The sequence below is a fragment of the Afipia dichlorophenoxyacetatis genome, assembly GCF_055386385.1.
Genome location: NZ_AP029250.1, coordinates 1,021,326 through 1,135,767 on the forward strand (window position 1 = coordinate 1,021,326; position 114,442 = coordinate 1,135,767).

At 59.7% G+C, this 114,442-nt stretch carries 104 protein-coding genes and 1 pseudogene (2 of these 105 only partly in view); 58 read left to right on the forward strand and 47 right to left on the reverse strand.

Going from position 1 to position 114,442, the window contains the following annotated elements; all coding sequences use genetic code 11:
• A protein-coding gene (locus ACZ5C3_RS04785; protein ID WP_464035676.1) for a c-type cytochrome crosses the window boundary here: on the reverse strand, positions 1–1,208 show its 5' portion. It extends 73 nt beyond the left edge of the window; only the first 1,208 of its 1,281 coding nucleotides appear in the window; its start codon is at positions 1,206–1,208; the stop codon falls past the left edge of the window.
• Between the two features lie 123 nt (positions 1,209–1,331).
• Positions 1,332–2,225, reverse strand: coding sequence for a substrate-binding domain-containing protein (locus ACZ5C3_RS04790; protein ID WP_464035678.1), 894 nt, complete (start codon positions 2,223–2,225; stop codon positions 1,332–1,334).
• 87 nt (positions 2,226–2,312) lie between these two features.
• Between ACZ5C3_RS04790 and ACZ5C3_RS04795 the strand changes: the two genes are divergently transcribed.
• The 3 genes from ACZ5C3_RS04795 to ACZ5C3_RS04805 are packed head-to-tail and all read left to right on the forward strand — an operon-like array spanning position 2,313 to position 4,586.
• The gene (locus ACZ5C3_RS04795) at positions 2,313–3,005 is read left to right on the forward strand and encodes an ABC transporter permease (RefSeq protein WP_464035680.1); all 693 of its coding nucleotides are present in this window, start codon (positions 2,313–2,315) and stop codon (positions 3,003–3,005) included.
• Between the two features lie 2 nt (positions 3,006–3,007).
• A complete protein-coding gene (locus ACZ5C3_RS04800; RefSeq protein WP_464035681.1) occupies positions 3,008–3,730 on the forward strand; it encodes an ATP-binding cassette domain-containing protein in 723 nt (240 codons plus the stop codon).
• A gap of 19 nt (positions 3,731–3,749) precedes the next feature.
• Positions 3,750–4,586: an ABC transporter substrate-binding protein gene (locus ACZ5C3_RS04805; RefSeq protein WP_464035683.1), complete on the forward strand. Its 837-nt coding sequence runs from the start codon at positions 3,750–3,752 to the stop codon at positions 4,584–4,586.
• 454 nt (positions 4,587–5,040) lie between these two features.
• On the opposite strand, the pseudogene ACZ5C3_RS04810 reads toward ACZ5C3_RS04805, so the two are convergent.
• Positions 5,041–5,886 (reverse strand): annotated as a pseudogene (locus ACZ5C3_RS04810) (Mrp/NBP35 family ATP-binding protein); the annotation flags it as partial.
• A gap of 122 nt (positions 5,887–6,008) precedes the next feature.
• The gene (locus tag ACZ5C3_RS04815) at positions 6,009–8,048 is read right to left on the reverse strand and encodes a 4Fe-4S binding protein (protein ID WP_464035684.1); all 2,040 of its coding nucleotides are present in this window, start codon (positions 8,046–8,048) and stop codon (positions 6,009–6,011) included.
• Between the two features lie 150 nt (positions 8,049–8,198).
• Between ACZ5C3_RS04815 and ACZ5C3_RS04820 the strand changes: the two genes are divergently transcribed.
• The 12 genes from ACZ5C3_RS04820 to ACZ5C3_RS04875 all read left to right on the forward strand — a co-directional run bounded on the left by ACZ5C3_RS04820 (position 8,199) and on the right by ACZ5C3_RS04875 (position 18,504).
• Positions 8,199–8,945, forward strand: coding sequence for a biotin/lipoate--protein ligase family protein (locus ACZ5C3_RS04820; protein ID WP_464044564.1), 747 nt, complete (start codon positions 8,199–8,201; stop codon positions 8,943–8,945).
• Between the two features lie 5 nt (positions 8,946–8,950).
• Positions 8,951–9,523, forward strand: a complete 573-nt coding sequence (locus ACZ5C3_RS04825) for a DUF6505 family protein (protein WP_464038261.1) — start codon at positions 8,951–8,953, stop codon at positions 9,521–9,523.
• On the forward strand, positions 9,520–10,539 hold the full coding sequence (locus tag ACZ5C3_RS04830; RefSeq protein WP_464035686.1) for a DUF6352 family protein: 1,020 nt from the start codon (positions 9,520–9,522) through the stop codon (positions 10,537–10,539). The genes ACZ5C3_RS04825 and ACZ5C3_RS04830 overlap by 4 nt, the downstream gene beginning before the upstream one ends.
• A 24-nt stretch (positions 10,540–10,563) precedes the next feature.
• The gene (locus ACZ5C3_RS04835) at positions 10,564–11,079 is read left to right on the forward strand and encodes a DUF3305 domain-containing protein (RefSeq protein ID WP_464035687.1); all 516 of its coding nucleotides are present in this window, start codon (positions 10,564–10,566) and stop codon (positions 11,077–11,079) included.
• Positions 11,076–11,777 carry a DUF3306 domain-containing protein gene (locus tag ACZ5C3_RS04840; protein WP_464035688.1) on the forward strand — a complete coding sequence of 234 codons (702 nt, stop codon included), beginning with the start codon at positions 11,076–11,078 and terminating at the stop codon, positions 11,775–11,777. Before ACZ5C3_RS04835 ends, ACZ5C3_RS04840 begins: the two co-directional genes overlap by 4 nt.
• Positions 11,778–11,891: 114 nt before the next feature.
• A complete protein-coding gene (locus ACZ5C3_RS04845; protein WP_464035689.1) occupies positions 11,892–12,674 on the forward strand; it encodes a Cro/CI family transcriptional regulator in 783 nt (260 codons plus the stop codon).
• Positions 12,675–12,714: 40 nt separating this feature from the next.
• Positions 12,715–12,951 (forward strand): hypothetical protein, encoded by a 237-nt coding sequence (locus ACZ5C3_RS04850; RefSeq protein ID WP_464035690.1) that lies wholly within the window; start codon positions 12,715–12,717, stop codon positions 12,949–12,951.
• Positions 12,952–12,964: 13 nt separating this feature from the next.
• Positions 12,965–15,931 carry a formate dehydrogenase subunit alpha gene (locus ACZ5C3_RS04855; protein ID WP_464035692.1) on the forward strand — a complete coding sequence of 989 codons (2,967 nt, stop codon included), beginning with the start codon at positions 12,965–12,967 and terminating at the stop codon, positions 15,929–15,931.
• A gap of 14 nt (positions 15,932–15,945) precedes the next feature.
• Positions 15,946–16,542: a formate dehydrogenase FDH3 subunit beta gene (fdh3B, locus tag ACZ5C3_RS04860; RefSeq protein ID WP_464035694.1), complete on the forward strand. Its 597-nt coding sequence runs from the start codon at positions 15,946–15,948 to the stop codon at positions 16,540–16,542.
• Between the two features lie 85 nt (positions 16,543–16,627).
• On the forward strand, positions 16,628–17,638 hold the full coding sequence (locus ACZ5C3_RS04865) for a formate dehydrogenase subunit gamma (RefSeq protein WP_464035695.1): 1,011 nt from the start codon (positions 16,628–16,630) through the stop codon (positions 17,636–17,638).
• Between the two features lie 256 nt (positions 17,639–17,894).
• On the forward strand, positions 17,895–18,113 hold the full coding sequence (locus tag ACZ5C3_RS04870; protein WP_464035697.1) for a hypothetical protein: 219 nt from the start codon (positions 17,895–17,897) through the stop codon (positions 18,111–18,113).
• 16 nt (positions 18,114–18,129) lie between these two features.
• Positions 18,130–18,504 (forward strand): gamma-butyrobetaine hydroxylase family protein, encoded by a 375-nt coding sequence (locus tag ACZ5C3_RS04875; protein WP_464035699.1) that lies wholly within the window; start codon positions 18,130–18,132, stop codon positions 18,502–18,504.
• A gap of 261 nt (positions 18,505–18,765) precedes the next feature.
• On the opposite strand, the gene ACZ5C3_RS04880 is transcribed toward ACZ5C3_RS04875, so the two are convergent.
• On the reverse strand, positions 18,766–20,106 hold the full coding sequence (locus ACZ5C3_RS04880; protein WP_464035700.1) for a sensor histidine kinase: 1,341 nt from the start codon (positions 20,104–20,106) through the stop codon (positions 18,766–18,768).
• Entirely contained in the window at positions 20,103–20,843 is a 741-nt protein-coding gene (locus tag ACZ5C3_RS04885) for a response regulator (RefSeq protein WP_464035701.1), read from the reverse strand. The genes ACZ5C3_RS04880 and ACZ5C3_RS04885 overlap by 4 nt, the downstream gene beginning before the upstream one ends.
• Positions 20,844–21,176: 333 nt before the next feature.
• Here ACZ5C3_RS04885 and ACZ5C3_RS04890 point away from each other — a divergent pair, with 333 nt between their 5' ends.
• From ACZ5C3_RS04890 to fdhF, 8 genes are all read left to right on the forward strand, one after another.
• Positions 21,177–22,952 (forward strand): cytochrome c biogenesis protein DipZ, encoded by a 1,776-nt coding sequence (locus ACZ5C3_RS04890; protein ID WP_464035703.1) that lies wholly within the window; start codon positions 21,177–21,179, stop codon positions 22,950–22,952.
• 197 nt (positions 22,953–23,149) lie between these two features.
• Positions 23,150–23,338, forward strand: a complete 189-nt coding sequence (locus ACZ5C3_RS04895) for a hypothetical protein (RefSeq protein WP_464035704.1) — start codon at positions 23,150–23,152, stop codon at positions 23,336–23,338.
• A 123-nt stretch (positions 23,339–23,461) separates the two neighbouring features.
• Positions 23,462–24,586, forward strand: coding sequence for a molybdopterin-binding protein (locus tag ACZ5C3_RS04900; protein ID WP_464035706.1), 1,125 nt, complete (start codon positions 23,462–23,464; stop codon positions 24,584–24,586).
• A gap of 9 nt (positions 24,587–24,595) precedes the next feature.
• Positions 24,596–26,533, forward strand: a complete 1,938-nt coding sequence (locus ACZ5C3_RS04905) for a molybdopterin biosynthesis protein (RefSeq protein WP_464035707.1) — start codon at positions 24,596–24,598, stop codon at positions 26,531–26,533.
• A gap of 72 nt (positions 26,534–26,605) precedes the next feature.
• On the forward strand, positions 26,606–27,859 hold the full coding sequence (locus ACZ5C3_RS04910) for a molybdopterin molybdotransferase MoeA (RefSeq protein ID WP_464035709.1): 1,254 nt from the start codon (positions 26,606–26,608) through the stop codon (positions 27,857–27,859).
• A 124-nt stretch (positions 27,860–27,983) separates the two neighbouring features.
• Positions 27,984–28,136, forward strand: a complete 153-nt coding sequence (locus ACZ5C3_RS04915; RefSeq protein ID WP_464035711.1) for a hypothetical protein — start codon at positions 27,984–27,986, stop codon at positions 28,134–28,136.
• A 195-nt stretch (positions 28,137–28,331) separates the two neighbouring features.
• Positions 28,332–30,044 carry an NADH-ubiquinone oxidoreductase-F iron-sulfur binding region domain-containing protein gene (locus tag ACZ5C3_RS04920; RefSeq protein WP_464035713.1) on the forward strand — a complete coding sequence of 571 codons (1,713 nt, stop codon included), beginning with the start codon at positions 28,332–28,334 and terminating at the stop codon, positions 30,042–30,044.
• The gene (gene fdhF, locus ACZ5C3_RS04925; protein WP_464044565.1) at positions 30,041–32,806 is read left to right on the forward strand and encodes a formate dehydrogenase subunit alpha; all 2,766 of its coding nucleotides are present in this window, start codon (positions 30,041–30,043) and stop codon (positions 32,804–32,806) included. Before ACZ5C3_RS04920 ends, fdhF begins: the two co-directional genes overlap by 4 nt.
• A gap of 32 nt (positions 32,807–32,838) precedes the next feature.
• Here fdhF and ACZ5C3_RS04930 read toward each other — a convergent pair whose 3' ends face one another.
• From ACZ5C3_RS04930 to ACZ5C3_RS04940, 3 genes are read right to left on the reverse strand one after another with little or no spacing between them, the layout of a single operon-like run.
• Positions 32,839–35,058, reverse strand: a complete 2,220-nt coding sequence (locus tag ACZ5C3_RS04930; protein WP_464044566.1) for a xanthine dehydrogenase family protein molybdopterin-binding subunit — start codon at positions 35,056–35,058, stop codon at positions 32,839–32,841.
• A 6-nt stretch (positions 35,059–35,064) separates the two neighbouring features.
• A complete protein-coding gene (locus tag ACZ5C3_RS04935) occupies positions 35,065–36,081 on the reverse strand; it encodes an FAD binding domain-containing protein (RefSeq protein ID WP_464044567.1) in 1,017 nt (338 codons plus the stop codon).
• Positions 36,078–36,581: a (2Fe-2S)-binding protein gene (locus tag ACZ5C3_RS04940; protein WP_464035717.1), complete on the reverse strand. Its 504-nt coding sequence runs from the start codon at positions 36,579–36,581 to the stop codon at positions 36,078–36,080. Before ACZ5C3_RS04940 ends, ACZ5C3_RS04935 begins: the two co-directional genes overlap by 4 nt.
• Before the next feature lie 297 nt (positions 36,582–36,878).
• Here ACZ5C3_RS04940 and ACZ5C3_RS04945 point away from each other — a divergent pair, with 297 nt between their 5' ends.
• From ACZ5C3_RS04945 to ACZ5C3_RS04955, 3 genes are read left to right on the forward strand one after another with little or no spacing between them, the layout of a single operon-like run.
• Positions 36,879–37,025 carry a hypothetical protein gene (locus ACZ5C3_RS04945; RefSeq protein ID WP_464035718.1) on the forward strand — a complete coding sequence of 49 codons (147 nt, stop codon included), beginning with the start codon at positions 36,879–36,881 and terminating at the stop codon, positions 37,023–37,025.
• A 38-nt stretch (positions 37,026–37,063) separates the two neighbouring features.
• Complete coding sequence (locus ACZ5C3_RS04950) at positions 37,064–37,645, forward strand: HdeD family acid-resistance protein (protein ID WP_464035720.1); 582 nt, start codon at positions 37,064–37,066, stop codon at positions 37,643–37,645.
• Positions 37,646–37,679: 34 nt separating this feature from the next.
• Complete coding sequence (locus tag ACZ5C3_RS04955) at positions 37,680–38,609, forward strand: TorF family putative porin (RefSeq protein WP_464044568.1); 930 nt, start codon at positions 37,680–37,682, stop codon at positions 38,607–38,609.
• A 77-nt stretch (positions 38,610–38,686) separates the two neighbouring features.
• Here ACZ5C3_RS04955 and ACZ5C3_RS04960 read toward each other — a convergent pair whose 3' ends face one another.
• Complete coding sequence (locus ACZ5C3_RS04960) at positions 38,687–39,457, reverse strand: alpha/beta fold hydrolase (RefSeq protein ID WP_464035723.1); 771 nt, start codon at positions 39,455–39,457, stop codon at positions 38,687–38,689.
• A 177-nt stretch (positions 39,458–39,634) separates the two neighbouring features.
• Here ACZ5C3_RS04960 and ACZ5C3_RS04965 point away from each other — a divergent pair, with 177 nt between their 5' ends.
• A complete protein-coding gene (locus ACZ5C3_RS04965; protein ID WP_464035725.1) occupies positions 39,635–40,618 on the forward strand; it encodes an AraC family transcriptional regulator in 984 nt (327 codons plus the stop codon).
• 182 nt (positions 40,619–40,800) lie between these two features.
• Here ACZ5C3_RS04965 and tehA read toward each other — a convergent pair whose 3' ends face one another.
• A complete protein-coding gene (gene tehA / locus ACZ5C3_RS04970) occupies positions 40,801–41,772 on the reverse strand; it encodes a dicarboxylate transporter/tellurite-resistance protein TehA (protein ID WP_464035727.1) in 972 nt (323 codons plus the stop codon).
• An 82-nt stretch (positions 41,773–41,854) separates the two neighbouring features.
• On the opposite strand from tehA, the gene ACZ5C3_RS04975 reads away from it, so the two are divergent.
• Positions 41,855–43,021 (forward strand): acyl-CoA dehydrogenase family protein, encoded by a 1,167-nt coding sequence (locus ACZ5C3_RS04975; protein WP_464035729.1) that lies wholly within the window; start codon positions 41,855–41,857, stop codon positions 43,019–43,021.
• A 112-nt stretch (positions 43,022–43,133) separates the two neighbouring features.
• Here ACZ5C3_RS04975 and ACZ5C3_RS04980 read toward each other — a convergent pair whose 3' ends face one another.
• Positions 43,134–43,349, reverse strand: coding sequence for a CsbD family protein (locus ACZ5C3_RS04980; RefSeq protein ID WP_464035731.1), 216 nt, complete (start codon positions 43,347–43,349; stop codon positions 43,134–43,136).
• Between the two features lie 119 nt (positions 43,350–43,468).
• On the opposite strand from ACZ5C3_RS04980, the gene ACZ5C3_RS04985 reads away from it, so the two are divergent.
• The 10 genes from ACZ5C3_RS04985 (at position 43,469) to ACZ5C3_RS05030 (ending at position 56,591) form a co-directional block, all read left to right on the forward strand.
• A complete protein-coding gene (locus ACZ5C3_RS04985; RefSeq protein WP_464035732.1) occupies positions 43,469–43,996 on the forward strand; it encodes a cupin domain-containing protein in 528 nt (175 codons plus the stop codon).
• A 159-nt stretch (positions 43,997–44,155) separates the two neighbouring features.
• Entirely contained in the window at positions 44,156–45,265 is a 1,110-nt protein-coding gene (locus ACZ5C3_RS04990; RefSeq protein WP_464035734.1) for an efflux RND transporter periplasmic adaptor subunit, read from the forward strand.
• 15 nt (positions 45,266–45,280) lie between these two features.
• Positions 45,281–48,421, forward strand: a complete 3,141-nt coding sequence (locus ACZ5C3_RS04995) for an efflux RND transporter permease subunit (RefSeq protein WP_464035735.1) — start codon at positions 45,281–45,283, stop codon at positions 48,419–48,421.
• Positions 48,422–48,442: 21 nt separating this feature from the next.
• Positions 48,443–49,087, forward strand: coding sequence for a TetR/AcrR family transcriptional regulator (locus ACZ5C3_RS05000; protein WP_464035737.1), 645 nt, complete (start codon positions 48,443–48,445; stop codon positions 49,085–49,087).
• Positions 49,084–49,701, forward strand: coding sequence for a flavin reductase family protein (locus tag ACZ5C3_RS05005; RefSeq protein ID WP_464035739.1), 618 nt, complete (start codon positions 49,084–49,086; stop codon positions 49,699–49,701). The genes ACZ5C3_RS05000 and ACZ5C3_RS05005 overlap by 4 nt, the downstream gene beginning before the upstream one ends.
• A gap of 226 nt (positions 49,702–49,927) precedes the next feature.
• The gene (locus tag ACZ5C3_RS05010; RefSeq protein WP_464035740.1) at positions 49,928–52,186 is read left to right on the forward strand and encodes an acyl-CoA dehydrogenase; all 2,259 of its coding nucleotides are present in this window, start codon (positions 49,928–49,930) and stop codon (positions 52,184–52,186) included.
• Entirely contained in the window at positions 52,186–53,469 is a 1,284-nt protein-coding gene (locus tag ACZ5C3_RS05015) for an acetyl-CoA C-acetyltransferase (RefSeq protein WP_464035742.1), read from the forward strand. Before ACZ5C3_RS05010 ends, ACZ5C3_RS05015 begins: the two co-directional genes overlap by 1 nt.
• Positions 53,470–53,480: 11 nt before the next feature.
• Positions 53,481–55,568: a 3-hydroxyacyl-CoA dehydrogenase NAD-binding domain-containing protein gene (locus tag ACZ5C3_RS05020; protein ID WP_464035744.1), complete on the forward strand. Its 2,088-nt coding sequence runs from the start codon at positions 53,481–53,483 to the stop codon at positions 55,566–55,568.
• A gap of 33 nt (positions 55,569–55,601) precedes the next feature.
• Positions 55,602–56,033, forward strand: coding sequence for an acyl-CoA thioesterase (locus ACZ5C3_RS05025; RefSeq protein ID WP_464035746.1), 432 nt, complete (start codon positions 55,602–55,604; stop codon positions 56,031–56,033).
• A gap of 363 nt (positions 56,034–56,396) precedes the next feature.
• On the forward strand, positions 56,397–56,591 hold the full coding sequence (locus ACZ5C3_RS05030; RefSeq protein ID WP_464035747.1) for a hypothetical protein: 195 nt from the start codon (positions 56,397–56,399) through the stop codon (positions 56,589–56,591).
• Between the two features lie 114 nt (positions 56,592–56,705).
• Here ACZ5C3_RS05030 and ACZ5C3_RS05035 read toward each other — a convergent pair whose 3' ends face one another.
• The 5 genes from ACZ5C3_RS05035 to ACZ5C3_RS05055 all read right to left on the reverse strand — a co-directional run bounded on the left by ACZ5C3_RS05035 (position 56,706) and on the right by ACZ5C3_RS05055 (position 62,294).
• Positions 56,706–57,791: an alkene reductase gene (locus tag ACZ5C3_RS05035; protein WP_464035749.1), complete on the reverse strand. Its 1,086-nt coding sequence runs from the start codon at positions 57,789–57,791 to the stop codon at positions 56,706–56,708.
• Between the two features lie 110 nt (positions 57,792–57,901).
• Entirely contained in the window at positions 57,902–58,405 is a 504-nt protein-coding gene (locus tag ACZ5C3_RS05040) for a DUF1993 domain-containing protein (RefSeq protein WP_464035750.1), read from the reverse strand.
• 139 nt (positions 58,406–58,544) lie between these two features.
• The gene (locus ACZ5C3_RS05045) at positions 58,545–59,741 is read right to left on the reverse strand and encodes a lytic murein transglycosylase (RefSeq protein WP_464038262.1); all 1,197 of its coding nucleotides are present in this window, start codon (positions 59,739–59,741) and stop codon (positions 58,545–58,547) included.
• Between the two features lie 104 nt (positions 59,742–59,845).
• Positions 59,846–60,745, reverse strand: a complete 900-nt coding sequence (locus tag ACZ5C3_RS05050; protein WP_464035752.1) for an HNH endonuclease — start codon at positions 60,743–60,745, stop codon at positions 59,846–59,848.
• 97 nt (positions 60,746–60,842) lie between these two features.
• Entirely contained in the window at positions 60,843–62,294 is a 1,452-nt protein-coding gene (locus tag ACZ5C3_RS05055; protein ID WP_464035754.1) for a helix-turn-helix domain-containing protein, read from the reverse strand.
• A gap of 209 nt (positions 62,295–62,503) precedes the next feature.
• Here ACZ5C3_RS05055 and ACZ5C3_RS05060 point away from each other — a divergent pair, with 209 nt between their 5' ends.
• From ACZ5C3_RS05060 to ACZ5C3_RS05070, 3 genes are all read left to right on the forward strand, one after another.
• Positions 62,504–64,141 carry an isocitrate lyase gene (locus ACZ5C3_RS05060; RefSeq protein WP_464035756.1) on the forward strand — a complete coding sequence of 546 codons (1,638 nt, stop codon included), beginning with the start codon at positions 62,504–62,506 and terminating at the stop codon, positions 64,139–64,141.
• Between the two features lie 29 nt (positions 64,142–64,170).
• Positions 64,171–64,380 carry a DUF4170 domain-containing protein gene (locus tag ACZ5C3_RS05065; RefSeq protein WP_464035757.1) on the forward strand — a complete coding sequence of 70 codons (210 nt, stop codon included), beginning with the start codon at positions 64,171–64,173 and terminating at the stop codon, positions 64,378–64,380.
• A gap of 197 nt (positions 64,381–64,577) precedes the next feature.
• Positions 64,578–65,138 carry a hypothetical protein gene (locus tag ACZ5C3_RS05070; protein ID WP_464044569.1) on the forward strand — a complete coding sequence of 187 codons (561 nt, stop codon included), beginning with the start codon at positions 64,578–64,580 and terminating at the stop codon, positions 65,136–65,138.
• Positions 65,139–65,157: 19 nt separating this feature from the next.
• Here the strand turns inward: ACZ5C3_RS05070 and ACZ5C3_RS05075 are convergent, their stop codons facing one another.
• Positions 65,158–66,057: a metallophosphoesterase family protein gene (locus tag ACZ5C3_RS05075; RefSeq protein WP_464035758.1), complete on the reverse strand. Its 900-nt coding sequence runs from the start codon at positions 66,055–66,057 to the stop codon at positions 65,158–65,160.
• A gap of 115 nt (positions 66,058–66,172) precedes the next feature.
• Between ACZ5C3_RS05075 and ACZ5C3_RS05080 the strand changes: the two genes are divergently transcribed.
• Positions 66,173–66,658 (forward strand): NUDIX domain-containing protein, encoded by a 486-nt coding sequence (locus tag ACZ5C3_RS05080; protein ID WP_464035760.1) that lies wholly within the window; start codon positions 66,173–66,175, stop codon positions 66,656–66,658.
• A gap of 75 nt (positions 66,659–66,733) precedes the next feature.
• Positions 66,734–67,252, forward strand: a complete 519-nt coding sequence (locus ACZ5C3_RS05085; protein ID WP_464035762.1) for a GNAT family N-acetyltransferase — start codon at positions 66,734–66,736, stop codon at positions 67,250–67,252.
• Positions 67,253–67,370: 118 nt separating this feature from the next.
• Here ACZ5C3_RS05085 and ACZ5C3_RS05090 read toward each other — a convergent pair whose 3' ends face one another.
• The 8 genes from ACZ5C3_RS05090 to ACZ5C3_RS05125 all read right to left on the reverse strand — a co-directional run bounded on the left by ACZ5C3_RS05090 (position 67,371) and on the right by ACZ5C3_RS05125 (position 80,233).
• Positions 67,371–69,728, reverse strand: a complete 2,358-nt coding sequence (locus ACZ5C3_RS05090; protein WP_464044570.1) for a TonB-dependent receptor — start codon at positions 69,726–69,728, stop codon at positions 67,371–67,373.
• Positions 69,729–69,861: 133 nt separating this feature from the next.
• Positions 69,862–70,218: a DUF2946 family protein gene (locus ACZ5C3_RS05095; RefSeq protein WP_464044571.1), complete on the reverse strand. Its 357-nt coding sequence runs from the start codon at positions 70,216–70,218 to the stop codon at positions 69,862–69,864.
• Between the two features lie 247 nt (positions 70,219–70,465).
• On the reverse strand, positions 70,466–72,727 hold the full coding sequence (locus tag ACZ5C3_RS05100; RefSeq protein ID WP_464035764.1) for a TonB-dependent receptor: 2,262 nt from the start codon (positions 72,725–72,727) through the stop codon (positions 70,466–70,468).
• Positions 72,728–72,871: 144 nt separating this feature from the next.
• Positions 72,872–73,237 carry a DUF2946 family protein gene (locus tag ACZ5C3_RS05105; RefSeq protein ID WP_464035766.1) on the reverse strand — a complete coding sequence of 122 codons (366 nt, stop codon included), beginning with the start codon at positions 73,235–73,237 and terminating at the stop codon, positions 72,872–72,874.
• Between the two features lie 139 nt (positions 73,238–73,376).
• A complete protein-coding gene (locus ACZ5C3_RS05110; protein WP_464044572.1) occupies positions 73,377–75,440 on the reverse strand; it encodes a hypothetical protein in 2,064 nt (687 codons plus the stop codon).
• A 4-nt stretch (positions 75,441–75,444) separates the two neighbouring features.
• The gene (locus ACZ5C3_RS05115; protein WP_464035768.1) at positions 75,445–78,297 is read right to left on the reverse strand and encodes a DUF4159 domain-containing protein; all 2,853 of its coding nucleotides are present in this window, start codon (positions 78,295–78,297) and stop codon (positions 75,445–75,447) included.
• On the reverse strand, positions 78,294–79,235 hold the full coding sequence (locus ACZ5C3_RS05120; RefSeq protein ID WP_464035770.1) for a DUF58 domain-containing protein: 942 nt from the start codon (positions 79,233–79,235) through the stop codon (positions 78,294–78,296). Before ACZ5C3_RS05120 ends, ACZ5C3_RS05115 begins: the two co-directional genes overlap by 4 nt.
• Positions 79,235–80,233 (reverse strand): AAA family ATPase, encoded by a 999-nt coding sequence (locus ACZ5C3_RS05125; protein WP_464035771.1) that lies wholly within the window; start codon positions 80,231–80,233, stop codon positions 79,235–79,237. Before ACZ5C3_RS05125 ends, ACZ5C3_RS05120 begins: the two co-directional genes overlap by 1 nt.
• Before the next feature lie 278 nt (positions 80,234–80,511).
• On the opposite strand from ACZ5C3_RS05125, the gene ACZ5C3_RS05130 reads away from it, so the two are divergent.
• Genes ACZ5C3_RS05130 through ACZ5C3_RS05145 form a run of 4 tightly spaced genes read left to right on the forward strand, consistent with a single transcriptional unit; the run spans position 80,512 to position 83,319 of the window.
• Positions 80,512–81,117 carry a DUF1285 domain-containing protein gene (locus ACZ5C3_RS05130; RefSeq protein WP_464035772.1) on the forward strand — a complete coding sequence of 202 codons (606 nt, stop codon included), beginning with the start codon at positions 80,512–80,514 and terminating at the stop codon, positions 81,115–81,117.
• Between the two features lie 50 nt (positions 81,118–81,167).
• Positions 81,168–81,803: a CoA pyrophosphatase gene (locus ACZ5C3_RS05135; protein WP_464038263.1), complete on the forward strand. Its 636-nt coding sequence runs from the start codon at positions 81,168–81,170 to the stop codon at positions 81,801–81,803.
• Positions 81,800–82,063 (forward strand): DUF6111 family protein, encoded by a 264-nt coding sequence (locus tag ACZ5C3_RS05140; protein WP_464035774.1) that lies wholly within the window; start codon positions 81,800–81,802, stop codon positions 82,061–82,063. The genes ACZ5C3_RS05135 and ACZ5C3_RS05140 overlap by 4 nt, the downstream gene beginning before the upstream one ends.
• The gene (locus ACZ5C3_RS05145) at positions 82,060–83,319 is read left to right on the forward strand and encodes a CCA tRNA nucleotidyltransferase (RefSeq protein ID WP_464044573.1); all 1,260 of its coding nucleotides are present in this window, start codon (positions 82,060–82,062) and stop codon (positions 83,317–83,319) included. Before ACZ5C3_RS05140 ends, ACZ5C3_RS05145 begins: the two co-directional genes overlap by 4 nt.
• A gap of 63 nt (positions 83,320–83,382) precedes the next feature.
• On the opposite strand, the gene ACZ5C3_RS05150 is transcribed toward ACZ5C3_RS05145, so the two are convergent.
• The 5 genes from ACZ5C3_RS05150 to ACZ5C3_RS05170 form a co-directional block, all read right to left on the reverse strand.
• Complete coding sequence (locus ACZ5C3_RS05150; protein ID WP_464035775.1) at positions 83,383–83,643, reverse strand: YodC family protein; 261 nt, start codon at positions 83,641–83,643, stop codon at positions 83,383–83,385.
• A gap of 187 nt (positions 83,644–83,830) precedes the next feature.
• Positions 83,831–84,724, reverse strand: coding sequence for an oxygen-dependent coproporphyrinogen oxidase (gene hemF / locus ACZ5C3_RS05155; protein ID WP_464035776.1), 894 nt, complete (start codon positions 84,722–84,724; stop codon positions 83,831–83,833).
• Positions 84,725–84,755: 31 nt separating this feature from the next.
• Positions 84,756–85,121 (reverse strand): 6-pyruvoyl trahydropterin synthase family protein, encoded by a 366-nt coding sequence (locus tag ACZ5C3_RS05160; protein ID WP_464035778.1) that lies wholly within the window; start codon positions 85,119–85,121, stop codon positions 84,756–84,758.
• A gap of 28 nt (positions 85,122–85,149) precedes the next feature.
• Positions 85,150–85,782: a 7-carboxy-7-deazaguanine synthase gene (queE, locus tag ACZ5C3_RS05165; protein WP_464035780.1), complete on the reverse strand. Its 633-nt coding sequence runs from the start codon at positions 85,780–85,782 to the stop codon at positions 85,150–85,152.
• Between the two features lie 19 nt (positions 85,783–85,801).
• The gene (locus ACZ5C3_RS05170; RefSeq protein ID WP_464035781.1) at positions 85,802–86,290 is read right to left on the reverse strand and encodes a tRNA (cytidine(34)-2'-O)-methyltransferase; all 489 of its coding nucleotides are present in this window, start codon (positions 86,288–86,290) and stop codon (positions 85,802–85,804) included.
• A 277-nt stretch (positions 86,291–86,567) separates the two neighbouring features.
• Here ACZ5C3_RS05170 and petA point away from each other — a divergent pair, with 277 nt between their 5' ends.
• The 6 genes from petA (at position 86,568) to ACZ5C3_RS05200 (ending at position 93,519) form a co-directional block, all read left to right on the forward strand.
• Positions 86,568–87,095: a ubiquinol-cytochrome c reductase iron-sulfur subunit gene (petA, locus tag ACZ5C3_RS05175; protein ID WP_464035783.1), complete on the forward strand. Its 528-nt coding sequence runs from the start codon at positions 86,568–86,570 to the stop codon at positions 87,093–87,095.
• A 48-nt stretch (positions 87,096–87,143) separates the two neighbouring features.
• Complete coding sequence (locus ACZ5C3_RS05180) at positions 87,144–89,210, forward strand: cytochrome c1 (protein ID WP_464035784.1); 2,067 nt, start codon at positions 87,144–87,146, stop codon at positions 89,208–89,210.
• Between the two features lie 165 nt (positions 89,211–89,375).
• Positions 89,376–90,050: a dienelactone hydrolase family protein gene (locus tag ACZ5C3_RS05185; protein ID WP_464035786.1), complete on the forward strand. Its 675-nt coding sequence runs from the start codon at positions 89,376–89,378 to the stop codon at positions 90,048–90,050.
• A 1-nt stretch (position 90,051) separates the two neighbouring features.
• Positions 90,052–90,516: a GNAT family N-acetyltransferase gene (locus ACZ5C3_RS05190; protein ID WP_464035787.1), complete on the forward strand. Its 465-nt coding sequence runs from the start codon at positions 90,052–90,054 to the stop codon at positions 90,514–90,516.
• A gap of 267 nt (positions 90,517–90,783) precedes the next feature.
• Positions 90,784–92,952: an anthranilate synthase component I gene (locus ACZ5C3_RS05195; protein WP_464035789.1), complete on the forward strand. Its 2,169-nt coding sequence runs from the start codon at positions 90,784–90,786 to the stop codon at positions 92,950–92,952.
• Between the two features lie 27 nt (positions 92,953–92,979).
• Positions 92,980–93,519, forward strand: a complete 540-nt coding sequence (locus ACZ5C3_RS05200) for an adenine phosphoribosyltransferase (RefSeq protein WP_464035791.1) — start codon at positions 92,980–92,982, stop codon at positions 93,517–93,519.
• Positions 93,520–93,534: 15 nt separating this feature from the next.
• Here the strand turns inward: ACZ5C3_RS05200 and ACZ5C3_RS05205 are convergent, their stop codons facing one another.
• From ACZ5C3_RS05205 to ACZ5C3_RS05245, 9 genes are all read right to left on the reverse strand, one after another.
• Positions 93,535–94,203: a hypothetical protein gene (locus ACZ5C3_RS05205; protein ID WP_464044574.1), complete on the reverse strand. Its 669-nt coding sequence runs from the start codon at positions 94,201–94,203 to the stop codon at positions 93,535–93,537.
• An 18-nt stretch (positions 94,204–94,221) separates the two neighbouring features.
• The gene (locus ACZ5C3_RS05210) at positions 94,222–94,983 is read right to left on the reverse strand and encodes a P-loop NTPase family protein (RefSeq protein ID WP_464035792.1); all 762 of its coding nucleotides are present in this window, start codon (positions 94,981–94,983) and stop codon (positions 94,222–94,224) included.
• A gap of 292 nt (positions 94,984–95,275) precedes the next feature.
• Complete coding sequence (locus ACZ5C3_RS05215) at positions 95,276–96,427, reverse strand: M48 family metallopeptidase (RefSeq protein ID WP_464044575.1); 1,152 nt, start codon at positions 96,425–96,427, stop codon at positions 95,276–95,278.
• A gap of 35 nt (positions 96,428–96,462) precedes the next feature.
• Positions 96,463–97,023, reverse strand: coding sequence for a LemA family protein (locus ACZ5C3_RS05220; RefSeq protein WP_464035794.1), 561 nt, complete (start codon positions 97,021–97,023; stop codon positions 96,463–96,465).
• 181 nt (positions 97,024–97,204) lie between these two features.
• Positions 97,205–97,600 carry a COG4315 family predicted lipoprotein gene (locus ACZ5C3_RS05225; protein ID WP_464035796.1) on the reverse strand — a complete coding sequence of 132 codons (396 nt, stop codon included), beginning with the start codon at positions 97,598–97,600 and terminating at the stop codon, positions 97,205–97,207.
• 142 nt (positions 97,601–97,742) lie between these two features.
• The gene (locus ACZ5C3_RS05230) at positions 97,743–98,711 is read right to left on the reverse strand and encodes a small ribosomal subunit Rsm22 family protein (protein ID WP_464035798.1); all 969 of its coding nucleotides are present in this window, start codon (positions 98,709–98,711) and stop codon (positions 97,743–97,745) included.
• A 33-nt stretch (positions 98,712–98,744) separates the two neighbouring features.
• Positions 98,745–102,209, reverse strand: a complete 3,465-nt coding sequence (smc, locus tag ACZ5C3_RS05235; RefSeq protein WP_464044576.1) for a chromosome segregation protein SMC — start codon at positions 102,207–102,209, stop codon at positions 98,745–98,747.
• A gap of 254 nt (positions 102,210–102,463) precedes the next feature.
• Entirely contained in the window at positions 102,464–103,120 is a 657-nt protein-coding gene (locus ACZ5C3_RS05240) for a DsbA family protein (RefSeq protein ID WP_464035800.1), read from the reverse strand.
• Positions 103,121–103,238: 118 nt separating this feature from the next.
• A complete protein-coding gene (locus ACZ5C3_RS05245) occupies positions 103,239–103,718 on the reverse strand; it encodes a DUF721 domain-containing protein (protein ID WP_464035802.1) in 480 nt (159 codons plus the stop codon).
• Between the two features lie 27 nt (positions 103,719–103,745).
• Between ACZ5C3_RS05245 and mutY the strand changes: the two genes are divergently transcribed.
• Positions 103,746–104,855, forward strand: coding sequence for an A/G-specific adenine glycosylase (gene mutY, locus ACZ5C3_RS05250; RefSeq protein WP_464035804.1), 1,110 nt, complete (start codon positions 103,746–103,748; stop codon positions 104,853–104,855).
• On the opposite strand, the gene ACZ5C3_RS05255 is transcribed toward mutY, so the two are convergent.
• From ACZ5C3_RS05255 to ACZ5C3_RS05265, 3 genes are all read right to left on the reverse strand, one after another.
• Positions 104,856–106,130 (reverse strand): flavin-dependent oxidoreductase, encoded by a 1,275-nt coding sequence (locus tag ACZ5C3_RS05255; protein WP_464035806.1) that lies wholly within the window; start codon positions 106,128–106,130, stop codon positions 104,856–104,858.
• Between the two features lie 115 nt (positions 106,131–106,245).
• Entirely contained in the window at positions 106,246–106,932 is a 687-nt protein-coding gene (locus ACZ5C3_RS05260; RefSeq protein ID WP_464044577.1) for a glutathione S-transferase family protein, read from the reverse strand.
• A gap of 176 nt (positions 106,933–107,108) precedes the next feature.
• Positions 107,109–108,245 (reverse strand): DNA methyltransferase, encoded by a 1,137-nt coding sequence (locus tag ACZ5C3_RS05265; RefSeq protein ID WP_464035808.1) that lies wholly within the window; start codon positions 108,243–108,245, stop codon positions 107,109–107,111.
• A gap of 371 nt (positions 108,246–108,616) precedes the next feature.
• Here ACZ5C3_RS05265 and ypfJ point away from each other — a divergent pair, with 371 nt between their 5' ends.
• Together ypfJ and moaB are read left to right on the forward strand one after the other, a co-directional pair.
• Positions 108,617–109,564, forward strand: a complete 948-nt coding sequence (ypfJ, locus tag ACZ5C3_RS05270; protein ID WP_464035810.1) for a KPN_02809 family neutral zinc metallopeptidase — start codon at positions 108,617–108,619, stop codon at positions 109,562–109,564.
• A gap of 5 nt (positions 109,565–109,569) precedes the next feature.
• Positions 109,570–110,118 carry a molybdenum cofactor biosynthesis protein B gene (gene moaB, locus ACZ5C3_RS05275; protein ID WP_464035812.1) on the forward strand — a complete coding sequence of 183 codons (549 nt, stop codon included), beginning with the start codon at positions 109,570–109,572 and terminating at the stop codon, positions 110,116–110,118.
• Here moaB and ACZ5C3_RS05280 read toward each other — a convergent pair.
• From ACZ5C3_RS05280 to ACZ5C3_RS05295, 4 genes are all read right to left on the reverse strand, one after another.
• Positions 110,115–111,062 carry a bifunctional helix-turn-helix transcriptional regulator/GNAT family N-acetyltransferase gene (locus tag ACZ5C3_RS05280; RefSeq protein WP_464035814.1) on the reverse strand — a complete coding sequence of 316 codons (948 nt, stop codon included), beginning with the start codon at positions 111,060–111,062 and terminating at the stop codon, positions 110,115–110,117. The genes moaB and ACZ5C3_RS05280 overlap by 4 nt on opposite strands.
• A gap of 69 nt (positions 111,063–111,131) precedes the next feature.
• The gene (locus ACZ5C3_RS05285) at positions 111,132–111,701 is read right to left on the reverse strand and encodes a glycosyl transferase (RefSeq protein WP_464035815.1); all 570 of its coding nucleotides are present in this window, start codon (positions 111,699–111,701) and stop codon (positions 111,132–111,134) included.
• Between the two features lie 177 nt (positions 111,702–111,878).
• Positions 111,879–112,220, reverse strand: coding sequence for a DUF3551 domain-containing protein (locus ACZ5C3_RS05290; protein ID WP_464035817.1), 342 nt, complete (start codon positions 112,218–112,220; stop codon positions 111,879–111,881).
• A gap of 157 nt (positions 112,221–112,377) precedes the next feature.
• On the reverse strand, positions 112,378–112,716 hold the full coding sequence (locus tag ACZ5C3_RS05295; protein ID WP_464044578.1) for a DUF3551 domain-containing protein: 339 nt from the start codon (positions 112,714–112,716) through the stop codon (positions 112,378–112,380).
• 131 nt (positions 112,717–112,847) lie between these two features.
• Between ACZ5C3_RS05295 and ACZ5C3_RS05300 the strand changes: the two genes are divergently transcribed.
• Both ACZ5C3_RS05300 and ACZ5C3_RS05305 read left to right on the forward strand, forming a co-directional pair.
• Positions 112,848–114,005 (forward strand): PA0069 family radical SAM protein, encoded by a 1,158-nt coding sequence (locus ACZ5C3_RS05300; RefSeq protein WP_464035821.1) that lies wholly within the window; start codon positions 112,848–112,850, stop codon positions 114,003–114,005.
• 81 nt (positions 114,006–114,086) lie between these two features.
• On the forward strand, positions 114,087–114,442 hold the start of the coding sequence (locus ACZ5C3_RS05305) for a ribonuclease HII (protein ID WP_464035823.1). The gene runs 391 nt beyond the window's last position; 356 of the gene's 747 nt are visible here — the first part of the coding sequence; the start codon lies at positions 114,087–114,089; its stop codon lies beyond the right edge, outside the window.

The following is a 114,442-nucleotide window of genomic DNA, read 5'->3' on the forward strand; positions in this document are numbered from 1 at the left end:
GGCATTTTTGTCCCAGGAGTGTAGGCCGCCGGACCGATCTCGAAAAGTTTCGAAACGGTTTCCGGCGTCCAGACGATATCGAGCTTCTTCAGCGGCTCGGAGTAATTGTAGCCCGGCAAGGTCGCGATCTTTCGCCCGAAGATTCCCGACAGCGTTGGGCCGGCCTTGTTGGCCTGATCCGGGGAAAGCGTGTGGCAGGCCACGCATGCACGAAAAATTTCCGCACCCCGGTCGCCCGTATAAGCGGCGAGTATGTCATTCGGACTTTCCTGAATGGTCGCTCCGATGGGCTCGCCTGTGAGCGCATTCCAGCGCCGGATCATGTTGTCGGCACCGCCTGTCAGCAGCGTGCTGCTGTCCGGCATGAATGCCACTGACCACACTGGAAGTCCCGGCCCGACCAGCCTGCGAGCGAGCTTGTGCGTTTTGCGGTCAATGATCGCGACCGATCCGCGAATATCCGCTGCGGCAAGGAGCGTGCGGTCCTCCGATATTGCTATCGCAATCACCGGGTTCGGTGCGGCGGCCACCTCGCTCTCGAGCTTACCTGTGCGATCGAGGAAATAAAGTTTACCGTTCGCGCCGGCTGTGACGATCTCATCGTCATTAGCAACTACGACAGAGTTGAGTGGCGTGGGGAGAGTGACGATGGACGGTGGTGCAGTGCTGTCGAGTGACCAAATGCGAAGTGTCAGGTCGTAGCTGACGCTGACGAGGCTCTTGCCGTCTGTGCTGAACGCTATGCCGTTGACATTCTGCGTGTGGCCTTCGAGCACACGTTCAGTTCCTCCCGCGAGGGGCCAGAGGCGCACGGTATGGTCCCATGATGCTGATGCGAGAACTGAACCATCGGGCGACGGAGCGAGCGCTACGATTGGCCCGGTGTGACCTTCGAGCACCGTATCGGGTTGCTGTTTGCCGGCACTCCAGATTGCAATGCGGCCGTCGGCACCTGCAGTGACGGCGCGGCCATCCTTGAGCACGGTCGTTGCGTTAACGGCGTCTGCGTGAAACCGGAGGACTTGCTCTGCAACATCACGGTTAAGCGACCAGCGGATCGCACTGCCGTCGAAACTTCCCGAAAGCAGCGTCTGTCCATCGGACGAAATCGACAGCGCCCGAACCGGCCCGCCGTGGCCTCGCAATTGCGCGGAGGCGGGGGTCACGAAAAGCGCACCAATGACCACGCCGATCGCGAGCCGCGACACTAATCGGTATCTTCTGCTTCCGTGGTCAACGTCTCGCACTGACGGTTCCCTCGAAGACCCCATTAATCTGAGTCCGGAGCGCATCGAAACACGAAAATTGTGTTCGATAAACGGATTTGGAAGTCAGGCGAAATAACGGATCTTGCCGGCAGGTGAGGTGTCATAGCCCGTGTGATCTTTCGCGCGTTGCTCGAAGAGGGGCTGCGAAATAAAGCTCATTAGCGCCTGCAGTGCTGGTTTGAAATAAGAGCGCTGCCGCATCAGGAGATCGAAGTCTTCCCAGAGCAACGGCATGAAATCGAGATCGGCTGCCTTGGCGGCTGCCCGCGTCGCAATGCCGCAATCGGCGCGTCCGGCACGAATTGCTGTCGCAAGATCAGGTCCGGTCAGGCACGGGGGATCGAGGCGGCGTAGATCCTTCAGCTTCGCGCCTTGCTGTTTGAGAAGTTTATCAAGCAGCATTTGTGCGCCGGCGCCCGGTTGCCTGACAGCCATCGTAGCGCCTGACGTGAGAACATCGGCGAGGCTCGTCAGATTCTTCGGGTTTCCTGATTGCACCAGAAGTCCCTGTTCCCGCCGCACGAATCCGACCAACACTGCATCGTGCAGGCCAGCCATCGCGCGCACCGCGGCGATATTGGCGTCATCGTCAGAACTTTGCGCGTCTTCTTCAGCGTGGAAATGAATTGCCGCCGCGATTGCCTCGGCGCGCAGCACGCGGCCGACGCCGCTCTCTGTCCCTTCAACAAGCGTCGCAAGGCCGGAGCCGGATTCGCGCAGGCTCCACTCGAGCAGCGCATCCTGACTTCCACCAACGATCAAAGGTGCATCCGCATGAACCATGCCCGCGGGCCGCATCAATCCTGACAGCACCCAGCGATCGAGCTCTTCCCGCGGGAAAAGCCATTTGCCGGTCACCTTGGTACAGGGGATCGCGCCCTCGGCCACCAGCTCGTAGAGCTTGCGCTCTCCAAGCCGAAGGTACTCGGATGCCTCATTGGTGGTCAGCAAATTCATCCTGCATTTGTATGCATATTCTTGTTTCTTTTCAATTCATTGACATACCTGAAAAATATGCAGGACAAGGCATGTGGGAGGAAAGTGATGCTGGATGGGCTGAATGCCTGGCAATTGATCATGAACGGTGATGCGACGCTCTTCGCCATCGTGCGGTTGTCGCTGGCCGTCAGCCTTTCCGCGGTCGCGCTTGCAGCCGTTGTCGGTTTACCGCTCGGGGCATTGCTCGCGCTCATGCGCTTCCCCGGGCGAAACGTGATTGTGGTGCTCGTCAACGCTTTCATGGGGCTGCCGCCCGTTGTGGTCGGTCTTGCGGTCTATCTCTTGCTGTCGCGCTCCGGGCCGCTTGGCGATCTTGGCATTCTGTTCACCCCAGGGGCGATGATCATCGCGCAGGCCGTCTTGATCGTGCCGATTATCGCAGCCCTGACACGCCAAACCATTGAGGATCTGTGGATCGAATATCGCGATGAACTCTCGGCGATGGATGTCGGTCCGTTTGGTCGCATAACAACGCTGCTGTGGGATGCACGCTTTAGTCTGCTGACCGCGCTGCTTGCCGGCTTTGGGCGAGCGGCAGCGGAAGTCGGTGCCGTCATGATTGTCGGAGGCAATATAGATGGCTTCACCCGCACCATGACGACGGCGATTGCGCTCGAAACGTCAAAAGGCGATCTGCCGCTCGCGCTCGGTTTGGGCATGATCCTTGTGGCGATCGTTCTTGCGATCAACGCGGCGGCATGGGGGGCACGCGTCTGGTCCGAACGGCAGGCGGGATGACGATGCGGGCGCCGGCTACTGATCTTCCCGTTGTCTTCGATCGTGTCTCGGTGCGTGCCGGCGTGACGACCATTCTCGATCGTCTCTCGCTGACTTTGTCGCCCGGTGCACCGACGCTTGTCGTCGGGCCGAACGGCGCGGGCAAAAGCACGTTGTTGCGCCTGTGCATGGGGCTTACGGTGCCAACGGATGGCCGCATCAGCTGGGGCGGCCGCACGGACGTCAAACCGACGCGCCGCGCGTTTGTATTCCAACGGCCGGTGATGCTGCGCCGCACGGCGTCCGCCAACGTCGTCTATGGGCTGACCCACGCGAATTATCCCCAAGAGAAACTGGCAGCGCGCACGGCCGAACTCCTCGAGCGCGTGGGGCTGTCGGATCTGGCCATGCGTCCCGCCCGCCGTCTGTCCGGCGGGGAGCAGCAACGACTGGCGCTGGCGCGTGCTTTGGCCCGCGACCCCGAACTGCTCCTGCTTGATGAGCCGACTGCAAGTCTCGATCCTGCGGCCACGCGCGGTGTCGAGGAGATTGTTCGCAGCGCTGCGCAATCCGGCATCAAGATAGTTATGGCATCCCACGATCTTGGCCAGATACGGCGGCTCGCGGGTGATGTCGTGTTCATGGTGCGCGGCACGGTGCGTGAACAGACGCCTGCCGAAGATTTTCTGAAGAACCCGTCGACGCCGGAGGCCGCGGCCTTCGTGCGCGGCGATCTCGTTGTTTGAATAGAGAAGGGGATACGTCATGAAACGCCAGTTCGCTGCATTTTCCTTTGCGCTCTCGCTGGTCGCAGCAGTCTTCGCAACATCGGCTTCCGCGCAGGATAAATCTATTGTCGTTGCTTCAACCACGTCGACGCAGGACTCCGGCCTGTTCGGTCACATCCTGCCTTTGTTCAAAGCCAAAACCGGCATCGAGGTGAAGGTGATCGCGCAAGGCACCGGCCAGGCGCTGGATACTGCGCGGCGCGGCGATGCCGATGTCGTTTTCGTGCACGCGAAGCCGCAGGAAGAAAAATTCATCGCTGAAGGGCACGGCGTGAAGCGCTTCGATGTGATGTACAATGACTTCGTCCTCATCGGTCCGAAAAGCGACCCTGCGGGCGTTGCTGGATCGAAGGACATCGTCGCCGCTCTGAAAACCATTCAGGAGAAAGCGCTGCCATTTGTCTCACGCGGTGACAAATCCGGTACCCATTCGGCTGAACTTGCACTGTGGAAGCAGGCGGGCATCGATATCGAGAAGGCCAAGGGCCCGTGGTATCGAGAGATCGGACAAGGCATGGGTGCTGCACTCAACACGGCCGGCGCGATGAACGCTTACGTCATTTCCGACCGCGGGACGTGGCTCTCCTTCAAAAACCCCGGTGATCTTGTGATCGCGGTTGAAGGCGACAAGCGCTTGTTCAATCAGTATGGCGTCATCCTCGTGAACCCGGAAAAGCATCCTTCGGTTAAGAAAGATCTTGGGCAGGCCTTTATCGATTGGTTGCTCTCATCCGAGGGGCAGGCCGCGATCGCCGCCTATCAGATCAACGGCAAGCAACTGTTCTTCCCGAATGCCGAGAAAAAGGCGTCCTGAATAATCAGGACGCGCAAATCCAGTCGACCAACTTACTTTTTAGTTTCCGGCGGGCAGTCGGGTCGTGATTCCATTGGTTTTCCGTCACTCTGCACAGTCGGTGCGGCGGAATTAGCGTGTCCGCCCGCCGACGGTAAAATCGCGCTTTTTTCCATCGCGGTTGAAGTCCCGGTGGCCTTGTCGGCGCTGCCGGTTGTCGCCGATGATGGTGCCGTGTTGCAACTCGTTTCAGTCTTGTCACTGGAGGGGGAATTGGTGGCGGGCGCGGTCGTTTGCGCCAGCAATGGTGTTACAGCGAACAGCCCCGCGAGAGCAGTCACGACGAATCGAGCACGCATGTTGACCTCTACAGGTAACGAGCGAATGTTTTCGTCAACGTTCCATGATTGAGACTGTTCCGAGAGCCACGTGTTGGACAGGGCACAATGATTGAGCGTCAAAGTGACACAGTGCCTTATTCGATCACAATACGTGGTGCGGGTTTGGTCGCGACGCTTGTCGTGATCGACGTCCAAAGCTTTCGCGCGATGTCGATGTAGTGCTTTGCGTGAACACCTTCAGGGTTGATGGCGACAATTGGGCGTCCGTCATCTGACGTTTGGCGGATCGCCATATCGAGCGGCATCTCGCCGAGAAACGGAATGCCACGCTTCTCCGCTTCGAGCCGCGCGCCGCCATGGCCAAAGATTGGCGTGACACGGTTGCAGGCCGGGCAGCAAAAGCTGGACATGTTTTCGATGAGGCCCAATAGCGGAACGTTGACCTTTTTGAACATTTCAATGCCGCGCCGTGCGTCAATCAGTGCAATGTCCTGCGGTGTCGAGACGATCACTGCACCCGCGAGCGGGGTCTGCTGCGCCATAGTGAGTTGCGCATCGCCCGTACCCGGCGGCAGATCGACAACGAGAATGTCGAGGTCTTTCCAGGCGACCTCACGCAGCATCTGCGTGATAGCCGAAATCACCATCGGCCCGCGCCAGATCATGGGGCTCTCTTCCTCGACCAGAAACCCGATCGACATCAACTTGACGCCAAAACGCTCCATCGGCTCTAACATGCGCGGACCTACAAGGCGCGGCTTTCCGCGTACGCCGAACATTTTGGGCTGCGAGGGTCCGTAAATGTCGGCGTCGAGAAGTCCGACTTTCAATCCCATGGCGGCAAAGCCGAGCGCGAGATTGCACGATGTGGTCGACTTGCCGACACCGCCTTTGCCGGAGGCCACGGCGATGACATGATGAACGCCGGGAAGTCCTGCGGGCTTTGTTGTTGCAGGTGTTCCGGAATGTGGGTGGGTAATGGACAAGCAGATCTCCTGATCGCGCGCGCCGATGCGCTAGTGTGGCGGTTCTGAAGTCCGCGTCATTCCGAAGTTCGCACACGAACGAGCAACGGAATGATGCGAACTTCGGAATCGGGACTCTAGTGCGATCCGGACGGATCGTTCTTCTTGGCGTCGCGTGCGCGCAAGTACTCCTCGGTCGACATCACAGGCGGGCGCTGTGGCGCGGCGTGCGGATCGAAACTCTCATTCATCACGGCTTCGACGCGGCAATCAGCACACATCTTGATGACGTCCAGCCGTCGCGCGTTCGCGCCCTGGAACATCCAATGCTTCTCCTGGAGCTTCGACAGCACGCGCTCGATTGAACTTCGGGTTCCGAACGGCGTGCCGCAAGCGATGCAATGGAAAGGCTCTTCTTCCTTCAGCACGCGCAGCGGCGCATTCCAGGCCTGGAAATCGAGGCGTGGCTCCAAAGTGATAACATCCTCTGGACACGTGGCTTCACACAACCCGCACTGAACGCAAAGGCTTTCGGTAAAACGCAACATGGCACGGTCTGGGTTGTCCGAGAGCGCGTGTGTGGGACATGCGGTCACGCAAGCGTGGCAGAGCGTGCAGCCCTCAACATTCAGCTGGACGCCGCCGAATGGAGCTCCGGGTGCGAGAGGGACAACATCAACAGGTGAGGGGGCTGCAAGATACAACTCGCGGAATGTCGTCTCCAGTACACTGCGTTTCGCGCCGCGCGGAAGGAAACTGGCAGGGGTCTCGCTCGTAAAGCCCTTGGGCATGGCGTCGAGCAGCGTACGCAGCTCATCGGGATCGTCGGTCCCGATCACGCGAACGACGCCCTCGCCGAAACCGAGCGCGGCAACAATTGTTGCTGACATTTCTGCAGCGCGGTGCAATCCAGCGGATTCATGTCGTGGCCGCGCTCGAGTCAAGAGCGCAACGCCTGTGCCGCCATAAGCGAAGATGCCAGCGATGGCTTCGGGCCCAAGCTGCGTGACCTCGTTGACGCGGACCGGGAGAACATTCGCCGGCAGCCCGTTACCGAACCGGGCGAGTGCATCGATCAGCGGTTCGCCGTGATCGCCGTCATGAAACAGCACGATGGCGCTCTCTCCGCCGGCCTTGCGATATGTTTGCAGCAAGGTCCGCAACCGCCGCATCAACGCGTCGATGCTCGGCAGCGAATAGGATGCGGCCCCGGTCGGGCACACCGACGCACATGATCCGCAGCCCGCACACACGTTAGGATCGATGGCAACGGCGTTACCGTTTGGTGTGATCGCGCCTGTCGGGCACAGATCGAGGCAGCGTGTGCAGCCAGTAATATTGGAGCGCGAATGCGCGCAGAGCGATTCCTCAAAATGAATGAAGCGTGGCTTATCGAAGGTGCCGACGAGATTGCCTGCATCCGCGATCGCTCGCTCGACGGCGGCGCGGTCGCGGGGATCAGCGCGCACATAGCCGGGCCGCAATTCGTGAGCCGGAAACAGCGGGAGGCCACCACTGAGATCAAGAATGAGATCGCACGTTGAGACCGCTCCGTTATGGGCGGCTCCGAACAACAATTTGCTCCGAGAAGATGGTGAGGGGAGCGCGTAGTCGTCGATCGTCAGTTCAAATTTCCCGAGATACCCGCGCGCATTGCGGATGGTGCCCTTCAGAATCGGAAATTCATTGACCGCACGCGGCGTCACATCTTTTGGCTTGGTGAGAAGAACAGTGATGTCGAGGCGGTCGGAAAGACGCTTGGCCGCATCCACAGCAATATCGTCGCAGCCATAGATCAGCGCGACGCCGCCGCTTTCGAGCGTCACCAGCGAGATCGGGGGCATCTCTTCCGAGGCTGCGGCGATCAGTGCAGCGGCCTTGGGTCCTGCCGCTGCGGCATCTTTGGACCAACCGCCGGTCTCACGAATGTTGACGAAGGTGAGAGGAACTGGCGGAAAATCTTCCGCCACTTCCTTGAACAGCGGAGCTTCCTGCGTGCACGCCACCGTGATCTGCTCGCCTTCGGCGAGCGCCGCTTTGAATTTATCGAGCTCCAGACCGCAAAGCTGGTTTGCCTGCGTCATGTTTGCCGTACAGCCGCGTCCAATTGCCTGCGCGTCGAGCGGCATGGTCTTTTCGCAACTGCAAACCAGAAGGCGGGACTTTGAGCTGTTCATGCTTGACGACCTTGAATTCCTTCCAAGCCGCGCAACTATCTCGCTGTTCGCTACATGGTGCTGAATGTGTATTCCGTACAGGCCCCTCAGCTACCTTGACCCAGATAGCATAGACTGTCCAACTACAAAGGGCTTAGGAAAATTGCCCGGATGATGAACGCATACGAAGAGCAACTGCTCGACCTGCCTCCCGGCTATACGCTCGTCGCGCTTCGCGAGCACGGTGACGCATTTGCTCATGCCTGCGACATTGCCGATGAGGCCGGTGCCGGAACGCTGGTTTGGGTCCGCCGCTACGATCTGGTTGAGTTCGCCGTCGCGCTTGAGCCGGACGAGCCGCTGGTGTCGGCGCGCCGCGGGTTCTTTGCCGGGATGAATGCGACTGCGGATGCCATTGCGGCCCATTGCCCGCCGGAACGTCAGGTGGAGTTCACCTGGCCTGATACAATCCTGTTCGACGGCGGTGTACTGGGTGGCGCGCGACTTGGTTGGCCGAAGGACTGTAGCGAGACGGAAAGGCCGGCCTGGCTGGTGTTCGGTGTCATCCTTCGTGCGGCGGACATGGCGAATGTTGGGGAAGTCGAGGCCGCGAGCGGCGTTGCGCTTCTGAACGAAGGCTTTGAGATGGTCGACACCGAAGCGATCATCGAGAGTTTCGCCCGCCATCTCATGGCGGCTTTCGATCAATGGAATGAGCGCGGCTTTGATCCGGTGGCGCGCAACTATCTGGAGAGACTTTCCGGGAGGGGCGTCGGCGAGCGGCGACGGATCGATATGAACGGTGATCTGCTCAAAACGGCTGCGACGAATGGACCGATGGCACGGAGCAGTCTTGTTGAGGGCCTTGCGAAGGTAGCGTGGTACGATCCAGATTATCGCGCTCCGAAATTGGAATAGGGCGGATCATGAAACTTCCGCGCACAATCAGGCTCGATCCGTCGGACACGTTTGTGTTTGACCACGCCGCTGAACCCGGCGAATGGGCTGTATCGGGCGCGTTCGTGTTCTGGAATTGCGATCCCGCAACGCTCGGACAGAAACAGCGCGTTGCATTGCGCTCCGGCTTCCTCGGTGTTGACAGTCTCGGATGGTCCACACTGGCCGTCGTGACCGAGGTCACTGAGGCCGAGCGATCCGCGATCGTCGAACGGCTCGCCGCGCATCTGGTCGCGAACTTTGGCGCGCCGGATATGGAGGCTGCGCGCGCAGCGGCCGAGGAAGAGGTCACCTTCGCTTCATCGTTGTGCGATCATTCGCCGCAGACGATTTTGGCAGTGCAGCGAACCGTTGACGGCGGTGAAATCCGCGAGCGCTTCCGCACGCTTAAGCCCCGCGCAGGAGAACCGGGCGCGGATCGATTGCACAGCCACGCACCCGCCTTTACGTTTCACGAGGTTGAGGGTGATGAGCCGGCCGAGGAGGTCAACCTTCTCGAACTGACAAAAACCGAACGTATCAAGGCGGACGGTGCATGAAAGAATTCTGGGTCGCTTCGGGTCACCATCTTACGCGCCGTACCGACAACGGCGGACTGATTGCGACGCCTGAGTTGATCATGGCCTATCTGGCGCGTCCGGAGTTGATGCCGCCCGATGACGCGTGCGATGCCGAGCGCAACCTGCATGCGAGCCTGCTGGCTGACCCGCTTCGTCCAGTTTCAACAGCCGACATTGCCGCGCTTGCGGATGGCGATGCTCGCGAGAACTGGACATTTATGATCGCATTTCGCGATCGGCTTATCGCTGCGCCTTCGCTTGAGGCGGTATACGTATCACTCGCCCGCAACGGCACGGGCGACATGCCGCCGATTTTTCTCTCGCAATTGTGCCACCTGATTCTGCGTAACGCACTTGATGGATGCGATGACCCTTACGTGCTGCGCGCAGCAGAACTCTTCTATCGCAGCCAGAAGGCCACGGTTCACGAGGGCTCGCTATTGCTGGCTGATGCCGAGATCGTTGAGGCGCAGTACAACGCGCAACAGGACCTTCATTCGTCGCCGTTGACCGCAATGCTGCAGCCGCAAGCGTTCGGCGAAATGGACGTCATGGATGACGACAACGCCTGGACTTATTGGTCGCACTCGGATGCGCATGCAATGGCGATGAATCTCGGCAGTAATCCCAAGGCGCGCGACGGGCTGAGCCGGGTGATCGAACGCTGGATCGCCCATCTCCTGGGTGTCGCCGTGAAGGTTGAATCGATCGCTTCGATCGAGGATCAAGACTGGCGCTGGTTTGTCGGCCTCGACAGCGACGGCACGCGAATAGGAAATGCCTTATGGAACGACGGCGCGCTGGGGTCAGACGCTGGAGCGCGGATCGTTGCTCTGATGCGGCTGACCTTTGAAGATGCGCGCTTCGTTGATGAGCGCGTCGGGACTCAACCGATCTATCTCATTCTGGCGATGGACGCGGACAAAACGGTGCGTCTGAAACCACAAAATCTCGTCGTCGGTTTGCCGCTTGTGTCGGCAGCGAATGTCGCATGATTTGTCAGCAGCGGGAGGTCAACCATGACAATGACCGAAGCGTCCCGTGAAGTCGGCGTGGTGCTTCGCCGTCGCGTTATCGATAATCCCTGGATTGATCATATGTGGTCGCCGGTGACGATTCTCGAAGACGTGCCTTCGACTGCGCCCTGGACAGTGCTGTCGCAAGAGTCTGATGCAACACTGTATTATGCCGGCTGCGCGACGATCGAACTGTTCCGCGCAGAGACGGCTAACTATCGCGACAATCTTTCTGATGGCGCCCCTCAGATATGGGTCGCGCTTCGGCGTCAGGGCGGTGGCCCGGAGCTTGAATTGACGAAGGTGACCGCCGATCCGGCCGAGGGAGAAGCGATGTTTGAGAGCGGCACCGATGTGATCGGCACAGTCCCTATGCCGCCTGACATCGCATCCTGGGTCGCTGCCTTTGTCGATAAGTTTCATGTCGAGCACGTCTTCCAAAAGCGGAAGCGTGATCGGGCAAATGTCGATCGCAAGCCTGATGAAAATCCGCCCGGCTCCCTGAAGGATGGCGCATGAGTCAGGACGAACAAAACGACAAGGACTTTCTGTCGCGCTGGTCGCAACGTAAGCGCGAGGCAAAACTCCAAGACACCGGCGTTGTGGCTGCAAAGGTGTCTGAAGAGGCGGACAATGCGGCTGAGCTGACTTCAGAAGGCGTTGCCGAGGAGCCGTTTGATCTTTCGAGCCTGCCGAAGTTGGAAGACATCACGGAAGTCACCGACATCAGAATGTTCTTGCACAAGGGCGTACCCGAGAGTCTGCGTAATGCGGCCTTGCGAAAGGCTTGGGCATTGGACCCCGCGATCCGCAATTACGTGAATCCCGCGCTCGACTACGCATACGATTGGAATACGCCGGGCGGTGTGCCTGGGAGCGGCGAACTCGAGGCTGGCACCGATATTGCGAAAATGGTGCGGCAAATCATGGGTAGCGATCTCGGGACATCAGACGTGGATGATGCCTTACCGCACCGCGATACAACTGAACTTGCGAGCGGGAATGCTGGTATCGATGCACCGCAAGGTGTGCAGCCAGATCTATCCGCGCAGCACTTGAGTGTGTCTGACTCCCCAGCAGATCCAATTTCCGTAATGGCAGGAAACGAGAATCCGAAACAAGTTCAGGTTGAAAGTTCCCAGGTTGCAAGATCCGCCGAGCTCAATGCACCGCAACAACAGGTGCGACGACATGGCACTGCTAAACCAAGGATTTAACTCAACGATTCTTAGACATAGGACGAACCTATGGAGTAGCTTTAGAACTATAATAGTTCTAGGCGAAGTAGATGCCTGGTTTGAAGGCACGGGCGGGGGAACTCGGTTCGTACCATGCGAGACGCAGGTTTAGAGCAAGCAATCAAAGTGGCGGGCGGCGTTGCGTCGCTGGCGAGAGCTGTTGGTATTTCGCAGCCGTCGGTATCGACGTGGTCACGCATTCCGGCAGACCGGGTTCTCACCATTGAGGCGCTGACCAGCATCCCGCGTTTCATACTTCGTCCCGATCTCTACGGGTCAGCGGGGGCTGACGTGTCATCATTCAAAATTGATGAAATCGATCAGCTTCGCGCGGCTGAGTACGATTTGCTGTCTCTGCTGCTCGGCAAGGCTCCCGATGCTGCGACGTTGGCGCGAGTTGTCACGCTCAAAGGCGACGCGTCGGATCTTGGTATGGCGCATGTCGAACTTGCCGCGGCGGCGGAGATGGATGAGCGCGCCGTCAGCAGGGAATTCTTCGATCTGTTTATCGGCCTGGGTCGCGGCGAGGTGCTGCCCTATGCGTCATATTACCTGACCGGCTTTCTTCACGAACGTCCCTTGGCGCGCGTCCGCGAAGACTTCGATCTACTCGGGATCGAGCGGGCAGGTCCGTCACGTGAGCCTGAGGATCACATCGCGATCCTGCTCGAAGTTATGGCCAACCTTGCGCGCGGCGCGTTCGACGCAGATTTCGCCATGCAGGCGCGGTTTTTCGAGCGGCATCTCAAACCGTGGGGCGCGCGAATGTTCGCTGACCTCGAGGTGTCTAAATCCGCAAGATTCTATCGCGCGGTCGGTCGCTTAGGCCGCGTGTTTATGGAGCTCGAATCGGAAGCCTTCACGCTGTCGGAGTAACACGGAAGGCAAAACTGAACTCGATTGGAAGGAGATCGCAATGAGCAAGCCCTCCAAGAGCCAAGTGCCTAAGAGTGAGAGCACGACCCCGAATAAAAGAGGGCTCGATCGCCGTCGTTTCTTCATGATGGGTGGATCAGCCGTCGCGGCCGCAGCGATCGTTCCAATGACCGGCAGCGAGGCAGAAGCAGACAGCGAGTCGCAAGCCGAACGCGTCAAGGCCCGTTACAGGCTCTCTGATGAGGTCAAGACCTTTTATCGCGTCAATCGCTATTGATGGAAGCACGCACATGTTGATCAAGCGAAGGGAAGGATCAGCAGGCCGCCCGCGGTTGCAAGGCATGGCCGCTGGATTGGCTTCAGGCGTTCTCGATCGCCGTACATTTCTGCGCCGCTCCGGTCTGGTTGCGGGTGCAGGAGCGGCAATCGGACTGGCGCCGCTCGGATCGGTGCGCAAGGCGCAAGCCGGTCCGATGGTTGTCGGTGCACCGACCGAAGTCAGAAAGAACATCTGCACGCATTGCTCGGTCGGCTGCACGGTGATCGCCGAGATTCAGAACGGCGTCTGGGTTGGCCAGGAGCCGGGGTGGGATAGCCCGATCAATCGCGGGTCGCACTGCGCCAAGGGTGCGTCGGTCCGCGAATTGGTGCACGGCGACCGCCGACTGAAATACCCGATGAAGCTGGTCAACGGCGAATGGCAGAAGATCGCATGGGATCAGGCCATCAATGAGATCGGCGACAAGATGATGGAGATCCGCGGGAAGTCTGGTGCGGACTCCATGTACCTTCTCGGCTCGGCGAAATTCTCCAACGAAGGAGGGTACCTGTTCCGTAAGTTTGCGGCGTTCTGGGGCACGAATTCGATCGACCATCAGGCGCGCATCTGTCACTCGACGACTGTCGCGGGCGTAGCCAATACATGGGGCTACGGTGCCATGACAAACTCCTACAACGACATTCGCAATTCGAAGACGATCGTCTTCATGGGATCGAACGCAGCTGAAGCGCATCCGGTATCGATGCAGCACATCCTGACAGGCAAAGAAATCAACCGCGCCAACGTCTTCGTTCTGGATCCGCGTTTCACGCGCACCGCTGCACATGCGACGGAGTACATCCGGTTCCGGGGCGGCACAGATATCGCCGTGATCTGGGGCATGCTGCATCATATCTTTGCGAATGGCTGGGAAGACAAGCAATTCATCGCTCAACGCGTCTACGGCATGGATCAAATTCGTGCCGAGGTTGCCAAATGGACGCCGGATGAGGTCGAGCGGGTTACTGGCATTCCCATCGAACAGATGAAGAAGGTTGCCGAAACCTTCGCGAAGGTGAAGCCGGCCACGCTCATCTGGTGTATGGGCGGAACGCAACACACCGTCGGCACCGCGAACGTGCGCGCTTACTGTACATTGTTGCTCGCAACCGGAAATGTCGGCTCCTTTGGTACGGGCGCCAACATTTTCCGCGGCCATTGCAACGTGCAGGGCGCGACCGATATCGGTCTCGATATCACCTCGCTGCCGCTCTACTACGGTCTGGTGGAGGGCGCCTGGAAGCACTGGGCTCGTGTCTGGGAAGTCGACTACGACTACTTCCAGTCGCGATTCGATGAAGTGCCGGCCAAGGCTGGCCGTCCAGCTCGCACGCGCAAGCAAAATATGGAGTTGCCAGGCATCCCATGGACCCGCTGGTTCGATGCGACGCTTGCAAACCCCGACGAGGTCGATCAGCGGGACGTCGTCAAGGGCGTGGTCATCATGGGCCATGGCGGCAACACCATTCCACGCATGACAGAGATGGTGAAGGGCCTCGAGAAGCTCGAATTGCTGGTGGTCGCCGATCCGCATCCGACGACGTTTGCTGCGATCTCGAACCGCAAGAACGGCACTTACCTCTTGCCGGCCTGTACTCAGTTCGAGACCTCGGGCTCACGAACTGCCTCGAACCGCTCGTTGCAGTGGGGCGAACAGGTCGTCAAGCCGATCTTTGAATCGAAGGATGATTACGAAATTATCTACTTGCTTTCGAAGAAACTCGGATTCGCCGAGCCGATGTTCAAGAACATCAAGGTGGAGAACAATCGCCCGTCGCCCGAGGACCTGCTGCGGGAAATCAACCGAGGCGGTTTCTCGACCGGCTATTCCGGCCAGTCTCCGGAGCGCCTGAAGGCGCACATGAAGAACCAAGGCAAGTTCGATCTGGTGACGCTGCGCGCAAAGGCCGACGAGCCGGAGATCGGCGGCGACTACTACGGCCTGCCGTGGCCGTGCTGGGGCACACCGCAGATCAAGCACCCCGGGACGCATACGCTCTACAACACCAATCTTCATGTGAAGGATGGTGGCGGGACGTTCCGTGCGCGCTTCGGCGTCGTCTACGAAGAAAAACAGCCCGACGGTTCGGTCAAGAACGTCAATCTTTTGGCCGAAGGGTCCTACAGCAAAGGCTCGGAGCTGACCGACGGTTACCCCGAGTTCACGTACGGCGTGCTGAAGAAACTCGGCTGGGACAAGGATCTCACTGAAGGCGAACTCGCTACCATCAACAAGATCGGCGGCAACAATCCGGATAGCGTAGGCTGGGCGGTTGATCTGTCTGGCGGCATCATCCGCGTCACGCTTAATCACGGCGTGATGGCTTACGGAAACGGCAAGGCCCGTGCGGTGGCGTGGAATCTTCCGGACCCGGTCCCGGTTCACCGTGAGCCGATCTATTCACCGCGTCCTGAACTCGTTGCAAAGTATCCGACGCGGCCGGACGGGCGTCAGTTCCGCATGGCCAATCTCGGCTTCTCGATTCAGAAGGCGGCGGTGGACAAGGGTCTTGCAAAGCAATTCCCGATCATCCTCACCACCGGTCGTCTCGTTGAATACGAGGGCGGCGGTGAAGAGACACGTTCGAACCGTTGGCTGGCCGAATTGCAGCAGGACATGTTCGTTGAGGTCAATACGTCCGATGCCGCCGAACGCGGTATCAAGGATGGCGGGTGGGTTTGGGTCACCGGTCCGGAAAACGGTTCAAAGGCCCGCATGAAGGCTCTGGTTACGGATCGTGTTGGAAAGGGCGTTGCGTATATGCCCTTCCACTTCAGTGGCTGGTTCCAGGGGGTCGATCAGCGTGGCAACTATCCGAAGGGATGCGATCCGATCGTGCTTGGCGAAAGCGCTAACACGATCACGGGCTACGGATACGACCCGGTAACAGGTATGCATGAGGGAAAAGTTTGCCTCTGCCAGATCCAGACGGCGTGAGAGGAGAATAGAAGATGGCTCGCGTCAAATTTCTTTGTGATGCCGACCGTTGTATCGAGTGCAATGCCTGTGTGACGGCCTGCAAGAACGAGCATGAGGTGCCTTGGGGCATCAATCGCCGCCGTGTCGTGACCATCAATGACGGCAAGCCTGGCGAACGCTCGGTGTCGATGGCCTGCATGCACTGCACGGATGCGCCCTGTGCGGCTGTTTGCCCGGTGTCGTGTTTCTATACCACGGCAGACGGCGTCGTTCTTCACTCGAAGGATCTCTGCATCGGTTGCGGATACTGCTTCTACGCTTGTCCGTTCGGCGCGCCGCAGTATCCGAAGGTCGGAAACTTCGGCTCCCGCGGTAAGATGGATAAGTGCACCTATTGTGCAGGCGGTCCGGAGCCGGATTTCTCAGCCGCCGAATACGCAAAGTACGGCGCCAATCGTCTCGCGGAAGGCAAGCTGCCCCTCTGCGCCGAAATGTGCTCCACCAAATCGCTGCTTGCAGGTGACGGCGCCATTATCGCGGAGATCTACAAAGAGCGTGTGATGAAGCGTGGCTACGGTTCGGGCATGTGGGGTTGGAAGACGGCCTACAGCGATTCACCGACTGGTTAGCGCAGAGCACGTGCGGAAGCCGTTCAGTGGCCTTCGACCGCAAACTCGACGTTCATTCTCGAATGGAAATGGGAAGGTTGTGCCGATGTCGATCTCGCTCTCAACCCTCAGGGCCGTATGTGCCGCCATCGCGCTGCTGTTCGTGTTCGCGCAGCCTGTTGCCGCACAAATATCCTTCAAACCTACCGCAGACGCCGTTCACGAGGACCAGCTTCTCAAATCCCTCAAGGAGGGTGAGAAGATCACAGGCCGGATCACCATCCCGGACCCGATGGCGTCCAGCCTGATCCAGCCGGCCGGTCGCGATTGGCGCGACTTTCAGCGCTACAAGCTTCCGGTCATCGGCGGCGTCGCCATCATTGGCATGCTGGCGCTATTGGCGATCTTCCTGGCGGTGCGAGGGCGCATTCGTGTTGAGCGCGGCTTTTCCGGAATCAAGATTCTCCGCTTTGCGAGCTTCGAGCGCTTCACGCACTGGATGACCGCAACATGCTTCGTCATTCTCGCGCTGTCGGGCCTGAACATCAGCTTCGGTCGCGTACTTATTTTGCCGGTGTTTGGCCCCGATGCGTTCTCCACGCTGACCGCGTGGGGCAAGATCGCACACAACTATCTTGCATTCCCGTTCATGCTGGGCCTCGTTCTGATGTTCTTCATCTGGATCAAGGACAACATCCCCGGCAAACTTGATTTCATATGGCTCAAAAAGGGCGGCGGCCTATTGAAGAACGGCGAACATCCGCCGGCCAAGCGCTTCAATGCCGGCCAGAAGGGGGTCTTCTGGATGGTCATCATCGGCGGTGCGCTGATGTCGGTCTCCGGCTGGTTCTTGCTGTTCCCCTATATTCCAGCGAACGTGACGGTGCTGCAGATCTGGACCGTCGTTCATGCCGTGATTGCGATGCTCTTCATCGCAGGGATTTTGGCCCACATCTACATAGGCACGGTTGGGATGGAGGGCGCGTTCGAAGCGATGGGCACGGGCGAAGTCGATCTCAACTGGGCCGAGCAGCATCACTCGCTCTGGGTCGAGGAGGAGGAAGAAAAAGGCCACGTGTCTGATACAGGAAGCACGCGGGCGATGCCCGCAGAGTAGCTAGGTATTCTACGCGGCCATCAGCATAAAGGGACCATCAAGCGTGGCTGAGTGGTCCCTTTGAGCGTCGGAGTTCAACACACGGATAGATAGGATTCTGCGAGCCTACGAGGGCTGCACGCTCGACGCGATCCCTTCTCAGGACTTTGCAGGGTTGTTTTCTCCTGACCAGTTAGATCCAACCAGGTTGTGGCCAGGATCCCCAACACGAGCTCCGCTTGTTGAGAAAGCAACGTAGCCGGGCTCCTGAAACTTGTTGAGCAACACCGACACTGCGGCGGCCGATAGACCCGCGAAAACCAATGCGACAATAAAAGTCTTCATGGCATTCCTCTATCAAACACTCGACAGTCAAAGTATTTGGCAGTTCCATTTTATGGGCCTGAGCTTCGGGCAAAGCAAGCTATCCATTGTCGCGCTTGCGCCGCACGCCCCCTTGGGGCACGAAACGCGTGCGCTGCAAGAGATGTCATGATGGGGAGGGCCGTCGCTTGAGCAATCCCGTCTGGCCTGTCGAACTTCGCCTCGCGAAAGACAGGCGTTCGCTGAACATTACGTTTGACGATGGCACGAGCTTCGCTCTCCCGGCGGAACTGCTCCGCGTGACCAGCCCTTCGGCCGAGGTTCAAGGTCATTCCGAAGCCGAACGAAAGACCGTCGGCGGCAAGCGTAACGTCGCCATTCTCTCAGTCGATCCGGTTGGAAACTACGCGGTCCGGATCGGCTTCGACGACATGCACAACACCGGAATTTACTCCTGGGCTTTTCTGCATGACCTTGGCGTCAACAGCGCAGTGCGCTTTCAAGAGTACCTCGACGATCTCGCTGCCAAAGCCCTCGACCGCGACAAGCCCGGTGTTCGTTAACTGGCTTGACGCAGTGCGCACCGCCGCGTCTCGTCTTGGTACTGTGCCGATAGCGATCGCATCGCCAGCCATAGCTAAAAGCGGCGCTTGGCTGTCTTCGTGTCGCGCCGCCGTGTCATGTCGCTGAGCAGGTGGTCCGTTGTCTCGCCGAGAGCCTTTCTACGGCGCCAAATTTGCATACCGCGGCGCTGACAACGCGCCCGCAGTGAGAAAGTAAGTAAGGGGACTGCTCTGTTCAAATTAGTCAGGCGACCGGAGAACTCAATTCACCCGGTCGTCTGCACTTGTCAGCAAAACAGTTGCGACCATCCCTCCGTCGGGATGGTTGCTCAAGGTCAATGATCCGCCGATCGCTTGCGCAAGCTGGTGGGCGATCGCAAGGCCAAGGCCCGTGCCGCCCGTGTCGCGACTGCGCGATCGCTCCAGGCGATAAAACGGTTGAAGTACCGCTTGAAGCTCATTCTCCGGGATGCCAGGGCCGTTATCCTTCACCTTGATCAGAATGTCTTTGCCGTTTCGCGTCTCCACCGAAACGGCCGCAGAGCCTCCGAACTTCAAGGCATTGTCGATGAGGTTGCCAAGAATGCGCCGCAGAGCGTGAGGCTTTGAGGTGATCTGCGCATGCGTGCTGCCGGTGAGGCTCACTGCACTTCCAACATCCTGATAATCATAGACGAGGCTTTGCAGGAACGAGTCGATATCCATTCTCGCGAACTTCTCGGCAGTGCCGTGAGCACTGCGTGCATAGGCAATGCCCTCGCGGACAAGCTGCTCGATCTGGCCGAGATCCTGCAGAAGCTTTTCTTTGCTGGTGCCATCCTCGGCGAGTTCGGCCCGGAGCTTCATGCGGGTGATGGGTGTCTGAAGGTCATGGGAAATCGCAGCGAGAATCTGGACTCGCTCTTCGAGGTAATCCGCAATGCGATCCCGCATTTTATTAAATGCACTAGCGGCATGGGCGACCTCGCGTGGCCCGGTTTCGCTCAGCCGCGGCGCTTTCTTGTTCGGGTCCAGTGCATCGGCAGCGTTGGCAAAATTTACTAGCGGACGGATGGCCAGTCGGACGGCATACCAGCAGCACAGGATGAGGAGAGCGAGCTGAGCGACGAGCACGTATGGCAGCCATTGCGCCACCGGCATGAGGGCGGGATTGACGTCGATCGTCAGTGGGCTGCCATCGCTCAAGGTGACATGGGCTTGAAGACGTTTGCCATCACCCGGAATGGATTCAACGGTGATGGGATAACGGTGGCCGACAGCTTCCCGTATCTTTGAAGCGATCTCCGCGCCGCGCTGGCTCATGTCTGGAATGCCGGCGAGACCTGAGCCGAGTACAAACCGATAGGTTCCGCGGTCGAGCCGCGCCACCCAATCGGCGCGCTCATTCGCCGGCAAACGATCCAGTATAGCGATCGAGGTCGCGACGTCCCTCTCCAATGTACCAAGCATCATTGTCTTGGCTGTCATGTAGCGCTCCAGAAACAGAGCGCTGAACGACAACGCGTGCGCAATGATCAAGCCGGTGAGCAGGATCAGGAAAAGCCTTGCTCCTAGAGTCCGAGGCCAGAGCTGGAGCCGTTGCAATGCAGCCGTCGCGCTCATTGCCGGCTCTCGCGGATTTCGACCGGAACGGCGAAGACGTAGCCCTCGCTACGAACGGTCTTGATGTAGGCGGGCTCCCGTGCATCGTCATTCAGGCGCTGACGCAGGCGGCTGACAAGCAGGTCGATGGAGCGATCAAACAGCTCTGACTCTCGGCCTTGTGTCAGGTTCAGGAGCTGGTCGCGATTGAGGACGCGCTGCGGATGATCGACGAACACGCGCAACAGGCGGTATTCGGCACCACTAAGGGCAATCGCGGTGCCGTTTTTATCGAGTAGATGTCGTGCGGTGGTGTCGAGCTGCCAGTCACCAAAGGCTAGTAACTGGCCAACCTCTGTGACCTGCAGATTGGGAGGCAGCATGCGGGTGCGGCGCAGGACCGCCTTGATGCGCGCAAGCAGTTCCCGCGCAGCAAATGGCTTTGGCAAATAATCATCTGCGCCCATCTCCAGCCCGACAATGCGATCGGTCTCGTCCGATCGCGCCGTCAGCATCAGGATTGGCGTGGCCTTGTGTTTGCCGGCACGCAGTTCGCGGCAGAGAACCAGGCCGTCGTCGCCTGGCATCATGATATCGAGCACGATCAGATCGACGGAATCGGTCTCCAGGAATGCCCGCATCTGCCGGCCATCGGCGGCAAGGCTGACGCGCAGGCCATTCTTCTTGAGATAGCTCGATACCAGCTCGCGGATCTCGCGGTCGTCATCGACAATCAGGATGTGATCAACGTGATCCATCGCGCTCCACCTTCAGTTCGGATGTCCGGTGATTTAGCATCAATTTCCGGCGGATGGGTAAGGCCGGTCCGGGGAATTGTAAGCCAATGTATCCACTTGGCGGCCGGACACACTGGCGCACCAAATTGTTGAAATGGCCGGTCATCCGGTCCGGAGACGAGGTGTTGGGTTGGTTTTTGTATCGGAATGTACAGGCCCGCCTCAGCAGAACACTTCGTTACATTTTCCTCGTTTCAGGACACATCCAGGATACCTCCGCATCGCTTGATGCCGTGACTGGCTGGTCGGCCATGGTGTCTCGGCGCACCACCATTCACTTCACGGAGCGCGATAATGATCCTTCTGGTTGTTGCCTATCTTGGAGGCGTACTGACGATCCTCAGTCCCTGCATTTTGCCCGTGCTTCCTTTCGTCTTTGCGCGGGCGGAACAGCCGTTCCTCAAGAGCACGTTGCCGATGCTGGTTGGCATGGCGCTGACGTTTGCTGTTGTCGCCACACTCGCCGCAGTCGGCGGCAGCTGGGCGATCCACGCCAATGAATATGGCCGATACATTGCCATTACAATGCTGGCCGCGTTTGGCGTGACATTGCTCTCTCCGCAGCTTGCCAGCGTTTTGACGCGACCTATCGTCGGCCTCGGAAATCGACTGTCGAATGCAACGACTGGATCGCAATCGGCCGTAACAATGGGGAGTTCACTGCTGCTCGGCATCGCGACCGGCTTGCTCTGGGCTCCTTGCGCCGGGCCGATCCTTGGACTGGTGCTGACCGGTGCCGCTCTTCAGGGTGCAAACGTGCAGACCACGTTGCTGCTCGTGGCCTATGCCGCCGGTGCTGCGACCTCGCTCGCGATTGCCCTCCTGATCGGCGGACGTGTTTTCACGGCCATGAAGCAGTCATTGGGCGCGGGTGAATGGGTGCGTCGCGGTCTTGGTATCGCCGTGCTCGGCGGTGTTGTTGCGATCGGATTGGGTGCCGACACCGGTTTTCTCGCGCGTCTCTCCAGCGTCAGCACGGGTAAGTTCGAGCAGACATTGCTCGACGCGTTCAACACGAACAAGACGAAGCCGGCGTCCGGTGTGACTGAAGGTAACAGCATGATGGTGGCATCCAATGAACCGCGGTCGCAGCTTCGCAGCATGCTGCCGGTGGAAGGTCAGTTGCCGTCGCTTGATGGTGCGGTCGAGTGGCTCAACTCGCAGCCGCTCACGGTCGAACAGCTGCGTGGCAAGGTCGTGCTGGTCGATTTCTGGACCTATTCCTGCATCAACTGCATTCGCTCCATTCCTTACACTCGTGCCTGGGCCGAAAAGTATAAGGATCAGGGCGTTGTCGTGATCGGTGTGCATGCACCGGAATTCGCCTTCGAGAAGAACATCGGCAATGTCAAAAAGGCGGTCGAGGATTTCAAGCTTGGTTTCCCAATTGCGGTGGACAATAACTTCAAGATCTGGCGTGCCTTCCAGAACAATTACTGGCCGGCGCTCTATATCGCCGATGCCAAGGGACAGATCCGGTATCATCACTTCGGTGAGGGCAACTACGACAAGACCGAAGAGGTCATCCAGCAACTGCTGGCTGAAGCCGGAAACCCGAAGGCTGAGAGAGATCTCGTCAAACCAGACGCCAAGGGCGCGCAAGCCGCGCCCGACCTCGGCCACGTTGGGTCGTCCGAAACCTATATCGGCTATGAGCGTGCGTCGGACTTCGTATCGCCCGGAGGCCTGCGAAGCGACGTGGCCCGGGATTACACGTCGGCGGCGCCTGGGCTTAACGAGTGGGGCCTGACCGGCAATTGGACCGTCGGGCCCGAGCTTGCGACGCTTAATCGGGAAGGCGGCGGCATCGCCTACAGATTCAGCGCACGTGATCTGCATCTGGTTCTGGGATCACGTCCTGACGGCAAGCCGGTGCGCTTTCAGGTCAAGATTGACGGCAAGCCGCCGGGAGAAAGCCACGGATCGGATATCGACGCTGACGGCAACGGGACAGTCAGACAAACCCGTCTTTATCAGCTCGTGCGTCAGGCGGGTGAGGTGAAGGCGAGGACGTTCGAAGTCCGCTTTCTCGATCCCGGCGTCGAGGCTTTCGTGTTTACGTTCGGGTAGGGGCGTACGATGTGCCTAGTGTGGTGGTTCAGAAGTTCGCTCGATTTTTCCTGCGAGCCCTTCTAGCGAACTTCTGAACCTGAACCACACTAGAATCATAGATTTACTAGTGTCCTATCGAATCCAAGTCCGCTACAGAGCGCGCTGCACGATCGGGCGGACTTGGATTCGGGACACTAGTTGCTCAACCGATCCTGATGATACTTGCCGCGGAGTTGCGTCATGGTGTCTCAACCGAGTTGCTTGGTCTGCTCGGCGGATTACTTCGCATCGCCCTGCCGAGCGTGGACGTCATGGATCAGATCAAGCTGCACCTCACGATATGGAGCTTGCCGGCGGCGGTGATGGCGCACCGGATTTCGAGGACCGTGGGTCGTTTCCGGTAGATGCACAAAAAAATGAAGTGCCGCCGCCGGGGGCCGCTTTGCAGAATTTAAGTGATGATTGGAGGTGATCGCGGGTAGAGTGGGGAAACCGAACACTCATTCCCGATTGTGCAATTGTCAGCGATGAACCCTCGACCCGCGACCGGCTCTTTGATCTCCCTTGAAGAGGCATTGAGCCGGCTTTTGGAAGGCTGCGAACCTGTTGAGCCGCATGATGTGCCGGCATCAGAGGCGCTTGGATGTGTTTTGGCCCAGACATTGTCGGTGAACGGACCTTATCCGGCACAGAATACTGCGATACGCGACGGCTGGGCGCTCCGTTCGCAAGATCTGGTCGGAGCGACAGCCTATTCACCGGTCTTGCTGAATGAACTGCCGCCCTGGGTCGAGAATGGCGATCCTCTTCCCGCTGGATGTGATTGCGTGCTTGAGCCGGAGTTGCTCGAGCAGACAGGTCCCATTGTGCAAATCATATCTGAGGCGATTCCCGGCGCTGGAGTCAGGCGGATCGGCGAAGAACTGAAAGCTGGAAGCGTGACCTTGCCAGGGGGCAAGATATTAGGTCCGCTCGATCTTGTCATTGCAAGGGCCATCGGTCTAGAGAAATTGGCAATCTGTCGCCCACGGGTGCGGATCGTGAATGTGCCGCCAGCGACAGGTAATTCATTGACGAACGCGCTTATCGCGGATGCGGTGCGCCGTGTCGGCGCCGATGTTGTTTACGTTGAGGCCGCCGGGCGTGATGCGAAATCGATCGCAAGCGAGCTGGATGAGACAGCTTGCGACATGCTGCTGATCATTGGTGGAACCGGTGTCGGGCACACCGATGCGACAGTCGCCGCGCTTGCAGAGAAAAACGCACTTTTGGCGCATGGCATTGCGCTGCAGCCCGGCCGTACAACAGCCATTGGCCGGATCGGACGATGTCCCATTGTTGCCTTGCCTGGGGCGCCTGATCAGGCGCTTGCAGCGTGGTGGGCAATGGCGCTGCCGGTGTTGGATCGGCTCTCAGGGCGGCATATATCTTCAGAAACGCTGCCTTTGGCACTCAAGATTTCATCAGGACCCGGTATGGCTGACGTCGTCTTACTGAAGCGAGAAGAAGCAAAGTGGCTGCCGCTCTCGATCAGCGATCTTTCTCTCGGCAGTTTGTCGGCTGCGGATGCCTGGGTTGTTGTTCCGGGCCGGAGCGAGGGATATGCAGCTGGGGCGCTTTGCAGTGTTTATCTGCTTCGAGACACAGTGTGAGCTGGCGGAATGACGAATTCTTCAGTTTCTCCCACCATCGATCAGGAGCAATTCCTCACAATTCTCTCTCGTGAGGATGCAATCGCACGTTTTGAGGAAGCGCTTTTTCCGCGCGCCTTGGCCACAGAGAAGCGTGCGCTGTCGGATGCACTTGGGTACGCATTGGCAGAGGATGTGATCGCGCCACTCGATGTGCCGCCGTTCGATCGCTCGAATGTTGATGGATTTGCCGTACGTTCGTCGGATCTCGCGCAGGCTGCAGAAACGGCACCAGTTCGACTCACGCTTAACGGTGAAACCATTGCGTGCGGTGTAGACCCGCAATTGATGGTGGGATCGGGAACGGCAACGCCCATCGCGACCGGTGGTCCGATCCCGCGTGGTGCTGATGCTGTCGTCATGATTGAACACACCCAGCCCAATCAAGGTGCCATCGGTGTGCGGCGTTCGGTGTCTCCGGGACAATTCGTGTCCTATGCCGGCTCCGACATCGCGCGTGGCGAGGTATTGTTGCGGGTGGGGACGATCATCGGTTCGCGTGAAATCGGCATGTTGGCAGCTTGCGGCATCGCGCAGGTTTCCGTGGTGCGAAGGCCGAAGATCGCGATTCTCTCCACCGGAGATGAACTTATTTCGCCGGGCAAGCTGCTCTCTCCGGCGCAGATCTATGACACCAATGGATCGATCGTCACGGCAGCGGTGAACGAGAACGGCGGTTCAGCGCACTTCCTGGGCGCTATCCCGGACGATGAAGCAAGGCTGGAAGCCGCCATGCGGGAGGCGCTCGCTGATTGCGACATGCTCGTTTTGTCCGGCGGCACATCGAAAGGCGCGGGCGACGTTTCACACCGGATTATCGGACGGCTCGGCAAGCCAGGCATCATCGCGCACGGCGTCGCGCTGAAGCCGGGCAAGCCACTCTGTCTCGCGGTCTGCGACGGAAAGCCTGTTGTTATTCTCCCCGGATTTCCAACCTCGGCGATGTTCACGTTCCACGACATGATCGTGCCGGTGTTGCGGCGTCTGGCGGGATTGCCGCCGCGCACGGACGCGCATGTGCAGGCCAAAGTGCCCGTTCGTATCGCGTCCGAGTTGGGACGTACCGAATTCGTTATGGTTTCGCTTGTGGAAGGCGACAATGGCCTGATCGCTTACCCGTCCGGCAAGGGATCGGGCGCGATCACGGCATTTGCACAAGCCGATGGATTTTTGCGTATCGATGCGCTTGCCGATCAGATGCCGGCTGGTACTGAGGCGGACGTGACATTGTTCACGCCGCATGTGCGTGTGCCGGATCTGGTGATTGTCGGCAGTCATTGCACGGGACTCGATATCGTCACCGCACCATTGGCACGGGCAGGTCTTTCGGTGCGTTCGATCTCGGTCGGAAGTTTGGGCGGACTGGCGGCTGCGCGGCGCGGGGAATGTGATCTTGCGCCGATCCATCTCTTCGATGACAAGACCGACACTTACAATGCCTCGTTTCTCGTCCCCGGCCTTGAATTGATGTCGGGCTATCGACGCATGCAGGGCATCGTCTTCCGGAAGGGCGATAGCCGTTTTGAAGGGCTTGATGCGAAGGGAGCCATCCGAGCCGCACTTGCGGATGCGTCGTGCATCATGGTGAACCGCAACCAGGGCGCTGGCACACGCATCCTGATTGACCGGCTTTTGGAAGGTGCGAGGCCGGAGGGCTACTGGAATCAACCAAAATCGCACAACGCTGTTGCAGCCGCAGTGGCGCAACGACGGGCTGACTGGGGCATGACGATCGCGCCTGTTGCTCAGGCAGCCGGACTTGGTTTCATACCATTTGCGGAAGAACACTATGACTTTGCGCTGGTGACATCTCGTCGCGAACGTCCGGCTGTTCAGGCTTTTATTGACTCTCTAAGGTCGGACGAGACGCGTGCGGCCCTCGAACGCGCGGGATTTAGACCTGCTTGAGTTGGCTATATGTGAGTAAGATGCATATTGCGGTGTATCGCCGGATATTCCGGCAAGCATGATCGGACTTTGATGGCGCAGCTTACCGACGATTGTTTTGCCTTCGGTGGTCCGATGATGTCGGTCGACGAAGCTGTCGCAATGATCGCATCGCGGGTTCAGGCTGTTCAGGAGATCGAAGCCGTTTCACTGGCCCGTGCAGACGGTCGCGTTCTTGCTGAAGCCGTCGTGGCATCAATGCCGCTGCCGCCCTTTATTAATTCCGCTGTCGACGGCTACGCGGTTCGCAGCGAAGATCTTTCGCTTGCGGGCAAGCAGCCGTTTCCGGTTGTCGGGCGCATCGCGGCTGGCAGCATTGCCGAATATCCGATCAAGCCCGGCCAAGCCGTTCGTATCTTCACGGGCGCACCGATGCCGGAGGGCGCAGATACTGTCTTCATGCAGGAAGACGTCACAGTCGAGGACGGGCGGGTCTTGCTTCCTGCAGGCCTCAAAGCTGGTGCCAATGTACGGCTGACTGGAGAAGATATTTCCGCGGGTGCATCGGTTTTGTCATCGGGAACGCGCTTGCGGCCACAGGATGTCGCACTCATTGCAGCGCTTGGGCTGACGCAGATTAATGTTCGAAGACGAATTCGCGTCGCGGTGTTTTCGACCGGCAATGAACTGGTTACGCCCGGCGCAGAGCGCGTGCCATCGCAATTGTTCGATTCCAATCGTTACATGCTCATTGCGATGTTGGGCCGTCTCGGCTGTGAGGTGAGCGATCTGGGTATTCTGCCGGATGATCGCGCGTCACTGGCGCAGTCGTTGCGCAAGGCTTCGGGTGGTCATGATCTGATCCTGACCTCCGGCGGTGTTTCGACCGGTGAAGAGGATCACGTCAAGGCTGCGGTCGAGAGTGTTGGTTCTTTGGTGCTCTGGCGTATCGCCATCAAGCCTGGACGTCCCGTTGCAATGGGTGTGATTGAAGGCACGCCGTTTATCGGATTGCCGGGGAATCCGGTCGCGAGCTTCGTGACGTTCACTTATGTCGTGCGTCCGACCGTGCTTGCGCTGCTGGGCGCGTCGCAGGATCGTCCGATCCCGAACCTGATGCGGGCGTCCTTCGCGTACAAGAAAAAAATATCCCGCCGCGAATATGTCCGGGTGAGTGTTCGTCGCGCCAGCGACGGCGTATTGGAGGCCACTAAGTTCCCGCGTGAAGGCGCAGGTCTGTTGTCGTCGCTAGTGGAGACGGACGGCTTCGTTGAGCTCCCCGAAGACGTCACTCAGGTTCAGCCGGGCGATGTCGTGAATTTCCTCAGCTACGCGAGCCTGACGTAGCGAAGACGCGCGCTTCTTTCTCAAGCTCAATTCACTGAAGATGGACATCAATGATGTCTAAGGCCCGGGAACCGCGCGACCTTGCCTGTCGTTGATCTTTACGGGAGTTCGTGGGAGACGCGCAATGCCGAAAGAAAACGATCTGCCCGGCCCACAGGATCAGGGTGGCAAACACGGCGGCTCGAAGGATGGTCCCAAGCCATCCCCGCAACCTGACCAGCAGGATCTGGATCCGCACGAAAAAGGTCCGGAGCGGACGGATAACAAGACCAAATAGAGCCCGGCAGGAGTGATTTTTCGTGCCGAAATGTTCCAAGGCGCTATGCGCTGCTACGCCGAAAATCTAAAATTCCTTCTTTAGTTCAATATGATAATGTTGTTCCGGCGGACATGATGATGTGGACGTCGCTTAAAAAGCGTCTTGCACAATGTATACCAGACACTATCGTCTGCCCGAAATGGAGCAGTTCTAATGAGCGATGGCGGTCCGCAGCAGGTTCATCCTTTCGAGCACCCGGGCGAGGGTAAGCGCCGGGCCAAGGCGACCCCGAAGGGGCGCCAGATTGACCCGAAGGCGAGCGAAGAGGTTGCCCTTCTGCTCGAGGGCAAGTCGCGTCGCCGCGACATGCTCATCGAGTATCTCCACCTCGTTCAGGACAAATACCGTCAAATTTCGGCGGCTCACCTCGCGGCGCTGGCTGACGAGATGAAACTGGCCTTCTCGGAAGTCTTTGAGGTTGCGACCTTTTACGCCCATTTCGATGTGGTGAAGGAAGGGGCACCGAATATCGCGCCGCTGACGATTCGCGTTTGCGATTCGCTCACCTGCGCGATGCTGGGCGCGGAGCAGCTGCTGCACGAACTGCAGAACAAGGCGGGCCCGGGAGTACGTGTCGTCCGCGCGCCTTGCGTCGGGCGCTGCGATACGGCGCCTGCCGCCGAAGTTGGCCATAACTTCATCGACCACGCCACGGTCGAGAACGTTCTCGCAGCCGCGAAGGGGGGCGACACGCATACGCATCTCCCGAAATACGTCGAATACGACGAGTATGTCGCCAAGGGCGGCTATGCGCTGCTGAACAAGCTCCGTTCTGGCGCGACCTCTCGGGAGGACCTGCTCAAAGCGCTTGATCATGCTTCGCTCCGTGGTCTTGGCGGCGCAGGGTTCCCGACTGGTCGTAAATGGCGCGCCGTGCTCGGTGAGCCGGGACCGCGCCTGATGGCCATCAACGGTGACGAAGGTGAACCCGGCACCTTTAAGGATCGCTTCTACCTTGAGACTGATCCTCATCGTTTTATCGAGGGCATGCTGATCGGCGCACACATCGTCGAGGCGCCCGAGGTGTACATTTATCTGCGCGATGAATATCCGGCATCGCGCGAAATCCTCGAGCGTGAAATTGCAAAGCTGCCGAAAGGCGGTCCAAAGCTTCACATGCGCCGTGGCGCCGGTGCCTATATCTGCGGTGAGGAATCTGCGTTGCTGGAGAGCATCGAGGGCAAACGTGGACTGCCGCGCCACAAGCCGCCTTATCCGTTCCAGGTCGGCCTGTTCGGCCTGCCGACACTCATCAACAATATCGAGACATTGTTCTGGGTGCGCGACATCGTCGAGAAGGGCGCGGATTGGTGGAAATCCAACGGTCGCCATGAGCGGCAGGGGCTGCGCAGTTTCTCGGTCTCGGGCCGCGTGAAAAATCCGGGCGTGAAGCTTGCGCCTGCCGGGATCACCGTGCGCGAACTGATCGATGAATTCTGCGGTGGGATGGCGGATGGTCACACATTCCATGCCTATCTGCCCGGCGGGGCATCGGGCGGCATTCTCCCGGCGTCAATGGACGATATTCCGCTCGATTTCGGGACGCTCGAAAAATACGGCTGCTTTATCGGTTCCGCCGCCGTCGTCATCCTCTCTGACAAGGATGAGGTGAAGGACGCTGCATTGAACCTGATGCGCTTCTTCGAAGACGAGAGTTGCGGCCAGTGCACGCCGTGCCGTGTCGGTACGCAAAAAGCAGCAACATTGATGGAACGGCGCGTCTGGGACCGCGATCTGCTCGACGAATTGAGCCAGGCTATGCGCGACGCGTCGATCTGCGGTCTTGGTCAGGCGGCCTCGAATCCACTGACGACCGTGATTAAATATTTCCCTGAGGAATTCTCACCTAAGGAAGCTGCGGAATGACCAAGATTCAGTTCGAGCTCGACGGGAAGATGGTCGAAGCGGCGCCGGGTGAATCCATCTGGCAGGTGGCGAAGCGCCAGGGAACCGAGATTCCGCATCTGTGCTATTCGCCGGAACCAGACTATCGCGCCGACGGCAACTGCCGCGCCTGCATGGTCGAAATCGAGGGAGAGCGCGTTCTGGCGGCCTCCTGTAAGCGCACGCCGACGGTCGGCATGAAGGTGAAGTCCGGAAGCACGCGTGCGGTTTCCGCGCGCAAGATGGTGATGGAGCTGCTGGTCGCCGACCAACCGGCGCGCGAGACGTCACATGATCCGGATTCAAAATTCTGGAACTGGGCCGACAAGGTTGAAGTGACGGAAAGCCGCTTCCCGACAGAGGAGCGCTGGGCGAGCGACACCAGTCATCCGGCCATGAGCGTCAATCTCGATGCCTGCATCCAGTGCGGGCTTTGCGTGCGCGCATGCCGCGAAGTTCAGGTCAACGACGTCATCGGCATGGCCTATCGCAACCATGACGCCAAGATTGTGTTCGACTTTGACGATCCGATGGGCGAATCGACGTGCGTCGCCTGCGGCGAATGCGTTCAGGCCTGCCCAACCGGCGCACTGATGCCCTCCGCATTGCTCGATGAAAACCAGACACGGTCGGTTTATCCGGACAAGAAGGTGGACTCGCTCTGTCCGTTCTGCGGTGTCGGCTGTCAGGTCACCTATCAGGTCAAGGACGAAGAGATCGTCTATGCCGAGGGCCGTGACGGTCCTGCCAACCATAATCGTCTCTGTGTGAAGGGACGCTTCGGTTTCGACTACATCCATCATCCGCATCGCATCACCAAGCCGCTGGTTCGGCTGCCGAATGCGAAGAAGAGTTCGATGGATCAGGTCGATCCAGCCAACCCGTTCACGCATTTCCGCGAAGCGTCATGGGAAGAGGCGCTCGATATCGCCGCCAAGGGTCTCGTGAAGATCCGGGATGAGAAGGGCGTCAAGGCGCTCGCTGGCTTTGGCTCGGCGAAGGGTTCGAACGAGGAAGCCTATCTGTTCCAGAAGCTGGTGCGCACCGGCTTCGGCTCCAACAACGTCGATCACTGCACGCGGCTTTGCCACGCGTCCTCGGTGGCAGCACTGATGGAAGGCCTGAACTCAGGCGCAGTGTCTGCGCCGTTCGCGGCAGCGGCCGATGCTGAGGTGATTATCGTCATCGGCGCCAATCCGACGGTCAATCATCCCGTTGCGGCGACATTCATCAAAAACGCCACCAAGCGCGGCGCCAAGCTGATCGTGATGGATCCGCGGCGGCAATCGCTGTCGCGGCACGCCCATAAGCATCTGCAGTTCAAGCCGGGCTCGGACGTCGCGATGCTGAATGCGATGCTCCACACCATCATCACCGAGGGGCTAACTGACGATCAATACATCGCCGGCTACACCGAAGGCTTCGATGATCTCAAGGAGAAGATCAAGGACTTCCCGCCGGAGAAGATGGAAGCGATCTGCGGCGTTCCTGCGGACACGCTGCGCGAGGTCGCGCGGATGTATGCGACCGCAAAGTCCTCGATCATCTTCTGGGGGATGGGCATCAGTCAGCATGTCCACGGTACCGACAACGCGCGTTGCCTGATCGCGCTGGCACTCATCACCGGACAGGTCGGCCGACCGGGGACAGGTCTGCATCCGCTGCGCGGACAGAACAACGTGCAAGGCGCATCAGATGCCGGCCTCATTCCGATGTTCCTGCCGGATTATCAGCCGGTCGGACGCACCGATCTGCGCGAGCCGTTTGAGCATCTCTGGCACCAGGACATCGATCCTGTGCGGGGTCTCACGGTGGTGGAGATCATGAACGCAATCCACGCCGGCCAAATCACGGGCATGTATATCGAGGGTGAAAACCCAGCGATGTCCGATCCTGACCTCCAGCATGCTCGCGAAGCGCTGGCGATGCTGGATCATCTTGTGGTGCAGGATCTGTTCGTTACCGAGACGGCGTTCCACGCTGACGTCATCTTGCCGGCGTCAGCCTTCGCAGAGAAGGTCGGGTCGTTCACCAACACTGATCGCCGCGTGCAGCTTGCGCGTCAGGTCATCAAGCCGCCGGGCGATGCGCGGCAGGATTTGTGGATCATCCAGGAAATCGCCAAGCGTATGGGACTGGACTGGAATTACAGCGGTCCAGCCGATGTGTTCGATGAAATGACGAAGGTCATGCCGTCGCTGAAGAACATCACCTGGGAGCGGCTGGAGCGCGAAGGCGCGGTGACGTATCCGGTAGATGATCCGCAAAAGCCCGGCAATGAAATCATCTTCACCACGGGCTTCCCGACCGAAAGTGGTCGCGGCAAGATCGTGCCGGCGCGCGTCACGTCGCCGGATGAAATCCCGGATGCCGAATATCCCATGGTGCTGTCCACGGGCCGCGTGCTTGAGCACTGGCACACCGGCTCCATGACCCGCCGCTCGGAAGTTCTCGACAACATCGAGCCGGAAGCCGTGGCGTTCATGTCGCCGAAGGACATGCGGCGCATGAATGTCTGGCCGGGCGATTTCATCCGCATGGAAACCCGCCGCGGTGCGGTGGAGGTAAAGGTCCGCTCCGACCGTGACGTGCCGGAGAACATGATCTTCATGCCGTTCTGCTACGCCGAGGCGGCAGCGAATCTGCTGACCAACCCCGCGCTTGATCCGTTCGGGAAGATTCCAGAGTTCAAGTTCTGTGCGGTCAGGGCGGAAAAAATCGAATTGCGGACCGCGGCCGAGTAAGGCCGCGGTTTCGGGACACTAGTTCCAATCGTTCAATCCACAATTTTGTCCAGCGTGATCGGCAGGTCGCGAACGCGCCTGCCTGTCGCATGGTAGATCGCGTTCGCGATCGCTGCCGCAACGCCGACAATTCCAATCTCGCCCAAACCCTTGATGCCGAGCGGGTTGATGATGTCGTCCCGCTCGTTGACGAAGATCACTTCGATGTCGTGGACGTCGGCGTTCACCGGGACATGATACTCGGCGATGTTGGCGTTCATCACGCGGCCAAATTTGTGATCCACCAGCGTCTCTTCGTGCAGGGCCATGCCGATCCCCCACACGATGCCACCGATCATCTGACTGCGGGCTGTTTTTGGATTCAGGATACGGCCGGCCGCGACGGCATTGACAATGCGGGTCACGCGAACGACGCCGAGCAGTTCGTCGACTTTGACCTCCGCAAAAATAGCGGAGTGGACATTCTTTGCGTAATCGTTGTTGTCCTTGAAGTCGGTCGACTTCTCTTTCTCGATGCGATCGACCCCGCTGTGCCGCATGACGTCCGTGATGGAGATGCTGCGGCCCGCGTCCCCTTTGGCAGTGATCATGCCGTCTGCGAACGTAACATCCTCAAGTTTGGCGCGGGTGAGTGCCGAGTCAGGGGCCTTTTTGGCCAGCTTCAGCAGCTCTTTACGAATCTCACCGGCAGCGTTTGCGATGGCGTGCGAGACCGAGGCTGCCATCCACGAGCCGCCTTCAACGGGAGATTGCGGCAGGGTCGAGTCGCCGAGTTTGATGGTCACATTTTCGATCGGCAGGCCGAGCGTTTCGGCTGCCACCTGCGCCATGATCGTATAGGTGCCGGTGCCGATGTCCGATGTCGCGCAGGACACTTCCGCATGCCCATTGGCCGTCAAGACGATGCGGGCTGCAGTCTTCATCTGCAGCGCTTCCCAGACACCAGAGGCCATTCCCCAACCAACAAGTTGGCCGCCATCGCGCATGGAGCGCGGTTCCGGCTTTCTCTCGCTCCAGCCGAAGGCTTCAGCGCCCTGGCGATAGCATTCGCGGAGCTCCTTGCTGGAAAAAGGAAGATCCTCATTCTGGTCGCGATCCGAGTAGTTTCGCAAGCGAAGCTCGAGAGGGTCCATCTTGAGCGCGACGGCAAGTTCATCCATCGCGCATTCGAGGGCGTAGACGCCCGTTGCGGCGCCCGGCGCGCGCATGTCCGAGGGTGTCGGAAGATCCAGTCTCGCGAGACTGTGGCTGTATTTTGTATTTGGACACTTGTAGAGCGCGCCCGACCAGATGGTGTCTTTGCGCGCAAACTCTTCATATTGCGACGTGATCGCGATGGCATCGTGCGCAATGGCTTGAAGAGAGCCGTCAGCTTTCGCGCCTAGCGACACCCGCTGGATTGTGCCGGCTCGATAGCACAGCGCGTACATCTGTTGACGCGTTAGCACGAGGCGTACTGAACGCTGTAAAGCGCGAGCCGCCAGAACAGTCAGGACCACCTGATATTGCGGACGCAATCCGGAGCCGAACGCGCCGCCGACGAACGGAGACACCACGCGCAAATCGGCCGATTTCATGCCGAACACGCCGCAGACATAGCGCTGAACGTTCTGAACGCCTTGGGTCTTGTCGTAGACCGTGAGCTTGCCGTCTCCTTCCCAGACGGCCGTGGATGCGTACAGCTCCATCGGATTGTGGTGTTCGATGCCGATGTAATATTCGCCCTCGTGCCGAACATCCGAGGCCGCAAGAGCTTCCTGCACATCGCCACGAGGCTTCGATGGGCTTAGCGCGAAGGTATCTTCGGCCAAGGCGAATGTGTGGTCGAGTTCATGAAGCAGATCGGTAACGTGTGCTTCTTCTTCGTATTCGATATCGACCAGTGATGCCGCGAAGCGGGCAATTTCCCATTCCTCCGCCAAAACCAGCGCAATAGGTTGCCCGCTGAACAAGATCCTGTCGTTGTAAAGCGGACGGAATGGTGAGCCGCTTGGGGCGACGTCGTCGGCGTATGCCTTGTCGTTGTCTGCGAGGGGAGGACGGTTCTTGTGAGTCAGAACGGCCAGAACGCCTTCGACTTCAATTGCCCTGCTGATATCGATCTTTGCGATTCGGCCTTTTGCGATCGTGGACGTTATGACGCTGCCATAGGCCATATCGGCGGCTTTGAATTCACCTGCATATTTTGCTGCTCCGGTGACCTTGGCATGGCCATCCACGCGAGACGTCGCGACACCGATGTAGGGAGACATGGCGTTTCACCGTATAGTTTTGTCTGTTTGCGATTGTGGCGTGCCGAGCGCGGCCTGTGCGAAAGCGCGAACGATGGTGCGCCGTGCGAGATTGATCTTGAATGTATTGTGATTAAACCCTTTGGCGTTACGAAGCAGCACGTCGGCGGCATGCATAAAGACTTCCTGAGTGGCAGTCTGGCCCCGCAGCGATGCCTCGACCTCGGTATCCCGCCATGGCTTGTGGGCGACACTGCCCAGTGCGAGGCGCGCATCCTTGATCCGGTTGCCATCGAATTCGATCGCGGCTGCGACCGAAACGAGCGCAAAGGCATAAGACAGGCGATCGCGAATCTTCAGATACGTGTAGTTCGAAGCGAATCCCTTGGCAGGAAGTTCGATGGCCGTGATGATTTCGTTCGGCTGCAAATTGGTGTCGATCTGCGGTTGGTCACCGGGCAGCCGATGAAAATCCGCAAATGGGATGACGCGTTCACCCGCAGGGCCGGAAACATGAACCTTGGCCTCAAGCGCGGCGAGTGCCACGCACATGTCAGAGGGGTGCGCCGCGATGCATGCCTCGCTTGTCCCGAAAATGGCATGCATCCGGTTGAACCCGTCAATGGCCGAGCAGCCAGTACCGGGCTCTCGCTTATTGCAAGGTGTGGCGGTGTCATAGAAGTACGCGCAACGCGTTCGCTGCAGGAGATTGCCGCCTGTGGACGCCATGTTTCGTAGTTGTTGCGAAGCGCCCGCAAGGATGGCGCTTGATAGCATCGGGTAGCGTTGTTCGATCAGGGGGTGCCATGCCAAGTCTGAGTTCGGCACCAGTGCACCGATACGCACGCCGCCGTCCTGTGTTTCCTCAACCGTTCTGAGCGGCAGGCGTGAGATGTCGATCAGGCGCGTCGGCCGCTCGACATCTTCTTTCATCAAGTCGATCAGGTTGGTCCCGCCTGCGATGAATTTCGCGGTGGAATCAGCCGCTATTTGTCGGACAGCGTCAGCGACGTCGGTGGCGCGTGCATAGGTGAAGTTCATCATGATGCACCCATCGCCTGTTGGATTGCTGCGACGATGTTGGGGTAGGCGGCACAGCGACAAATATTGCCGCTCATGTATTCTCGAATTTCGTCATCCGTCTTTGCTCTTCCTTCTGCCATCAGGCCGGCCGCGGAGCAGATCTGACCGGGCGTGCAGTAGCCGCACTGAAATGCATCGTGATCAATGAAAGCCTGTTGCAGGGGATGCAGCGTTCCGTTCGCCGCAAGCCCCTCGATGGTTGTCACCTTCGCGCCATCCTGCATGACGGCGAGAGCCATGCATGAGTTGATCCGGCGCCCGTCGACGAGGACGGTGCAAGCGCCGCATTGGCCGTGGTCGCATCCCTTCTTCGTGCCGGTCAGGTCAAGATGCTCGCGTAGAGCATCGAGAAGGGTTGTCCACGGCGCCACATTGAGATCGGTCCTGACGTTGTTGACGGTCAGTTGGACCGTGATCTTTTCGGGAGCAGGAATGTGCGTCGTTGAGTTCGCTTGCACCATTTTGCGTCACTCTCATCGCTGGAAAAGAGGGCCAAAGGTCAAATGAGGCATGAATCGTCCTTGTTCGAACTGCGGAACGCGACGTTTTGTTCCAGACGTATGGGAATGGGACGGGAGAGGAGACCTTAGGTCTTTGGCATGCCCATCCATGAGGCACGCCAGAGCAAAAGTTTGTTGTCGCGGGATGTTCGAATTCGGAATACAATTAAGCGTTGCTCGGCCTCACCCGCGATGGAAAACGAGCGATGGTTGTTCTGCGCCACAGGTTCGTGTGGAAAGTGGACGATTGGATCGTGCGTGTCGTTTCACGCGATCCTCGCGGGACAGCTTTTGGTTCTACGGGCCGAATTTCTCAATCCAGACCTCTACAACTTTCAGGACAAGCAGGCGCGTCTTGCCGACACAAAGCAACGCATTCGCGAGGCTCACCTCGTGATGTCCTGACTATCAAATTGCATAGAACAATCCAAAGGAGGTAAGCGATGATCAGTACAACCTTACCTATGCCAGGGCCACCTCTGCTGCATACGCTGGCGGAAAATTGGTGGCTGGTGCTGCTGCGCGGGATTGCAGCGTTGGTCCTCGGTGCTTTGGCCTTTGTCTGGCCGGGCATCACTCTGGTGTCCCTCATTCTGTTGTGGGGTATCTACGCGCTAGCTGACGGCTTGTTTGCCATGTGGGCGGCTGTCGCGGGTCGAAGCGGCGGATTGCTGCCTCGTTGGTGGCTCGCGATCGTCGGCATCGCAGGTGTGCTGGCTGGAATACTGACCTTTGTCTGGCCGGGGCTGACCGCACAGATCCTGCTGCTATTGATCGCGTGCTGGGCCATTGTGATCGGTGCGATGCAGATCTGGGGCGCGATCCAGTTGCGCAAGGAGATCGAAGGCGAGTGGCTGTTGATCCTGAGCGGCCTGCTCGGGATCGCATTCGGCGTTGTCTTGCTAGCGCGTCCCGGCATCGGCGCCCTGGCCGTCGTCTGGATGATCGGCTGCTATGCGATCATCGCTGGCGTCGACTACATCGCACTCGCATTCAAATTAAGAAGGTACAAGCACCTGACCTGAGTTCTCTCTTTAGCTTACTGGGGAAAGCTCAGGCATGCGATCCAGGTGGGCAGGACGATTTGGAGCGCTACTCACCTGGGTAGCGGGGGTATTGGTGTTTCCACCTCACGCGCGTGCTCAAACCTCTGACACGGTTGCCGGATCGATCGAGCTTGGCGCACGGGGCGGTCCTGTGACGGGAAGTCCGGCGCCTCCTGCTTCATTTGAAGAACGCGCAGGCGCTTTCGAGTTCAGCGCCCGTGCAGGTCTCGCGAGCGACTACATCTACCGCGGCACTACGCTCTCAAATCATAAACCTGCGGCGGGCGCTGCATTTGAAGCAACGTTTGAAAAATTCTACGTCGGGGCCACGGTTGCGAGTGTCGTTCTGCCGACCCAGCCAACGGCGGAGCTGACGTTCAATACCGGCTTGCGTCCAAAATTGGGGAGCGTCGACTTCGACCTAGGCTGGACGTACTTCGCGTATCCCGGAGAGATTACCGGCAGCAGCACCGAATACTGGGAAGCCGTCGCCCGGGCCGATACGAAGATCGGGGATCTGTTTCACATCGCCGGTGGTTTCGCTTATTCGCCCAATGTTTCGAACACCGGTGCGTGGAGCAAATACGCGGCATTTGGCGTCGGTGTTGAGATGCCGCGTAATGCATTACCAAACAATCTAACAGCTACAGTGACCGGAGGCGCGGGTTACTTTTGGTTCGGAAACCAGAAAGCCGAATTCGGCGGCTTTCCGTTGCCGGCCTATCTCAACTGGAATTTGGGAGTGACATTCGGTAGCGGGAATGCGCGTTTCGATGTGCGCTATTACGACGCCAATCTCTCTCCAGAGAATTGCTTCGTCTATACCGGCGATCCTCGAGCCAAGCCCGGAGGAAGTATTGATCCGATCACAAATCCCGATGGCCTTGTGTCGCGCTGGTGCGGCGCCACCCTCGTTGCGAAGCTTTGGTTCGCGTTGAACTAGGTTGATGCGGCTCGCCGCCTCGGCGTTTTTTCCTCCAAGCGGATGCTCCCGGCACGCGAGCGCCGGGAGCGATATTGTCACTTCACGAGCGCAGCCTTTTCAATGACCTCAGCGACTTCCTTCGCATGGACGACGAGAGAGGCATGACTGCCGGCGACCTCCGTCGTTTGAGCCTTGATCCTGGCTGCGAACATCTTTTGGGCCTCAGGCGCGAGTACCTTGTCCTTCGTGCTGATCACATAGAACGTCGGCTTGTTGTGCCAAGCTGCCGTGTCGACGGGAGCCTCGAACGCGGTGTGGTTCAGCGGAAGCTGAGAGTTTGCTAGGGATTCGGCGATCTTCGGAGGAAGGTCAGCCGCAACTGCCGAAGGAAACACCTTGGGGTCAATGTAGAGGTTACCCTTCTCGTCGGGGCGAATAGCCTTGCCACCTTCGGTTGCGGGGCCGCTTTTGGCCAGTGCCGCTAGAGACTCGCCAACCTCCGGCGCGAACGCCGATACATAGACGAGCGCCGAAACCTTGGGATCGTTACCTGCTTGCGTGATGACCACGCCACCCCATGAATGGCCAACGAGGACTGTCCTGCCGTCTTGCTTTGCGAGCGCCTGTTTGGTGGCATCGACGTCCGCTGCAAGAGAGGTGAGTGGATTTTCGACCAGCGTGACGTTGTAGCCCTTATTCTTGAGGATGTCGGCGACCGGCTTCCAGCTCGTCTGATCGACGAATGCGCCGTGCACAAGCACGATGTTGTGGGCCGCGCCCTTGGGCAGCTCAGCGGATTGGACGGTGCCGGCGAATGTCGTTCCGGCCATGACGGCGGCAGCGGCTGAGAGTAAAAGATTTCGCATTGATCGCTCCTGATAAGATGGCCGACGCGGGTCCGGTGATGGCAGGCGTTTCGGCAAATAGCGGGTCTTTCAGGTGCCGTGACGAAATCGGTCCCGGGAATTGTATCCCGTAGCGCAGATTCAAGTATTGTACGGCTTGCCGTCGAACTCGCTTGAGCTGCAAATAGAGTATTCCTCGTGAAACCCCATGACACCAACGACGGAGTTCTTGCTCCAGCGTCCGATTCTCAGCCCCACACTGATCTTCTTTCCGACGTTCTGAGGTTCGTTCAGCTCAACGGAGAGCGAGTGTTGACAACCGAATTTCGGTCGGGCTTCAACGTTGAATTCGAGCGCGGCCCCGCTTGCATCCATGTTGTTCAGGAAGGCGAGCTCTGTATTGCGATCGATGGTCGAACGCCCTTGAGACTCGCCGCTGGCGATATCGCGGTTTTGCCGCACCCGGTGCGATATACGCTCAGCGACGGTGGCCGACTGGACGCCGCCACGGAAGTTCCTCTGGAGATCAAGGCCGCTGCAGCTGCAAATATCTCGGTGATCAAACATGGCGTGGGCGCGATCGCGGTAAAAACCATCAGCGCCACCTTTCAGTTCGAGAACAAAGGCGGTGTTTCGCCATTATTGGGGCTACTGCCGGAAGTTATTCACATCGCAAAGGACGCCGATCAGTCCGCCGTCCTCATCCGTGATGTCGCTCAATTCCTGCCTGTTGAGCATGCGGCCCAGGAGCCGGGAGCCGCGCTCATGATTTCCCGCGTGATCGATGTCCTGATTATCCGCTGCATCCGGACTTGGGCCAAATCGCTTGGGACCCGTCAGGGCTGGATTGGGGCTCTTGCCGATGCGCGGGTTAGCAAAGCAGTCGCTGCAATTCATCGTGATCCCGCAAAGCGCTGGTCGGTGGAAAGGCTCGCATCGGTCGCTGGAATGTCGCGTTCGCGATTTGCCGAGATATTTTTGGCAACAGTCGGCGAACCACCTTTGCGCTATCTTCATCGCTGGCGACTGGGAATAGCGTTCGATTTGCTGCGAGGATCAAATCTTCCAGTAAGCGAAGTTGCACACGCTATTGGATATGAGTCCGAGGCGGCGTTCAGCCGTGCCTATAAAATTATGTTCGGCACGGCGCCTCGTGATAGTCGACTGACAGTTTCCCGATAAATGATGGAACATCCGGACGCTCAGTCGCACCTGCGCGCACTCGAGCAGCGGCTTGATGAGGATCGTCTGGTTCTGAATGAAGGTCACTTCTTCGATGAGTGGGGACGGAGAATGGTGATCGAGGAGTTGATCAGAACAGAACGAATTAATAGCGCTCTCTTAGTCGCGATGGCTCATCGATATCAGGAGGCCACGTTGCTGGCGGGAGAACCAGGAGAAAGCAGGTAGCGCTTCGCCACCAACAAGCTGCGAATGACGAACCAGCCGATGATGCAGTTGGAGATGACAAAGATCGGCAGCGCCAGCTTTGCCACGATTCCGGTGTGGCCACGTTCGACGAACCGGAGCGCCGCGAGCGGCAACGCCGAGACGCCAAAGCTGTAAGCCCACGCGGATAGTGAGAACGGTTGCTCTCTTAGCCATGGAATCAACCGGATCATCACCATGGCCAGAAACAGCGCATAGCCGAACAACATGAACGCCAGCCGGTCAGGCGGACCGTCCGTCACCGTCAGATAAGCCACACAGGCGACCGCGGGCGGGGCGAGATGAATACCCATGGTGGCGCGGAGCGCGACTGGTAGCCCGTGGGCAAACAGCCGATGCAGGATCACCGACTCCATGATGATAATGGAGAAGAACCCGACACCGAAGAACAGCAGCCCCGGCTCGGGATATCCGAACAGGCCGCAGGCAATCGCGCTCACGAAACTTCCGCCGACGGTCGGCATGTAGAGCACGGGCGTCGTTGTCTCCGCTGCGCGGCCGCCCATCCAGAGGCCACCGACTCCCCAGATCGTGAATGCCAATTGTCCGGCCATGCCTGCAATGAACAACACGAATGCGACCTTGGGCAGATAAGGTGCAATCGACCAGCTTGTGATCATCGTTGTCATCGGCACGAGGACAATGAAGAACGACTGGATCGGATGTTTGATTTCGGCGAGCGCGGCATCCGGTGCGTGAAGCCATTTGAGCACATAGAGAACGAACCACACGCTCCAGATCGAAGCTGCCGTCAAAGCCAATATTTCCCCGACGAGAACCGGTGCGTTCCAGACATGAGCCGCGACACGCCAACCGCTGCCGAGACCGCCGATGCCAAGCACCATGCCGAACATGGTGGCGGAAAATTTGGAAATATCGATACGCACGGATTGTATGCTTTTTTTTAGGATTGTCTGGATGGTGTGTTGCGCTTTAGAAAACTCGTAGCAACCTCGAGGATTTACCACAATGGACTTCGCGCATACCGCCCAGCAGGAATCCATTCGCGATGCGATCCTGAAAATCTGCAGTCAATTCGACGATGCCTATTGGCACGGCAAGGATCGCGACGGCGGCTTTCCTTATGAGTTCTATGACACGATGGCCATGGCTGGATGGCTCGGGATCTGTATTCCGGAGGCCTATGGCGGCTCGGGTCTCGGCGTCGTTGAAGCTGCGATCATGATGCGTGCGATCTCGGAGTCCGGTGCGGGAATGTCAGGCGCTTCCGCCATCCACATGAACGTGTTCGGTCTCAATCCCGTTGTGGTGTTCGGCACTGACGAGCAGCGTGCGCGTATGCTCCCGGGCATCGTCGAAGGACGGCAGAAAGCCTGCTTTGCAGTGACGGAGCCAAACACCGGCCTCAACACCACACAGTTGAAAACGCGCGCAGTGCGCAAGGGCGACAAGTATGTCGTCAACGGACAGAAGGTGTGGATTTCCACCGCGCAGGTCGCGCACAAAATTCTGCTGCTGGCGCGCACCACGCCGCTAGAGGAGGTGAAGAGTCCGACCCATGGCCTCAGCCTGTTTTACGCGGACTTCGATCGCACGCGCATCGCCGTGCACGAGATCGAGAAGATGGGGCGAAAGGCGGTCGACTCCAACGAACTGTTCATCGAGAATTTCGAGATTCCAGTGGAAGACCGCATCGGCGGGGAAGGCCGCGGCTTTGAGTACATCCTCCATGGGATGAATCCAGAGCGGGTGCTGATCGCTGCGGAGGCTGTTGGCCTCGGCAAGCTCGCGCTTGCACGCGCAGCCGCTTATGCGAAGCAGCGCATCGTCTTCAATCGGCCGATTGGACAGAACCAGGGGATCCAGCATCCGCTGGCAAAAAATTGGATGGAGCTTGAGGCCGCGTGGCTAATGACGCTGTCGGCGGCGTGGCAGTACGATCAGGGATTGCCGTGCGGGCCCGCGGCAAACGCCGCCAAATATCTGGCGGGCGAAGCAGGCTTCCATGCCTGCGAACAGGCGGTGATGACCCATGGAGGCTTTGGTTATGCCAAGGAATATCACGTTGAGCGTTATCTGCGCGAAGTGATGATCCCGCGTATCGCGCCGATCAGTCCGCAACTCATTCTCAGCTTTATTGGAGAAAAAGTTCTGGGGCTGCCGAAGTCGTACTGAACTTTGTGCGTTGATATTTGTGCGCGATCACAATGCGACGACACATGTGGTGAAACGGAAAAGACCGGCGCAAAGGCCGGCCTTTTTTGCGTCGCGAGTCCGAGTGGCAAGATCACAGGTTCTTGTTCGCAAGTTCAGCGGCTCGGTTGATTGCGGCCTTTGCCGCATCCTTCGCACTACCGACCGCCTGCTGACCATGGCCCTTCGCCTCCTGTACGGCGCCTTCGCCCTTCAGCTTCTCAGAACCAGTCGCTTCGCCGAGGCCTTGCTTGGCCTTGCCGATAGCTTCGTTCGTCTTGCCTTTGATCTTGTCAGTTGCGCTACCCATCACAGTCTCCTTTGCGTATGCTCGCAAAGACAACAGCGGCGTTGACGCAAAGTTCCATATCTGTTGACGTGCGCGGCATCACGCACAACGACAGCCAACACGATAGTCGAGGAAAGACCATGTCCGGATCGCACGATCATCATCATTCACACGATCATGCGCATGACCACGCGCACGATCATGACCGATGGAAGCATGATGGCGTCCGCGTCATTCCTGGCGATCAACTCGACTCCAATGTGCCGTCGACGGCCGGCATGGATCGCAAGGCGGCAATTAATTTTGCACGCGTTGGCGCGCAGAAATTGTGGGCCGGCACAGTGACGATCAGGCCGGACGCGAAGACCGGTGCTCATCACCATGGTCATCTGGAGAGCGTGATTTACGTTGTGCGCGGCAAGGCCCGCATGCGCTGGGGCGAGCATCTGCAGTTCACGGCAGAAGCAGGTCCCGGCGACTTCATTTTCGTGCCGCCTTATGTGCCGCATCAGGAAATCAACGCCAGCCCGGACGAGCCGCTCGAATGCGTGCTGGTGCGCAGCGACGGCGAGGCGGTTGCGATCAATCTCGATATCGAGCCTGTCGAGAAGCCGGAGACCGTGTTGTGGGTGGACCCCATCCACCGTGATCCCGCCGAGAAAAAGTAAGCACGCGTTCGCCAAGAGGAAAATTTGGGCATCCGGCAGCGCTCGCCGGGATAGCCATTTTCCCTCAAGAGGTTGCACTGCGACATTGTGACTAGTGACGAATATTGACAATCGTCAATCGTTAGAGGAAGGTCTCCGCATGGATGCGAGGGCCTTCCGATGCCTATTATTTTTGAATTTCGAAGACTTTCCAGTGGTTTAGTTCTGGCGGGAGCGCTCCTGCTGCCATTTGCGCTTGGTGCTTGCACCGAGCAGCAGGCCAAGGAGAACGAAAAGGGCCGCCCCGTACTGGTGACGACGGTCCATTATGAGTCCCGCTCGCCGGAGCGCGCCTTTGTCGGGACTGTCCGGCCGCGTATCGAAGCCGACATGGGCTTCCGCGTTCCTGGGAAGGTGGCGAAGCGCCTCGTAGAAGTCGGGCAGATCGTCGAGGTCGGCCAGCCGCTCGCCACCCTCGATGAGATCGATCTCAAATTGCAGGCCGAGCAGGCAGCCGCGGAACTGACCGCTGCGACCGGTGTCTTGGCGCAAGCCAGTGCCGCCGAGGGGCGCGCCAAGGATTTGCGGGCGCGGGGCTGGTCTACCGATGCCCAACTCGATCAGGCCAAGGCTGCTGCTGACGAGGCGCGGGCGCGCCTGAACCGAGCCCAGCGCTCGGTCGAACTGACCAATAACAGCCTATCATATGCCACCCTCGAGGCGGATGCTCGGGGGGTGGTCACCGCGACGTTGGTCGAGCCGGGGCAGGTCGTTGCATCGGGGCAGACCGCGATCCGCGTGGCGCGCTCTTCGGAAAAAGAAGCCGTGGTGGCGATCCCTGAGACCATGGTGACCTTCGCCAAGCAGAGCGCGGCCAATGTCACGCTGTGGTCGGATCCCAACAAGAAATACACAGCCAAGCTGCGTGAGCTTGCGCCGGCGGCCGATCCTGCGACCCGTACTTATCTGGCGAAGTTCTCGCTACCGACCGCTGACGACGCCGTTTCGCTGGGCATGACGGCAACGCTGACTCTCTCCGATCCCGAAACCGAGCGTGTCGCGCGCGTGCCGTTGTCTGCTCTGTTCAGCCAAGGAGACGCGCCGTCGCTTTATGTCGCCGACGCCAAGACAGGCGACGTATCGCTCAAGCCGGTGGCGGTCAAAGCTTACGAAAGCAAGGACGTGCTCATCACCAGCGGTGTTGAGGAAGGCGCCAGCGTTGTTGTGCTTGGCGTGCAGAAACTCGATCCGGCCCAGAAGGTCAGGGTCGTCTCTTCGCTTGCCTTCTAATTTTGTGAGGGACCCATGAAGCGATTCAATCTCTCCAGTTGGGCCGTTGCGCATCCGACGCTGATCCTGTTCTTCATCGTGATGCTCGGCATCGGTGGATTCTTTTCGTATGAGCGTCTTGGGCGCGCGGAAGATCCGTCGTTCACGATCAAGGTTGTCGTCGTCACCGCCATTTGGCCAGGCGCGACAGCCACCGAAATGCAGGAGCAGGTGGCGGATCGGATCGAGAAGAAGCTTCAGGAACTGCCCTATTTCGACAAGGTCACGACCTATACCAAGCCATCGTTCACGGCGATGCAGGTTGCCTTCAAGGACAATACGCCTGCGAAGGAAGTGCCGCAGCTGTTCTATCAGCTGCGTAAGAAGTTGAGTGACATCAGAAGCGATCTTCCCGCCAATCTGATCGGACCGAATGTCAACGACGAATACGGCGATGTCGATTCGATCCTGTATATGCTGACGGGGAACGGCGCGGACTATGCGCAGCTCAAGAAAGTTGCCGAAGGTCTGCGCCAGCATCTGCTGAAGACGCCGAATGTGATCAAGGTCAATCTTTACGGCACGCAGGATGAGCGCGTGTTCGTCGAGTTCTCCCACGCCAAGCTGGCGACACTTGGAATTACGCCGCAGACGGTGTTCGATTCACTCGCCAAGCAAAATGCCGTCGTTGCGGCTGGTACGGTGGAGACCTCCGCGCAGCGTGTGCCGTTGCGTGTGACAGGTGCCTTCGACAGCGTGAAGGCCGTGGCCGAGACGCCGGTAGAAAGCAACGGCCGTGTTTTCCGCCTGGGTGATATCGCAACTGTCGAGCATGGTTTCGTCGATCCGCCCGATTTCCAGATTCGCCAGGAAGGAAAGCCTGCGCTCGGTGTCGGTGTCGTGATGGCCAAGGGCGCCAACATTTTGGAGCTTGGCGAGGCTGTCAAAAAGGCGACTGATGAATTCATGGCGGCGGTGCCGCAAGGTTTCGAGATCGAGCAGATCGCGGATCAGCCGAAGGTCGTCGAGCACGCGGTCGGCGAATTCATTCACTCCTTTATCGAAGCGCTCGCTATCGTGCTGTTCGTCAGCTTCCTCGCGCTCGGCTGGCGCACCGGCATCGTGGTAGCACTGTCCGTGCCGTTGGTGCTTGCCATCGTCTTCATCGTAATGAACGCGATGGGCATGGATCTGCACCGCATCACGCTCGGTGCACTGATCATCGCGCTCGGCTTGCTGGTGGATGATGCCATCATCGCGGTCGAGATGATGGTGGTGAAAATGGAGCAGGGCTGGGATCGTGTGAAGGCGGCGTCGTTTGCCTGGGAATCCACGGCGTTCCCAATGCTGACCGGCACGCTGGTGACTGCTGTCGGCTTCCTGCCGATCGGCTTTGCGAATTCGTCGGTCGGTGAATATGCCGGAGGCATCTTCTGGGTGGTCGCCATTGCGCTGGTTGCGTCGTGGTTTGTCGCGGTGATCTTCACGCCCTATATCGGCGTCAAGCTGCTGCCGAACTTTACCAAGCATGCGCACAGCCACGATCCACATGCGATCTATGAGACGCGGATCTATCGCGGTTTGCGCCGTGTCATCGAGTGGTGTGTGCGGCGCCGCGTCACTGTGGTGCTTGCGACCATCGGCATTTTCATCGCCTCGATTGTCGCCTTCGGTCATGTACAGCAGCAGTTCTTCCCGCTGTCGGAGCGGCCGGAGCTGTTCCTGCAGTTGCGGTTGCCGGAAGGCACGGCTTTCGGCGTAACCAAGGAAAGCGCCAAGAAGGCCGAAGCGATGCTGAAGGGCGACAAGGATATCGAGACTTACACGACCTACATCGGTCAGGGGTCGCCACGCTTCTGGCTTGGCCTCAATCCGCAGTTGCCGAACGAGTCATTCTCGGAAACCGTGATCGTTGCGAAGGATGTCCCCGCGCGCGAACGCATCAAGGCGCGGCTCGAGAAGGCTGTGGCCGACGGTGCGCTGTCGGAAGCGCGGGTGCGCGTCGACCGCTTCAACTTCGGTCCGCCCGTGGGCTTCCCGGTTCAGTTTCGCGTGATTGGCCCTGATACCAAGACGGTTCGCGATATCGCCTATCAAGTGCGCGAGGTCATGCGCACCGAGAAGCGTGCTGTCGATCCGCATCTCGACTGGAACGAGCAAACGCCTTACTTGAAACTGGCGGTAGATCAGGACCGTGCCCGTGCGCTCGGGCTCACCCCGCAGGACATCTCCCAATCGCTCGCCATGCTGATTTCCGGTGTGCAGGTCACGACCCTGCGTGACGGCATCGAAAAGGTTGGTGTGGTGGCCCGTGCTGTGCCTTCCGAGCGGCTTGATCTTGGTCGCGTCGGTGATCTCACGATCTATTCACGCAATGGTGTCGCGGTGCCGCTGTCGCAGGTGGCGAAGATTGAGTATGCCCACGAGGAGCCGATTCTTTGGAGACGCAACCGCGACATGGCGATCACGGTACGGGCCGATATCGTAGACGGCGTGCAGGCGCCTGACGTGACCAATGCCATCTGGCCCAAGCTTCAGAACATTCGCAACAGCCTGCAGCCGGCCTATCGCATTGAGATCGGCGGCGCGATCGAGGAATCCGAAAAGGGCAATGACTCGATCAACAAGCTGTTTCCGTTGATGGTGATCGGCATGCTGACGCTGCTGATGATCCAGCTGCAGAGTTTCTCGCGACTTGTGCTGGTGTTCCTGACAGCTCCGCTGGGCATTGTCGGCGCGTCCCTGGGCCTGAACGTTGCCAACAGCCCGTTTGGCTTTGTCGCTTTACTGGGCCTGATCGCGCTTGCCGGCATGATCATGCGTAACGCCGTGATTTTGGTCGACCAGATTGAAACGGACGTTGTTCATGGCCTGACGCGGCGGGAAGCGATCGTCGAGGCAACGGTCCGGCGCGCCCGTCCGGTGATCCTGACAGCATTGGCGGCGATCCTGGCGATGATCCCGCTGTCGCGGTCGGCCTTCTGGGGCCCGATGGCGATCACCATCATGGGTGGATTGTTTGTTGCCACCTTCCTGACGCTACTGTTCTTGCCGAGCCTCTATGCGCTATGGTTCAGGAAGAGTCTCGACGAACGTGGTCAGGGTGAGGCTGAAAGCCATGTGCCGATGCAGGCGGATCATGTCCGCCATGCGCCGCCACTGGTCGCAGCCGAATAACCGATTGATAGCTATAGCGACATGACACTGCTTCACGACGATACCGACGCTGAAAAGAGGGCCTGCATTCTCGCGACTGCCGAGCGGTTGTTTCGCGATGTCGGGTATCTCAAGACCACGGTCGCCGATATCGCCAAGACGCTCAAGATGAGCCCGGCCAACATCTATCGGTTCTTCGATTCCAAGAAGGCCATTCATGAGGGTGTTGCGCGGCGGCTCATGAACGAGGTCGAGACCGCAGCGGAGGAAATCGCCGCGAAGACCACGCCTCCGGCTGAGCGGCTGCACGAACTGCTGGCAACCGTCAGCCGCATGAACGCCGAGCGTTTTGTCGGCGATTCCAAGATCCATGAGATGGTCGCCATCGCCATGGAAGAAAGCTGGGATGTTTGCGAAGCGCATATGCATCGTGTCGTGATGGCCATCGGCCTGGTGATCGCCGATGGTGCGAAGGTAGGGGCTTTCAACGTGACCGACGTAGAACTGGCCGCCAAGATCACTTGCGCGGGTATGTTGCGGTTTTTCCACCCGCAGATGATCGAACAGAGCGCTCACAAGCCGGGGCCAAGCCTCGATCAAATGATAGACTTTATTGTCGCGGGCCTTACGCTGGGGACGCCCGATATGTCGTCGGGCAAAACCGCAGCGGATAAAGCGTCTTTATGAGCGACTTTCACTACTACGAACCTTCCCAGGGCCACGGCCTCAAGCACGATCCTTTCAACGCCATCGTAGGGCCCCGGCCGATCGGCTGGATTTCGTCGCAGGACGCCAAGGGGCACGTCAATCTGGCGCCCTACAGCTTCTTCAATGCGTTCTGCTATGTGCCGCCGATCATCGGCTTCTCCAGCACTGGCTGGAAGGACACGGTGGCCAATATCCAGGAGACCAAGGAGTTCTGCTGGAATCTGGTCACCGAAGATATTGCCAAGCAGATGAACATGACGTCTGCCAGCGTCCCACACGAGACGGATGAGTTCATCGTTGCTGGGCTTTCGAAGGCGCCGAGCACGAAGGTGAAGGTGCCGCGGGTTTCGGAAAGCCGGGTCACCTTCGAATGCAAGCTGACCCAGATGATCCAGCTGCAGGGCGCGGATGGCGCCAAGGCGAATGCCTGGGTGACGTTTGGCGAGGTGGTCGCGGTTTATATCGACAAGAGCCTCATCAAGGATGGCGTTTACCAGACGGCGGAAGCCTATCCGATCCTTCGTGCCGGGCGGATGGGGGACTATGTGCAGGTCCGGCCGGATGCCATGTTCGAGATGATCCGCCCTCGTTAAAGCGCTCAAGACCCCGTGAGGCTTTGCGGTGCAAAAGCCTTACGGGGCGATTTGCGGGAACGATTTGAGCGGATTAGCGGTTGCCTTTCGGGACGTGTGCGTGGTGTGATTTTCAACCGATTTTCATACTTTGCGGATTAACAGTGGTGTTTGACTTCCGTGTTCGCTGATTTCCTCGCAACCTGAGCGTTGCTCGCATTGAGGCTCGTCCCAAAGGAATCCCGCCATGAGCTTTTCCCTTCGACGTGACCTGCTGACCCGGCCGATTTTCGCATGGGCGCATAAGGCGCTGCCGCCGATGTCCGACACGGAGCGCGAGGCATTGGAAGCCGGAGACGTCTGGTGGGATGCGGATCTTTTTACGGGCAATCCGGACTGGTCGAAATTGCTGGCCTTCGCGCCTGCGACGTTGACCGAGGAAGAGACCGCCTTCCTGAACGGCCCGGTCGAACAGCTTTGCGCCATGGTTGACGAATGGAAGGTTAGCTGGGAATGGCGTGATCTGCCGCCGGAAGTCTGGGACTTCATCAAGCGCAACAAATTCTTCGGCATGATCATCCCGAAGGAACATGGCGGGCTCGGGTTCTCGCCCTACGCACATTCGGAAGTGGTGCGGAAAATCTCATCGCGCTCGGTCACGGCGGCTGTCACCGTGATGGTGCCGAATTCGCTCGGGCCGGGTGAACTCCTGATGCACTTCGGCACCAAGGAGCAACGGGATAAATGGCTGCCGGGCCTCGCCGAAGGCCGCGAGATCCCATGCTTTGGATTGACCAGCCCCGAAGCAGGATCCGATGCGGCGTCGATGATCGACACCGGCATCATCTGCAAGGGTGTGTTCGAGGGTAAGGAAACCATTGGCCTGCGCCTGAACTGGCACAAGCGCTACATCACGCTTGGCCCCGTGGCGACGCTGCTTGGTCTGGCTTTCAAGGCATACGACCCGGATCATCTGATTGGCAACGAGGAAGAACTCGGCATCACCGTTGCGCTGATCCCGACTGATCTGCCGGGCGTAAGCATCGGTCATCGCCATTTGCCGGCGATGCAGGTGTTTCAGAACGGCCCGAACTGGGGCAAGGACGTCTTTATTCCGCTGGACTTCATCATCGGCGGGCGCGAACGCATCGGCCAGGGCTGGAAGATGCTGATGACTGCACTCGCGGCAGGGCGCGGCATCTCGCTGCCGTCGCAGTCGGCGGCGGGGGCCGCTTACTGCGCACGCGCGACTGGTGCCTATGCGCGCATCCGCGAACAATTCCATGTGCCGATCGGAAAGTTCGAAGGCATCGAAGAGCCGCTCGCGCGCATTGCCGGCACGGCCTATCAGCTCGATGCCGCGCGCCGGTTGACCTGCGCCGCGCTCAATCAGGGAATTCATCCAGCCGTAATCTCCGGCATCATGAAGCTACACGCTACTGAGCGGCTGCGCATTGCCGTTGACGACGCGATGGATGTGCATGGCGGCAAGGCCATCATCGATGGGCCGCAGAATTACATGGGCAGCCTTTATCGCTCGGTGCCGGTCGCCATCACGGTGGAAGGCGCAAACATCCTGACGCGTAATCTCATCGTATTCGGGCAGGGTTCGGTCCGCGCGCATCCGTATCTGCTGGAGGAAATGAACGCCATTGGCGATGCTGACAGCAAGAAGGGGCTGGACGCGTTCGACAAGGCGTTCTGGAAGCATGTCGGTCACGCCATCACCAACGTCTTCCGTGCATGGGGACGGAGTTGGACCGGCGGCGCCTTCGCGCCCGCGCCGGATGCCGGTGCCGCGACGGGTTACTATCGGCAACTTTCCCGATATTCGACAGCGTTTGCACTCTGTGCGGATATGGCGCTGCTGACGCTGGGCGGTGCGCTCAAGCGCCGTGAGATGCTGTCGGCTCGCTTCGGCGACATTCTCTCCGAACTCTATTTGCTTTCAGCAGCCTTGAAACGCTGGGAGGAGGAAGGCCGTCAACAGTCGGACTTCGCTGCCCTTGAATGGGTGATGGCGAACGGCATCCGCACCATCGAAAATCGTCTGGGCGAAGTGTTGGCCAATATGCCCAACCGCTTCGTGGCGGTGATCCTCAAATTCCTGATCCAGCCGCTCGGCTCCAATCCCCTTGGTCCATCGGACGACGTCGTGCATCGCTGCGCGCAACTGATCCTGGAGCCGTCGGCGGTGCGTGATCGTCTCACGGCAGGGCTTTACGCAAACGACGATGGTCCGCTGGCGCGGCTGGAAAAAGCATTCCTGTTGGTGACTGCGAACGAGGCGATCGAGAAGAAAATGCGCGCGGCGCACTTACGCGACTGGAGCGAGGCCGTGAAGAAAGGTGTCATTACTGCGGAGGAGGGCAACCAGATCAAGGCTGCCCATGATGCGGTCGCGCAGGTGATCGATGTCGATGACTTTGCGCCTGAAGCTCTCTCACCGATTTATAAAAAGCGGCCAGAGCACAAGCAAACTACACCTGACCGGGCGGCAAGCTGATGGCACGTCCGGTTTATATTATCGACGGCGCGCGGACGCCGTTCCTGAAAGCACAAGGTGGCCCCGGGCCCTTCACCCCGGTTGATCTCGCCGTGCAATGCGGCCGGCCTTTGTTGGCGCGGCAACCCTTTGAACCAAACGCGTTCGATCAGGTCATTCTCGGCTGCGTGAACGTGATCGCGGACGAGATGAATCCGGCGCGTGTCGCGGCGCTGCGGCTCGGCATGGGCGAACGCATGGTGGCGTTCACGGTGCAGATCAATTGTGGCTCCGGCATGCAGTCGCTCGATACGGCCTATCGCTACATAGAGGCCGGTAAGGCCGATCTGATTTTGGCGGGTGGCGCGGAAGCGCTGAGCTACGCGCCGCTGGTGTTTCCGCAGTCCGGTGTGCGGTGGTTCGCGAAGTTCGCTACCGCAAAGGAGCCCCTGGCGAAGCTTGCAGCGTTCCTGAAAATTCGCCCGTCTTACTTCAATCCAATCATTGGACTGGAGCGGGGTCTCACTGATCCGGCAACGGACCTCAATATGGGGCAGACGGCGGAAGTGATCGCGCATCTGATGGGCGTGACGCGCGAACAGGCCGATGCCTACGCCGTGGAAAGCCATCGGCGGTTGGCGCTCGCGCAAGAGCAAGGCTTCCTCAAGGGGGAAGTTGAGACCGCCTTCGCGCGGGACGGCAAGTTCTACGACCATGACAATGGCGTGCGGCCGGACTCATCCATCGAGAAGCTCGGCAAGCTCAAGCCGGCATTTGAGCGGCCATGGGGACAGGTCACGCCCGGCAATTCGTCACAGATTACTGACGGGGCCTGCTGGACGATCCTCGCGTCGGAAGATGCGGTCAACAAACACGGCCTCAAGCCGAAGGCTGTCATTGTCGACAGCGCATGGTCGGGATTAGATCCTGCCATCATGGGCTTCGGTCCGGTGCTCTCGTCGACTGAATTGCTGAAGCGGCACAATCTGAAACTTCAGGATGTCGAGACCTGGGAAATCAATGAGGCTTTCGCGTCTCAGTTGCTCGCCTGTCTTGCGGCGTGGAATGACGACAAGTTTTGTCGTGAAGTGCTTGGACTTGACGGTGCTGCGGGCCAGCTCGATCAAACCAAGTTGAATGTCGATGGTGGTGCCATCAGTCTCGGCCATCCGGTGGGGACCAGCGGCAACCGCATCGTGCTGCATCTGGTCAACGCAATGAAACGGCTTGGGACCAAGCGCGGTATCGCCACCGAGTGCATCGGTGGTGGCCTCGGCGGCGCCATGCTGATTGAGACGGTATAGAGGGAACGATCATGGACAGCCGTATCATGGACGTTCTGAAGGATCACGTGCTTGACCTCGGGCCGACGCCCGCGCCAGGGCCTTACAAGAACTTCAAGCTGACCCGCGACAGCGATGGCATTGCGTGGCTGTTGTTCGATCGCGAAGGGGCGAGCGCGAACACGCTTTCTGCAGACGTGCTGGAAGAACTGAGCCAGATCGTTACATCGCTTGAAAGCGAGCGCCCTGTCGGACTGGTCGTCCGTTCCGCAAAGCCCTCGGGCTTTATTGCGGGCGCGGACGTCAACGAGTTTCGCGGCGCAGCCGATCCACGCCAAGTGGAGACGGAGATCGGCAAGGCGCATGCAGTCATCGATAGTTTCGAAGCGCTGAAGATCCCAAGCGTTGCTGTCATCCATGGCTTCTGCCTCGGTGGCGGTTTGGAAGTGGCGCTTGCCTGTAACACGCGCATCGCCATCGACAATGCACGATTTGGCTTTCCTGAGGTGATGTTGGGTCTGCACCCTGGACTTGGCGGCACAGTGCGCTTCACGCAGTTGATCAGTCCGCTCGAAGCGATGACCTTGATGCTGACCGGCCGAACCATCGACGCACGCCGCGCGAAGTCGCTGGGTCTGGTCGAAGCGGTGACGCAGGAACGGCATGTTCGCGGCGCTGTGAAAGACGCGATCTTTGGCCGGTTGCGGCCACGCCGGCAGAGCCTGACTGCCAAGATCATGAATTTCGGTCCCGTGCGTGGGGTATTGGCCAACCGGATGCGGAGCGAAGCGGCCAAGACCGCACCAAAGGTACATTATCCCGCTCCTTATGCGCTGATCGATCTGTGGGAGCAGCACGGCGGCGACCGCAGGGCGATGCTGGCGGCGGAAAAAACCTCCTTTGCCAATCTCATGGTCACGCCGACCGCGCAGAATCTCATTCGCGTGTTCTTCGTGCGCGAGCTGATGAAGGAGTTAGCTGACGGCACGAATACCGTGAAGCACGTGCACGTGATCGGTGCGGGTGCCATGGGCGGCGATATTGCCGCGTGGTGCGCAAACCGCGGACTGCGCGTGACGCTTGCCGACATGAAGCCGGAGCCGATCGCTGACGCAATGAAGCGCGCTGCAGATTTGTTTGGCAAAATCATCCGCAAGAAAACCGACGTGCGTGATGCCCTCGATCGCCTGATTCCCGATATGACGGGCGAGGGGGCACGCAACGCGGACCTGATCATCGAGGCTGTTCCCGAGAAGCTTGACCTCAAGCAGAAGGTGTATGCAGGGCTCGAGCAAGTGATGAAGCCCGGCGCCATTCTCGCCACCAATACGTCGAGCATTCCGCTGCAGGATCTGCGCACCACGCTGAAGTCGCCTGAGAGACTTCTCGGGCTGCATTTCTTCAATCCAGTGTCGCGGCTCCAGCTTGTTGAGGTTGTCAGTCATGACACCGTCGATCCGCAGGCGCTGGCAACGGCTTTGCGCTTTGTCGGCGCCATCGACCGCTTGCCGCTGCCCGTGAAGAGTTCGCCAGGCTTTCTCGTCAATCGCGCGCTGACGCCGTACATGCTGGAAGCGATGGTCATGCTCGATGAAAAGGTCGACAAGGCTGTCATCGATGCGGCCGCGGAAAAATTCGGCATGCCGATGGGACCTATCGAGCTAGCGGATCAGGTCGGCCTCGATATCTGCCTCGCGGTTGGCGATATGCTGCGCGCCAAGTTCGGCGAGGCTGCGTTGCCCCCGGCTCCGGATTGGCTGCGTGACAAGGTGCAGAAGGGAGAGCTCGGCCGCAAGACCGGCAAGGGCTTCTACGACTGGAAGGACGGCAAGGCCGTCAAGATGCCGTCGCAGATCGCTCCGACCGACGAGATGATCGATCGTCTCGTGCTGCCGATGTCGAACGTGTGTGTTGCCTGTCTGCGTGAAGGCATTGTGGATAACGCCGATCTTGTCGATGGCGCGATGATCTTCGGTACAGGCTACGCACCTTTCCGCGGCGGCCCGTTGAACTATGCGCGTACGCGCGGACCGGCGAATGTCGTGACGACGCTGAAGGCGCTGGAAGCGAAGTTCGGCAGCCGCTTCAAACCCGATGCGGGCTGGGATAGCTTCGCTTAAGTCTCACACTCAACGATCTGGGGATATCCATTCATGGCAGAGACGACAGCTGTCCACGCTGCTCCGGCGCCGACCGAACCGCAGGGTGAGCTCTCGATCCGCACGCTTGCGATGCCGGCGGATACCAACCAGAACGGTGACATCTTCGGTGGCTGGCTGCTGAGTCAGATGGATCTCGCCGGCAGCATCTACGCCTACAAGACCACGCAGACCCGGAACGTTACAGTCGCGATTGAAGCGATGACGTTTCGCAAGCCGGTCTATGTCGGCGACGTGGTGTCCGTTTATGCCACCACGGTGCGTATCGGCCGCACCTCAATCACCGTGCATCTCGAAGCGTGGGTGCAGCGCCGCAATGAGGCCCGGCTCATCCTCGTGACCGACGGCAACTATACGTATGTGTCTGTTGACGATCACGGCAAGCCGCAAGTGATCGCGCAACAACCATCGCACACGACGGTCTGAGACGCCGATTCGATCACAGCTGATTCGTTTACACGTCTTAACGATGATGACGTTTGTGCGAATTTTGAGGCGATGACTCAGTTGCGGCATCTTGCCTCGCTCATGCCCTGCTAAAGCCGCTGCCAGGTTATAAAACTGTCGCGCGAAGCGCCTACAGGTGCGGCGCGTTGCACAGCGCCGTGGCATGGTTCGCTTACGTTCGAGTCATTTCGGGCAAAATAGGCCGGAAAAAAGTTGGCCCGCGACATGCATATGGTGATGTGAAAGCGTTCGAAGAAAAGAAGAGTTTGAACGGAAACTTTTCTACTTCTTTCGAGTTAGTGCGCGTGAGGAACCCAGAGGCGGGCACGAAAGTAAAAAAGCATGTCTGATACGTACATCATCGAAGTTAGCTCGGAAGCCGCAGGCATCGTCGTTCGTGATAAAGCCGGTTTCCGATTCTTTGCAGCCACCCATCGGTTCAATCCCCTCGACGGCAGACTTTTCAAAAATGCGCGCGAAGCAGAACGTGCTGCGACGCAATGTCTTGCCGGCCGGGTAGAGCCTCAACCAGCCTAATCTGACAGGCCAACATCAAGCGCGGCAGAATTGCGCGCGCAAATGCTACGAAAAAGGCCGGGATCGCTCCCGGCCTCGTTGCTTTTGGAGGGCTCGGAGAAAGTCCACCTCGGATCATGCCATTGCGGGATAATCCGTGTAGCCCTTCGAGTTGCCGCCGTAGAAAGTTGCCTTATCGAAGTCGTTGAGCGGTGCGCCAAGCTTGAGGCGTTCAACGAGGTCGGGATTCGAAATGTAGAGCTTTCCGAATGCGATCAGGTCGGCCCTGTTGGTGTCCAGCACCTGGTTGGCGAGCTTGAAGTCATAGCCGTTGTTGGCGATGTATGCGCCGTTGAAGCGCTTGCGCAGGGCTTCATAGTCGAACGGTGCAACGTCGCGCGGACCGCCGGTCGCGCCTTCAACGACGTGCATGTAGACGAGCTTCAGAGCATTTAGGCCGTCGACGATGTAGTTGAAGAGAGCCTGTGGATTGCTGTCGGTGAGATCGTTCGACGGTGTCACCGGCGAAATGCGAATGCCGGTGCGATCAGCGCCTGCAACCTCAGAGACGGCTTTGGAGACTTCGAGCATCAGCTTGGAGCGATTTTCGATCGGCCCGCCGTAAGCATCGGTGCGCTTGTTGGCGCCATCGCGTGCGAATTGATCGAGCAGATAGCCGTTGGCGCCATGGATCTCGACGCCGTCAAAGCCGGCTTCCAAGGCGTTTGCCGTCGCACGCTTGTAGTCATCGATAATGCCGGGAATTTCATTCAACTCTAGCGCACGAGGCTCCGACACGTCGGCGAACGTACCGCCGACGAACGTCTTGCCGTTGGCGCGAATGGCGGAAGGTGCAACGGGAGCCCCGTTATTCAGCTGCAACGACGTATGGGAGATGCGGCCGACATGCCAAAGCTGGATGACGATGTGTCCGCCGCGTTCGTGAACGCGGTCCGTCACTTTGCGCCAGCCCGCAACTTGATCTTTCGAATAGATGCCGGGCGTATCCTGATAGCCCTGGCCCTGCTGCGAGATCTGGCTTGCCTCAGTGATCAGCAATCCCGCTGAGGCGCGTTGTCCGTAGTATTCCGTGGCCAGTGGACCGGGCACGAAGCCGGCGCCAGCGCGGTTGCGCGTCAAGGGCGCCATCACAGCGCGATTTTTGAGAGTAATCGGGCCGAGCTTGTAGGCGTCGAAAAGTTTGGAGGTCATCTGGGGCATCCCATGTCGGACTCAATGCAACTGCATGTACTTAACGCCGTTGAATGATTCAAGCCTGCGCTCGCACAAAATATGTGCGCGCGGGCTTATAGCGCTAATGACCGTGAAGCCTATGACATCCCTAGGAAATCGCGTTTTCCGATCTCGACGCCGTTGTGGCGCAGGATGTCATGGGCGGTGACGCAATGGAAAAAGAAGTTCGGCAAAGCGGCGTGATTGAGGAATTGTTGCCCCGTCACTGTCACCGTTTTGTCTTGCCCGATCGGATAGGTGATCTCGCGCGCCTCTCCGCCCTGGTATTTTTCCGCAGGTAGCGCCTTGATGTTGCTGATGACTTTGGCGATGCGCGCCTGCAATTCCTCGAACGTTGTTTCAGTGTCGGCCATCACCGGCAATTCGGTCTGCGTGAAGCGGGCGCAGGCTTTGCCGGAGAAATCACAGGCCAGCTGAATCTGCTTCGCGAGCGGATACATCGTTGGATGGAGCCGCGCGTTCAGAAGCACGGCGGGATCAATGTTTTTGTCCTTAGCGTAGGCTTCCGCCTTAGCAAGAATCTTGGAGAGGGCGGTGAGCGTATGGATGAACAGCGGCGCAGAGCCATCGTAGAACGACATGAGTGACCTTTCCGGGTGAGATCGTGGCGGTTGCTCTCGATCTAAATCCCGGTCGTGTCAAGGCACACTGGTGTCCCTTAGGTTCTGCCATTCGCAAACGAACCAGCCGCAAGCTGATACGAATGTCAGAACCGGGACACTAGCGCGGTCCGCCGCGCATCCGTGCCAACAATTCCGAGGTCGGCCACGAATCCGCCGGCAGTCCGTATTTCGTCTGCATGGTTTTGACGGCGATGCGGCTTTGTTGCCCGAGCACACCATCAACCTTGCCGACATTGAATCCGGCACGGACCAGCAATTGCTGCAATTCGCGAATTTCGTTGAACGGCAATTGCGCGACGGGAGTCGCCGGCTTACGCATCGGGGCTGCGCCCGCGATGCGCGTTGCGAGATAGGCGGCTGTTGTGGAATAGATCAGCGAGTTATTCCATTCGGTGTAAGCGGCGAAGTTCGCATAGGCGAGGAAGGCTGGTCCGGTGCGGCCCATCGGCAACAGAACCGATGCCGGAAGATCGTCGTTCGGTAATGGGCGGCCGTCCGCGTAAGTCACGCCCCACGCCGCCCATTTCGAGCGCGGATGCTTGACGGTGAGATCGGCTTGATCCCACGGCAGATTCGCCGGCACCCGGATCTCTTGCAGCCATGGTTCGCCGCGGCGCCATTTCAGCGCAGTGGCGATGTAATTCGCCGTCGATCCGATCACGTCGGGTGCGCTGTGCAGCATGTTGCGATGACCGTCGCCGTCATAGTCGACGGCGTAGTTATAGTAGTGCGAGGGCAGGAATTGCGTCTGTCCTAATTCGCCGGCCCATGAGCCGATCATCTCGCCCGGCGTCAGGTCACCGCGATCGATGATCTTCAGAGCAGAAATCGTTTCGTCATGAAACATCTGTGCGCGGCGACAGTCGTAAGCGAGCGACACCAACGAACGCAGTGTTGGCAGCTTGCCCATATTGGCGCCGAAATCGCTCTCAAGCCCCCAGAACGCGGCGATCACCGCTGGCGGCACGCCGTATTCTTTTTCGGCGCGCGCAAAAGCTTGGCCATAGGTTTGAATCTTCGCGCGGCCCTGTTGCATCCGGTAGTCCGCCGCCATGCGCGCGGCGAATTCAGTGAAGACCTGACCGAAGACACGCTGGCCGCGATCACGATTGACGATGCCCTGATCGTACACCAGGCCCGGGGATGCGGCTGCGATCGCGCGCTGCGAAACACCGGCGGCAACAGCGTCCTGTTTCAGTTGTGCAAGAAACTGGGCGAAGCTCTGCCCGCCGTGACACGCGGCACCGCTCTGGGCCGAGGCGGGGGAGGAAACCCAAGCTTGTGCGGCAACTATTAGAAGGACAGGAGCAACGTGCTTAGTAATTTGCCTAAGTAGCTTCAAGATAGATACCTCACTCGTAATTAAATTAGATCATTTGCTGTGCTTGGTCACGGCAGCTATTGCTTGAAGCAATTTTCTCGGTGCCACTTGAGAAAAGTTGGATGCGGACGTTGAGATGGTCGTTGAGGAAGAAGCGCGTGACCGCTCTTGTTTATAAGAGTCCGGACACCGTCCGGATCGTTGACATGTCGTGATATCAGGATTTTGAGGTCGTCATCCAAGCCGATCAATCCTCGATCAAACATCCAATGAGCGGTTCCAGAAAGTGCAACTCCATTATTCACGGTATCGGGCCCGTTGGCATTCACCGGTTTAATATGCGCTGCATCAACTTCTGCGCGGCCGCCACCATTGATGAGTTTTAGCCCCGTAACCACGCAGCGTTGATCGTATGCGCTTAGAATAATTCGACGAAAGGTACGATCTCGCACAATCCTTGACGACAGGTAGCTCAACCGATCGCGAATCTCCTCGTGCTGGAAGGGAGCCTGCTCTTCATCGAATTGGGATAGCGATGTAACTTCACCAACGCGTGGCAGAAGGGGCTCGGTCTCTTCTAGGCCCATCTCGATAATGCGATTGAAATCGATCGGAGAGATTGGTCGAACCGCAGACTGGGCGCGCCCCGAGATGCCTCCCTTCTCGTTCAAGATACCTCGTTCCACGATGCCATTGGGGCCGTTGAAGGGTACGGGCCTGCTAAATTCTAAATAGCTACCGGGTTCGACAAGTGCGAGATACATTCCTGCAACTTTGGGGTCCGGAATAATCTGCTGTACTTTCGCCATGGCAAAGTATCCGCGGGGAGCGCCTACCTTGCGAGGCTCATAGTAGATGATCCAGTCCCCGAGGCATGCCTGTGCGCGGCTAAGATATTGGGACGGAAATTGATACCGTTCAGCTGGGCTGTCGTCATAGATTGAGTCTGAACGGTGAATGAAAATTCCAAATCCCATTTGATGCGTATCGCGTACCTCGTTTGGTGTGGAGTTTGGGCATTGAGTGATTACATTGTCAAAGGTCAATACCTTTGACTAAGGGGATATTTGGGGCTCACAGCTCCCGCGCATTGCTGAACGAGAACGACGACACCCGCCGGGTGTTCTCATCGAGAATGAGCGTCCGGGTCAACGGCGGTTCGGCGCGCTGGCTGCAGTTCTCTCGTTCGCACAGCCGGCAGTTGACGCCGATGGGGGTGCCCTGAATTTTTTCCAGGTCCAGTCCGCTGGCATAGACCAGCTTGGACGCATGACGTATTTCGCACCCGAGTCCGATCGCGAAGCGTGGCTGCGGTTGTGGATAGGGCGCGGCAGGGCGGCGGACCATCTGCGCTAAGGAGAAATACCGGCTGCCGTCCGGTAGTTCGATCACCTGCTGCAGCATGCGATCCGGCGTGTCGAAGGAGGAGTGCACATTCCACAACGGACACGTGCCGCCGAACTTCGAGAACGGAAAGGTGCCGGACGAAAATCGTTTTGAGACGTTGCCGGCGTTGTCCACGCGCAGCATGAAGAACGGCACGCCGCGGGCATTGGGCCGCTGAAGGGTGGTGAGCCGGTGGCAGATCTGCTCAAAGCCGACGTTAAAGCGCTGACCCAGCACCTGGATGTCGTAACCGAGTGTCTCCGCTGCGCTGTGAAATTCCTGATACGGCATCATCGCGGCGGCAGCAAAGTAATTCGCCAGCGTGATCCGGTAGAGCCGGCGCGAGGTATCATCAAGCGGGCCGGCGCGGTTGACGATCGATTCCATCAGCGGTCCGCATTCGGCGAGTGCCAGTTGAAAGGCGAGCTGGAAAACACGGCCGGAGCCGTCGACCATTTCTGAGATCAGCACTTGCCGGCGATGGCGGTCCCAGCGCCGCAAGGTTTCGCGCATCACGTCGACCGGCATGATGCGCACCGTGGTCGAATGGCGTTCACGCAGGCGATCGCTCAGCGCTGTAAACAGATCCTGCGCTGTGACGTTCAGTTCGTCGCGCAGAGCTTCTGCTGCGGTCTCCAGCTCCGGAAAGTAATTGCGGTTGGCCTCGATCAGGTCGCGCACCCGCTCGATCGGATTGGCCTCGAAGCGCACACCGGCGCCTTCATCACGATCGGCGAACTGCGCGGCGGCCAGGGTCTCGCCGCGCCGGGCTTCGGTATAGGCCGCATAGAGCCGCTGCAACGAATGGGTGACGCCGGGGCACAGTTCGGCGAGATCGCGCAATTCCTGTTTGGGCAGATCGATCTGCCGGAACAGCGGGTCGGAAAAGATTTCATTCAGCTCGGCGAAGAACCGATCCTCGTCGGCGGTCGCGAGGTCGCGCAGGTCAAGGTCATAGGTCTCTGCCAGCCGCAGCAGGATCTGCGCCGTCACCGGGCGTTGGTTGCGTTCGATCAGGTTGACGTAGCTCGGGGAGATGCCGAGGCCTTCCGCGATCTGGGTCTGCGACAGGCCGAGTTGCTGCCGAATCCGCCGGAAGCGCGGACCCACGAAAAGCTTTTTTCCTGCTTCGGTCGCCATGGCGCGCCCCTACGCTCTGTTTGTGACAAAATTTACAATATTACATTAATTACAAGTCTATATGTTACATGTCATCATCATTCAAATCAAGATATCTATGCGGATTTATATTTCTCGCGTTATCTCACGGGACACATTTCGCAATGCACTGTCAAAAATGTCGATGAGTTGCAAGAGCAGCCTTATCGTCGCCGAAAGGGATTACGCACATGAACTACCAGCCACGTGGGATCAATGACCGCTCTATTCAGGGGCCGGCGTCTTATCTGAGCGAGGTCGGCGCTGCTGAAGCGCTGCTCAAGACCCAGCCGACCTGGAATGGCGTCAGCGCTGAAGCCGTGGCGCGGATGCGCCTGCAGAACCGTTTCAAGACCGGCCTCGACATCGCGCGCTACAACGCAGCGCTGATGCGCGCCGATATGGCGGCTTATGACGCCGACCCTACCAAGTACACCCAGTCGCTTGGTTGCTGGCATGGTTTCATCGCGCAGCAGAAGCTGATTTCGGTCAAGAAGCATTTCGGCACGACCGATCGCCGTTATCTGTATCTCTCGGGTTGGATGATCGCAGCGCTTCGCTCCGAGTTCGGACCGCTTCCCGATCAGTCGATGCACGAGAAGACCTCGGTGCCGGCGCTGATCGAAGAGCTCTATACCTTCCTCCGTCAGGCGGATTCCCGTGAGCTCAACGACATCTTCCGTGCCCTCGACGCTGCCCGCAAGGCCGGCGACCAGGCGCAGGAAAAGGCTTTGATCGAAAAGATCGACACCTTCCAGACCCATGTCGTGCCCGTTATCGCCGACATCGACGCGGGCTTTGGCAATGCTGAGGCGACCTATCTTCTCGCGAAGAAGATGATTGAAGCGGGGGCCTGCGCGCTGCAGATCGAAAATCAGGTGTCTGACGAAAAGCAGTGCGGTCACCAGGACGGCAAGGTGACGGTGCCGCATGAGGTGTTCCTGGCCAAGATCCGCGCCTGCCGCCATGCCTTCCTCGAACTGGGTGTCGAAGACGGCATCATCGTGACCCGCACCGACTCGCTCGGTGCCGGCCTCACGCAGCAGATCGCGGTGAGCCACAAGCCCGGCGACCTCGGCGATCAGTACAACAGCTTCCTGGATTGCGAGGAAGTGACCGCCGACAACGCCAGGAATGGTGATGTCATCATCAACCGCAACGGCAAGATGATGCGTCCGAAGCGACTTGCCAGCAACCTCTATCAATTCCGTGCCGGCACGGGCGAGGATCGTTGCGTGCTCGATAGCATCACCTCGCTGCAGAACGGCGCCGATCTGCTGTGGATCGAGACCGAGAAGCCGCACATCGAGCAGATCGCCAAGATGGTGGACCGCATTCGCGAAGTGATTCCCAACGCCAAGCTGGCCTACAACAACTCGCCATCGTTCAACTGGACGCTCAACTTCCGTTGGCAGGTGTACGACGCGATGAAGGAAGCGGGCAAGGATGTCAGCAAGTACAATCGCGCCGACCTGATGAAGCCGGAATACGACGATACGCCGCTGGCTATTGAAGCTGACGAGCGCATCCGCACCTTCCAGGCCGATTCAGCCAAGCGTGCCGGCATCTTCCATCACCTGATCACGTTGCCGACCTATCACACGGCAGCACTGTCAACCGACAATCTCGCGAAGGAGTATTTCGGCGAGCAGGGTATGCTTGGCTACGTGAAGAACGTCCAACGTCAGGAAATCCGTCAGGGGATTGCCTGCGCCAAGCATCAGAACATGGCTGGATCCGACATCGGTGATGAGCACAAGGAATACTTCGCCGGTGAAGCCGCTCTGAAGGCGGGTGGCGTGCACAATACGATGAACCAGTTCGGCTAACGGTGGATACGCGGCAACAGGAGACTGAAATGACCAAAGGCAGAAATTTCTGGGTGATTGGCGGCGAGTTCGGTTCGATGAACTTCCACAAGCTCGTGGAAGGCTCGGCGCAGGTCCAAGGCCCCTTCAAAACCCGCAAGGAGGCTGAAGACGCCTGGCGCACCGTGTCGGAAGAGAACCGTCACCGCGGCAGCGTGCGCTTCTCCATCGTGGAAGAGCCCCAGCGCGCCATGGCCTAAGTCACTAGCTCGGGGAAACGCAAGAGGGAGTCTCAAAACGAGACACGGCGTGGCCACAAACCATGTCAGCAAAGCGGCCTCGTCCGGTTTTCCGGGCGGGGCCGCTGTGTTTTGGGCTGTTAAGCCTTATTTCCGGGCCTTTGCCGCCGGTACAGTTACTGATAGGTTAAAAAGACTGAAACAAAGGCGGCAAAGCAATGTCCGAGCAGAACGCGGAAGGTCATTTGACGGGGCTGAAACCGGTTCGGCTGCGCGATGCCTTGCGCAAGGCCCGGATCGAGGCCGCGGACCGTGTCGGTGTCGTGGTCGACCTGCGTGATGCCGAAGTCGCGCGCCTCGAGATTCTCAACGAAGCGCTTGATTCGCTGTTCTCGGAAATTCCATCGAATGTCGATTTGTTCGATCGCGGTATCAGCCAGGGTGATACGCCGCGGCTGTGGATCGATGCTGTCGCGCACATCGCGATGGGACGCGACAAGCGGATCTATCGTTTCGTGCAGGACACGCGCTTCGGACGAATCGTACTCGCGCAATCGCACGATGTCGCAACGATTGTCGATGCGGTGACGGACTATATCGCCCGTCGCATGATCGAGCGTGAACACGCGATGGTCGTGACGCCGATGCAGACGGAAGGGCAAGCATCAGCTGCGCCCGTCAAGCGCCAAAGCAGCAGACTTTTGACTTTCACGTTAGGTTTCTTCGCCGGGCTCTGCGCGCTGTTCGGATTCGCACTGCTGATGGCGCTGCGAGGCTGACGTACAAAGTCGTTGATCTCTAAATCAGCCGCTCACTTTTGATGTCACCGAGCATCATGTCCTTGGTGAAGCCACGCACGTGCTGGTCACAGCGCCATGCCCCATTTTCCTTCGCGACGGAAAACAGATTGTAAGCTGCGGGATGGGTGTGACCCATCGCATAAGCTGAAGCCGATGGCACGCCGATCGCAGGAATACGGCCGCGGGGGCCGTTGAGCCACACCGTGGCGTGGCGATGATCGTGTCCGTGCAACACGAGCTCCACGCCGTGCCGTGATAGCAACTCCACAAGCTCGTCGGAGTCACGCAGGCGTGCAGCCCAGCGTCCGGGTGATGTGATAGGTGGATGATGGATGAGTAGAACACGAAACAGGTTTTCTGCAGCCAGTTGCGGGAGCAGCCGTTCAAGGCTCGCCCGCTGCGTAAGGCCGAGCCGTCCGGTCGCCATGAAGGGTGCGGTCGGAACAGCAGTTGAAACGCCGATCAGCGCCAGCGGACCTCTACGCCGCAAATAGGGAAAGGTGGTTTCGCCATTCTGTATGGCACCATCGCCGTGCAAATAATCCGCCCACGCTGTCGGGAAATGTTCACGGATGCCGCCCACATAGGCATCATGGTTGCCGGGCACCAATGAGACATCCTGTGGAGTACCGACGCTTTCTAGCCACTGGCGTGCAGCAGTGAATTCCAGTGGCAGTGCGATGTTGACGAGGTCACCGGTGATGGCGATGTGATCGGGACGCTGTGCCTGCATGTCGGCCACGAGCTCGCCCAGCACGTCACGGCGATGGACCGCGTGACGTTTGCGCCGCCAGTTGAAATAGCCGATAGCCCGCTTGCTTGCGAGTTCACGTAGCCGCGGCTGCGGCATGGGGCCGAGATGCGGGTCGGAGAGGTGGGCCAGGAGAAATGAAGTCATTGAAACGTGACCACCCCGCGCTGAACTGCTATCACGCTCCGGCGCCCTCATTCGTTGCAATCCCGGACGGGACACTGGTTTGCATATCACGATATCGCGGCAGGAATCTCGCGCAATGAGCATCGAGGATATTCGTGTGAGGTTCGAGCCGCTGATCCGCGGCGTCTTTCATTTTTATGCGCGATTTGCCCGTGGCATGACCTTGGGCGTTCGCGCAGTGGTACTCGATGCCGACAACCGGGTTTTCCTGGTCAAGCACAGCTACGTCTCCGGTTGGCACTTGCCGGGCGGCGGTGTCGAGACCGGCGAGACCTTCATGGATTCGCTGAAGCGCGAACTGATCGAGGAGGGCCGGATCGACATGACCGGCGAGCCGCAACTGCACGGCTTGTTCTTCAACCGGCGAATCTCGCGCCGGGATCATGTCGCGGTTTATGTGGTGCGGTCCTTTCATCAGGACCGGATGCCGGAACGTAACCACGAAATCATCGCCTGCGGCTTTTACAGTGTCACCGACCTGCCGCCGGATACGACGCGTGGGACCCGGCTTCGGATCGCCGAAGTTCTTGAGAACAAACCGGTCTCCGAGGACTGGAGCTAACTGCGTTCCTGTATGGTTTGGGGCACACGAGCACGGTGGACCCCGAGGGCGCGAGATGCTATTTCGCCACTTGTCATGTCCGACCTTTCCCTGACCATTCTGGCGGAAACCGCCAACGACGAACAAGCCATCGAGCGCCTTCATGAGCGCACGTTCGGGCCGGGACGTTATGCGCTCAGCGCCTATCGTCTCCGTGAGCATGTCGATCATCTGCTCGATCTGTCCTTCACGGCGCGGATCGGCACCCTGATGGTCGGCTCGGTTCGTCAATTGCCGATCTGCATTGGCGATACGCCGGCACTCCTGCTGGGCCCGCTGACTGTCGAGCCGCCGTTCCGTGACCGGGGCATCGGTCGTGCGCTGATGGATCGCGCGCTGGCGGACGCCAAGGCGGCGGGCCATCGGCTGATCGTATTGGTTGGGGACGAAGCCTATTACAGCCGTGTGGGCTTCAAGCGCATCCCAAAAGGAACCACGGCGATGCCGGGTCCGGTTGATCCGGCGCGATTGCTGGTTTGTGAGCTCGCTGACAACGCCTTCGAAGGCGTCAACGGACCGATCCGCCCGGACTGGAATTTCGTCCGGACGTCCTGAGCAGAACGGCAATCCACCGCGCGCTCTCTTAATTCCATGAATTTCACATCGTCAGACATCCGCTCTTTCGCCATCCCGCGGTGGCGAGATCAGATGAAAGAGCGGCGCTTTTGCATTTTCAGAACTTCACGTTGGCGAACATCCGCACACCAAGGCCAGGCATCAGCACTTCGTCCTTGTTGTAGGAGACGGAGTTGCGGATGTCCTCGTTGAGGAGGTTGTCGCCGACAATGCCGACGATGAATTCTCGCGGTCCGAGCCAACTGTCCTTTGCAAGTTTTGTTGTGTAGCTCACCTCCGCTTTCAGGCGGTTGTATCCCGCAGTCGTTGTCTCGACGCCGCTGACGTCGTTTTGCGCGAAGGCGTGCAGCAGATTGATGCGGGCGAGCCAGTGATCATCCCGATAGTAGAAGCCACCGCCGACACGCTGCGGGGGAATGCGCGGCACGTTGGTGCCATCGGTAAACGTCGCACGCACGATGTCATACTGCCCTTCGACACCGAATATTCCGCCCCACGACATCGGCAGCGCATCGTATTGGAACTGGAATTCACCGCCACGGAAGGTCGCATTGCGCTGCGAATAGATCGCCTGATTGAGTTCGCCTCCGGGATTTCCGCAGGAGGCAAAATCCTCGCCGCACCTCACGCCTGTGATGTTGCGGAAGATGAAGCCGTTGAAGCGTGTGTAATATCCCGTGAGTTCAAAGCGGATTGGACCCGTGGCGCGCCGCAACCCAGCTTCGACAGTCTGGGCCGTTTCAATCCCGAGATTGGGATTACCGATGTCGAACGTGCCGGTGGCGTCGTGCGGGCCGCGGGAGAACAGCTCCGCGGGCTTCGGTGCGCGCTCAACATACTGCGCGGTCAAGCTTGCGGCGAGATCGAGCGGCAGGTTTTGAATGAGGCCAATGCTTGCGCTTTTCGGCGTGAACTTCGGATTGCGCGCCACATTGGGGCCCACGGGATCAACACCGAGGAAGCTTGCCGGAAACTCCGGTGTCGTGCCGTCGAGATCGACGTGTTCGATACGGCCGGCCACCTGAGCCTTGGTGGTCTCGGTGAATTTGAACTCGTTGAAGATGTAACCGGCAACCTTGGTGTTGTGGTTCGGGTCCCACAGGCCGTTGAACTGTGAACCCGGATCATCGGGGCTCGGCGCGGTCAATTCCTGATGTGACGCCTGCACGCCGACGGCAGTTGTCAGCGTGGCGAAGCGCAGGTTGAATGGCGCAAGCTGCACCTCGACGCGGCCTTCCTGTTCGTTGTTGGTGAAAGTCTGCCGGACGCCGTCGCTGGAGAGATCGGCGGGATCAGCGAGGCCGATCTCGTTGTGCTTGTAGTTGGTGGTGCCAAGCCAGAAGCTGATGGTGTCGATAGCGGCTGTATCTGGCCGATATTCGCCGTGAACTGCGACCTTCGTTTGTTTTCCATCGATACGGGTCTGGTGCTCTGCGCCATCGAGGCCCGGGATGTGATAGAGCGCGTTGTTCTGCGTCACAGAGGCGCCGACAAAGCCGCCCGCGAAGAAGTATGATCCGCCGACCGAGAAGCCGTTGGCGCTTGCAGCCGAGTTCGGTTGCTTGCCGGTATGATTGTTCGGCTGAGACAGATAGGGCGCGCCCGGAATGCTGTAGTCTTCAGTCTTGCGGTCGAACGCGTCGACGTGGATCGCGAAGTTGTTGCCGCCGGCATCGAGCAGCACAGCGCCTTCGCGGCCTTGGTCGACACTGGAGATCGAAGTGCGCGTCTCAAAGCTCGCGCAGGGATTGGATGGGGAAAGCTGCGGTGCTTTGACATTGTAGCCGTAGGTCTGCATCGTCGGCAGCGCGCTGCACGGCGAGGATTCCGGGATACGGTTATTGGTTGAACTGACCACACCGCCGATCGACTGCGAGCCATAGCGCAGCGTCGCCGGTCCGCGGATCACCTCAATCTGGTTGGTCGACAGCGGATCGATCGGTACGAAGTGATCCTCGCCGAGATCTGACGCGCCGCTGCTGCCGAGACCATTCTCGACGATGCCGACGCGGTTGACGTCGAGGCCGCGGATGATCGGGCGGCTCGATGCGCCCGGCGCGAAGGATGATCCGGTGATGCCGGGCTTATTGTTAAGCAGATCGCCGAGCGTGGCCGCACCGCTGCGGCGGATTTCTTCGTTCGGCACGACCGTCACAGTGGCGAACTGATCGGTCACGATCGGCAGCGTGCCGGGAAGGGCGGCTGTATCGGGAGCGGGGTCCGGCGCCGGAGCTGGGTTGGCGGCGGGTGTAGTGCCTCCAGCTGCGGCGCGATGGGGACGTCGCCGTACAATCGGGCTGGGTGCGCGGACGACAACTTCCGGCAGTGCCGTAGCGCCGGCCTCAGCCGGTGCCGATTGATCGGCCTGCTGTGCGTGCGTGGATGCGCTCGCACAGAGCGCCAAGGCGATGACCGAACAGCCGGCCAGCGAGGCGCGAATAAAACGAGGGGACATGACGTTTTGATCCTGATGCCGCCTTCGTCTCGATGTTGGACGGGCGACGTGCCGTCGCAGAACGGCCTTGAACTTCGAATGCCCTGATGGTCACCGCCGCGCGGTGAACATCAGGCTTGGATTGGCTTTCGAGTCAGGATCGGGGAGGGGCGCGCGACTGGAATGCGACAAGGCGGGTTGCCGTAAGGTGGCTCGCCAGATCAGTGAAGATCGCCTCAGCGTTCTCATCGAGGAGGACTGGCAGAACCGGAGGTGCCGTATCCACCAATGCATTCGCCATCGCGACGGTGGCGCAGATGGCGCAGATCTCGGCGGGATCGTTCTGAGGGTGTTCGTTGTCCGAGGTGGGTGCGGAGGCGTAATCAGAAATCGCCGTTGGCGCGGCAAAGGCATCAGCATGGATATGGCCGAACGACAACGCAAACTGCATTGCCAGCGCGAACAGCGCCAGCAGTGACAGGCTTTTTGTCTTTGATCTCGACCACTTCATTGCAACACATGCCCCACCCCGGGCTCAGGACGCAGGGGCCCTGGTTCCGGATGTTACAATGTAACATTGCCGCTCAAGGCGTGAGTGTCAACAGGGGGCACTGGAGAGGGTCATTGAACCCACAAGTCTGGCTCGAAAGACACTTCTGGTAAGCGATCGGCACATGTGTATTTCCGAGGAAGCGTGCGGCGCTTTCGGGCGCGCGCACCTTCCCGGAAACATGATTGAGGCTGTTTCTGTTGCCGGGTCACAGTTTCTGTGAAAGCCCAACGAAGAAGCCACGCCGCGGTCCGTACTGAGGTGCGAACACGCCGATGCCGGATCCGTCCCTGATCTCATAGATATTGTCGAACAGGTTGACGACATCGAACCGCACCGTAAGGGGCTTGGTCGATCCCGGCATTAGGAATTCGTGCGAGATGCCAAGATTGACCTGCGAATACCATGGCAAGGAGTCCGTGTTCGCAAAGCCGGAACGCAGGCCGCTGCCGAAGATGACATCGGCGCTGAAACGTGTGCCGTTCCACAGATACGACGCGCCTGCCGAGCCGGTATAGAACTGTGCGTGATCCGTATAGACGTAGTTCTGGGAGATGAACGCCAGCTCATCCGGGTCGAACAGGTACTGATTGGAGGAGACGTTGGTCGCCAACTGCCGGGCGATCGCGAAATTCGCATAAGCGCGGAATCCGCCATCGACGTACGCTCCCTTGAATTCGATGCCGGTGTTCGTGCCACGGGCGTAGTTGAATGCCGTGAGGACGTAAGCTGCGCCGAACTGTCCGTCGTCGAGCAGATTGTGCGCCGTCTTGTAGTAAGCGTCGATGCCGACCTCGAGGCCCGGCAACACCTTTTGCGTGACGCCGGCATCGAAAACGTTTGATCGTTCCGGCTGGACCGGATCGTTCTGGTTCACTGCCGGTTGCTGGGTGGTGCCGTTGACGAGAGCGAGGTTGGTTGGCGCAGCCAGCACCTGCGGCGGCGGCGTGAAATTCCTGGCGTAGCCGGCGTGGAAGGTTGTTCCCTCGAACGGCTTGTAAGTCAGGCTGACGCGTGGACTGAGCTGGTTTGCGTCGGTGTAGGACCACATCTGATCGAAACGCAGGCCGGTGGTCAGAGTCAGTTGATTGGTGATCCTCCATTCGTCCGATACGTAAGCGCTTGCCAGCCAGCCGAGCTTGGAGCTGGAGTCGATGAAGGAGAACGGGGAGTTCGCATCCACGACGGGGTTGCCCGCGTTGTCGACGTTAAAAACGGTGGAGACGCTGTTGACCAGCGATCGTTCTGCGCTGATCTGGAATCCGAACCGCGCGGTGTGGCTGTCGCTCCAGCGATAAGCATTGTCGGATGAGATGCCGGTGGTCTGACTGCGACGATAGACGTCCGACGCGACACCATTGAATGCCAGATCGCCCGGCACATCGGGCGTGAAGTGCAGCTCGCTGTAACGGGTAAAAGCGGCAAACTGCATGTCGAGCCCGTCGATCGATTTCTGATAGGCCAGGATGCCGAACTGATTGTCTTCCGTCTGACGTTCATTGAGGAAGGCTGAATCGTAGGGTGCCGAACCAAACGCTGCCGGCTGGCCCGGATTGTTCGGAATCTGATAGCTGCTGCTCGAGCTGCCGCCGATGAAAACGATGCGGGACGTTTCGTCGAGCAGCGTCGAGAGATAAACGAAGCCCTTGCCCTGATCGGTGTGGTCGTGGATTGCGTTTTTGTTCGGTGTCGGGTTCTCGATTCCGAGATTGCTCCCGAAGTAGTTGCCTGAGACGTAATACTGCGTCTTCCCTACCGTGCCGCCATACTCAAGGTTTGAAGTGATGGTGCCATGGCTGCCGCCATAGACGCTGACGCTGCCGCTGTTGTTGAATGCGTTGGGATTGGTCTGGATGTCGACGACGCCGGCCGTACGCAGACCGTATTGCGCGGGCAGTGCTCCTGTGAGCAACGACATGTTGCCGACGATCTTGGTGTCGAGAATCTGACCGAAGGCACCGACGCCGTCCGGCAGCATGATGCCATTGATACGATACTGAACATTGGCGTGTTCGTTGCGGACATGCAGTTCACCACTTGCCGCGGAATCCTGCGTCACGCCGGGGGCTTGCAGCAGCACCTTGTCGAGCGGCGCATTGGTTCCCTGCGGCAGAGCCTGGATCGCCTCCTGGTTCATTTCGTAAACGCTCGCGCCAGCTGGCGCGACAATATGATTTCGCGCGCCATCAAGGTCGGCGTTTTGTTTCGTGACGGCTTCCGTCGGTGTCAATGCCGGCGTAGTCGGCGCGCTGACCTGCTGTTGCTTTGGTCGTCGCACAGGTTTACGGCGCGGAGCCGACACCTTGATCTCCGGCAACTGCGACCCTGTTGTTGCGGGTTTTGACGGGGCGTCGGCCGGTGCATTCGCCGCTGGGGGTGCGTCCTGCGACGATGCAGGGCCGCCAAGCGCAAACAGCAAAACCAACGCGGAGCTTCCGAGAAAAACGGTACGGTACTTTCTGGCAGACATAATTAAAATTCCTGACGCCACCCATGCTCGTTATCGACGAGCAGATGCGGTGGACTTCCGCTGCGAACAGCGGATCGATTCCGAATTGCCCCGAGGCTTCGCCTGCGAGCGGCAGCGAGCCTCGTGACGCGTGAACGGTCGATGTCAGGACAACGGAGGGGCGCGGGACTGGAAAAGGTTGCGCCGGGAAACCGGAGCGGCGGTTTCCTGTCTGGGAGCAACCGGCACGATGACGAACGACTGCGGCAACGCCAGCACTGGTGGCACTGCGTCCACCAGCGTGTCAGCCATGGCGATGGTTGCGCAGATGGCGCAAAGATCGCCCGGCGTGTCTTGATCGTGATCAGAGTCGGGCGTGGAAGTGGGCGCCGCGAGCGTGGGGGCTGCCTGCGCGGTGGCTGCAAGCGCGCTAGCACGATGATGGTGCCCGAACGACAGCCCAAACTGCAGCGCCAGCGCGAAAAGCGCCAGCAACGACAGCTGTCTTGCGTTCGATCTAAGCCACTTCATTGCGAATGACGCCCCATGCATCTGGCCCAAACTCTTACGGCTTGGGCACGGATGTTACAATATAACATCGCCGTTCGGTGAGCGCCTGTCAACAAGGAGGTCTGCGCTAAGCGACACTGATAAGGAGCTGGAGGTGCCTTTACCGTCCCTCACGCAACCAAGTGGCCGCGAACGCGCCGAGCAACAGCAGCAATCCGACCAATCCGGCGAAGACAGGCAGGACACCGATGCCGCGCACCACGCTGGCGTCGCGCATTTTCACACCGAGCCAGCCGTCGCCACGAAACACCGAAGATGCGCGCACGGGCAGGACACGCGGAAGGTCGACGCTGCCGTTGTCGGCAATACGGCGCGAGTCGCCGCCGGTTGCCTGCGCCAGAGGGCGCAACGCTTCAGTAGTAGAGGTGACTTCCGAAAATTCCTTCGGATTGACCGGGCCGACATTAATGAGGGCCTTCAGCGTGCCATCGGTCGCTTGCCAGAGGCCAAGCTCGTCGGCACTCGTGGTCGCACGCCATTCCCCGGGCTCGCCGGCCGTGAGTGTGATCTGACGCGTCGCGCCGGACGGCGACGTCACCGTGATGGGTTGCACGCTGTCGGCCATGGTCTGCCGCACCACCACCAGATCGCGGCCTTCCACCTTGAGGCGGAGCGCTTCTTCGTCGAGTTCGGGTTGCTTCATCAGCCAGTGCGACAGACGACGGAGAAGATCGAGGTGCGGCCCGCCGCCTTCATAGCCGCGCGCCCACAGCCAGATGTGATCCGACAGCAGCAACGCGACGCGGCCTTCGCCCTGCCGCGACAGCAGCAGCAGCGGTTTGCCGTCAGCACCTTCCATCACCGGAGGGTTGACCGGATTGCGGGTGTCGACGAGGCGGAAGAAACGGCTCCAGTGCGGTGGATCACTGTTTGCGCCCTCAAGTCCGCGCGTCACCGGATGACGTTTTCCGACTTCGCTGAGGCGCGCGGTGAACGCTTTCTCGCTGACGCCGGTTGGTTCAGCGGGCAGCACCGAATCTAGTGGTGTGCGCCAGATGCTGGTTGGTCCTGCGTAATCCGGGCCAGCCGAGACAAGCACAGCACCGCCGTTGCGGACATAGCGCGCGATGTTGTCGAAATACGAAATCGGCAGCACACCTTGCCGGGCATAGCGGTCGAAGATGATCAGCTGGAATTCGTTGATCTTCTGCTGGAACAGTTCACGGGTCGGGAATGCGATCAGCGACAATTCGTTGATCGGTGTGCCGTCCTGTTTTTCCGGCGGACGCAGGATGGTGAAGTGCACGAGATCGACACTGGCATCGGATTTCAGCAGGTTGCGCCAGGTGCGTTCGCCGGAATGGGGTTCTCCCGACACCAGCAGCACGCGCAGCTTGTCACGCACACCGTCGATCGAAACTACGGCGCGGTTGTTGACTGGTGTCAGTTCATTGGCGAGTGGTGACGCTTCGATCTCCACGATGTTTTGACCGGCGTGGGGAATCTCGATCGTCACGCTGACCTGTTCACCGCTGCGCACCGAGCGCTCGCTCAGCACGTCGCCGTCACGCCGCACGGTGACCCGTGCGCTCTCGCCGGTGACACCCTGATCATCGAGACGATAAGTAATGGTCTGGGTCTGGCCGACGATCCCGAAGCGGGGTGCGGCGACAATGGCGATGCGCCGATCGCGTTCGTCGCTGCGGCCGGTCACCAGCGCATGGACCGGTGCATTGAAGCCGACGCTGGCGGCATTCGCGGGGATGTCATGCACACGCCCGTCGGTGATCAGAAATGCACCTGCGACACGGTCCGTCGGCACATCCGACAGCGCGGATGTCACCGCCGAAAACAGCTTCGTGCCGTCGGTTTCGCCGTCAGCCTGTCCGGCCTCAACAACGCGAACTTCCAGTCCCTTGATCTGCTTGAGGCGATCGACCAGCGCGTCACGGGCTTCGTTGGTTTCGCGCGTCCGGTCTCCGAAATTTTGGCTGGGGCTTCGGTCCACCACCACAGCCGCGACAGAACTGAGCGGTTCGCGCTCCTCCCGCGTGAATGATGGGTTGGCCAGCGCCAGAAGGATCAATGTCAGCGCGGCGACGCGAATGGCAGTGCCACGTGCGCGTGCGACCATCAGAATGGCCGCGATCACAATGATCGCGGCGAGGCCGATCCACAGGACGATGGCGGGAACTAGAGGGGCGAACGCGATACCGTACTGCATCGGATTATTGCCCCAGCCGTTCGATGAGCGCAGGAGCGTGCACCTGATCAGCCTTGTAGTTGCCGGTCAGCGTGTACATCACAATGTTGACGCCCGCGCGGAAGGCGAATTCGCGTTGCCGCGGCTCACCCGGCGTCATCGGCAGCATCGGCTGGCCGTCGGGCTGCATCGCCCACGCACCGGCCAAATCGTTGGAGGTGATGATGATCGGTGAAACGCCGTCGCCGCCACGTGCGGGCCGCTCGGCTGAATCTTCGTCTTCGTTACGCGGCAGAGCTTCGACCCAGGTCTGACCGTTCGTGAAGCGCCCCGGAAAGTCGCGCAACAAGTAAAACGTCTTGGTCAGCACATGTTCGCGCGGCACCGGCTCAAGCTCGGGGATATCCAGCGAGGAGAGAATGTTGCGCAACGTCAGCATGCCTGGTGTCTGCGAGTCGCCGCCAGCTCCTGGTGGGGCTTCGATGGCGTCGCGGGTGTCGAACAGCACCGTGCCGCCCTGTTTCATATAGGCATCGAGCTTGTTGATGGCTTCCTGCGATGGCTTCGGCGCGCCGGAAATCACCGGCCAGTAGAGCAGCGGGAAGAATGACAGTTCATCGCGCGCCGGATCGACACCAACCGGGTCGCCGGCTTCCAGCGCCGTGCGCTGCGCGAGAAACAGCGTCAGTCCCGAGAGCCCTGCCTTGACGATGGAATCCACATCGTTGTTGCCCGTGACGACGTAAGCCAGCCGCGTCTGCGACACCGCCTTGACGGCGAAGTCGTCGCTCGCTGCGGTGTTCGTCGTGGCTGTCTTGCTGTCAGCCTTGGGCGCTTGTGCGTAGGACGAGAATGGCGAGCCGATCATCGATGCGGCCACGATCGCCAAGACGAGTGCGGCCGTCGCGGCCCGCCGCCGCAACAAGGCCGCAAGACCGCCGCCGAGGATCGCGACAATGATCGCGTCGATCAAGAACAGTGCGAGTGCAGTGGAAAGCAGAATGCCGCGCAGGTCGCGCGGCTCAGCATTGGTGTAGGTCGCGCGCCGTGCCTTGAGAGCAGATGTGTCCAGCAGCGCAAGCCGGTCCGCTGCCGCCAGAGTGTTCACCGCGAGAGGGCCCTCGGCGGGGCCATACAGACCGGGCGGGTGATCGAGCGTGGCGCGATCACGATAATCCGCGCGCAGAGGCTTGGCAGTCGATGGCGGCGGACCAAATGCGCCGAAGCCATCGAGCGTACGAAGCGGTGCAACGGTCTCGATACTTGCGTCGGCGGCGACGCCTGCGCCAACATTCGCCGTGTAGCCGGAGCTGTCGACAATCCGGCGCAGCATTTCAACGAAGGTGCCGGACATCGGCAGATCAGACCAACGCATGTCGGCGCTGATATGAAACAGCGCGACAATGCCTTTGTCCCGGTGTTCGCCCGTCACCAACGGCGTGCCGTCCTGCAACGATGCCCAGGTTCGCGATGCCAGCGCGGCGCTCGGTTCGGCCAGCACCTGGCGCGTCACGGTCACATCCTTCGGCACCTGAAGCCCTGCAAATGGACCGTCAGCCGCGAACGACGCGAGTGGTTGTGGTTTTTCCCATGTGAGGCTGCCGCCAAGGCTGCGATTGCCGCGCCGCAGTTTGACCGGCACGAGGTCATCGTCGCCTGCTGCAAGTCGTGGGCCGGCAAAGCGCACCAGCACGCCGCCTTGTGCAATCCACTTATTGAGGCGGTCGTAAATCTCCGGAGAGAGCGTACCCACATCGGCGAGCACGATCATCGGCAGCTTCTGATCGAGGAACTGTCCGATGGCAACGGCAGGCGCGGTACGCTCACCCAGCCGGACATCAGCAAATGGCGCCAGCGCGCGCGTGAGATAAAATGTCGAGGCCAACAAGGGCTGCGCCGTATCGCTGGTCGCACCACTGACAATGCCGACGGCGCGCCGCCGCCAACGCTTGTCGAGCAGTTGCACGGCACCTGCTGAGCGTTCGCCAGAAACTTCGAGCCGCGTGATGTCGTTGCGCAGTTCTACGGGCAGATCGAAGCTCGCTTCTGTTTCCTGATCCCGCGCCCCAAAAGCGAAACGTGCTTCGCCGATCGGCGATCCCTTTTGGTCGAGAGCGCGGACGAGGCCAACGTCGCCATTGCCACTGGTTGCGCGCAGCACCTTCACGGTCATCTTCGCGGCGGCGTTTTCAGCGGCGGCAAGCGCGTGAGCGGGAGGTGTGCCGCCTTCAAAAATGGTCAAAGCGCGGTTCTCAATCGTCTTGGAGAGGTTTTGCACGAATTCGCTGCCGCGGCCTGTGTCAACGCCGTCGCTGAGCCAGACGATTTCAGCGTTGCCGGTCTTTTCAAGAAAGCGGCCGAGCGCCGGCAACGTGTCGACACGTTCCACGGAATAGGGCTTTGGAGACAATTGACGGAGTGCGACGCGTGCGGTGCCTGCAGGCATCAGGGAGAAGTCGCGGGTGCTTTCCGAGAGCGGTACGATGGCAACGGCGCGCCGGTCGGCTTCTGCATTCGCGATCAGTTCGTCCGCAGTCTTAATACGGGCGTCCCAGCTCGCGGCCGCGCTCCAGCCGTCGTCGAGCAGCATCACCAGCGGCGCGTCTGAGCGCGCGATGCCTCCGCTCGGATTCCACACCGGGCCGGCTGCGGCCAAAATCACCAGCGCTGCGGCGAGCAATCGCAGGGCTGTCAGCCACCATGGTGTCCGCGAGGGCGTCTCTTCCTTGGGAGCGATGTCGAACAGCAGCCGCGTCGGTGGAAAATCGATACGGCGTGGACGCGGCGGCATTACGCGCAGCAGCCACCACAGCGCCGGCAGGCTCAACAAGCCGACCAGCAGCCACGGTTCAGCAAACGAAAGTGGAAGACCCATCATGCGCTGCGCCCCGCAAGACCTGAAGCCCGCGCATCGCCTTTGGCGACGGTCATGCCGCTATGAAGGAACAGAAGCAGTTCCGCGGCTGAACGATCCGTCGTGTGGGTCGAGAACAGCCAGCCGAGCTTGTTGGTCTCGTCGCGAATGGCGGCACGATGTGCGGCGACACGCGCGGTATAATCCTGCGCCCAGGTTTCAGCGCGGCCTGCCGTGATCACGCCAGCGCCCTCGGGCTCAACGAATTCGATGCGGCCGGAATAAGGGAACGTCTCTTCGGCTGGATCGACGACCTGCAACAATGTTCCGTGTGCTCCCGAGGCTGAGAGGCCGCCGAGCATGGTGCGGATCTCCCCAATCGTTGACCAGAAATCCGACAGCACAACGACTTCCGCCAAGGCGGCCGGCACGAACTGCGGCGGCAGGCTGCTGCGCGTGGCGCTGTCATGCAGGATCGCCTGTGCCATCTTGTCGACGATGTTGCGGCTCGAACTCGGATTCATCAGGCCGGGAATGCCGACGCGTTCACCGCCTGACACTAGCAGTTCGGCAAGAGCAAATGTCACCACCAGTGCGCGCTCGAGTTTGCTGTCTCGCGCGGTCTTCGAGGCGAACGCCATCGACGCGGAGCGGTCGGGCCACAGCCAGACGGTGTGTGCAGCTTCCCATTCCTGCTCGCGGACATACAAATGATCGTCACGTGCCGAGCGCCGCCAGTCGACGTTCTGCGAGGCTTCGCCGGAGACGAAACGGCGATACTGCCAGAAATTCTCACCGGTGCCGGCGCGGCGGCGTCCATGCAGGCCGTGAATGACGTTGGCTGAGATGCGGCGTGCCTCCAGCACGAGACGCGGCAGCGACGCCGCGAGCGAACGGCTTTCGCCGTCCGCGCGGCGGACTGCTTCGATCTCCTGAAGAGCTGGCTGCACACGTGTTGCCATCAGCCAATCCGTGCTTTCAGTTGCTTGATGACGCCGGCAACGGTCTGCCCTTCGGCGCGTGCTGAGAAGGTGAGTGCCATGCGGTGTTTCAGGACAGGTTCAGCGAGATCAAGCACGTCATCGATCGATGGTGCGAGGCGGCCATCGAGCAAGGCCCGTGCGCGGACGGCGAGCATCAGTGCCTGGCTGGCACGCGGACCGGGACCCCAGGCGATGGACTTGGCGCTCTCTCCGCCTTCTTCGCCGGGGCGTGCCGAACGCACCAGGGACAGGATCGCCTCTACGACGGAATCGCCGACCGGCAACCGGCGTACCAACCGTTGCGCGGTGATGAGCGTTTCCGCATTCATGGCGGCTTTGGCGACGGTTTCTTCGGCACCGGTGGTCTCGAACAGGATGCGCCGCTCGGCATCGCGATCCGGATATTCGACGTCGATTTCCATCAGGAAGCGGTCGAGCTGCGCTTCCGGCAGCGGATAGGTGCCTTCCTGCTCCAGCGGATTTTGTGTCGCGAGCACGTGGAATGGCTTCGGCAGATCGTGGCGTGCGCCGGCAACTGTGATGTGCTGCTCCTGCATCGCCTGCAGCAGTGCCGATTGGGTGCGCGGGCTGGCGCGGTTGATTTCGTCCGCCATGAGCAGTTGCGCAAAGACAGGTCCCGCAATGAAGCGGAACGAGCGCTTGCCGGTCGTGCTCTCATCGAGCACTTCCGCGCCCAGAATATCGGAAGGCATCAGGTCCGGCGTGAACTGCACGCGCTTGGCATCAAGCCCGAGCGTGACGCCCAGCGTCTCGACAAGTTTGGTCTTGGCGAGGCCGGGCACACCGACAAGCAGCGCATGTCCGCCGGACAGGATGGTGACCAGCGCGTTTTCGACAACGCGCTCCTGACCGAAGATGACGGTCGAAATTGCTTCCCGGGCAGCGCGGATGTTGCCCGCGATCTGCTCTGCAGAGCGTACGATCACGTCTTCCAGTTTCTCAACGCTGTCTGCCATACCAATCTCCTCGTAGACCGCTGCTGCGGATCGCCCGCATTCAAGATCGTCGCCTATGCTAAACTGATGCAAAGGCTAAGTATTCTCTTATTATATTTGTGACGTCAGGCTGTCCCCACCTTAACGGGTGGGGGGCTTGAACTTCATCACGATGTGGCGAGTATTCGGGCGAGCTTTCTTGCGAAGGTCTCGGTGAATTCTCATCGTTTCTGGACTTGAACCGTTTCTAGACCTGCACCATCCGTGCCAAACAAGGGCGTCAAACGTCAGGGCAAACAATGGCGAACCAAGGGCAGAGGGAACCGAATGCCGCCCAGCGTCTCGATGGGCTGACCGATGCCGCGCGTCGTGCTGCGACAAAAGGCCTGCCACCGGTTCATATGTGGAATCCGCCATTTTGTGGCGATCTCGACATGCGGATCGCGTCGGATGGTACGTGGTTCTATCTGGGCACGCCGATCGGGCGGCCGGCACTCGTGAAGTTATTTTCCACCATCCTCAAACGGGAAGATGATAAATATTTTCTTGTCACTCCCGTCGAAAAAGTCGGCATCCGTGTCGATGACGTGCCGTTCCTTGCGGTGGAGATGGCAGAAAACGATGAGGGAAGCGGACGGCAGCTGAGTTTCCGTACCAATGTGGACGAATGGGTGCCATGCGATGGCAATCATCGGTTGCGGTTCGAGGCCTCGGCCGACGGCGGACTGACGCCTTATGTGCATGTACGCTCGGACCTATGGGCAAAAGTCACTCGCGCGCTCTATTATGATCTGGTCAAAATGGGCGAGGAACGAGTCGTCGATGGCCGCGAATTGTTCGGGGTCGTCTCTGACGGGGTGTTCTTTTCGATGGCCGATGCGGCGCAGGCGAGGGATGTGGTTTGACTGACAGTATTGTGACGGATGCGTCCGCTCGCGCCGCGGCGCCCGCCGATATGAGTTCTGATGAATTTTTCCGTCGCGCACGGGAGCGCTTGTCTTTCGACGTTCCCCCGGGGCTGACCGATGCGAGCATCCTTCCGCCGACCGGCGATTTCGGCACCGATGCCATGCTGGAGATCATCGCGAAGGAGAGGCCGGTTCGTCCGGCCGCCGTTCTTGTTCCGATCGTCGAGCGCGAGCTTCCGACCGTGCTGTTGACCAAGCGTGCCGAGCACCTGAATGAGCACGCCGGACAAATCTCGTTCCCAGGCGGCAAGATCGATCCGACAGACGCCTCGCCCTTGGATGCGGCGTTGCGCGAGGCGGATGAGGAAATCGGCCTCAAGCAGGCCTTTATCGATCCGGTCGGCTATCTTGACGTATATGCGACCGGATTTGGATTTCGGATATTGCCGACGCTGGCGCGGGTTAGGCCCGGTTTTGAATTGACGATCAGCCGCGATGAAGTCGACGACGCCTTCGAAGTGCCGCTAGCATTTCTCATGGACCCGGCCAATCACAGGCTGGGGTACAAGGAATTTCGCGGTATGCAGCGGTCGTTTTATGAAATGCCGTTCGAGCAGCGCTACATCTGGGGCGCGACCGCCGGCATGCTGCGCGCGTTATACGAGCGGATATATCTTTCATGATCCGTCCCGTTCTCACCGAGATCGGAATTTTTCTTATTCCCTTTGTCGTCTATGCGATCATCCTGATTGCCAGGCGCCACGGTATTTTCATCAAGACGTCGTGGCCGCTCAACGTCCTCGGTAAATTGACTTTTGTGGCGCTGTTGCTGGTGATCGTCAGTCTGGTGTTGCTGGCAAATTTTTCCGGAGCGCCGCCCGGAACGACTTACACTCCCGCTCATGTGGAGAATGGCAAACTGATTCGGGGATCCGAAAAATGAGCGCGCCGCGCTCGCTGCACGATGCGAACTGGCTGACATCAGGCCCAGCCGCTCGGGTGCTGGCACTGCTCAATTCTGACGGTGAAGAGGCGCGCGTTGTCGGCGGGGCCGTCCGCAATGCGTTGCTCGATCTTCCGGTGGGTGAGATCGACATCGCAACCACGGCATTGCCCGAGGAAGTGATCAACCGCGCCAAGCGGGCCCGGATCAAGAGTGTGCCGACTGGCATCGAGCATGGGACGGTCACCCTGGTCATCGAGAACAAGGCGTTCGAAGTGACGACCTTGCGCGAGGATGTCGAGACATTCGGGCGCAAGGCAAAGGTTGCATTCGGGCGTGACTGGACGCGCGATGCGCTGCGTCGCGATTTCACCATCAATGGCTTGTCATTAAGCTCGGACGGTGTTGTGCATGACGACGTTGGCGGGCTGGCTGACATCGAGGCGCGGCGCGTGCGCTTTATCGGTGAGCCGGCGCAACGGATCGCCGAAGACTATTTGCGTATCCTTCGTTTCTTCCGGATCCATGCGGCCTACGGCCAAGGCGAACCTGACGTTGCGGGCTACGACGCCTGCATCGCGGGGCGCGTCGGCCTCTGCACGCTTTCCGCTGAACGCATTCGCATGGAGATGCTGAAGCTCGTTGTGGCTCCGGGGGCAGGACCCGCGCTGGTGGCCATGGACAATGCGGGCTTGCTCGGCCTCACCGCCGGCGGTGTCGTCTATCACGGCGTCTTCGCCAAGATGGTTCAGGCCGAAGCTCAGCTTGGGCTTGATCCTGATCCGATACGCCGCCTTGGCGCGCTGGCGGTTGCAGTCACCGAAGACGCCAAGCGTCTGTCGCAGCGGTTGCGTCTCTCGAACGCTGAAACCAAACGGCTGGATTCCATGGGGCATCGCTGGTGGCGGCTCACGGATATGGATGAGGACACCGCCCGGCGTAGATTTTATCGGATCGGCGATGCTTGCCGTTATCGCGACCGCATTATGCTGGCATGGGCGCGGGCGGGGCGTGATGCCACGTCGTCATACTGGCAGAATTTCGTATCGCTTCCGGATCGTTGGACGCCGCCGGCATTTCCACTCAAGGGCGGCGACTTCATCGCGCGTGGCATCGCTGAAGGTCCTGCGCTCGGCCATGTCCTGACGCTGGCCGAGGATGCCTGGCTCGCCGCGCAATTTCCGATGGACGCCGCCGCATTGAAGGCCATCGCGGATGAGACCGCCGTGCGATTCACCCGCGATCATCTGCTCTGAATATTGAGCCTAGTCATCCGCCCCGGTGAAGGGCGGCGGCTTGCGATTCAAAACGAGATAGCTTCAGGCGACCTTGGCCTTTTCATCCTCGTCTTCGTCTTCATCCTCGTCGTGTTCATCGTCTTCTTCGTCGTGCTCGTCTTCGTCATCGAGTGGCTCGAAGTGAGCGACTTCGAGAACGACGGATGGAAGCTTCTCACGAAATAGATCGCCTTCTTCACCGATCCAGACGCACTCTACCGTGTCGTCGTCGTGGACCTCTGCAACGGTTAGAGGCTGACCTCCTGATTTGAGAATAACGACGTCGCCCGCTTTCAGTGTCATGATCCGCTCCATGTGGTGTGCATGATCTTCCCGAAGAACGGTTCCGTCTTCGGGATCATGCCTTGGTAAAAATGGAATGGGGGCAACCTAGCTGCGGGTCATGACACTCTGACAAAACGAAAAAGCTCCGGACGGGTTGTCCAGAGCTTTTCGTTTTTGCTGATGATAGTTCTCTTTAAGCGAAGAACTACGGCCACTTCACCTCTGGTGGCATCGACGACAGGATGGAGTCGACGTTGCCTCCGGTCTTCAGGCCGAAGATCGTGCCGCGGTCATAGAGCAGGTTGAATTCGACATAGCGTCCGCGTCGGACAAGCTGTTCTTCGCGATCCTGCGGCGTCCAGGCGGTTGCGAAATTACGCCGCACCAGTTCCGGATAGACTTTGGCAAAGGCCTGCCCCACTTCCTGAGTGAAGGCGAGGTCGGCATCCCAATCGCCGGAATCGTGCCAGTCGTAAAAGATGCCGCCGATGCCACGCGGCTCCTTGCGATGCGGCAGATAGAAATATTCGTCACACCATGTCTTGTATTTGTCGTAAGGCGCGATGGCGGCATGTGCATCGCAGGCGCGTTTCATGGCGGCGTGGAACGTGGTTGTATCTGGATCGTCCTGCGTGCGCCGCCGGTTGAGCACCGGCGTGAGGTCCGCCCCGCCGCCGAACCACGCTTTCGTTGTCACGACAAAGCGGGTGTTCATATGGACCGCCGGCACATTCGGATTGCGCGGATGGGCGATCAGAGAAATTCCGGAGGCCCAGAAGCGCGGATCATCGGCCGCTCCCGGAATTTGTGCGCGAAACTCGGGCGCGAATTCGCCGTACACGGTGGAGCAATGCACGCCCACTTTTTCAAAGAGCCGGCCGCGCATCACCGACATCACGCCGCCGCCGCCGGGTTTTCCGGTGTGATCGGTGCGTTCCCACGGGGTGCGCATAAAACGCCCTGTCTCTCCCGGATAGAGAGACGTCGAGGCCTCAGTCTCTAACTCCTCGAGATCGAGGCAAATATCGTCGCGCAGGCTCTCGAACCAGGTGCGGGCACGTTCTTTGCGGTGCTCGATCGTCGTGACTGGCTTTTCCAATCCGCGTCTCCGTTTTTTATTGCGTGTGGGGTCAGCTTTGCGGGCCGAAATAGGTGCAGCTTTCGTTGCAACTGTCGCGGTGGACGCTGACACGGGTCACGTGGCCGGCGTGCTGAACCCGTTCCCAGATGAAACGCGTGAGATTTTCCAGCGTCGGCCGTCCGAGCGCCTCGATCTTATTGAGATATTTGTGGTCGAGCATCTTCTGCACGTCGCTCATGCTGCGCTCGAGTTGGCCTAGATCCATCACCATCCCGGTGTTGGGATCGGGCGTCCCACGCACACTGACCTCGGCGCGAAACGAGTGGCCGTGAATTTCCTCGCTGGTCTCACCCAGCGTGGTTCCGGCCAAGGAGTGCGCGGCCTCGAAACGGAAGGTTTTCGTCAATTCCCACATCCCGACTGTCCAGTCCTGCCTATCCCGATTATCTGATGCCAAGGGTTTTGTGCGTCTGAACGCTCAGCCGCCATTGCGGATGACGCAGGCAATAGGCGATCGCACTTTCCGTACTTTGCGCTATGTCAGGTCCGTCCATCGGTTGCAACGAGAACCGCTCGAAGGCCAGACCGGCAAAGTTCTCCGGCGGCGCACCGGCCTGGGGATAGACCAGTTTCAGCTCGTGACCTTTGCGGACCACGAGGTCAGTGCCCGCTTTGGGGCTCACACAAATCCAGTCGAGGCCGGGCGGCGGCTCGATGGTGCCGTTGGTCTCGACCGCAATCAGAAATCCCCGCTCATGCAGCGCATCGATCAGCGCGGTATCGATCTGCAACAACGGCTCACCGCCGGTGAGCACGGCGTAGCGGTGGTCCGGCGAGCCGGTCCACTGGGCCGCAATGGTGTCCGCCAGGGCGTCCGCGGACGGATAGCGTCCGCCGAGCGTACCATCCGTGCCGACGAAGTCGGTGTCGCAGAACTGACACGTAGCGCTGGCGCGGTCCTGCTCCCGGCCTGTCCACAGGTTGCACCCGCTGAACCGGCAGAACACCGCCGTGCGCCCGGCGTGGGCGCCTTCGCCTTGCAATGTCAGGAAAATTTCCTTGACCGCGTAACTCAACCTGATGTCCTCGCGCGCTCTATATGGTTGTATCGGAAGGGCCGGTGTTGCCGGTAAATATATGGCCGGTTTGCCGTAATGCCTCACCCAGCGCCATCGCCACGGAAACGGCAACGTTCAGGGACCGCATGCCGGGGGCGATCGGGATCACCAGCCGTTCGTCGGCAGCCTGTACCACGTCATCCGGAACACCGGCGGATTCCCGGCCGAACAGCAGGATGTCATCGGCTTGATAGGTATGATCGAGGTAGGGGCGTGCCGCTTTGGTCGAAAATAATACCAGGCGGCAACCGGTTTCCGAGCGCCATTCTTCGAATTTCGTCCAGGAATCGTGGCGTATGATCGTCACCTGGTCGAGGTAATCCATGCCCGCCCGGCGGAAATGCCGGTCGCTAACTGGAAACCCAGCCGGCTCGATGATGTGGGCCTCCACGCCCAGGCAGGCGCAGAGCCGCAGAATCGTTCCGGTGTTTTGCGGAATGTCGGGCTGGTAGAGGGCTATGCGCATCGGAATCCGGCCTTTGGCCCGGTGAGAAAACTGTGAAAATTTCGCTGCTGTGGGCGGTTTTAGTGCGTCGCACTAAAGTGTGCCGATAGCGGGCTTGCGCTCTCCGGGCAAGGGTGCCAATAGATCGATTCTAGATCGTGTGTTTTGCTCGCTTGAGCAGGACAATGTGGTCATTCTGCTGCCGCGGGGCCCCGCGGGCTCCGGCTTCTGCTCCTGGGTGCGCCCGCACCCGAAGGGGGTGGTCCTGCCGGTTGCAGTTCGGAAAGGGTTTGCAAACGTGACGTCCTCCACCTCGGCTGAGCCGACACGCCGTGATTTTCTTTATGTAGCGACAGGAGCCGCGGCCGCGGTTGGCGCCGTGGCGGTTGCCTGGCCGCTGATTTCCCAGATGAACCCGGACGCATCGACCATCGCGGCCGGTGCTCCGATCGACGTCGATCTGTCGCCGATCGCCGAAGGTCAGGACATCAAGGTCTTCTGGCGCGGCAAGCCGATCTACATCATGAACCGCACCAAGAAACAGATCGAAGAGGCTCGCTCGGTCAATTTGTCCAGCCTGCCCGATCCGCAGACCGATCAGGCCCGCGTCAAGGAAGGTCACGATCAGTGGCTCGTGGTCATCGGCATCTGCACCCATCTCGGCTGCATCCCGATCGCTCACGAAGGCAACTACGACGGCTTCTTCTGCCCGTGCCACGGTTCGCAGTACGACTCCTCGGGTCGTATTCGCCAGGGGCCCGCGCCGCTGAACCTGGCCGTACCTCCGTACGCCTTCGTCTCTGACACCAAAATCAAGATTGGCTGAAGCCTCACTTAGCCGATTGCGTCGCTTCTTTTTTTTCAGGATCGCATCATGAGCGGACCATCCAGCTACAACCCGCAAAATCCAGCTTTGAAGTGGATTGAGCGGCGTCTTCCCCTCGGGGGACTGATCCACTCCTCCTTCATCGCTTACCCGACCCCCCGCAACCTGAACTACTGGTGGACGTTCGGCGCGATCCTCTCGATGATGCTCGCCGTGCAGATCATCACGGGCGTCATCCTGGCGATGCACTACACGCCGCATGTCGATCTGGCGTTCAAGTCGGTCGAAGGCATCGTCCGTGATGTTAACTACGGCTGGCTGCTGCGCTACATGCACTCCAACGGCGCTTCGATGTTCTTCATCGCCGTCTACGTTCACATGCTTCGCGGCCTTTACTATGGTTCCTACAAGGAGCCGCGCGAGGTGCTCTGGATCCTCGGCGTGATCATCTACCTGCTGATGATGGCGACCGGTTTCATGGGCTACGTGCTGCCATGGGGCCAGATGAGCTTCTGGGGCGCCACGGTTATCACCAACCTGTTCTCCGCAATTCCGTATGTGGGTGACAGCATCGTGACGCTGCTGTGGGGTGGTTACTCGGTCGGCAACCCGACGCTGAACCGCTTCTTCTCGCTGCACTACCTGCTGCCGTTCGTGATCGCTGGCGTCGTCGTCCTCCACGTCTGGGCGCTGCACGTCGCGGGACAGAACAATCCGGCCGGCGTCGAGCCGAAGACCGAGAAGGACACCGTGCCGTTCACGCCCTACGCAACCGTCAAGGACGCGTTCGGCATGGCCTGCTTCCTGCTGTTCTTCGCCTGGTTCATTTTCTACATCCCGAACTACCTTGGCGACCCGGACAACTACATCCCAGCCAATCCCGCAGTGACCCCTGCACACATCGTCCCCGAATGGTACTATCTGCCGTTCTACGCGATCCTGCGTTCGATCCCGAGCAAGCTCGGCGGCGTTGTCGCCATGTTCGGCGCGATCGTCGTGCTGGCGTTCTTGCCCTGGCTCGACAGCGCCAAGACGCGCTCGTCCAAGTATCGTCCGCTGGCCAAGCAGTTCTTCTGGATCTTCGTCGCCGTTTGCCTCGGTCTGGGTTATCTCGGTGCGCAGCCGCCTGAAGGTATCTATGTGGTTGCGGGCCGTGTCCTGACCGTCTGCTACTTCGCGTATTTCCTGATCGTGCTGCCACTTCTGAGCCGTATCGAAACAGCTCGTCCGCTGCCGAACTCCATCGCCGACGACGTGTTGTCGAAGCGCAAGGGAGCGGTGTCGGCTCTGGTGGCTCTCGCAGTCGGTGGTTCGCTGCTGCTCGGGGGCATGAACAACGCCAAGGCAGAAGACGCCCATGGCGGCACGACGCCTCCGTCGCTGAACTGGTCGTTTGCAGGCCCTTTTGGTAAGTTTGATCAAGGCCAGCTTCAGCGCGGCCTGAAGGTCTACAAGGAAGTCTGCTCGGCCTGTCATGCGCTATCGATGGTGGCCTTCCGCAACCTCGCTGATCCGGGTGGCCCGGGCTACTCGCCGGCTCAGGCGGCAGCCTTCGCGGCCGATTACAAGATCAAGGATGGACCGAACGATGCCGGCGATATGTTCGAGCGTCCCGGCCGTCCGGCGGATTACTTCCCGTCGCCGTTCCCGAACGACCAGGCTGCTCGTGCGTCCAATGGTGGCGCCCTGCCGCCGGACCTGTCGCTGATGGCCAAGGCTCGTGGCTACGAGCGTGGCTTCCCGCAGTTCATCTTCGACGCATTCATGCAGTTCCAGGAAAAGGGACCGAACTACATCGATGCACTGTTGCAGGGCTTTGAGGAGAAGCCGCCGGCTGGCTTCTCGCTGCCGCAAGGCTCGTACTACAACAAGATCTTCCCGGGTCACGCCATCAAGATGCCGAAGCCGCTCAGCGACGGTCAGGTGACGTTTGACGATGGCTCGCCGGCTACCGTTCAGCAGTACGCCAAGGACGTGTCGGCGTTCCTGATGTGGACAGCCGAGCCGCATCTCGAAGCCCGCAAGCGTCTTGGCCTTCAGGTCATGATCTTCCTGATCATCTTCTGCGGCCTGCTCTACTTTACCAAGCGCAAGGTGTGGGCGAACGCTCACTAAGCCGCCGTGGCGAATACGTCTAACAATCTGCGAAAGGCCCCATTTCGGGGCCTTTTTGCTGTTCAGATGCATCGTCGTTTCGTGATGTGAACGCGTTAATCCACGATTGCGGAACCTCTCTTGCAGCGCCATTGTGCGCCCGCAGATTGATCTTCGGAGGACACCATGGGTACCCACATCACGTTCAAGCGTCCCGACGGAAAGGACGCCAAGGGCTATCTCGCCAACGCTGCGCGCGGTAACGCGCCGGGCGTCGTGGTCATTCAGGAATGGTGGGGCCTGTCCGAAAACATCAAGGCGTTGACCGATCGCTTTGCGCTGGCCGGCTTCGATGCGCTTGCGCCCGATCTCTACAAGGGCGTCGTGGTGCCGTATCACGATACGGATGCGGCTAATAAGGAAATGACCTCGCTGGATTTCCTTGATGCCACCGAACAGACCGTGCGCGGCGCCGTTCAGTATCTGAAGAAGAACAGCGCCAAGGTGGGGTTGACCGGCTTCTGCATGGGCGGCGCGGTGACCATCATCGGCGCGGCCCGCGTTCCTGAACTCGCCGCGGCTGTCGCGTTCTACGGAATTCCTCCCGAACAGGCGGCAAAGCCGGCCGACGTGAAAATCCCGCTGCAGGGGCACTTTGCCGACAAGGACGACTGGTGCACGCCTGAGGCCGTCAATGCGTTCGAGAAAGCCATGAAAGCCGCCGGAAAGGACTTCGAGGCTTTCCGCTACGACGCAGACCATGCCTTCGTGAATGAAGAGCGGGCTGCGGTGCATGACCGCGCCGCTGCGGAGCTCGCCTGGGGCCGCGCCACCGATTTCTTCAAGAAGCATTTGGGGTGACGTGACATTCACCGTTTCCGATTTGCGTCAGCAACCTACATTCTTTGACACAGTTGCTGATCGCATCTGGCGGGCATGGTGGAAGGAGCGGGGTTTTGCGGTCGGATATATTGCCGATCGCTTGCAGGAAAACATGTCGCCGGGGGCGATACCGTTCGCTCTGGTGGCTCATGACGGTGACACGTTTCTCGGCACCGCCTCGGTGATCAAATCCGATCTGGAAGACCTTCCCGACTATACGCCGTGGGTGGCGGCCGTCTGGGTTGAGCCCGAGCACCGCCAACGGCAGATCGGCCGAACACTGGTCGCGCGGGCCGTGGACGACACATTCGCGCTGGGGACCGAGCGCGTTTATCTTTGCGCACAGAAAGTACGGCGTAATTTCTATCTTCAGCAGGGCTGGACACCGATCGAAGAGGAGGTTGGGGAGCGGGGCGTAACTGTCTTTGTCCGGCAAAGGTCCTAAAGCCGGGGCGAACCGGAAGGTCCTGGGACACGCGCTGTTGATGACATGATCGGGAGCTTCAGGAGCGCCCTCTTGACATCCCCCCTCCCGGATGATGTTTTGCCCATCATGAACACCGTGTCTCAGCCAGCCCGTCTTTGGTGGCCCACCTTCTAAAGGTGGCCGGTGCGATCTATTTCTCAATCGTCGAGGCCGTCATCGCAGAGCGACGGCCTTTTTCGTTTGTCCTGTGTGGCGTTCCTCCAGCAAGTTTCGTAAGAGGACAGCATGAACAGGACACTTTTTTCGCTTCCCGCGCACAGTGATTACCAGACCGCTCGAGGCCTCGAGGTCTCGCGATCCGTCGAACATTTCACCGGCGGCGCAGCGCTCGACCGGTTGATCGAACGGCTGGATAGCCGGCGCGGCGTGGTGCTGTCGTCAGGCACGACGGTCCCCGGCCGCTATGAGAGCTTCGATCTCGGATTTGCCGATCCGCCGCTGCGGCTGGAATCGGCCGGAACGGACTTCGTCATCGAGCCGCTCAACGAGCGCGGCAAGGTGCTGCTCGCGTTTCTCGCTGAAACGTTGAACGAGCCCAGTGCCGTCATCACCGAGAAAAGCGCGATGCGCCTCAAGGGACATATCCTGCGTGGTGACGCGCCGGTGGATGAGGATCAACGCACCCGGCGCGCCTCAATGATGTCGCTGGTGCGCGCGATCATTGCGACGTTCAGTTCGAACAATGATCCGCTGCTCGGTCTGTTCGGCGCCTTTGCCTACGACCTCGTTTTTCAGTTCGAGGATCTGGTGCAGAAGCGCGTCCGCGAAGCCGATCAGCGCGATATTGTGCTGTACGTGCCGGACCGGCTGCTCGCTTACGACCGGGCGACCGGACGCGGCGTCATTCTCAGCTACGAATTCGGCTGGAAGGGACAGTCCACCAAGGGGCTGCCGCGCGAGACGCCGGAAAGCGTTTACGCAAAAACTGGCCGCAAAGGTTTCGCCGATCACGCGCCCGGCGACTATCAGGCGACCGTCGAAGTTGCTCGGCAGGCGTTTGCACGCGGCGATCTGTTCGAGGCCGTGCCCGGACAACTGTTCGCCGAGCCATGCGAGCGCACACCCGCGGAAGTGTTTCAGCGGCTGTGCAGGATCAACCCGTCGCCCTATGGCGCGCTGATCAATCTCGGCGACGGCGAGTTTCTGGTGGCGGCGTCACCGGAAATGTTCGTGCGCTCCGATGGCAGGCGGATCGAGACCTGTCCGATTTCCGGCACCATCGCGCGTGGCGCGGACGCCATCGGCGATGCGGAGCAGATTCGCGAACTGCTGAACTCGCAGAAAGACGAGTTCGAGCTCAACATGTGCACGGATGTCGATCGGAACGACAAGGCGCGTGTCTGCGTGCCCGGTTCGATCAAGGTGCTGGCACGACGGCAGATCGAGACCTACTCGAAGCTCTTCCACACTGTGGATCACGTGGAAGGCATGCTGCGTCCTGGATTCGATGCGCTCGACGGTTTTCTCACCCACGCTTGGGCTGTCACCGTGACCGGTGCGCCGAAACTGTGGGCGATGCAGTTCGTTGAGGACCACGAGCGGTCCTCCCGGCGTTGGTATGCTGGCGCGCTCGGTTTCCTCGGGTTCGATGGCAGCATCAACACCGGCCTGACCATCCGCACCATCCGTATGAAGGATGGTCTCGCCGAAGTGCGCGTGGGCGCGACATTGCTGTTCGATTCCGATCCGGTGGCTGAAGAAAAGGAATGCCAGACCAAGGCTGCAGCGCTGTTCCAGGCGCTGCGTGGCGACCCGGCGAAGCCGCTGTCGGCTTTTGCGCCCGATGCTACGGGTTCTGGCAAGAAAGTGCTGCTGATCGACCACGAGGATTCCTTCGTGCACATGCTTGCGGATTATTTCCGTCAGGTTGGCGCGGATGTCAGCGTGACGCGGCACACCCATGCGCTCGATATGATGAAGAAGGAAAAGTTCGATCTCCTGGTGCTGTCGCCCGGTCCGGGCCGACCGGAAGATTTCGGAATTTCCAAGTTCATCGATGCTGCACTCCAGAAGGAGATGCCGGTGTTTGGCGTTTGCCTCGGTGTGCAGGCGATCGGCGAATATTTCGGTGGCAAGCTCGGACAGCTGGCTCAACCAGCTCACGGTCGGCCTTCGCGCGTTCAGGTGCGAGGCGGAACGCTGATGGGCAATTTGCCGAACGAGGTCGTGATCGGCCGCTATCACTCGCTCTATGTCGAGCGCGACGGCATGCCGGATGTGCTGCAGGTCACTGCGAGCACTGAAGACGGCATCGCGATGGCGATCGAGCACAAGACGCTGCCCGTCGGTGGTGTGCAATTCCATCCGGAGTCGCTGATGTCGCTGGAAGGCAATATCGGACTTCGGATTGTTGAAAATGCGTTCCGGTTAGGCCGACCGGGCGTGAATGGCTGAACGATTGAGTGATTGAAAGAGAAGATGATGACGCTCGAGATTGACCTGAAAGCCACCGTGCGCTCCATTCCGGACTATCCCAAGCCCGGTATCATGTTCCACGACATCACGACGTTGCTCGGCAATGCATGGGCGTTCCGCCGTGCGGTCGACGAACTGGTGCAGCCTTGGGCGGGATCGAAGATCGATAAGGTCGCCGGCATGGAAGCGCGCGGTTTCATCCTCGGCGGCGCGGTGGCGCATCAGGTGTCAGCCGGGTTCGTGCCCATCCGCAAGAAAGGCAAGCTCCCGCACACCACGGTGCGGATTGCCTACTCGCTCGAATACGGCATCGATGAAATGGAAATGCACGCTGACGCCGTCAAACCCGGCGAGCGTGTGATCTTGATCGATGACCTGATCGCAACCGGCGGCACGGCGGAGGGAGCGGTCAAGCTGCTCCGCAAGATCGGCGCCGAGGTCGTTGCCGCATGTTTTATTGTGGATCTTCCGGATCTCGGCGGTGCCGCCAAGCTGCGCGCGATGAACGTGCCAGTGCGGACGTTGATGTCGTTCGACGGGCACTAAACGCTCGCGACACTTTCAGAGCTTGTGCAGCATCAGGTTCAGCTCGATCTCGCGGAACCGCGTATAGTTGGTCTTGATCCACTGCGAGAGTTCGGAGGACGAACTCTGGTTGTCACGCAGGAAGCGCGTGAAGGAAAAGTTCAACCTGTTGATGATCGACTTGAGGAACGCGGGCAGGGCGCCGATCCGCAGCATGCGCTGCCCCGCATAAGCCTTTGGCACATCGCCATAAAGCACCAGTTCGTTGTCCACGCCCATTAAGGCCCATCTCGGCAGCTCTGATTGGAGCATGGCCCAGGCATTTTCTGAGGTGCGGTCGCGGTCGGCGATAAAGAGGACGATCGGTTCGACACCGTGGCGCTCGGCTTCTTTGATGAAGCCGATTTCTCCGATCAATCGGTAGAAATCATCGAACGCATGGAACCCGAGGTCGACGACTTTGGCGATGCCGTCGTTGGCGATCAATCGGTCCATCAGCGCCATCTGTGCGAACGTGTCGTCGATCCGGGCGGTCTCTGTTACGTTCGGCAGATAATCGAGCAGCGACGGCTCACGGAGATTGATATCGAACGCGGCGACCGACCCGCGTTGCAGCAGCAGAAACTCCGTGAGCAGCCGCGCGATCAGAGTCTTGCCTACAGCCGGTCGCGGGGAACAGACAATATAGACAGGCGTGCGGCGCATCGATGCGATGTCCGGTAATCAGATCTCGCTGGTCGGCTTCATCGCGGGCTTGTCTTTGGAGCCGACGATTTCGGTCAGCTTGATGCGATCGAACTCGCCCCAGACGTTTCCAAGCCAATGGCGGACATAGCCACGCAGCACGAAGGAGTAGTTCGCGGGTTCGTCGCGCACGCCCTTATTCGCGACAAATTTGAGGAACGGCACGGAGGCGACTTCGACTTGCTCGTAGGCCATCTCGTTCAGCTTCGGAATGGTGAGCTCAGTCGCGTTTTTGATCTTCTGGAAATAGGAGTTGTAGGTCGCCTGGTCCCATTCGAAGAAGCTCGTGTTGTTGATGAAGTTCTTCACCAGGAAATATCGCGCGCCATCCATGAAGTTAGCCGTCTCGGCGATCTCATCGAGCGAGGCGATCGAGGGGCCGAGAATGTGAAACACCGCGAAAGTGATCTGGCCGGACTTAGCGGCATCGAGAAATCCGATATCGCGCAGCGAGGCGAGGGTCGGCGACAGCTGGCCTGCGCGGACGTCGATCACGGTAACGCTGTTCCCGGCCGAGTTCAGCGTATCGAAGATCTTCATCTGATCGGATGTGGTGGTCACATCGACGATCTCGGTGATGTCCGGATGGAAACGCTTCAGTGTGCCACGCGGGGATTCCGTGTCGAACGCACGCGTCGTCACGTTATTTGCGTTGAAATAGTCCAAAACGGTGCGCGAGACGGTGGTCTTTCCGACCCCGCCTTTGTCTGCACCCACTACGATGACCGCCGGCTTCGCCATGATGTCCCTTTATGCGCTTTATCACCGCCGGGTGGAGCCGGCGGAGTCAGATCACAATGAATTTGGAAGGAAAAACTCCAGACTCACGCGATGACCGACTTCGAACGTTTTTGAGTGCGTGGCCGCCCGGATTCGTGTCGCCCCGTTCGGTCCATCCTCTCGCCCTGCTTTCAGCCGGAACATGGCAGAAACAAGGGATAATGCAATTCTTGACACCCGCAGTTCGACTAAATCCCACCGGTTTCCCTGGATGATCCCCTGTGGCGGGAAACGAGTCGATTTTGCCTCGAATTCAATGTGGCCCCCAAGGGCCTGCCGGTGGCATCTCGGTGCTACTTGTGCCCGGCTGGGAACCCCAGGGACCGGCAGGTGTCGACGGCGGTGTGCTCGGTGGCGGAGCTGTCGGTTCTGCAGGTTCGGTGTTGCCTTCAATATTGGGGGCCGAAAGGGACAATGGGCCGGGATCGTGCCCGCCGGCGTATTGCACGAGCGCTTTCACCCGCGCCTCGATTGAGGGGTGGGTCGCAAACAGATCGGCAAATCCCTCGCGCGGATTATCGACGCACATCTCCATGATCGCCGATGTCGCACTCGGCAATTCGCCGCGGCCTTCGATCTTACGCAGGGCAGAGATCATGGCGTCCGGATCCTTGGTCAGTTCGACCGAGCCTGCGTCCGCCAGAAATTCGCGAGAGCGTGACAGGGCGAAACGAACCACAAGCGATAATCCCCAGGCGACGGCGATGAGGGCCACGGCCAGCAGGATGATCGGCAACGCACCGCCGCCCTTGCGGTCGCTGTCGGACGACGACGATGATCGGCCACCGCCGAAGCGCCAGCTCGAATTGAAGAACATGCGGAAGAACAGTTCCGCGAAAAAGCCGATCACGCCGGCGATGATTACGGCAACGACCATGAGCTGCACGTCGCCGTTGCGGATGTGGGTGAGTTCGTGTCCCAGCACGGCCTCGATCTCGTGGTCGTTGAGCTCCTTCAGCAGACCGGTCGTTACCGTGATGGAATACTGGCGCTGGTTGAGACCGCTCGCGAAGGCATTGAGCGCCGGATCGTCGATGATCTTAAGCTTCGGCATCGGAATGCCGCGTGAGATGCAGAGATTCTCGAGCGTGTTGTAGAGCCGGGGCTGCTCCTGTCGGTTGACGTCGCGTCCGCCGGTGACGGCATCGATGATCTGCTGGTTGAAGAAGTAGGCGATGGCGATCCAGAGCGCCGCGCCGATGGTTGCAAAGGGGAGCGCTTTAAGAAGATCGCGCCCGGCCAGAATGATGTAATCGTCAAACGGCCGGTTGCTGTTGATCGCGACTTCCGCAATCAGGCCACCCGCGAACACCATCACATAGATCAGCAGGAATAGCCCACCGAGCAGCAGCATCGAACGAAACTTGTTCGATGCGATGTGCGTGTAAAGACCATACGCGGCCATGGCGGGCTGTCCGTGCGCGATCGGATGTCAGGCGGTCAGAACTTGACCGACGGAGCTTGTTCGAGTTGCCCGCGCTGCTCGCCAAGATCGAAGAACTCTTTGCGCGTGAAGCCGAGCGAGCCCGCGAACAAGGCCGCAGGGAGCTGCTGGATGCCGGTGTTGTATTCCTGGACAGCGTTGTTGAAGAAGCGGCGGCTGGCAGCGATCTTGTTTTCGATATCGGAGAGCTCGGTCTGCAATTGCTGGAAATTGGTGTTGGCCTTGAGGTCCGGGTAGGCTTCCGACAAGGCGATAAGGCGGCCGAGCGCGCCGCTCAATTGGTTTTCCGCTGCCGAAACCTGCGCAGGTCCTTGGGCGGACATCGCCGAGTTACGCGCCTTGATGACATCATCCAGCGTGCCGCGTTCGTGCGACGCATAACCTTTTACGGTTTCGACAAGGTTCGGGATCAGATCGTGGCGCTGCTTCAGCTGCACGTCGATATCGGCAAAAGCCTGCGAGACCCGCTGCGACAGGGCGACAAGGCGGTTGTAGGCGGCAAACAGAAACAGTGCGATGACGACGATAATACCAAGTAAAATCCAGCCGGACGACATTGGGGAAAGCTCCTTGAAGGACAACTGACGGTCGCACCGTAAACGATTATTGCGACGGGCGGCAGGGCTGTCTGACCCCGATATGTCGGCTTCCAAGGCAAAAGGGTTCACGAACGGCTGATGGAAAGCAAAAAATCCCGCCCCCTTTCAGGAGCGGGATTTTGCAGTGTCGATCTGGAGATCAAGGCTTGGCGATGTGCCATGCGCCGTTGAGGAAGCCGTCACCGGTGGTGTCACCCGGCTTGGTGTCCTTGGCGAAGGTGTAGACCGGCTTGCCCTTCAAGGCCCACATCTTGCTGCCGTCGTCGCGGGTGACGATGGTCCAGTCGCCGGAGGCCTTGGCGTCAGCAGCGGCCATCAGCGGAGGCCAGTTCGTTGCGCAAGGGCCGTTGCATGCAGACTTGCCTTCGGAGTCCTTGTCGAACGTATAGAGCGTCATTCCCTTGGCGGCATCGACGTAGGCCTTGCCCTTCGGCGTATCGGCGACCTTGGCTGCCTGGGCGAATGCTGCCGACGAGGCCAGCATAAGGGTCAGGGCCGCTGCCGCGGCAAATGTTTTCGACGAGATCTGCGACATCGCAATTCTACTCCTGCTGAATTCTGTTACGGACGCGGACGCGTCGTAAGAACAAACTCCCTCGCCGGAGAATTATTCCGCGTCTTGCAGCGCCGAAATTGGAAGAAATTTCCGCGAAAATGCCGGCAATTTGGTTGGGCGGTTAACGCGGGACGGCGTCGCCCCAACGCCACCGCTTGGCCTGCTTGTAAGATTCTTTGTTCCGGTGCGGAACATTTGCGATGTGCACACCTTCAGCGGTGCAGAGCTTTGCGGTGACCGCAATCTTGGTCACTTGTGGCTCCGCCAAGACGCGTGATGGACGTTGAGGAAGCGGAGATCGAGACAAGACGACGTAGCTGAAGCGTTCGTCTTCGTAGGGAAGCTCTGCGCCTTTGAGATGCTTATGCGTGCGGGAGCGTGAGAGGCGCTGAGAGAAGTGACACCAATCCGGCGCCACCAGCGGACACGCCGAGTCATGCGGACACGGCGCGATGACATGCGCGCCCTGTGCGATCAATCGCGTACGCACATCGATGATACGTGCGTATCCCGCCGGTGTGCCGGGCTCGACAATCAGAAGCGTGTCGCGCGCTTTCGACCACATGACGTCCGTCAGCGCGACACGTTCCGTGTCGCCGAGTTCATTGATCACATAGCTTGCAATGACAAGATCGGCTGGTTGCTGCTCTTCAGCCAGCTTGCGGGCGTCGCCCTTCTCGTAACGTATTCCAGACAGGCGGTGACTAGATTGCGTCAGCTCGAGTGCAAGCTCACGGAGCGCCGCGTTGGCGTCCAGCAGCGTAAATTGCCGAAGTGATGTGAAGGCCTCTGCAGCAGCCCAGGTCGCGGTCCCTGGGCCCGCGCCGATATCGAGCAGGCTTTCGGGGGTGAACGCAGGCCGCGCTTCTGCAATTGCTGTGAGAGACGCGGTAACGGCTGCGTACGTCGCGGGCATGCGCGCCAGCGCGTAGGCCAATGCATCGGTCTCGGTTCTGATCGTGCCTGAGCCACCGCCGCCGCGATAGGTCTGTGAGATCGCTGCTGATCGCTGGGCCGCATCGTTGCGCGACAGGCCCTCGGCCTTGTGGTCGAGAGCGACTTTCAGAACGGGCGGGAGATCAGGTGACATGAGAACCCTCAGGCCGGTCTTGGCCTGATTGGACTATGCCACGTTTTGATCGAGAACCTTCATTGCGCCGTCGAGGTCGACGGACACCAGCTGCGACACGCCGCGCTCAGCCATGGTGACGCCGAACAGACGGTTCATGCGGGCCATAGTGATCGGATTGTGCGTGATGATGATGAAGCGGGTATCGGTCGAGCTGGTCATCTCATGCAGCAGGTTGCAGAACCGCTCGACGTTATGGTCGTCGAGCGGCGCGTCGACTTCGTCCAGCACGCAGATCGGCGAAGGGTTGGTGAGGAACACCGCGAAGATCAGAGCCATTGCCGTTAGTGCCTGCTCGCCGCCGGACAGCAGCGACAGCGACTGCGGCTTCTTGCCGGGTGGCTTGGCGATGATTTCAAGGCCTGCCTCCAGCGGATCGTCGCTCTCGATCAGCTGGAGTTCGGCCTGACCGCCCCCGAACAGCTCTGTGAACAGGCGCTTGAAATGGCCGTTGACCACTTCGAACGAGGTCAGCAGGCGTTCACGTGCTTCCTTGTTGAGGCTCTGGATGCCTTGCCGAAGCCGCTTGATGGCCTCGACCAGATCGTCGCGCTCGGTCGTCAGCGCGACATGCTGGGTCTCGACTTCGCGCAATTCTTCTTCGGCGCGCAGGTTGACGGCGCCAAGACGCTCGCGGTCGCGGCGGAGCTTTTCCAGATCGGTTTCGATGTCAGAGACGGGCGGCAATTCGGCGCCCGGTTCGATTTCCGCCATGGCGGCGACGCCATGCGGTTCGACTTCGAGCATGTCGCGAATTTCGCGCTCGATGTCTTCAAGCCGGCGTTGGGTGCCTTCCATGCGCTCTTCTGAACGCGCGCATGCTGCGCGAGCAGAGGACAGGGCTTCAAGCGACGCGCGGGCTTCGCGGTCGGTCTCCGCCATCAGGCCTTCAGCAGTCGCGAGAGCGTCGGCAGCGGCGCGCCGCTCGTCCTGAGCAGCTTCAATCTCGTTGATGACTGAACGACGCTTCTCGGCGAAGAAGGCTGGCGCTTCGGCCAGTTCTTCGCGCTCGTTCTTCAGTTCGACGATGCGGGCTTCAATGGTCGCCGCCTGCGAGATCGCATTCTCTTTGCGCTTTTGCCATTCGTTGCGCTCAGCCAGAATAGCCTGCACACGGCGGTCCGCGAGTTCAGCCTCGCGTGCCAGCGCCTGAGCTTCGGCGCGAACCTGGGCGGCCATACGGCGATGGCCTTCCATGTCCGCACGCGCCGCGCCGAGGCGTTCTTCGGTTTCGGCGTTGGCAGGTAGCTCATCCAAAGCGCCGATAGCGGTTTCGTGCGCGCCGTCCACTTCGGCGCGATCCGCTGCAAGACGCGCGTGGGCTTCATCGAGGGCGGAGCGGCGGGTAGCGTGACGGCTGATTTCACGCTCGGCTGCCGCGTGACGTTCCTTCGCTGCGTTGGCCTCGCGTTGTGCGGCACGTGCCGCCTCGCGCGATGCGGTTTCCGCGGCAGCGGCAGCCTTGAGTTCGGTCTCGGCCGTTTCGAGCGCCTGACGCTTGGCGACGACGTCCGCGCGCGCCAGTCCAAGCTCGGCTTCGATGTCGACAAGGCGGGCGCGTTCGGCGAGACGCCGTGCAGCACCGGTCGGAGCATGAGCTGCGGCGACGAAACCGTCCCAGCGCCACAGATCACCCTCAGGCGATACCAGCCGTTGGCCAGTCTTGAGCTTAGAGGCCAGTTGCGGGCCACGCTCGCGGCTGACGACGCCGATCTGGGCCAGACGACGGGCCAGTTCGGGTGGCGCAGTCACATGGGAGGCAAGCGCCTCGACGCCATCCGGCAGCGACGGATCGCCCTGGACGACACCAAGGTTTGACCAGCGCATCGGCGCGCTTTCGTCCACCGGCGCGTCGAGATCGTCGCCGAGCGCTGCGCCAAGTGCCTTTTCAAAGCCTTTCGCGACGCTGACGCCGTCGATGATCGGCGGCCAGAGATTTTTGGTTTCGCCCATGACGAGCTTGGAGATTGTCTTGGCTTCAGTCTCGAGGCGCTGCACGCGCTTATCGGCTTCAGCGAGCGGCGCGCGCGAGGCTTCAAGGCGCGCCCGCGCATCCACGTGAGCGCTTTCGCTCGCCTGCGTGGTGGCCTCGGATTCTGCGAGATTTTGTTCAGCAGCTTCGACCGCAGCCACCAGAGCGTCGATATCGCCGAGACCACCGGTTTCTACGGTGAGTTTTTCAATCTCGCTTTCGACGGTGGCGATTTCCTGCCCGAGCCGCGCGAGGCGGTCGCGGTGGGTACGCACATTAGCTTCGAGCTGATTGCGCTTGGCTGTGGCGTCAGCCAGCGCAGTCGTCAATTCCGAGAAGGTACGCTCGGCCGCGGCGAGAACAGCCTCCGCCTCGGAGACACGCTCGTCGGCGCCGCTGCGCTTCTCGACGCGCGACTTGATCTCTTCTTTGAGCTCGACGTCTTCCGTTTCGAGGCGGGCGAGCGCGACATCGGCGTCCGACAACTGGCGCTGCTCGCGCTCGATATCACCCGCGAACTGCGTCAGGCGGCGATCGAGTTCGCTGCCACGTTCTTTGGCGCGCGCTTCTTCGCGATCGAGCATTTCGCGCGCATTGGTCAGCCGCTGCAGGCCCGCAGCGGCGCGCGCTTCCGACTCGCGGAGGCTCGGCAGCTCGGATGCACGGATCGCCTGAATGCGCGCGGATTCAGCTTGCTCACGGACGCGTTCAGCCTGCTCGCGGACATTCAATTCATGCGTGCGGCCGGCTTCGGCGACGTCGGCATGTGCCTGCATCCAGCGCAGATGAAACAGCATCGCCTCGGCCTTGCGGACCTTGGCAGCGACTTCGCGATAGCGAATCGCTTGCCGCGCCTGCTTCTTCAGGCCTTCGACCTGACCGGCGAGCTGGCCGATAACGTCTTCGACGCGCAGGAGATTGGTTTCTGCAGCCTTGAGGCGCAATTCGGCTTCATGGCGCCGCGCATGAAGGCCCGCGACACCTGCTGCGTCTTCCAGCACGCGGCGGCGCTGCTCAGGCTTGGCCTGGATGATTTCGCCGATCTTGCCTTGGTGGACAAGCGCGGGCGATCGCGCGCCGGTGGCGGCGTCTGCGAACATGATCTGCACGTCGCGGGCACGAACATCCTTGCCGTTGATGCGATAGACCGAGCCGGCTTCGCGCTCGATGCGCCGCGAAATATCCAGCATGTCGAATTCGTTCATGGCCGCAGGGAGCGTATGGTCGGCGTTGTCGACCGTCATCGTCACTTCGGCATGGTTGCGTGCCGCGCGGTTGCCCGATCCGGAGAAGATCACGGAATCCATGTCGGCTGCGCGCAGCGATTTATGCGAGGTTTCGCCCATGACCCAGCGCAGCGCCTCGACGAGGTTCGATTTGCCGCAGCCGTTCGGACCGACGACCCCGGTGAGGCCGGGCTCGATCAGAAAGTCAGTCGGTTCAACGAAGGATTTGAAGCCATGAAGGCGAAGACGCGTCAGTTTCATGCTGTCGATGCTCGTTTGGCTGGGGGAAATTCACCCGCCGGGACAAGGCTGTAGCACGCCCATCCATCATATCTGAGTCGCGGTATGCGTCTCGAACTGTTCGCACAATGGCGAGGCTGACCGCGGAGGGCAACCTGCGCCAGGGGCTTTTCCCAAGGGATTTCGGCGAAAATAGTCGATTTTAAAAGGATTTCGTCGCCCACGGAGCGGTTCCGTGGGCGGTAAAGTTCCGCGCGCGGTGGTAAAGTTCCGGATCAGCTCTTGAGCAGCGGCTTAATCAGCTTTTCGAAACCGTCGAACGAGGTCTCGCCTCTCACCAGGGTTCCATTAACGAAGAAGCTCGGCGTCGAATTGACCTTGAGCTTGTTGTAGGCGTACTCGCGCACGTCCAGGATGCCCTTCTGGATCGTCGGATCGCCCTGAACGCAATCCTTGATCATCTGCTCGCTGAAACCGGCTTGTTTGCCGACGCGATTGATCGTGCCGAGCGCATCAGAGGCCAGATCGTTCTGCTGTTTGAACAGGATCTCCACGATCGTGAAATACTTCTGAGCGTCATCCTTGGCGACGCAGCGCGCGAGCGCCGATGCCGCCAGCGCAACCTGATCCAGCGGGAATTCGCGGAAGATGAAGCGCACCTTGCCGGTATCAATGTATTCCGACTTGATCTTGGGGAATACTTCATTGGTGAAGGCGGCGCAGTGCGGGCAGGTCATCGACGCGTATTCGATAATGGTCACCGGCGCGTCCTTCGAGCCCAGTGCCATATCGCCGAGCGGGCTCGGCTTGTTGAGGTCCTCGGCCGATTGGGCATTCGCCATGCTGACGAGTTGCCATGGCGACAGGCCGATGGCGGTGGCAAGGCCGGTGAAGGCGAGAGCGGCGGTGAAGGTGCGGCGCGTGATGTTCAACGGTCTGCTCCAGAAAAATATGGTACCCGGCGCTGCTCACGCCTGATGCGGGTGTTCGCTAGCTTGAAACGGCAAATGTGGCAATGGCGGGCCGTAATTTCCGCTGTCGCTTCAACCCTCAATTTCGCTTGATTGAGGCGCCGAGCCGGGCCAGCGCCGTCCTCAAATTGTCATCTTCGATCGCGGAAAGACTGGAGGCCACTTTGGTCACTGCGGCCACGTCCGGGGCTTTCACGGTCTTCTGCCGGCTTTTTCGGGTCAGAGGAGCTTGGCGCAGCGCTATGCGGCCAATCGCGTTCCAGCCGAAAAAGCGGTTCACCCGCTGGATAATCACGTCCGAGGTGTGCTGGATTTCCAGCGCCATCGGTCCCTCGACACGCAGCACCAGGGTGGCGGGCTCCGGCGGTTGGTCTCCGACAGGACGGACCCACTGAATTTTCATTGGCTCGGAATTCGCGCCGACATGGGCGCCCACGATATCCGGCCAGCGCGTGATCAGTTCGCGCGAGGCGAAGCCTTGCTTGGCGAACGCGTCCTTCAGCACCGGGCCGACAAGCACGGATAACGGTTTGGCGTAGAGACGGCCGGGCTTGTTCATTGATCGTGGTCATGCCTACAAGGAGGGATGAGTCTAGCAGGCACGGCCGTGCGGCGAAACAAGCCAGCACTGGAAAAATCGCCGAACGGAAGCGGGCGCGGAGCCTTGCTGCTCGCATGGTACGATCGCCATCGCCGCCAGCTTCCCTGGCGCGCGCTGCCCGGCGAGAGGCAGGACCCCTATCGGGTATGGCTGTCAGAAATCATGCTGCAGCAGACCACGGTGAAAGCCGTGGGCCCATACTTCCAGAAATTCATCGCACGCTGGCCGACAGTCGCTGATCTTGGTTCCGCGTCGCAAGACGATGTGCTGCGGATGTGGGCCGGGCTTGGCTATTACTCGCGCGCCCGCAATCTGCATGCGTGTGCCGCAGCCGTCCTGCAGGATCATGGCGGGGTGTTTCCCGACACCGAAGAAGGCTTGCGGGCGTTGCCGGGTATCGGCCCCTACACGGCAGCCGCCATCGCGGCGATTGCGTTCGACCGGCAAACAATGCCGGTGGACGGTAATATCGAGCGTGTGGTGTCACGGTTGTTTGCGGTGGAAGAGGTTCTGCCGAAATCGAAACCCCAAATCCAGGCGCTGGCCACGACAATGCTCTGGGACTCGCGCGCAGGTGACAGCGCGCAGGCGTTGATGGATCTGGGCGCGACGATCTGTACGCCGAAGAAACCGGCTTGTGCGCTATGCCCGCTCAATGACGATTGTGCTGCGCGCAAGCGGGGCGATCAGGAAACGTTCCCCCGCAAGGCGCCGAAGAAGAGCGGCAACCTGCGGCGAGGCGCGGCGTTCATCGTCATAAGAGGCGATGAGATTCTAGTCCGCACACGTCCCGAGAAAGGTTTGCTGGGCGGCATGACGGAGGTGCCGAATTCGGAATGGCTCGCCGGTCACGGCGACGAGGCGGCGCTCGAACAGGCGCCTTTGTTGAAAGGAGGATCACGCTGGCATCGCAAGGTGGGTGTCGTGACGCACGTGTTCACGCACTTTCCGCTGGAGCTCGTCGTTTACACCGCCAGCGTGCCGGCGCGAACCCGCGCACCCGAAGGGATGCGCTGGGTGCCCATCGCAACGTTGAAGGATGAAGCATTGCCGAATGTGATGCGCAAGGTCATCGCGCATGGCCTTGGTGACTGACTATCCTGCGCTCGACGGCGTCGGAACAATTGGCGGCTTTGCGTTGAGTGCATCGACCTGGAAGCCCGCCACGCGCTTGTAGGTGTTGGCGATGTCTTCCAGCTCTCGTTGCGAAAGCACATCGGTCACAACGTTGAAGCCATCCGGTGCACGTTCCTCGACGATCTGCATCACCTGTTCCGGACCGTTGCGGCGGTTCAGCTTGACGAGTTCGGTGGTGGCGGGACGACGCCCGGCTTCATAGGCTTGAAGCGCTGCAGACGTTTCGCCGTGATTGAGGATTTCGCGCGCCAGCACGCGAGCATCGAGAATGGCCTGCGAGGCGCCATTGGAGCCGATCGGATACATCGGATGGGCGGCGTCGCCCAGCAGCGTAACATTGCCGAAGGTCCAGCGATCGAGCGGATCACGATCGACTAGGGGATATTCATAGGCGTGCGCACAGTTCCGGATCAGCGCCGGAACATCGAGCCAGTCGAACGTCCAGTTCTCGAACCACGGCAGGAATTCATCGAGCTTGGCCGCGCGATTGTAATCCTCGCGCCGCCATTGATAGGTCGGCGGCAGCAGGCGCTCGGCAATCCAGTTGATCCGGAACTTTCCATTCGGCAGCGGAGCATTGGAAATCGGATAGCAGACGAATTTCAGAACCTCATGGCCGGCCATGATCATCGTGCGTCCGGAGAGGAATGCATCGCTCTCGGTGATGCCGCGCCACAGGATGCGGCCGTTCCAGATCGGCGCACCTTCCTGCGGGTAGAGTTTTTGGCGAACCGCGGAATGGATGCCGTCCGCCGCGATCAGCAGCGAACCTTCATATGTTCCGGCGCTTTGTCCCGTGGACTTGTCCAGAAATTCTGCACGCACGCCGTCGGGCGTGTCGATGAAGTTCGAGAGATGATGACTGGTGAGAACATTCTGCGCGCCGAGACGTTCGATCACGGTATCAAACAAGATTTGCTGCAGCACGCCGCGGTGGATCGAAAACTGCGGCCATTTGTAGCCTGCGTCCAGGCCGCGCGGCTCAGTCCATATCGGCTTGCCATGCTTGGAGAAGAACGACAGTTCCTTCGTGCGGACACCGGCGGCGTCCAGCTTGTCGAGCAGACCAAGCTCGGTCAGTTCGCGAACGGCATGGGGCAATACATTGATGCCGACACCCAGCGGCTTCAATTCGCTTACGCTCTCAAAAACGCGGCACGGAATACCGATCTGGTGAAGACTGAGGGCGAGCGTTAATCCGCCAATGCCGCCGCCTGCGATGAGAATGGTCATGTCGTGCCTCTGTTATCGAGGCGTGATGACACGGGACGGCGTTGAGCGGCAATCGAAAATTTGGCGCGGCCCGGCGGGAATTGCCGGACCGCGATTGTGTCGAACGTCGCAGAAATCAGGCTGCGCGCGTTCCGAGGTGCTTGAACATGTTGCCGCGCGCTTCGTCGTCCATCTCGGCCTTCCATTTGAAGCTGTCCTTCAGCGCGATCGCTTTTGCCGCCGCCGGACGCGCCGAGATTTCATCGTGTAGGCGCTTGACGTTCGGGAATTTGCCGAAACCTTCGTCGCCGAGGATGAAGTTCGTCATCCGCACCCAGCCCCAGACGTCCATGTCGACAATGGTGTAGGTATCGCCGACCATATATTTGCGGTTCGCGAGCCGGTCATTCAGCACTGAAAGGTGCCGCCCGGCTTCGTACTGATAACGGTTGTGAGCGTAGTCGATCTTTTCCGGTGCAAAGTGCTTGAAGTGAACGGCCTGGCCGAAGAACGGTCCAACACCGGTCGCCACGAACATCAGCCACGAGAGCAATTCAGCGCGATTGGCGGGCGTGTTCTCTGGCAGGAATTTTCCCGTCTTCTCGGCGAGGTAGAGCAGGATCGCGTTGCTGTCGAACACCTTCACGCCACCGTCGTCGATTGCCGGCACCTTGCCGTTCGGATTGAGGGCGAGATAGTCGGGGTCGAACTGCGCGCCTGTGCGCGTGTCGACGGCGACGGGTTCATAGGGAAGGCCAGCTTCCTCGAGGAAAAGGGCAACCTTGGTCGGATTAGGCGACCCGTTGAAGTAAAACTTGAGCATCTGAAAAGTCTCCCTGCATGTTTTGGAAATCGGCGGGTGTTGGCCATCGGCGCTGTTTCATGCGTCGATTTTCAAACCCATGCAACTGGGGACTTTGTGAAAACGACACGAAACGACAATGCCCGGCACGGGCCGGGCATTGCGATCGTTTTCAACTGTATCGAATGGCGATGAAGCTATCCAGCCGCCGCCATCTCGTTACGGATCTCGGCGCGCAGCTCGTCGATCAGCTTGAGGCCCTTCTTGGTTTCAACGTGCCAGAAGGTCCAGCCGTTACAGGCCTCAGCGCCCTGCGCCAGCGCACCCATGCGGTGGATCGATCCGACCTTATCGCCCAGCATGATCGCGCCGTCCGCGCGTACCAGTGCGCCGTGCTTCTTCTTGGAATCCACCAGCTTGGTGCCGGGCATGATCATGCCGCGCTCGACAAGCTCGGAGAAGGCCACGCGCGGCGCACCGCGTGCTGTCATGAAGGGCGCCAGGGTGGCTTCCGGCAGCGGTTCGATAGCAGCGATCCGCGCCTCGGCGGCCTTCGCATAATCGCGGTCACGCTCGAAGCCGATGTAGCTGCGGCCAAGCCGCTTGGCGACCGCGCCGGTCGTCCCCGTGCCGTTGAACGGATCGATCACCAGGTCGCCGGGTTTCGATGACGACAGCAGCACGCGTGCCAACAGACCTTCGGGCTTTTGCGTCGGGTGAACTTTCTTGCCGTCGTTGCCTTTCAGGCGCTCCTCGCCGGTACAGAGCGGGATCAGCCAATCCGATCGCGCCTGGACGTCCTCGTTGGCGGCCTTCAGCGCTTCGTAGTTGAAGGTATAGCCCTTGGCGTTCTCGTCGCGTGCCGCCCAAATCATCGTTTCATGCGCATTGGTGAAACGGCGGCCACGGAAATTCGGCATCGGATTGGTCTTGCGCCAGACGATATCGTTGAGAACCCAGAAGCCGAGGTCCTGCATGATGGCGCCGACGCGGAAAATGTTGTGATAGGAGCCGATCACCCACAGCGTTGCCGACGGCTTCATGATGCGGCGGCAGGCAAGAAGCCATGCGCGCGTGAAGTCGTCATAGGCAGCGAAGGATGAAAACTTGTCCCAGTCGTTGTTGACGGCATCGACATGCGATTCGTCAGGGCGTTTGAGTTCGCCCTTGAGCTGCAGATTGTACGGCGGATCGGCGAACACGAGATCGACCGAAGCTGCAGGCAGCTTCGACATCTCGGCGACGCAATCGCCGACAATAATGCGGGATGATGGGGACGATTCAAAATTAGTGCGGGGCGCCCTTGCAGACGCCCCGCGACGCGACACTACCATGACTCAAACTCTGACTCAGGCGACGCAGCCGGCGACGCGGGACTAACAAATCCGACTGTCATGACTATGATCGCACTAGGTAAAAATCGCCTTAATGGTAGGCACGATCACGCTAGGCAATATTTGCCGGGCACGGTATGAATCACCAGTGTCCCGAATCCAAAGTTCGCCACATCGTGCAGCGCGAACCGTAGAGAATTTTGGATTCGAGGCGACACTGGCAACCCGTGATTTGAGTGTGGTTCAGATTCAGAAGTTTGCTTAAAGGGCTCGCCGCAAAATGAAGCCAATTTCTGAACCGCCACATTCGGTGGATCCAGTGTTGCATTCGCGCGTTATGATGAGCGCCCGCCGACCGAGGAGAGACTCCGATGCGTTACGATGACTTCCGCCGCAGCGATAACATCGATGATCGCCGCGATGATGATGGCGGCGGCGGCGGATTCGGAGGCGGCGGAGGCGGCTTCGGACTTCCGATGGGTGGCGGTGGTCTCGGCATCGGCACTGTCATCGTGCTCGGTCTGATCGGCTGGGCTGTCGGTATCGATCCGCGCGTGTTGATCGGTGGCGCAGAAATTCTGACCGGCGGGCAGCAGGCGCCCACGTATCAGACCGATCGCAGGTCCGCGCCTGCGAAGACCGGTGCGCCGACCGACGAAATGGGCAGCATGATTGCCGGCGTGCTCGGTGAAATCGATGATCGCTGGAGTGAAATCTTCCAGGCGAGCGGGCAGAGCTATCGCGGTCCGCGCATTGTGCTCTTCCGCAACGCCACCAATGGCGGCCGTTGCGGCATGGCGCAATCGGCGATGGGCCCATTCTATTGTCCGCCCGACAAACAAATCTTCCTCGACACGGGATTTTTCCGCGAGGTCGAGACACGCTTCCGCGGTTGCACGGGCAGCGCCTGTAAATTTACCGCCGCCTACATCATCGCGCATGAAGCAGGTCATCATATCCAGAATCTACTCGGCATCCTGGATAAGGCACGTCAGATGCAGGAGAGAGCAGGCAGCAAGGCCGAAGCCAACGCTATTCAGGTGCGCGTCGAGTTGCAGGCTGACTGTTTGTCCGGCGTATGGGTGAACCGTGAGTCGAAGAAACGGCCGGGCTTCCTTGAAGAAGGCGATATCGACGCTGCGTTGACGACGGCAGCGGCGATCGGTGACGATACCTTGCAACGAAAGGCCACTGGCCGCGTGGTGCCGGACTCGTTTACCCATGGTTCGGCAGCGCAACGCAAGCGTTGGTTCATGACGGGCTATCAGCAGGGCAGCGTCGCCGCGTGCAATACCTTCGCGCCCGGTGTGCAGCTTTAGTTTCGATGTCAACGAACAGCGAACCCAAGCCGTTCATTCCGGTCAACATCGCGGTGTTGACCGTCTCGGACACGCGCTCTCTAAATGACGACAAGTCCGGCGCCACGCTGGCGGAGCGCATTGTTGCCGCGGGTCATCATCTCGCGGCCCGTGACATCGTCATCGATGATGTGGACGAGATCCGCGCAAAGCTGATGGCCTGGATCGCGGATGATGGCGTTGATGTCATCATCACCACGGGCGGCACCGGCTTCACCGGGCGCGATGTCACGCCCGAGGCGGCAGAGGCGCTGTTCGAGAAGCGCATGGATGGCTTCTCGATTGCCTTTCATATGATGAGCCACGCCAAGATCGGGATGTCGACGATCCAGAGCCGTGCAACAGCCGGCGTTGCGGGCGCGACGTTTATCTTCTGCCTGCCGGGATCGCCGGGAGCCTGCAAGGATGGCTGGGACGGTATTCTCGTCCATCAACTCGATTACCGGACGCGGCCGTGCAATTTCGTCGAGATCATGCCGCGGCTCGACGAGCATCTGCAGCGTGGCAAGGGTTAGGTCTTCTCCTCAAGCGACAGCTCCCACGTCTCGCCCACGAGATCCTGACCGAAGCTGTGATGTGGTTCGCTCCCGATGCGCACGAACCCCGCGTTCTCGTAAATTCCGCGCGCGGCAAGCAGCATGCTTTGGGTCCACAACGTGATCTTGCGATAGCCGCGCACCCGCGCAAACTTGATGCATTCTTCTACGAGACGTTTTCCCAGCCCGCGACCGCGGCCGAGTGGGTCGACCAATAGCAGACGCAGCTTGGCGACCTCGGCGGATTCTTTGACCAAAAACACCGAGCCGGCGCGGCGTCCGTCGAGTTCGGCAATCCAGCAGCACTCAAAAGCGGGATCAAAATTTTTCAGAAACTGCGCTGCGATGTCAGCAACTAACCCTTCAAAAGAAATGTCCCAGCCGTAGTCCTGCGCATACAGCAGCCCGTGCTGCTGGATGACCCATCCCATATCGCCCGGCCGGTGAGGCCGCAGAATAATTTCTGAGCGATCGGCTTCGCCATCAAGCAGACGTTCAATTGTTGCCATCGCGTTGATCAAATCTTGCTTGCTGCGGGTCGGAAGCGTCTGAAGCATTACGCCGACATCGTCGTGCGAACTTCGGTTGAGGCGGCCAAAGGCAAGCCGGCCTTTGGCTGTTAGATTCAATCGGAATTGACGCCGATCTTCAGGGACGGGCTTTCGAGTGACGAGACCCTTGTCCATGAACGACTGGATGATGCGGCTGAGATAGCCGCGGTCGAGGCCAAGTTCGGCCCCGATCTCCTTGGCGGTCGGATCATTGCGATGCGCGAGTTCGAACAGCACACGCGCTTCGGTCAGGGAATACGGACTTTGCAGAAGCTGCTGGTCGAGAATGCCGATCTTGCGGGTATAAAAACGGTTGAACCGCCGGACGGCATCGATTCCGTTGGGTTCTTCCGGCTCGTGAATCTTGGTCATCGAAAGCCTCGCTCGATGATCCAATTCTCGCGATGATTGTTGACGGAGTCAACGATCTATTTTGGCCGGTCAGGCTGCTACGAAAATCCTGGTTCGCAGCGTGGCTCGGCCCGCTCGGCCAAGCTTTGAAAGCAACTTGGCCTCGGCGCGGCGGGCGGGAGCGTAGCCACCGAGCCGTTCGTAGTGATCGCGGGAGATCAGCAGACCCTGATCGGCGGAAGGGCCTGAAATGAAACGTGCAAGGGATCTGACGCCGTCGCGGATGCCGGCATTGTCGTACGGCGAACGCGCGTAGCGAAACACGCCGGCACGCTGATGGCCACTGAGCGAGACTGCTTGCATGAATTGCGCAGCTTCATCGATCCAGCCGGAATCCAACACCGAACCGGCGTGAAGAAACATCAGCCAGGGCGAACGGGTCTGGTCCGCTCCGGCCGCGAGTGCCGCGGCCCGTGATCCGTCAAATTTCAGAAACTGGCAGCCGGCAACATCGGCAACACGCTCGATGACACTGGAGCCTGCGCGATCCACCAGCACGACGTCGCGGACCACGCCTGCGGCTGCACCCGGAACGAGAGCGGCAAGAGTCGCGACAACAGGTGGCTCGACGCCTTCAGTGGGGATGACAACGCTGATCATGACCAGATGCTTGCAAGTGCCTGTCAGTCGGAAGCTCTGGACGGCATCGTTATCATCTTGTCACACTGAGAACAGCCCTTCCTGTGCAGCTTTTTGCGGCATTTATTAACGGCGCTGAGCTGGGCCATCACGACCACTCCAGCGCGTATGCGCCGGCGTGGTCGAATTCTTCATGTATCAATCGATGCTGCCGCCGATATAGATGTCCACCCCAGGCCGGGTGTAGTAGCGCGGTCCCGGCTCATAATAGGTCGGTCCATAATCCGGGCCGGGTGCGTAGGCGTACGAATCCTCAAGGGCGCCATAACCCGCGAAATTCGGGTTTGCCTGACACATTCCGCCTGCACCCTGGGTAGAGCGGACGCAGCTTGCGTACGTCATATAACCGCAACTCCGCGCGCTTTGACCGTCGGGATAGGTCGCACAGAATGCGCCTGCGCTGGCCGGTGTCGAGCTGATCGCCATGGCTGCTGGCGCTGCAGCGAGGACGGTAGCGATCGCGAACAATGATTTCCGCATGAGAAACTCTCCTTTCCATTCCTTCTTGGAAAGGCAACGCCGCAGCAGTGGGAAAGCTCCACGAATTGTTGATGAAACGACAAGCATCAAAGACAACAGCCAGCAAGCGCTCCGACGACCGTTCGCCGGAGCGCTTGCTTGCCCCATCCTTCACGTATCAATCGATGTCGTCGTCCACGTAGGCGCCAGTTCCCGGCTGAGCGTAATTGCGCGGCAATGGCCGATAATACGTTCGTCCATAAGCCCGGCCGGGCGCATAAGCATACGGACCGTCGTAGCCGCCGTAAGCGCGGAAAAACCGGTTCACGACGCACAGCCCTCCGACACCACTCGCCGTGCGGAGACAGCTGGCATAAGTATCCGTGCAGGCCCGGTAGCCTCCACCGTCGCTATTGATGTTACAGAACGGCTCTGCGTTAGCCGGTATCGAACTAATCGCCGCGACCATCGGTCCCGCAACGATGAGGGGGGCGACCGATAAAAATAACTTGTTCATGAGAAATCTCCTTCGACCGGTCAACGAAGGAAACGCCGATGCGAGGGAAAGGCTCCAATACCATTCGGATGATGATCATTTGATACCTTGGTAGTTCTTGTTTTGTTCTCATTTCATGCTATGTTGAGCTCATGAATCGAGCATCCGCCCTCAAGCAAGTGCCGGCCTCAGCGCCTTCCGAAACGGTCGGCGTGCCTTCGCCATTTCCGGACATCGAAGTCGCTATCGATAAGCAGAGGCGGCGGGGTCGTGGTGCGCAGTCGAATACCAGCGGGCGTTATGAAGCAGAGGCGCGTGTCACGTTCGACGATGGCTGGCAAAGCCTTGAAGAGCTTCCGCCGTTTAAGACAACAGTGGCCACCGACACCGCGCGCAAGGTGATCACCCGGAACGATTCGCCGGACATTGGTTTCGATCGTTCCATCAATCCCTATCGTGGATGCGAGCACGGCTGCGTCTATTGTTTCGCGCGACCAACCCACGCTTACATGGGGCTATCTCCCGGTCTCGATTTTGAAAGCAAGCTGTTCGTCAAACCTGATGCGCCTGATCTTCTGGAGAAGGAGCTGTCGGCGACTGGATACGAACCGCGCATGATCGCGATCGGCACCAACACGGATCCCTATCAGCCGATCGAGCGCGAGCGCAAAATCATGCGTGGCATTCTCGAAGTGCTGGAGCGAACGGCGCATCCGGTCGGCATCGTCACCAAGTCTGCGCTGGTGGTGCGGGATATCGACATTCTCGCCAAAATGGCCCAGCGAAATCTCGTCAAGGTCGCGCTGTCGGTGACCACGCTCGATCCAAAACTCGCACGCACGATGGAGCCGCGGGCCTCAACACCGACGAAACGTCTGGAGGCGCTTCGCATGCTCGCCGATGCGGGGATTCCAACGACGGTGATGGTCGCGCCTGTGATTCCGGCGCTGAATGATTCCGAGATCGAACGGATTCTTGATGCCGCGGCTCATGCCGGTGTGAAGGAAGCCAGTTACGTCTTGCTGCGTTTGCCGCTTGAGGTGCGTGACCTGTTCCGCGAGTGGCTCATGGCGAATTATCCGGATCGTTACCGGCATGTTTTCACGCTGATCCGGGATATGCGCGACGGTCGCGATTACGACTCGCAATGGGGAACGCGGATGAAGGGCACCGGGCCGATGGCCTGGATGATCGGGAGGCGTTTCGAGATTGCATGTGAGAAACTCGGCCTCAACAAGCGACGCTCGAAATTAACCACCGCTCATTTCGTCCGGCCGAAGCGCGGCAGCGAGCAGCTGGACTTGTTTTAGTTTTCAACCGCTCGACCGAATAGCGGGTATGGATGAAAGTTCCAGCTTGCGGCGCGCGTCTCGTGCCCCCAGCATCCCCGCATGATTCGAGCAAAGTCATCTGCGGTTCCGCGTGCCAAGGCAAAAGAGCGCGCGATCATTGTCGCCCCGACCTTCAAGCGCGAACGCGCCCTGTTGAAGAGCGACGTGTGGCCGGTGGCTGGCTGCGACGAGGCCGGACGAGGTCCGCTGGCTGGACCGGTGGTTGCGGCTGCGGTGATTCTGGACCCGAAGCGTGTCCCCAAAGGGCTCGACGATTCCAAACGACTCACCCGCGAACGCCGTGAGGAGTTGTTCGAGGAGATCTGCGCCACGGCGCTTGTGTCGGTGGCGGTAGCGCCGCCGTCCCGGATCGACCGGGACAACATCTTGCGCGCCTCACTATGGGCGCTGGCACA

Bases quoted from the DNA above. Each gene is read 5' to 3' on its own strand.
- ACZ5C3_RS04940 (WP_464035717.1), bottom strand. From the start codon at position 36,581: ATGGTGCAAGCGAACTCAACGACGCACATTCCTGCTCCCGAAAAGATC.
- ACZ5C3_RS04920 (WP_464035713.1), top strand. From the start codon at position 28,332: ATGAGCGATGGCGGTCCGCAGCAGGTTCATCCTTTCGAGCACCCGGGC.
- ACZ5C3_RS04955 (WP_464044568.1), top strand. From the start codon at position 37,680: ATGCGATCCAGGTGGGCAGGACGATTTGGAGCGCTACTCACCTGGGTA.
- ACZ5C3_RS04835 (WP_464035687.1), top strand. From the start codon at position 10,564: ATGACAATGACCGAAGCGTCCCGTGAAGTCGGCGTGGTGCTTCGCCGT.
- ACZ5C3_RS05035 (WP_464035749.1), bottom strand. From the start codon at position 57,791: ATGCCCCAGATGACCTCCAAACTTTTCGACGCCTACAAGCTCGGCCCG.
- ACZ5C3_RS05245 (WP_464035802.1), bottom strand. From the start codon at position 103,718: ATGAACAAGCCCGGCCGTCTCTACGCCAAACCGTTATCCGTGCTTGTC.
- fdh3B (WP_464035694.1), top strand. From the start codon at position 15,946: ATGGCTCGCGTCAAATTTCTTTGTGATGCCGACCGTTGTATCGAGTGC.
- ACZ5C3_RS04895 (WP_464035704.1), top strand. From the start codon at position 23,150: ATGATACTTGCCGCGGAGTTGCGTCATGGTGTCTCAACCGAGTTGCTT.
- ACZ5C3_RS05090 (WP_464044570.1), bottom strand. From the start codon at position 69,728: ATGTCCCCTCGTTTTATTCGCGCCTCGCTGGCCGGCTGTTCGGTCATC.
- ACZ5C3_RS05265 (WP_464035808.1), bottom strand. From the start codon at position 108,245: ATGGTAGTGTCGCGTCGCGGGGCGTCTGCAAGGGCGCCCCGCACTAAT.
- ACZ5C3_RS04900 (WP_464035706.1), top strand. From the start codon at position 23,462: ATGAACCCTCGACCCGCGACCGGCTCTTTGATCTCCCTTGAAGAGGCA.
- ACZ5C3_RS05295 (WP_464044578.1), bottom strand. From the start codon at position 112,716: ATGAACAAGTTATTTTTATCGGTCGCCCCCCTCATCGTTGCGGGACCG.
- ACZ5C3_RS05105 (WP_464035766.1), bottom strand. From the start codon at position 73,237: ATGAAGTGGCTTAGATCGAACGCAAGACAGCTGTCGTTGCTGGCGCTT.
- ACZ5C3_RS05215 (WP_464044575.1), bottom strand. From the start codon at position 96,427: ATGGCCGCGTATGGTCTTTACACGCACATCGCATCGAACAAGTTTCGT.
- ACZ5C3_RS05060 (WP_464035756.1), top strand. From the start codon at position 62,504: ATGAACTACCAGCCACGTGGGATCAATGACCGCTCTATTCAGGGGCCG.
- ACZ5C3_RS05255 (WP_464035806.1), bottom strand. From the start codon at position 106,130: ATGACCATTCTCATCGCAGGCGGCGGCATTGGCGGATTAACGCTCGCC.
- ACZ5C3_RS04915 (WP_464035711.1), top strand. From the start codon at position 27,984: ATGCCGAAAGAAAACGATCTGCCCGGCCCACAGGATCAGGGTGGCAAA.
- ACZ5C3_RS05005 (WP_464035739.1), top strand. From the start codon at position 49,084: ATGAGCGACTTTCACTACTACGAACCTTCCCAGGGCCACGGCCTCAAG.
- ACZ5C3_RS05125 (WP_464035771.1), bottom strand. From the start codon at position 80,233: ATGGCAGACAGCGTTGAGAAACTGGAAGACGTGATCGTACGCTCTGCA.
- ACZ5C3_RS05115 (WP_464035768.1), bottom strand. From the start codon at position 78,297: ATGATGGGTCTTCCACTTTCGTTTGCTGAACCGTGGCTGCTGGTCGGC.
- ACZ5C3_RS05170 (WP_464035781.1), bottom strand. From the start codon at position 86,290: ATGCGCATAGCCCTCTACCAGCCCGACATTCCGCAAAACACCGGAACG.
- ACZ5C3_RS05085 (WP_464035762.1), top strand. From the start codon at position 66,734: ATGTCCGACCTTTCCCTGACCATTCTGGCGGAAACCGCCAACGACGAA.
- ACZ5C3_RS05145 (WP_464044573.1), top strand. From the start codon at position 82,060: ATGAGCGCGCCGCGCTCGCTGCACGATGCGAACTGGCTGACATCAGGC.
- ACZ5C3_RS04855 (WP_464035692.1), top strand. From the start codon at position 12,965: ATGTTGATCAAGCGAAGGGAAGGATCAGCAGGCCGCCCGCGGTTGCAA.
- ACZ5C3_RS05220 (WP_464035794.1), bottom strand. From the start codon at position 97,023: ATGTCGTCCGGCTGGATTTTACTTGGTATTATCGTCGTCATCGCACTG.
- ACZ5C3_RS05080 (WP_464035760.1), top strand. From the start codon at position 66,173: ATGAGCATCGAGGATATTCGTGTGAGGTTCGAGCCGCTGATCCGCGGC.
- ACZ5C3_RS04840 (WP_464035688.1), top strand. From the start codon at position 11,076: ATGAGTCAGGACGAACAAAACGACAAGGACTTTCTGTCGCGCTGGTCG.
- ACZ5C3_RS05010 (WP_464035740.1), top strand. From the start codon at position 49,928: ATGAGCTTTTCCCTTCGACGTGACCTGCTGACCCGGCCGATTTTCGCA.
- ACZ5C3_RS05280 (WP_464035814.1), bottom strand. From the start codon at position 111,062: ATGACCAAGATTCACGAGCCGGAAGAACCCAACGGAATCGATGCCGTC.
- ACZ5C3_RS05000 (WP_464035737.1), top strand. From the start codon at position 48,443: ATGACACTGCTTCACGACGATACCGACGCTGAAAAGAGGGCCTGCATT.
- ACZ5C3_RS05180 (WP_464035784.1), top strand. From the start codon at position 87,144: ATGAGCGGACCATCCAGCTACAACCCGCAAAATCCAGCTTTGAAGTGG.
- ACZ5C3_RS05225 (WP_464035796.1), bottom strand. From the start codon at position 97,600: ATGTCGCAGATCTCGTCGAAAACATTTGCCGCGGCAGCGGCCCTGACC.
- ACZ5C3_RS04885 (WP_464035701.1), bottom strand. From the start codon at position 20,843: ATGGATCACGTTGATCACATCCTGATTGTCGATGACGACCGCGAGATC.
- ACZ5C3_RS05040 (WP_464035750.1), bottom strand. From the start codon at position 58,405: ATGTCGTTCTACGATGGCTCTGCGCCGCTGTTCATCCATACGCTCACC.
- ACZ5C3_RS04960 (WP_464035723.1), bottom strand. From the start codon at position 39,457: ATGCGAAATCTTTTACTCTCAGCCGCTGCCGCCGTCATGGCCGGAACG.
- ACZ5C3_RS04845 (WP_464035689.1), top strand. From the start codon at position 11,892: ATGCGAGACGCAGGTTTAGAGCAAGCAATCAAAGTGGCGGGCGGCGTT.
- ACZ5C3_RS04935 (WP_464044567.1), bottom strand. From the start codon at position 36,081: ATGATGAACTTCACCTATGCACGCGCCACCGACGTCGCTGACGCTGTC.
- ACZ5C3_RS04795 (WP_464035680.1), top strand. From the start codon at position 2,313: ATGCTGGATGGGCTGAATGCCTGGCAATTGATCATGAACGGTGATGCG.
- ACZ5C3_RS04815 (WP_464035684.1), bottom strand. From the start codon at position 8,048: ATGAACAGCTCAAAGTCCCGCCTTCTGGTTTGCAGTTGCGAAAAGACC.
- ACZ5C3_RS05130 (WP_464035772.1), top strand. From the start codon at position 80,512: ATGGCGAACCAAGGGCAGAGGGAACCGAATGCCGCCCAGCGTCTCGAT.
- ACZ5C3_RS05140 (WP_464035774.1), top strand. From the start codon at position 81,800: ATGATCCGTCCCGTTCTCACCGAGATCGGAATTTTTCTTATTCCCTTT.
- ACZ5C3_RS05055 (WP_464035754.1), bottom strand. From the start codon at position 62,294: ATGGCGACCGAAGCAGGAAAAAAGCTTTTCGTGGGTCCGCGCTTCCGG.
- ACZ5C3_RS04905 (WP_464035707.1), top strand. From the start codon at position 24,596: ATGACGAATTCTTCAGTTTCTCCCACCATCGATCAGGAGCAATTCCTC.
- ACZ5C3_RS04950 (WP_464035720.1), top strand. From the start codon at position 37,064: ATGATCAGTACAACCTTACCTATGCCAGGGCCACCTCTGCTGCATACG.
- ACZ5C3_RS05285 (WP_464035815.1), bottom strand. From the start codon at position 111,701: ATGATCAGCGTTGTCATCCCCACTGAAGGCGTCGAGCCACCTGTTGTC.
- ACZ5C3_RS05120 (WP_464035770.1), bottom strand. From the start codon at position 79,235: ATGGCAACACGTGTGCAGCCAGCTCTTCAGGAGATCGAAGCAGTCCGC.
- ACZ5C3_RS04930 (WP_464044566.1), bottom strand. From the start codon at position 35,058: ATGTCTCCCTACATCGGTGTCGCGACGTCTCGCGTGGATGGCCATGCC.
- ACZ5C3_RS04910 (WP_464035709.1), top strand. From the start codon at position 26,606: ATGGCGCAGCTTACCGACGATTGTTTTGCCTTCGGTGGTCCGATGATG.
- mutY (WP_464035804.1), top strand. From the start codon at position 103,746: ATGAGTCTAGCAGGCACGGCCGTGCGGCGAAACAAGCCAGCACTGGAA.
- ACZ5C3_RS05065 (WP_464035757.1), top strand. From the start codon at position 64,171: ATGACCAAAGGCAGAAATTTCTGGGTGATTGGCGGCGAGTTCGGTTCG.
- ACZ5C3_RS05050 (WP_464035752.1), bottom strand. From the start codon at position 60,745: ATGGGATTTGGAATTTTCATTCACCGTTCAGACTCAATCTATGACGAC.
- ACZ5C3_RS05100 (WP_464035764.1), bottom strand. From the start codon at position 72,727: ATGTCTGCCAGAAAGTACCGTACCGTTTTTCTCGGAAGCTCCGCGTTG.
- ACZ5C3_RS04800 (WP_464035681.1), top strand. From the start codon at position 3,008: ATGCGGGCGCCGGCTACTGATCTTCCCGTTGTCTTCGATCGTGTCTCG.
- ACZ5C3_RS05070 (WP_464044569.1), top strand. From the start codon at position 64,578: ATGTCCGAGCAGAACGCGGAAGGTCATTTGACGGGGCTGAAACCGGTT.
- ACZ5C3_RS05020 (WP_464035744.1), top strand. From the start codon at position 53,481: ATGGACAGCCGTATCATGGACGTTCTGAAGGATCACGTGCTTGACCTC.
- smc (WP_464044576.1), bottom strand. From the start codon at position 102,209: ATGAAACTGACGCGTCTTCGCCTTCATGGCTTCAAATCCTTCGTTGAA.
- ACZ5C3_RS05230 (WP_464035798.1), bottom strand. From the start codon at position 98,711: ATGTCACCTGATCTCCCGCCCGTTCTGAAAGTCGCTCTCGACCACAAG.
- ypfJ (WP_464035810.1), top strand. From the start codon at position 108,617: ATGCGTTACGATGACTTCCGCCGCAGCGATAACATCGATGATCGCCGC.
- ACZ5C3_RS05015 (WP_464035742.1), top strand. From the start codon at position 52,186: ATGGCACGTCCGGTTTATATTATCGACGGCGCGCGGACGCCGTTCCTG.
- ACZ5C3_RS05195 (WP_464035789.1), top strand. From the start codon at position 90,784: ATGAACAGGACACTTTTTTCGCTTCCCGCGCACAGTGATTACCAGACC.
- ACZ5C3_RS05110 (WP_464044572.1), bottom strand. From the start codon at position 75,440: ATGCAGTACGGTATCGCGTTCGCCCCTCTAGTTCCCGCCATCGTCCTG.
- ACZ5C3_RS04820 (WP_464044564.1), top strand. From the start codon at position 8,199: ATGATGAACGCATACGAAGAGCAACTGCTCGACCTGCCTCCCGGCTAT.
- ACZ5C3_RS04830 (WP_464035686.1), top strand. From the start codon at position 9,520: ATGAAAGAATTCTGGGTCGCTTCGGGTCACCATCTTACGCGCCGTACC.
- ACZ5C3_RS04980 (WP_464035731.1), bottom strand. From the start codon at position 43,349: ATGGGTAGCGCAACTGACAAGATCAAAGGCAAGACGAACGAAGCTATC.
- ACZ5C3_RS04890 (WP_464035703.1), top strand. From the start codon at position 21,177: ATGATCCTTCTGGTTGTTGCCTATCTTGGAGGCGTACTGACGATCCTC.
- ACZ5C3_RS05200 (WP_464035791.1), top strand. From the start codon at position 92,980: ATGACGCTCGAGATTGACCTGAAAGCCACCGTGCGCTCCATTCCGGAC.
- ACZ5C3_RS05160 (WP_464035778.1), bottom strand. From the start codon at position 85,121: ATGTGGGAATTGACGAAAACCTTCCGTTTCGAGGCCGCGCACTCCTTG.
- ACZ5C3_RS05290 (WP_464035817.1), bottom strand. From the start codon at position 112,220: ATGCGGAAATCATTGTTCGCGATCGCTACCGTCCTCGCTGCAGCGCCA.
- ACZ5C3_RS04990 (WP_464035734.1), top strand. From the start codon at position 44,156: ATGCCTATTATTTTTGAATTTCGAAGACTTTCCAGTGGTTTAGTTCTG.
- ACZ5C3_RS04790 (WP_464035678.1), bottom strand. From the start codon at position 2,225: ATGAATTTGCTGACCACCAATGAGGCATCCGAGTACCTTCGGCTTGGA.
- ACZ5C3_RS05205 (WP_464044574.1), bottom strand. From the start codon at position 94,203: ATGCGCCGCACGCCTGTCTATATTGTCTGTTCCCCGCGACCGGCTGTA.
- ACZ5C3_RS05135 (WP_464038263.1), top strand. From the start codon at position 81,168: ATGAGTTCTGATGAATTTTTCCGTCGCGCACGGGAGCGCTTGTCTTTC.
- ACZ5C3_RS05185 (WP_464035786.1), top strand. From the start codon at position 89,376: ATGGGTACCCACATCACGTTCAAGCGTCCCGACGGAAAGGACGCCAAG.
- ACZ5C3_RS05300 (WP_464035821.1), top strand. From the start codon at position 112,848: ATGAATCGAGCATCCGCCCTCAAGCAAGTGCCGGCCTCAGCGCCTTCC.
- ACZ5C3_RS04805 (WP_464035683.1), top strand. From the start codon at position 3,750: ATGAAACGCCAGTTCGCTGCATTTTCCTTTGCGCTCTCGCTGGTCGCA.
- ACZ5C3_RS04880 (WP_464035700.1), bottom strand. From the start codon at position 20,106: ATGAGCGCGACGGCTGCATTGCAACGGCTCCAGCTCTGGCCTCGGACT.
- ACZ5C3_RS05025 (WP_464035746.1), top strand. From the start codon at position 55,602: ATGGCAGAGACGACAGCTGTCCACGCTGCTCCGGCGCCGACCGAACCG.
- ACZ5C3_RS04850 (WP_464035690.1), top strand. From the start codon at position 12,715: ATGAGCAAGCCCTCCAAGAGCCAAGTGCCTAAGAGTGAGAGCACGACC.
- ACZ5C3_RS05030 (WP_464035747.1), top strand. From the start codon at position 56,397: ATGTCTGATACGTACATCATCGAAGTTAGCTCGGAAGCCGCAGGCATC.
- ACZ5C3_RS05150 (WP_464035775.1), bottom strand. From the start codon at position 83,643: ATGACACTGAAAGCGGGCGACGTCGTTATTCTCAAATCAGGAGGTCAG.
- ACZ5C3_RS04865 (WP_464035695.1), top strand. From the start codon at position 16,628: ATGTCGATCTCGCTCTCAACCCTCAGGGCCGTATGTGCCGCCATCGCG.
- ACZ5C3_RS05095 (WP_464044571.1), bottom strand. From the start codon at position 70,218: ATGAAGTGGTCGAGATCAAAGACAAAAAGCCTGTCACTGCTGGCGCTG.
- ACZ5C3_RS04985 (WP_464035732.1), top strand. From the start codon at position 43,469: ATGTCCGGATCGCACGATCATCATCATTCACACGATCATGCGCATGAC.
- ACZ5C3_RS05210 (WP_464035792.1), bottom strand. From the start codon at position 94,983: ATGGCGAAGCCGGCGGTCATCGTAGTGGGTGCAGACAAAGGCGGGGTC.
- ACZ5C3_RS04995 (WP_464035735.1), top strand. From the start codon at position 45,281: ATGAAGCGATTCAATCTCTCCAGTTGGGCCGTTGCGCATCCGACGCTG.
- ACZ5C3_RS05260 (WP_464044577.1), bottom strand. From the start codon at position 106,932: ATGCTCAAGTTTTACTTCAACGGGTCGCCTAATCCGACCAAGGTTGCC.
- moaB (WP_464035812.1), top strand. From the start codon at position 109,570: ATGTCAACGAACAGCGAACCCAAGCCGTTCATTCCGGTCAACATCGCG.
- fdhF (WP_464044565.1), top strand. From the start codon at position 30,041: ATGACCAAGATTCAGTTCGAGCTCGACGGGAAGATGGTCGAAGCGGCG.
- ACZ5C3_RS04975 (WP_464035729.1), top strand. From the start codon at position 41,855: ATGGACTTCGCGCATACCGCCCAGCAGGAATCCATTCGCGATGCGATC.
- ACZ5C3_RS05075 (WP_464035758.1), bottom strand. From the start codon at position 66,057: ATGACTTCATTTCTCCTGGCCCACCTCTCCGACCCGCATCTCGGCCCC.